Below are 115,343 nucleotides of genomic sequence, written 5' to 3'. Positions count from 1 at the left end.
TGACGAGGTGGTCCGCCGGGGCATGGCCAAGGACCCGAACCAGCGGTACGCCACCTGCCAGGAGATGGTCAACGCGGCGCGCACCGCGCTGGCCCCGGTGGCGAGGCCGGGCAGCCCGCCGCCGGCCCGCCGGGAGACCTCCGTCGACGCCGCCCCGGCCACCGGCGGGTATCCCCGGCCGCCCGCGCCGGCGCCCTACCGGCCCGCCGCCGGGTACCCGTCGCCCGCGGCGCCCCAGCCGCCGGCCGAGCCGGTGCGGCTGCGCCCGCCGGTTCCGGTGGGGTCGTCGGCCACCTTCACCCGGGACCGGGAGGGAACGTCCCGCTGGCTGGTGCCGGTGCTGGTGGCCGCGGCCGCGGTGGTGGTGATCGTGGTCCTGGTGATCGTGTTCGCCAGCGGGGGAAGCGGGAGCGGCGCGGGCGGCGGCACGCCCACCGGCGCTCCGGGGAGCAGCGTGGCGGTCGGTCCGGGCGGCGGAAACCAGTTGCCCACCAACCCGCACGTGGTCACTTCGCGCTAGCCGGGTCGTCTTGCACTCTCCGGGGTCGAGTGCTAAACACGACATTGGCACTCGGACCCTCCGAGTGCCAGGTGTGACCCGCCCGGGCCGCACCTGTCAAGGTCGGGACGGTGAGGCCGGTCCCTGGGGACTCCTGGAGCCGGTCGTCCGTCGCGGGCACCGCGCCTGGCCGAGCACGTGTCCTTAAACCGCAGGCGCCGACAGGGGTCTGCGGTGTCCACTTCCGGAGGACCACACCGCAATGGCCAAGATGATCGCGTTCGACGAGGACGCCCGCCGCGGTCTCGAGCGCGGCATGAACACCCTCGCCGACGCCGTCAAGGTGACGCTCGGCCCGAAGGGCCGCAACGTCGTGCTCGAGAAGAAGTGGGGCGCGCCGACCATCACCAACGACGGCGTCTCCATCGCCAAGGAGATCGAGCTCGAGGACCCGTGGGAGAAGATCGGGGCCGAGCTGGTCAAGGAGGTCGCCAAGAAGACGGACGACGTCGCTGGCGACGGCACCACGACGGCCACCGTGCTGGCTCAGGCCCTGGTTCGCGAGGGCCTGCGCAACGTGGCGGCGGGCGCCAACCCGATGGCCCTGAAGCGGGGCATCGAGAAGGCCACCGAGGCGGTCGCCGAGCAGCTGCTCAAGAACGCCAAGGAGGTCGAGACCAAGGAGCAGGTCGCCGCCACCGCGTCCATCTCCGCGGCCGACTCCACCATCGGTGAGCTGATCGCCGAGGCGATGGACAAGGTCGGCAAGGAAGGCGTCATCACCGTCGAGGAGAGCAATACTCTCGGCCTGGAGCTGGAGCTCACCGAGGGTATGCGCTTCGACAAGGGCTACATCTCGGGCTACTTCGTCACCGACGCCGAGCGGATGGAGGCCGTCCTCGACGACCCGTACATCCTGCTGTTCGGCTCCAAGATCTCCTCGGTGAAGGACCTGCTCCCGCTGCTGGAGAAGGTCATGCAGACCGGCAAGCCGCTGGCCATCATCGCCGAGGATGTCGAGGGCGAGGCGCTGGCCACCCTGGTGGTCAACAAGATCCGCGGCACCTTCAAGTCGGTCGCCGTCAAGGCTCCGGGCTTCGGTGACCGCCGCAAGGCGATGCTGCAGGACATGGCCATCCTCACCGGTGGTCAGGTGATCAGCGAGGACGTCGGCCTCAAGCTGGAGAACGCCGACCTGTCCCTGCTGGGCAAGGCCCGCAAGGTCGTCGTCACGCGGGACGAGACCACCATCGTCGAGGGCGCCGGCGACGCCGAGCAGATCCAGGGCCGGGTCAACCAGATCCGCGCCGAGATCGACAAGAGCGACTCCGACTACGACCGGGAGAAGCTGCAGGAGCGGCTGGCCAAGCTGGCCGGCGGCGTGGCCGTGATCAAGGCCGGTGCGGCGACCGAGGTCGAGCTGAAGGAGCGCAAGCACCGCATCGAGGACGCGGTGCGCAACGCCAAGGCCGCCGTGGAGGAGGGCATCGTCGCCGGTGGTGGCGTGGCCCTGCTGCAGGCCGCCGAGGCCGCCTTCGCCAGCCTGAAGCTCGACGGCGACGAGGCCACCGGGGCCAACATCGTCAAGATCGCCGTCGAGGCTCCGCTCAAGCAGATCGCGGTGAACGCCGGCTTCGAGGGCGGCGTCGTGGTCGAGCGGGTCAAGGGCCTCAAGGCGGGCGAGGGCCTGGACGCGGGCACCGGGGAGTACAAGGACCTCATCGCGGCCGGCATCATCGACCCGGCCAAGGTGACCCGGTCCGCGCTGCAGAACGCGGCGTCGATCGCGGCCCTGTTCCTCACCACCGAGGCCGTGGTGGCCGACAAGCCGGAGAAGGAGAAGGCCCCGGCCGCCCCTGGCGCCGGCGGCGACATGGACTTCTGATCCGCGCTGACGCCAGCCGAGGGCCGGTCCGCTCCCGCGGGCCGGCCCTCGGGCTGTTCCGGACCTACCCGCTGGCGCCGAGGCAGACGAACGGCCGGCGCAGCGGGTTGGCCGCGGTGGCCTCGGCGAGCGCCGCGGCCGGCGCCCGTCCGGTGGCCAGCAGCCGGTGGTAGTCGGCCATGGCGGCGGCCGCGGCCTCGTCGCCGACCCTGGTGGTCGCCGCGGTCACCGTCCGCCCGCCCGCGGCGAGCAGCGCCCCGGCGAAGCCGAGTGCCTCGTCGCCAGGGCGGATGCGGCTGAGCGCCAGCTCGCAGGCGGCCAGCACGACGTGCTCGGGTGGCCGGCGCAGCCGCGCGGTCTCGTGCGCGAACAGCGCCCCGTCGGTCAGTTCCAGCCGGGAGAACAGCGCGTTCTCCGGCTCGTGCGCGCCGTGCGCGGCGAGGTGCGCCAGTCCCGCGCCGTCCAGCGCCTTCAGCACCGTGCCCACCGTGGCCCGGCCCACGTCGATCAGTTCCGCGTCCGGCCGGTGCGCGCGCAGCCGGCCGACCTCGCCCAGCGCCGCGGGCAGCCCCGGCCCGCCGACCAGCACCGCGCGGCCACCCGCCGGCCGTGCGGTTGCCGCTGCCAGCCACGCCGTGGCGGACGGGGCCACCACCACCGGCCGACCGCGCAGCGACGGCAGCGCGCCCCAGGCCACCGCGTACAGCGCCCCGGTGGGCACCACGACCAGCTCCCGGTCGCCGACGATCGGTGCCAGCGGCCGGACGAGCTGCGCGTCCAGCCGCTCGGCCCGGCGCCGCGCCGACGCGGACACCGTCTCGACCAGCGGCGCGGGCAGGTGGTCCGGGGCCAGCGCGTCCAGGTCGGCGTGCAGTTCCCTGGCCGCCGCCACCGCGCCGGTCATCCCGCCGAGCCGGACCAGCCGGGCCCGACCGTCGACGACCACGACGGCCACCATCTCCTGGCCCGAGGTGGCGAAGCTGACTAGTGCACGGCCATCCAGCCGCTCGGCGACGTCGGTCAGCCGGGCCACCGGCCGCGGTCGGCCCCACGGCCCGTCCCGCCAGCCCAGCCGCATCACCTCACGCTGCAGCGCGGCGTGCCGGGCCGCGAGTTCGCCGACCGGGGCGCCGTCCCGGCGGGCCTCCTGCAGCGCCCGGCTCAGGTGCCGGTACTCGCCGACCCGTTCGGCGAGCACCGGGTCGTCGATCGGCGGCAGCGGCTCGTACCGGTAGACCTGCGCCCTGGTCCGCTCCAGCCAGGTGAACAGCCGCCGCGCCGTGCCCGAGGTGACCGGGCCGTCCAGCACCAGCCGCACCGCGAGCTCGCCAAGTTCCCGCCCGTGCACGGCGGTGCCGCACACCAGTTCCAGCCCGCCCATCCGGTCCCGCACCCGGCCCAGCTCGGCCAGGCCCGCTCTGGCCTGGGCGAACGCCGCGCGGCGGTCGCCACGGGCCACGGCCAGTTCGGCGCGGCACAGCCGCAGCAGCATCCGGTGGTCGGTCGGGGTCACCCGGCGCGGCGCGGGCACCGCGTCGAGCAGCCGGCTCGCCGTGTCCACCGCGTCGCGGCGCAGCTCCATCCGCAGCGCCAGCATGGTGGCCACTGCGGACTCGTCGATCAGGCGCAGCGCGGCCAGTTCCTCGGCCAGCGACTGGGCCCGTTGCGGCAGGGTGGCCGGCACCCTGCCGCGCTCCAGCGGCGCCTTCGCCTCGGCGCGCAGCCTGGTCAGCGCGGCGATCGCGGCCCAGGCCCGGTTGCCGCGGCGGAGGAACCGGCGCCGCGCCGAGGTCGCCAGCTTCCTGGCCAGCGCGGGCTCGTCGTCGATCAGCGCGGCGGCCGCCCGGAACGCCTCCGCCTCCGCCAGATTCTGGTGGTCCCGGTGCCGGCGCATCTCCGGCAGCGCCTCGTCCAGGTGCCTGGCCGCCTCCTCGGCGAGGCCGGCCGCGAGCAGCGCCTCGGCCTGGTCCATCCGCAGCTTGGGCAGGAAGCTGGGGGATAGCTCGCGGAACAGCTCGCCGGCCTCCTCGTAGTACCGCAGCGCCTTGGGTACGTCCCCGACGCGCAGTGCCAGCGCGCCCAGGTTGTGGTGTGCCTTGGCGGCGATGATCGGAAGCTGGTCGGTGCTCGGCGCCGCGGCGGGCGGCTGCGCCGAGCCGGCGATGTCGACGCAGCGGTGCAGGTCACGAGCGGCGAGCCCGGGATGTCCGGCGGCCGTGTGCATCAACCCGCGGTTGATCAGCACGGTGCCCAGTGCGCCAGGGTCGGCGGCGTCCCGCGCCACCGCGAGTTCCATGACGGCGACCGCGTCGTCAAGCGCCCGGATGCCGTCGTCGAACCGCCCCGCCCGGCCCAGCATGATGCCGTGCTGGCTGTGCACCATGCCCTGCAGCGCGAGATGCTGCCGCTCGCCGCCGAGACCGGACAGCAACTCCTGCGCCGTGCGCAGGCGGGCCAGCCCGGCATCGAGATTGCGCGTCTCCGCCTCGACGTAGGCCAGGCCGACCAGGATCCGGACGCGGAGCGCGGTCTGCTCCTCGGGAGGTGGCTGGCCGCCGGCGGCCCGGTCGAGGGTGCGTAATGCCCGGTTCAGCAGCCGGACCGCCTCGCTGGGCCGGAACGCCGCCGCGGCGGCCCGCGCGGCGCGCTGCAGTTCTGCGGCGCGGGCGACCAGCCTGGCCGGTTCGACCTGCGCACCGGGTACTCGCTTCGGTCGAACAGTGGGCGCGCCAGGCATGGGATCTATGTCACCACAGCCGCCGAACGCCGTGCCGCCGGGTTGTGCACCCGGGTGTCTGCGCGCCGGGAAGGATCAGAGCACGATCGTCGGCGTGGCCACCGTGCGGACCAGTTGGCCGACGGGCGCGGCGAGGTGCACCAGGATCTGGGTGAGCCCGCGGGGGACGTCGGTCAGCGCGAAGCGGCCACCCTCGTCGGCGGCGGTGCTGGTGGAGCCGTGGCCGTCCACGCGGACCTCGATGGTGTGCGGCCCGCCGGGTACCAGCCAGCCGTCGAACCGGTAGCCGCCGACGCCCGGGCTGAGACTGACCATCACGGTCAGGTCCTCCACGGTGAAGGTGATCGTGCTCGGCCGGCCTTTGCTCCGCACCCCGGCGAGTTCGTCACTTCGTTCCCACCGGGCCACCTCGACGTCCAGGTTCTCCAAGTCGATGGCGAACCTGACCCGGTCGACGAGGTCGGCCGGCACCGGGTCGGCGATGTCGAGTAGCTCGTCCAGCTCGGCGAGCAGTTGGGCGTCCGCCCCCGACATGTTCGTCGGGGACACGTCCCCGTTGTCCCACCCGGTAGGGCGGTCGGTCGGGGTCACGGCGAGCCTCCTTCGGTCGCGAACAGGCTGCGGAGCAGGTTCAGGCAGCGGCCCCGGGTGGGGCCGATGCTGCCGCGAGGCATCCGCAGCGCCTCGGCGACCGCGCGGTACTCCGCGCGGCCGGCGAGCACGGTGAGCCGCAGCAACTCCTGGCAGCGTTGCGGGAGCTGGCGGAAGGCGCTCCACAGCCGGCGGTCCCGGTCGTTGCGCACCGCCTCCGGCTCGGGCAGCCCCTGCTCGGTGGGCACCATCGCGGCCGCGTCGTCGGTCAGCGGCTCCTCCCGGTCCGCGGTGGGGCCGTTGCCCCGGCGGGCCGCTCGGCGGGTCGTGGTGATCAGCCAGCCGGCCAGGGCCTTCGGCTCGGAGACCTTGTGCAGGTTCCGCAGCAGGTTCAGCCACACGGTCTGCACGACGTCCTCGGCTTCCGTGCGGCCCAGGCCCTGGCCGCGCGCCACATGCCAGACCAGCGGGGTGAGCTCGACGACCAGCGCGTCCAGGGCCTCCCGATCACCCGCCCGCGCGGCGAGCAGGCACGCCGCGTGCCGGTCATGTCCGGTCAGCTCGGCCCAGTGCGGGCTGGCGCTGGCGGTCGGCCGTCCAGTCATCGGCTCCACCCCCGAATCCCGTCGCAAGTCGGCAACGCGCGCCGGGATCGTCGCCGCGCGCGTGGAAAGACTCCACGGAATCCTGCCCCCAGTCGCTGCGGTGGTCAGCAACGGTTTCCTCACCTTTTCCCGAAACCGTGCCGTTCGTTCCTGGTCAGATGAGGACCAGCGAGCGGCGCGGATACCGGGGACCACCGGAATTCACTCGAATGGAGCAGGAGGCCGGGGTGTTCCCCGGCCTCCTGCTCCATTCGGCCTGCTCCGCTTGCCCCCGGACGTCGCGGTGCGTGCGCCCCCGGCTACTTCGACGGCGGCGGGCTGAACGGATCGGGCATGCCGCCCATCGGGCGGAACGGCTCCGGGTCCGGCTTGGCCGGTGCCGGTTGCTCCGCCGGTGGTTCCGGGCTGGGCTGGGTGGTCTCGAAGGGGTGCTCCCCGGCCACGGTCTCGGCCGGGTCCGGTGCGGTCACGGTGGCGGCCGCCGCACCGATGAACTCCTCCTCGAACTCGCCGATCTCCTCGCTGGTGGGCCTGCTCACGTCCGTCCCCCTCCTCAGGTTGACTGCAAGGACGAGCACCCGTGTGACGCACCCAACACCGCGTCGGTGCCACAAACGGGTGATGCCCAAGAGGAGTACGCCTGAAGGGACGAGATACAGATCGCCTTAATGTCTGTGTGAATGGCGCCAGATGGCCTAACACAGCCCCGAAACGGGCGCAGAAGGCGGCGGAGAAGGCGGAAGGAACGTGGCGGAACTGGCCGAACCGGCCCGATTCGGCATCGTGGGCGGGTGGGCTCCCCCTCGGCCCACGCCGCCCACGATCCGCGCGGTTACGCGAGCGTCGTGGCGCGCTCGCGCCGAGGCCCCTTCACACCCCCAACCGTGGCGAAGGTGTCCTCGATCCGCGCCCTCGACAGCGACGGCGAGGGCCCGGCCCCCTCGTACCGGGCCCCGCCGTCGTCCCCTCTCGCCGTCAACCGCAGGCCCCCCAGCCGTGCGATTGGCCCGACGCTGAGACAGGGGCGCCCCGCCGCCCCGTGGATACGTCCCGCCGAAAAAATCTTGGCCGGCGCTAGCTGGTCTCCGGCACCACGATCCAGCACACGAGATAGACCAGTGCCGGAGCACCGAAACCGAACAGCGTCGCCCCGACCATGAGCACGCGCAGGATCGCGGCATCCACGCCGAGCAGTTCGGCCGCGCCGCCGCAGACGCCGGCGATCATCCGGTCGTCCCGGCTGCGCCGAAACTTCCGGACCGTGTTGCTTGCCTGGTTGAAGATGTCGTCAGCCATGCCTCCAGGCTGCGCGCCGGGACGTCCCGCCAACATCGGGAACGTCCCTGGTCCGCCCCTGAGGACCGGGCCGGCCCCGGCTCCGGGTTTGGCCGGAGGCTCCCCGGTCGGCCACGATGTCAGGTCATGGCGGTAATGGGCTGGGCGCCGATGTCGTCCCCGAACGAATTGGCCACGGAGCTGGAGCGGGTCGGCTACCTGGCCGACGAGGGCGTGGCCACGGCGGCGTTCCTGGCGCTGCGCATGCACCGGCCGCTGTTCTGCGAGGGCGAGCCGGGCACCGGCAAGACCTCGCTCGCCGTGGCGCTGGCCCAGGCGCTGGACGTGCCGCTGGTCCGGTTGCAGTGCCACGAGGGCATCGACGCCGCCCAGGCGCTCTACGACTGGAACTTTCCCCGCCAGCTGCTGCACCTGCGCGCGCTGGAGGCGGCATCCGGCGGCACGCTGGACGTGGACGAGGCCGAGTCCTCCCTGTACACCTCGCGCTTCCTGCTCGCCCGGCCGCTACTGCGGGCGCTGGAGCAGTCCCCGTGCGTGCTGCTGGTCGACGAGATCGACCGGGCGGACGACGAGTTCGAGGCGTTCCTGCTCGAGGTGCTCAGCGAGAACGCGGTGACCGTGCCGGAGCTGGGCGAGGTGCGCGCCGAGGTGCCGCCGCTGACCGTGCTGACCTCCAACCGCACCCGCGAGGTGCACGACGCGCTCAAGCGCCGCTGCCTCTACCACTGGCTGGAGCACCCGAGCCTGGCCCGCGAGGTGGCCATCCTGCGCCGCCGGCTGCCCGGCGTGACCGAGCGGTTGGCCACCCAGGTGGCCAGCGCGGTGCGCCGGCTGCGTGAGCTGGAGCTGCTCAAGCCGCCCGGCGTGGCCGAGTCGATCGACTGGGCGGAGGCGCTGACCGCGCTCGGCCGCACCGAGCTGGACACCGAGGCCGCCGCGGTCACCCTCGGCACCGTGCTGAAGTACCGGGAGGACGCCGAGCGGGTGCTCGCCTCCGGGCTGGACGCCGTGCTCGCCCGCTGACGGGTTCGCCGACCGGCCGCCGCCGGGAGCACAATCGCCGATGTGGGTGCAGCGGATCACGGCGGAGATCCCGTGCCCGGGCTGGTCGGGTTCGCCCGCGCGCTGCGGGACGCCGGCGTCGGGTGCGGGCCGGAACGGGTTCAGGCGTACCTGCGTGCGGTGGCCGAGTTCGACGCGGCCGAGCCCAGCCAGCTCTACTGGGCCGGCCGGCTGACGCTGTGCGCCGAGCCGGACGACCTGCCCCGCTACGACGCCGGGTTCGCCGCCTGGTTCGGGCTGGCCACGTCCCGGCCGTCGCCGTCGGCGCCGCAGCAGCGCCAGCCGCCGCCGCGCATCGCCGCGCTGACCCCGCTGGAGTCCGGGGACGGAGAGGGGGCGGAGCAGCCGCCGCTGCGCGCCGCAGCCAGCGACGTGGAGGTGCTGCGACACCGGGACATCGGCGAGCTGAGCCCCGCGGAACGGGCCCACCTGCGCGAGCTGATCGCGCTGCTCCGCCCGGACCCGCCCCGGCGCAGCGCGCTGCGCCTCCGCCCGGCCCGCCGCGGTGAGCTGGACCCGCGCCGCACGCTGCGCGCGCTGCTCGCCGCCGGCGGCGAGCCGGCCCGGCTGCGTCGCCGACACAAGGCCCGGCGGCCGCGGCGGGTGGTGCTGCTGGTCGACGTGTCCGGGTCGATGAGTCCGTACGCGGACGCGCTGCTGCGGTTCGCGCACGTGGTCACCCGCGCGGCCCCGGCGAGCACCGAGACGTTCACCCTGGGCACCCGGATGACCAGGCTGACCCGCCAGCTTCGGCAGCGGGACCCGGAGCACGCGCTGACCGCGGCCGCGCGGGCGGTGCCGGACTTCGCCGGCGGTACCCGGCTCGGCGAGGGGATCAAGGCGTTCCTGGACCGCTGGGGCCAGCGCGGCGCGGCCCGGCAGGCGGTGGTCGTGGTCTTCTCCGACGGGTGGGAACGCGGCGATCCGAGCCTGCTCGGCGAGCAGATGGCCCGGCTGCGCCGGCTGGCGCACGCCGTACTGTGGGTGAATCCGCACGCCGGGCGGGACGGGTACGTTCCGGTTCAGTCGGGGATCCGGGTGGCGCTACCGCACGTCGACGGGCTGCTGGCCGGGCACAGCGTGCAGACCCTGCAGGAGTTGCTTTCGGAGGTGCGCCGTGCGTGACGTGCTGGACGAGTTGCACCGCCGGTGGTCGGCCGGCGAGTCGGTGGGCCTGGGCACGGTGGTGTCCACGTTCCGCTCCGCGCCGCGGCCGGCCGGCGCCGCCATGCTGGTCGCGGCGGACGGGTCGGCGCACGGCAGCGTCTCCGGCGGCTGCGTCGAGGGCGCCGTGTACGACCTGGCCGAGCAGGTGGTCGCGGGCGGCCAGCCCGTGCTGCAGCGCTACGGGGTGAGCGACGACGACGCCTTCGCCGTCGGCCTGACGTGCGGCGGCATCCTGGACGTGTTCGTGGAGAAGATCGACCGGCCCAGCTTCCCGGAACTGGACGACCTGGTCCGCTCGGTGCGGGACGAGGAGCCGGTCGCGGTGGCCACCGTGGTGGAGCACCCGGACGCCGCCCGGATCGGCCGGCGGATCGTGGTCTGGCCGGACCGCTCGGCCGGCACGGTCGGCTCGGACCGGGCGGACGCGGCGATCGTGGACGACGCGCGCGGCATGCTGTTCAGCGGCCGGACCGGGACGCTGCACTATGGCCCGGACGGGCAGCGCCGCGGTGAGGGCATGGCGGTGTTCGTCAACTCCTTCGAGCCGCCGCCGCGGATGCTGGTGTTCGGTGCCATCGACTTCGCCGCGGCCATGGCGCGGATGGGCACCTTCCTCGGCTACCGGGTCACCGTGTGCGACGCGCGGCCGGTGTTCGCCACCCGCAGCCGGTTCCCGGACGCGCACGAGGTGGTGGTGGACTGGCCGCACCGCTACCTGGCCGCCGAGGCCGAGGCCGGCCGGGTGGACCACCGCACCGTGGTCGCCGTACTCACCCACGACCCCAAGTTCGACGTGCCGGTGCTGGAGGTGGCGCTGCGGCTGGACCTCGGCTACGTCGGCGCGATGGGCTCCCGCCGCACCCACGACGACCGGCTCAAGCGGCTGCGGGAGGCCGGGCTCACCGAGTCCGAACTGGCCCGGCTGTCCTCGCCGATCGGTCTGGACCTCGGCGCGCGCACCCCGGAGGAGACCGCGGTCTCCATCGCCGCGGAGATCATCGCGCTGCGCTGGGGCGGCCGTGGCGATCGGCTGTCCACGCTGGAAGGCCCGATCCACCGCACGCCCGATCGGGTGATGTGATCACCCGCGCCGGCGGCCGCTGACCGAGCTACCGTGTGCTGTTCCGCCATCTGGAACAGCACGGAGGGCCCTCCGGGACTTGTCCCACGCCGCCATGAGGGGGAGGCTCCGGTGTGAGTCCGGTCACCGACGCGTGGGGAGCCTTGCCGTGGGAGCCGAGCCGGGCGCCCGGGTTCATACGGCGGGCGCACCGCGCGGGCACGTCATGGAGGGCCCATGCGCATCACCGTCACCGTCGACGGAGTCACGTACAGCGATGAGGTCGAGCCACGCATGCTGCTGGTGCAGTACCTGCGGGAACGGCTCGGCAAGGTGGGCACCGTGGTCGGCTGCGACACGAGCAACTGCGGCGCCTGCACCGTCCACCTCGACGGCCACAGTGTGAAGTCCTGCTCGGTGCTCGCCGTGCAGGCCGACGGCTGCGAGGTCACCACCATCGAGGGGCTGGCGAGGGACGGCCAACTGCACCCGGTGCAGCAGGCGTTCCACGACAACCACGCGCTGCAGTGCGGGTTCTGCACGCCCGGAATGATCATGCAGGCGATCGACCTGCTGGCCGACAACCCCGAGCCGACCGAGGACGCGGTGCGGCAGGGGCTGGAGGGCAACCTGTGCCGGTGTACCGGCTACCAGAACATCGTGCGGGCCGTGCGGGACGCCGCCGAGCGGATGCGGCCCGGCGCCGGCCCCGAGGTGGAGCGGGTCAGCGAGGGCGCCACCGCGCACGCCGTGGGAGGCGGGGAATGAGCCGGATCGAGCGCGTGAGGGAGGCGGTAGCAGCATGACCGCGACGATCGAACCGGAACTCGGCCGGCCCCGGCGCCGCAAGGAGGACGCGCGCCTGATCACCGGCCGGACCCGGTGGACGGACAACATCGCGCTACCCGGGCTGCTGCACATGGCGGTGCTGCGCAGCCCGCTGGCGCACGCGAAGATCTCCCGCCTGGACGCGGAGGCGGCCCGCTCGATGCCCGGCGTGATCGCCGTGCTCACCGGCACGGACCTGGCCGAGCAGCAGGGCAGCCTGCCGTGCGCGTGGCCGATCACCCCGGACATGGCCTCGCCCCAGCACCCCGCCCTCGCCGTGGACGAGGTGCGCTTCGCCGGCGAGCCGGTGGCCCTGGTGGTCGCCCGCAGCGCGGCCGAGGCGCGGGACGCCGTCGAGGCGATCGACGTGGACTACGAGGACCTGCCGGTGGTGCTGGACATGGAGGCCGCGCTGGCCGACGGCTCTCCGCTGGTCCACCAGGACCTCGGCACCAACAGGTGCGCGACGTGGGTGTTCGACTCCGGCGAGGCGGGCACCGGCGAGGACGTGGACCGGGTGATCGCCGAGGCCCGCGAGCGCGGCGACGTGGTGCTGGAACGGCGCTTCCGGCAGCAGCGGTTGATCCCGGCGTTCATGGAACCCCGCTCGGTGGTGGTCGACCCGACCGGCGAGCAGATCACCATGTGGTCGGCCACCCAGGTGCCGCACATTCTGCGGCTGATGCTGGCCATGACGCTCGGCGTACCGGAGCAGAAGATCCGGGTGATCGCGCCGGACGTCGGCGGTGGGTTTGGCGGCAAGCTGCAGGTCACCCCCGAGGAGGTGCTGACCTTCCTGGCCGCCAGGCGGATCGGTCGTCCGGTGAAGTGGACGGAGAGCCGCTCGGAGAGCATGGTCTCCGCGCACCACGGCCGGGACCAGATCCAGCGGCTCACCCTGGCCGCCCGGCGGGACGGTACCCTGCTCGGCCTCAAGGTCGACCTGCTCGCCGACATGGGCGCCTACCTCGGCCTGGTCACCCCGGGCATCCCGATTCTCGGCGCGTTCATGTTCAACGCCATCTACAAGCTGCCCGCGTACCGGTTCAGCTGCACCAACGTCTTCACCAACAAGACGTGGACCGACGCCTACCGGGGCGCCGGCCGGCCGGAGGCCACCTACGCCATCGAGCGGATGATGGACGAGCTGGCCGCCGAGCTGGGCAAGGACCCGCTGGAGGTGCGCGAGCAGAACTGGATCAAGCACGAGGAGTTCCCGTACACCACGGTGGCCGGGCTGACCTACGACTCCGGCAACTACGAGGCGGCCACCGAGGAGGCCAAGCGGCTGTTCGACTACCAGGCGCTGCGCCGGGAGCAGGCCGAACGCCGGGAGCGCGGGGACGCCGTGCAGCTCGGCATCGGCGTGTCCACCTACACCGAGATGTGCGGGCTGGCCCCGTCCCGGGTGCTCGGCTCGCTGTCCTACGGGGCGGGCGGCTGGGAGCATGCGGCGATCCGCATGCTGGCCACCGGCAAGGTCGAGGTGATCACCGGTAGCTCGCCGCACGGCCAGGGCCACGAGACGGCGTGGAGCCAGATCATCGCGGACAAGCTCGGCGTGCCGTTCGAGGACGTCGAGGTGATCCACGGGGACACCCAGTCCGCGCACAAGGGCATGGACACCTACGGTTCCCGCTCGCTGTCGGTGGGCGGGGTCGCGGCGGCCATGGCCGCGGACAGGGTGATCGAGAAGGCCAGCAAGATCGCCGCGCACCTTCTCGAATGCTCCGAGGACGACCTGGAGTTCACCGCCGGCCGGTTCGCCGTGCGCGGCACCGACCGGGGCACCGCGATCCAGGAGGTGGCGCTCGCCGCGTTCGCCGCGCACGACCTGCCCGAGGGCGTGGAACCCAGCCTGGACGCCGAGGTCACCTTCGACCCGGAGAACTTCTCCTTCCCGCACGGCACCCACCTGTGCGCGGCCGAGGTGGACACCGAGACGGGTCGGGTGCGGATCCGCTCCTACGTCTGCGTGGACGACGTGGGCAAGGTGGTCAACCCGCTGATCGTGGAGGGCCAGGTGCACGGCGGCCTGGCGCAGGGCATCGCCCAGGCGCTCTACGAGGAGGCGGTGTTCGACGAGATGGGCACGCTGACCACGGCGACGCTGGCGGACTACCTGGTGCCGTCCGCGGCGGACCTGCCCACCTTCACCACCGCGCGCACCGAGACCCCGGCGACCACGAACCCGCTGGGTGTCAAGGGCGTCGGCGAGGCGGGCACGATCGCCTCCACGCCGGCGGTGGTCAACGCCGTCGTGGACGCGGTGCGCCACCTGGGCGTCAACGACGTGGACATGCCGTGCACGCCGATGCGCGTGTGGCACGCCATCCATCGTGGCGCCGGGGCGGCGCCCACCGAGATGGCCACCGGTGCGGAAGCCGGCGGTGGCCTCGGCTCCATCGACGGAGGTGACCAGTGATCCCCTCGGCGTTCGACTACGTTGCACCGTCCACCGTGGAGGAAGCGGTGCGGGCGCTGGCCGAGGCCGGTGAGGACGCCAAGGTGCTCGCCGGCGGGCAGAGCCTGCTGCCCGTGCTGCGCATGCGGCTGGCCGCGCCGTCCACCGTGGTCGACCTGGGCCGGATCGCCGAGCTGCGCGGCGTCCACGAGGACGGCGACCGGCTCGTGATCGGGGCCATGACCACGCACTACGACGTGCAGCGTGACCCCCTGGTGCGGCAGCACGCGCTGCTGCTCGCGCTGGCCACCGACACGGTCGCGGACCCGCAGGTGCGGCACCGCGGCACGTTCGGCGGGTCGCTCGCGCACGCCGACCCGGCCGGCGACCTGCTCGCCCCTGCGCTGGCGCTGGACGCGGAGATGGTGGTGGCCGGGCCGAACGGCCGGCGCACGGTACCGGCGGAGGACTTCTTCGTCGACTACTTCACCACCGCGCTGGCCCCGGACGAGTTGCTGGTCCAGGTGCGGGTGCCCAAGTTCAGTGGCTGGGGCGCGCACTACGAGAAGTTCAACAGGGTGGCTCAGGCGTGGTCGATCGTGGCGGTCGCGGCCGCGGTCCGGGTCGACGGCGGCAGCATCGCCGAGGCGCGGGTCGGGCTGACCAACATGGCGTCCACCCCGGTGCGTGCGCGTGGCGTGGAGGAGGCGCTGATCGGCCGGCCGGCCACCGCTGAGACGATCAGGGCGGCCGCGCAGCACGCCGCGGAGGGCACCCAACCGGTCACCGACGCCAACGCCGACGCAGACTATCGGCGTCACCTGGTGGAGGTGCTCACCAGCCGGGCGGTGACCGCTGCGGCGGCCGGCTGAGCGTTTCCACCAACCGGCTCGGTACCACCCGCGGACCGTGCCCGGCGCCCCGGTGACGGGGTGCCGGGCACGGCCGGCGCGTGCGGAGGAGGTCGTTAGACGATGCAGTTGGAGCACCAGTTCAGCGTGCCCGCCCCGATCGACGTGGTGTGGAAGGCGCTGCTCGATCCGGAGCTCGTCGCCCCGTGCATGCCGGGCGCAACGCTGTCACGGGTGGAGGGCGGCGAGTTCGACGGCTCGGTCAAGGTCAAGCTCGGCCCGGTGAACCTGACCTACAAGGGTTCCGGCCAGTTCGTGGAGACCGACGAGCAGAACCGGAAGGCCGTGATGAAGGCGTCCGGCAAGGACGTGCGGGGCAACAGCACCGCCTCGGCCACGGTCTCCGTGGAGCTGCGCCCGGACGGCTCGGGCACCACGGCCAACGTCACCACCGACCTGAGCATCACCGGCCGGCCGGCCCAACTCGGCCGCGGCATGATCACCGACGTGGGTGGGAAGATCCTCAACACGTTCGCGACCAACCTCGCCGCCCGGCTGGCCCCGGAGCCGGTCGCCGGACAGACCGCCGCCGAGTCGGCCACCGCGGAGCCGGCCGGCGAGTCCGCCGAGACCACCGGAGCCGGGAAGGCCGGCGCGGAAACCGCGGGGTCCGGCGGCGCGCCGCAGGCGCAGCAGCCCGCCGCCGAGCCGGAGGCGCTCAACCTGCTCGGCACCGCCGCCGGTCCGGTCCTCAAGCGCGTGCTTCCCGTCGTCGGGGTGATCGCCCTCGCACTGATCGTCTACTTCGTCCTCCGCAACCGCGGCTGAACCCGCATTCCGCGGGCTGGACGCGGTTTCGAGCGCCTCGGAATCCCCCGTTCAGCCCGCGGAATACGAACCGCGAATGAGGGCGTCCACCCGGGCGAGCCGGTCCCGCCAGCGGGCGGCGGTCGGCTCGTCCGCGGTGACGGCGTCCAGCAACGCGCCGTCCGGGGCGGGCGCGCCGCGCGGCACCGGCAGCCAGCCGTCCACCGGGCAAAGCGGCTCGGCCACCACGTCGGCGCGCAGCAGGGACAGCGTGCCCAGCCCGCAGGCGAAGTCCAGTTCAGGCAGCGCGCCGGCCAGCGCCAGCCCGGCGGCCAGTCCGACGCTGGTCTCCACCGCGGAGGACACCACGCAGGGCAGCCCGCACGCCTCGGCCACCGCCAGCGCCCGGCGCACCCCACCGAGCGGCGCGACCTTGAGCACCGCCACGTCCGCCGCGCCGGCCACCGCTACCTTCAGCGGGTCCTCGGCGCGGCGGATCGACTCGTCCGCGGCGATCCGCACGTCCACCCGGCGGCGCACCTCGGCCAGTTCCTCGACCGTCCGGCGGGGCTGCTCCACGTACTCCAGCCCGCCGGCCGCCCTGTCCAGATCCCGGATGGCCCGGAACGCAGTGTCCACGTCCCAGGCCGCGTTGGCGTCCACCCGCACCCGGCCGCCCGGCCCCAGGGCGTCCCGCACCGCGGCGAGCCGGTCGCAGTCCTCGGCGATCGACGACCCGGGGTCGGCCACCTTCACCTTGGCCGTGCGGCAGCCGGACGCTGCGACGATCTCCCGCGCCCGCTCCGGCGGGACGACGGGCACCGTGCAGTTGATCGGGACCCGGTCCCGTACCGGCGCCGGCCAGTCCCCGCGCGCCGACTCCAGCGCACAGGCCAGCCACGGCACGCACTCGGCGTCGTCGTAGTCACCGAAGGCGCAGAACTCTCCCCAACCGGCCGGGCCACGCAGCAGCGCCCCCTCCCGCACGGTGATCCCCCGGAACCGGTCCCGCATCGGCACCGCGTACACCGCCACGGTGCCGACCGTGTCCAGCCGTGAGTCCGCCACGAGGCGATCGTCCCACTGGCCTGTCGGCGCACCGCATCTGGTGCCTCAGGGTGGTGGCGCTGACACTCGGCGCCCCATCCATCGCGCTGGCGTAACGACTCCTTCACCCGAGCCGATGATCCCTGGCACCCTTACTGCTGATCTACGGAAGGGGCGATAGACGGTGCCGGAGCTGCCGCGGCCCGAAGCCATGACAATCCGCAACCACGTCGTGCCCCGGCTTCGCGACGCCGGGTGGAGCGAACACACGTGGCGGCAGGAGTACCCGATCACCGGGGAGCCGCGCACGGTGGTGCAGGGCAGGGTGCGGCGGGATAGGCCGATGCGGGCCGACTTCGCCCTGCTGCACGCCGGTCACCCGATCTGCGTGGTGGAATGCAAAAGTTCGATCAAGGACGTCCGGGACGGCGTCCAGCAGGCTCGCCGCTACGCGCAGAAGCTGGACGTGCCGCTCGCATACGCGACCAACGGCGACGAGATCATCGAGATCGACATGCGCCGGCAGACCGAACGTCACGTCGCTCGTTTCCGGTCGCCTGACGAGGTGTGGGACTACTACCGCGAAGCGTCTGAACTCGCCTCTGACCTGGCGATCCGCTTCTTCACCACCCCGTACAGCCGCGACGCCCAGGACATGCGGGGTAACCCCAAGCTGCCGCGCTACTACCAGCATGTCGCGCTACAGCGGACGCTCCGGCGGATTGCCGCTGGCGACCGCAAGCTGCTGCTGGTAATGGCCACGGGCACCGGCAAGACGGCCCTGGCCGCGCAGTTGGTGTACGTGCTGTGGAAGAACCACTGGCCTCGAGGTGCACGTCACCAAGAACCTCGGCCGCGAGTCCTTTACCTGACCGACCGCGACGTCCTGGTGACCCAGCCGCTGCGGGACTATTTCCGCCCAATGTTCGGTGACGGCGAGGACGGGCCAGTCACGAGGATCAGGGGCAACGTCAGCAAGGCGAAGAACCTCTACTTCGCCCTCTATCAGGCTCTCGACGCGGGTGGTGAGGAACGCTCGGCGCTGTTCGAGGAGTTCGAGCGCGACTTTTTCGACCTCGTGATCGTTGACGAGTGCCACCGGGGCAGCGCCTCGGCGTCCTCCTCTTGGCGCGAGGTCCTGGACCACTTCAAAACGGCGGTCAAGCTGGGGATGACGGCAACGCCGGTCCAGGAGGGCGACCGAGACACCATCGGCTACTTCGGCGCACCGATCTACACCTACAGCCTGCGTGATGGCATCGCTGACGGTTTCCTCGCACCGTTCGAGGTAATCCGGGCACGCCTCGACCGGGACATCGACGGTGTGGACATCCCGGAAGGCACCGTGGACCGGGCCGGTCAGCTCGTCCCGGCGGGCACCTACGGCCTCGCCCAGTTCGAGCGAACACTCGTCCTCCCAGAACGCACCAGGGAAGTCGCCCGGTACCTGACGGAGTACCTGCGCCGCACCGGTGAGGCGCAGAAGATGATCATATTCTGCGTCGACCAGGAACACGCCGCCCGGATGCGCGAGGAACTCGTCAACCTGAACTCCGACCTCATGCGGCGTTACAACGGTCGGTGGGTCGTGCGCATCACGTCCAACGAGCGTGACCGAGTGGAACTCCTGGACGACTTCCAGCGCGAGGACTCCCCGACGCCGGTGGTCGCGGTCACCTCGCAGTTGCTGTCCACCGGCGTGGACGTACCGACCGTGCGCACGATCGTGCTGTTCCGACGGATCGAGTCGATGGTCGAGTTCAAACAGATCATCGGTCGAGGCACCAGGCTCGCCCCGGACTCGGGCAAGGAGTACTTCACCATCATCGACTTCACCGGCGCCACCCGGAAGTTCGAGGACCCGAACTTCGATGGGCCACCGGTTCGGGTGCGTGACGTCGACGGCACCGAGCCACAGGAGAACGTCCCGGAGCCGCTGGAGGTCGATGACGAACCGGAACTGGCCGAGCCCGAACCGGAGTACGAGCAGCAGGACGCCGGAGAGCTTCCTCCGGACGGCGGCGAACCTGGCCACGACGAGGTGGTGCGCGATCCCGATGCCATCGATGACATCACCCGGCGTTCTCGGAAGCACGTGGTCGACGGCTATGACGTGCACCTGGTCGGCGAACAGCTCTACATCATGGACGCCGTCGACGGCGGTCTACGTCCCGTCCGGCTGGAGCGCTGGGTGCGCCAGCGCGCGCAGGCCCTCGGCCAGGGACCGGCCGAACTGCTGGAACAGTGGGCAACCGTCAGGGGCCGCAGGGAACTGCGCGAACTTCTCGGTGATGCGCTGTTGTTCGATGTGGACGAATTGAGCGTCCGCCTGCACCAGCCCGACTGCGATCCGATCGACCTCCTGCTCTACCTCGCGTGGGACTGGCCGCTGATGTCGCGCCGGGAACGCGTCGCGCGCTTCACCGCGCGCGAGCGCGAGTACCTCGATGGGTTGTCTCCCGAGGCCCGTCAGGTCCTGACGACCATCCTGGACAAGTACGCTGCCCATGGCATCGACGACCTGTCGACCAGTGCTCTCAGGACGGCGCCGCTGTCCGAGCGCGGCAGCGTCCTGGAGATCGCACGGGTGTTCGGCGGGGCGGAACAGCTCCATGAAGCCATCGATGACCTAGGTCGGCGCCTGTTCCGGGCTGGCTGACTTGTAGTTTTTGACGATCTTGATGCTCAAAACTACTATAACAATGTAGTTTTCCGCCGTGTATGATCGTCCGGTGCGAACGTCGCGACAGGACCGCCGCCGTGCGGTCGCCGAGGTTGCCGCGCGTCAGCACGGCTACTTCACCGCGGCGCAGGCACTGCGCCTCGGCTGCACCTACCAGAACCAGAAGTTCCACGTCGATCACGGCAACTGGATCCGGGTGGAGCGCGGTCTCTTCCGGCTCCGCGAGTGGCCGGTGTCCGACGACGACCACCTGGTGCGGGCGTGGCTGTGGGCGAAGGGACAGGCGGTGGTCAGCCACCAGAGCGCACTGGCGGCGCACAACCTGGGCGACGTCGATCCTGCGAAGGTTCACCTCTCCGTGCCGCCCGGCTTCCGGCGCAAGTCGGACTTCGTGGTGCTGCACCACGTGGTGACGCCACCGGAGTACCGGGAGGACCGTGGTGCATACACCGTCACCACGGTGCCCCGCGCGATCGCCGAGTGTGCCGCCGAGGCGATGCCGGACGAACTGCTCGCCAGTGCTGTGATCGACGCCCTTCAACAGGGGAGGACGACGCGGCGCAGGCTCCGCGATGCTGCGGCGGCTCTTGGTGACCGTGCCGAACTGGGCGTAGAGCGCGCTTTGCGGACGGTGGATGAATGAGCATGCGCTACCGGTCGCCCACGGCGCTACGCGCGGCTATCGAGTCACGGCTGAATCAGCAGTCCGTCGAAACCGGGCGCGACCTACAGTGGTTGCGTCGGCGCCTGGTTTTCACCCGGATCCTCGCTCGGCTCTCGGCCAACGCTCCCGACGCCTGTGTGCTCAAGGGCGGTATGGCAGTCGAACTCCGCCGCCCAGGTCAGGCGCGGGCGACCCGCGATGTCGATCTTGTGCTGCAGGATGGCGCCGTGGCCGACCCAGAAAACCCCGAAGAGGTGCGGGAGTTCCTGTTGGAAGCGCTGCTCGACGACGTGGACGGCGAGTGGTTCGTCTTCGGTGTCCGGCCCGGCACGCGACTGCGGGATGACGCCTACGGTCGGCCTGCCTGGCGGTTCACCATCGAGTCGCAGTTAGCAGGCAAGCGGTTCACCGAGCAGCGTTTGGACATCGTCGCGCGGCCGGAAGAGATCGACGGGGTGGAGCGGCGCCTGCTCCCTGACCTGCTGGGTTTCGCCGGCATCCCGCCACGTGAGGTACTGGTGACGGATCTGCGTCAGCAGTTCGCCGAGAAGCTGCACGCGCTGACCCGCACCTACATCAGTGGCACCTCGACCAGGGTCAAGGACCTGGCCGACCTGGTGATCCTCATTGAGGACGGCGTTCCGGCCGATCGTGAGCTGTGTCAGGCCGTGCGGCACGTCTTCAAGATCAGGGGCACGCACACCGTCCCGAGGGAGTTGGCCAGTCCGCCGACAGCGTGGGAGAAGCCCTTCGCGCACAACGCTGCCGAGATCGGACGGACCGGGCTCTCCGTCGCCGACGCCCACGCCTTGGTCGCCACACACTGGCGACACGCGCTCGCCAATGAACTTGAGGAGGACGGCATTGGCTCGTCGTAAGGCTACAGAGCAGGAACCCGCGGCCCCTAGGCAACGGCTGGGGTCGGTGATCAAACGTATCCGCGACCTGATGCGCACCGACCCGGGCCTGAATGGGGACCTGGACCGCCTGCCGCAGCTCTCGTGGATGCTCTTCCTCAAGGCGTTCGACGACAAGGAACAGGAGTGGCCCGTCGAGCGTCCCGACTACCAGCCGCTGCTTCAGGAAAACTACCGCTGGCGGACGTGGGCCGGGAACGATCGCTTCACCGGCGAACCGTTGGTCGAGTTCATCAACGACGACCTGTTGCCGCGCCTGCGCGCGCTTGGTGACACCAGCACCAGCGCCGACCTCGCCAGCAAGATCGGCCACGTCTTCCAGGGCGTCGAGAACAGGATGCGCTCCGGGTACCAGATCCGCGAAGTGCTCAACGAGATCAACAAGGTCGACTTCACCTCCAGTAAAGACGTGCACGCGATGGCGGAGCTGTACGAGTCGATGCTGCAGGAGGTCCGCGATGCGGCCGGCGACTCCGGAGAGTTCTACACGCCCCGGCCTTTGACCAAATTCATTGTGCAGCAGGTGGACCCCCGGCCTGGTGAGACGGTGCTCGACCCTGCCGCCGGAACGGGCGGATTCCTGGTGGAAACACTTGAGCACCTTGGTATGGAACGGGCCGAGTCGGTCCGCGAGCGACGCGACATCGAGCGGTCCATCCGCGGCATCGAGAAGAAACCGTTGCCCTACCTGCTCGCGATGATGAACCTCATCCTGCATGGGGTGGATGTGCCCCAGGTAGAGTCCGGCAACGCGCTTGCGTTGCTTCGCCAGAGCGCCTCACCAGCTACCCAGGTCGACGTCGTGGTCACCAATCCACCCTTCGGCGGTGCGGAAAGCCCAGACGTAGTCAAGGCGTTTCCCAAGAAGTACCAGACGGCCGAAACTGCGTGGCTTTTCCTCACCGCGATCCTGGACAAGCTTAAGCCGGGCGGTCGCTGTGGAATCGTGCTCCCCAATGGTGTGCTGTTCGGTGAGGGCGTGGGCACCAGGATCAAGGAGCGGCTGCTCAAGGAATGCAACCTGCACACCGTGGTGCGGTTGCCGGACGGAGTATTCGCGCCCTACACCTCGATCCCGTCCAATCTGTTGTTCTTCGAGAAGCGCGCCGACGGTCGCAAGGCAGAGCAGATCCACGACATCGGGGGCTGGGCAACCCGAGACGTGTGGTTCTACGAGATCGTTCCGCCGGCTGGGAGCAAGCGCTACACCAAGACGAAGCCGATGCGCTTCGAAGAGTTCGCCGAGTGCACCGCGTGGTGGGGCGGGCGTGGACGCGACGGGCGCGTCGAGAACGATCGGGCCTGGATGGTGTCGGCCACGCAGCTTCATGAGGCGGGCTTCAACCTCGACGTTCCCAACCCCAGCAGTGGCGACGACCTCGCCCACCGGCCACCGCACGAGCTGGTTAAGGAACTCATCGAGACCGAACATGAGATCCTCGCCATTCTCGCCGAACTCCAGTCATCCCTGGAGGCCACCCGGTGATTAGGCTGGTGCGGTTTGGGGAGGTTTTTGAACTAGAGCGCGTTCCTCTCGTGGTTGACCCAACAGAGCGGTATGTTCAGATCGGTATCAAATCATTTGGCCGAGGGATCTTTCATCGAGGGCCCGTCGTCGGGGAAGATCTTAGTAAGCTCAAGTACTACCATGTTTACCCCGATAGAATAATATTCAGTAACATTATGGCATGGGAAGGCGCGGTAGCCCGTTCCGGGCCCAACGAGCAGGGGACGGTTGGCTCCCAGCGCTTCCTCAGTTACAGGCCCATTTCGACTGAAGTCGACCTCGACTTCGTTTCCTATTTCTTTATGAGCGATCCCGGCATGGCGCTGCTTCGTAAGGGTAGTACTGGCAGCGTCAAGCGTAATCAGACTTTGTCGCCGCGAACGATCGATAACTTCCTGATCCCGCTTCCTTCGCTGGAGGAGCAGCGACGCATAGCTGCCATATTGGACCGGTTTTTGGATGTAATGCTCGCGATTGGCAAGAAGCGGGACAGTTTGGAGCGAAGCATTGCTCCTGCCATGTCCAGGGTGCTGTTCGGAAACGAGTACTCCAAGAGGGCTATCGGTGAGTTGGTCGAGCTGGAGCGCTATCCGATAGAGGTGGATCCTGAGCATGAGTACCGATACATGGGTATGCGCTCCTTTGGAAAGGGGATCATTCGCTATCCGAAAAAGCGTGGTGCTGATTTGAGTAAGCTGCGCTACTTTAAGTTTCCGAGTCGCGCGCTTGCGCTGAGTAACATCAAGGCGTGGGAAGGGGCGATCTCGGTGACCACCAAGGATGATACGGACCTCGTTGCGTCGAATCGATTCCTGTTCTATGTTCCTCGCCGTTCGGTAGAAATCGACGTCCGCTTCCTCTGTCACTACTTGCTGAGTGAAGAGGGTTTGGCGCAAGTAGGGGCGGCCTCACCCGGCTCGGCCGATCGTAATCGGACTCTCTCGCAGGCGAGTTTTGAAAGAATCATGGTTCCAGTTCCACCGATCGATGTTCAGTATCAGATAGCTGACCGTCTCGACCAGGTGCGGAACCGGCTTGGCAGCCTAATCGAGCAGCGGCGTCAGTTGGAAGCGGCGCTGCGGCCGTCGTTGTTGAACGCGGCGTTCGGCGGGGAGTTGTAGGCGTGACGAGGGCTGTGGCCCACGATCGGTCTCAGCCCTCGGAGGGTCCGGGTTCAGAGGTCGAGCTGGCCGTTCCTGGCGCTGGTGAGCAGGGCCGTCAGCGTCGTTGAGGGGAAGACCAACGTGCCGGCCTGGGGGCACTTGCTGTCCCGGACAGCCATCCGGCCGCCGGGAAGGAGGGCTAGCTCGACGCAGTTGCCGCCAGAGCTGCTACGGCTGGACTTGCGCCACCTCGTCGCGGACGTCTCCGCCATCATCGCCGCCTTTCTTCTGGTACTCCTCAAGTATGGCAGCGATCATGTCCGTCGACTCATGCGGAGCAAGCGCCACCCGGCGCACGTCGTCCAGCATGCTGATCATTGACGCCACGTCACCCGGGTCGCTGATCAGGTAGCCGCCCAACGGACCGTCGAAGTAGCCGAGCGGCGGGTCGGCGCGTGCGTCGGCGAAGTGCAGCACGGTCATGTTGCTGTGCACGGCCGGATGCGCCCCGCGCTCAGCGGGCACGACCTGCACCGTCACGTTCCTGCGGCGGGCGACCTCGAGCACCTTCCGCAACTGGGCGACCATCAGCGTTGGACCACTGACTTGCAGTCGAAGGGCGGATTCAGCGATCAAGGCATGCACTTTGATGGCGTTCTTTCCGGCGAGTCGCTGCTGGCGCTGCATCCGCGCGGCGACCCAGCGCTCCACGAACGGCGGAGCTGTGATGTGCGGCCCGGCAATGTGGATGGTCCTTGCGTAGTCCTCGGTCTGCAGCAGGCCGGGGATCAGGGTCGGCTCGAAGGTGGTCACCGCGGTGGCGTCCTGTTCGAAGCTGAACAGCGGGCGCAGCCAGTCCGGGAGACCGTAGGTGGCCCACTGGCCGCTGGTCTGGTTGATCTCATCACGTAGGCGTTCGAGGTCCTTGCGGACGTCGGTCGGCGCACGCAGTTCGGCCAGCAGGCAGACGAGGTCCGACTTGCTGATCTTCGTCTTGCCGAGTTCCCAGTTCACCATGGTGGCGTGGGTGCGGCCGATGGCACCGCCCACGTCCGCCTGCGTGCGTCCGGTCGCTTCCCGAAGCCTGCGCAACTCCGCACCGAGCCTGCGTAGCGGTGCCGACGAACCAGCCATGTGGACCTCCTCGATCTGGGTGATCGCTGCCGTGAGCTTCTTACATCAAAGAAGATCACCTGATCGTGTAGTCGCCGATCTTTGATGTCAGCGAATAGTGTCAGCGGCCATCGGAATCGGTTCGGCCCGTCGTCGGACGTGGCCGGCGGGGTCGGGAGGGATCATGACGGCAGACGCTTCGGGGGCACCGACGGAGGTTCCCGCGCCGCGCTTCAGCGAGGAGAGGTACGGGGAACTCGTCCGCGCAATGGTCGCCAACCACGCGCCGCGCCTGTTCGCCGTGGTGGAGGACTTCGGCGAGCGGGTGGACGGTCGGGTCGCGGGATGGCCTTCGAGGATTACGTCGAGGTGATCGGCGTGGAAGGCAACTTTCGGATGAGCCTGCAGTCGTCCGAGATGGTCCCTGTGGTGTTCAGCGAAGCGCCGTTGATCCGGGCTCGGGTGCTGTGGGTGGACGAAGTGGTCTCAGGACCGTGCGCCGACTGAGTGGAGGTCAGAACGTCACGCGTTGCCAGTGAGCACCGGCGATGACCACGTGGTCGAGTAGTCGGAGACCGGATGCCTTCGCGGCGTCGGCGGTGCGCCGGGTTCCGGCGACGTCCTCGGCACTCGGTGTCGGATCACCACCCGGATGGTTGTGCGCCAGGGCGAAGGAGCGCCCGTCCCTGCGGAGCACGGCGACGAGCACCTCCCGCACCGGTAGCGAGACCCGTTCCGCCGAGCCAGTGCCGACGGGCTCCACCCCCAGTACTCGGTTGCCGCTGTCACACACCACGACGACGAGGAGTTCTCTGTTTTGGTTCGCCAGCAGCGGTGCGACCAACCTGGCGATGTCTTCGGTACTTCGGATGCTGGCCGGCGGAGTGGACGTCGCCGACCGCAGTGCCAACTCGAAGGCGGCGAGCAGCGCGGCTGCCTTGGCGGGTCCGACACCGGGTACCGCCAGCAGATCGGCCGGGTGTGCCCGAACAAGTTGGTGGAGCGTTCCGAATCTCGTCAGTAGGCGTTCGGCGAGTTCGTGGGCACCTATTCCGCCTTTGTTGCCGGTACCCAATAGCAAGGCCAGCAGCTCGCGGTCGGCAAGAGCCGCGCGGCCTGCGGCGAACAACCGCTCGCGCGGCCGTTCACCGGGTGGCAGATCGGCGATCAGTCCCACGCGCGGACCGTAGCGCCGGGGTACGACAAATTGCCGCGCCGGGATAAGGGTTCAGCCGAGGCCGGGCAGGCGGGGGCCGAGGAGGTCGTCGGCGTCCACGATGCGGTAGGCGTAGCCCTGCTCGGCGAGAAACCGCTGCCGGTGCGCGGCGTAGTCGGTGTCCAGGGTGTCCCGGGAGACCACCGAGTAGAAGTGCGCCTGACGGCCGTCGCCCTTGGGGCGGAGCAGCCGGCCGAGCCGCTGGGCCTCCTCCTGGCGGGAGCCGAAGGTGCCGGAGACCTGGACGGCGACCGACGCCTCGGGCAGGTCGATGGAGAAGTTGGCCACCTTGGATACGACGAGCGTGGGGATCTCGCCGCGGCGGAACGCGTCGAACAGCGCCTCGCGCTCCCTGTTGCGGGTGGAGCCCTGGACGATCGGCGCGTTCAGCGCCGTGCCCAGCTCCTCCAACTGTTCCAGGTAGGCGCCGATGACCAGGGTCGGCTCGCCGGGATGGCGGTCCAGGATGGCCCGGACCACGGGCAGCTTGGTGCGCGCGGTGGAGCAGATCCGGTACCGCTCGTCCGGTTCGGCGGTGGCGTAGCCGAGCCGCTCGCTCTCCGTCAGGGTGACCCGGACCTCGACGCACTCGGCCGGCGCGATCCAGCCCTGCGCCTCGATGTCCCGCCACGGCACGTCGAACCGCTTCGGGCCGATCAGCGAGAACACGTCGCCCTCCCGGCCGTCCTCGCGGATCAGCGTGGCGGTCAGCCCGAGCCGGCGGCGGGACTGCAGGTCGGCGGTCATCCGGAACACCGGCGCGGGCAGCAGGTGCACCTCGTCGTAGATGACCAGGCCCCAGTCCCGGGAGTCGAACAGCTCCAGGTGCCGGTACTCGCCCCTGGTCTTCCGGGTGATCACCTGGTAGGTGGCGATGGTGATCGGCCGGATCTCCTTCTTCTCCCCGGAGTACTCGCCGATCTCCTCCTCGGTGAGCGAGGTGCGGGCGACCAGCTCGCGCTTCCACTGCCGGCCGGCGACGGTGTTGGTGACCAGGATCAGCGTGGTGGCCTGGGCCTCCGCCATGGCGGCCGCGCCGACCAGCGTCTTGCCCGCGCCGCAGGGCAGCACCACCACGCCGGACCCGCCGGCCCAGAACGCGGACGCGGCCTGCCGCTGGTACTCGCGCAGCCGCCAACCGTCCTCGACCAGGGAGACGGGGTGCGCCTCGCCGTCCACGTAGCCGGCCAGGTCCTCGGCCGGCCACCCGATCTTGACCAGCGCCTGCTTGAGCCGGCCGCGCTCGCTGGGATGGACCATCACCGTGTCGTCGTCCAGCCGGGCGCCGAGCATCGGGGCGATCTTCTTGTTGCGCAGCACCTCCTCCAGCACCGCGCGGTCCAGCGACACCATGACCAGCCCGTGCGCCGGGTCGTTGGCGAGCTGCAGCCGGCCGAACCGGCCCATCGTGTCGACGATGTCGACCAGCAGCGGCTGCGGCACCGGGTACCGGGAGTACCGGACCAGCGCGTCCACCACCTGCTCGCCGTCGTGGCCGGCGGCGCGCGCGTTCCACAGGGCCAGCGGGGTGACCCGGTAGGTGTGCACGTGCTCGGGCGCCCGCTCCAGCTCGGCGAACGGCGCGATCGCCACCCGCGCCTCGTCGGCGAGCGGATGGTCGACCTCGAGCAGCAGCGTCTTGTCGGACTGCACGATCAGCGGGCCGTCGGTCGTCACCGGGTACGAACTCCTCCCGTGGATGTCCGGACACCCCAGTCTGCCAATGCGCCGGCCGGTGCGGCGAACGGGCCGGTCAGCGATGTCGGCGGCCGGTCATCCCCGGGACGTCGGCAAAATTCACTCGTTCGGAGTAGTACCCGGTGCTCTGCGGTCGTCCGCGTTCCGCTAGGTAGTCGTGCCCGGCGGCATGAGCTGCTGCACGTCCAGTCGGGTGGTCAGCATGCCCGCGGTCTCCATCATGTCGGCCACCCGTTGCAGCCGGACCGGGTTGAGCGAGGTCGGGTAGACGCCCACCGAGACCAACGCGGCGGTGGGAATGTCCACGTCGACGTACTGGTGCAGGACGTCCTGGACGAGCAGGTGGTTCGCGGCCATCTGCTGGGCCTGGCCGAGCACCGAGCGGAACAGTTGCAGCGTCCTGGGGTTGGCGTCGGCGAACTTCCTGCTGGTCGCGTAGGACGACATGGGGAAGTTCAGGGTCGCGCCGCGCGCGGTGTCGGTGAGGATCTTCGCGCCGAGCTGCTTCTGCGCCTTGGTGATGTAGGGCTCGACCATCCACGCCGCGTCCACCGAACCGTTCTTCAGTGCGTCGGTCATGTCGCCGAACGGCATCTGGGTGAACCGGATCTTGGTGGTGTCGATGCCGACCGTGCTGAGCACGGACCGGGTGGTCAGCGTGCCGACGCCGGGATCGCTGTCCACCGCGATCCTCGGCGCGGGCCGCGCCGACGGGTCGGTGTAGTCGGAGTTGGGCAGCGTGACCAGGGCCATCGTGTTGGTGCCGGCCTGGTACGCCTCGGCCTGCAGCTGCAGTGCCTGCCCCGCGGCCGCGTTCTTGAACAGCGTGACGTTGCTGGCGAACGCCACGTCCAGGGTGCCCGCGTCGAGCTGGCGCAGCCCGTCGGCCTCGCTGGACTCGGAGACCAGGTCGATCTGCAGCCCGGCGTTCTCGAACAGCTTGTTGTTCAGCGCCAGCCGCAGCGGGGCCACGTCGACCGCGGGCAGCACGCCGATCCGCAGGGTGTTGCGTTCCACCTGCTGCGCCTGCGACCCGCCGCCGCCCGGTAAGAAGCTGCATCCCGCCGTCGCCACCAGCGTCAGCGCGCTGATCAGGAACGCCGCTGCGCGACGTGCCGCTCCGGGACCCCTGCGCACCACTCGCCGCCTCCGTGCCTCGTTGACCTCGCCGGACTCGTTCCCGCGTGGCGCCCCCTCGGTCGGAGCACGCGCCGCTCGTCGCCGGCTGGCGGCATGGTAGCCACCCGGAGGTATGAATTGACAGACCGTGTGAATACGGTGAGTGCATCTGGAGGCTTCCCCGTTCGTGGCTCCGCCCACTAGGCTCCCCGGGCTAGCGGCGGTGGCTCCGGAAGCGTGCCTCCGACGCCCGCACCCCGGGTCCCTCTCTGGCGAGCGGTGCCCTTGGTGTGCTGGAATGCGGCCCGTTTCACGAGTCCGACCTCGGTCCGGGGAAGGGCCGGGAAACTGCTGCTGGAAGAGGAAGCCCAGGGTGGCCCGAGGAGAGAGAGGTCCCAGCGGGTTCGGCGGGGCGCAGAGCGCCCGCCCGGAAAGACCCGGATCGGGTGAAGGACTGGCTGCACAGCGTGAAGGAATTGTGACCGATTCACCTGGGCTGAACGGCGGCGCCGGGGACCAGACACAGGCCGGCGTCGCGGTGGATGATGCCTCGATGTTCCCCGCGACCGCGCAGAAAAGCGGCCGCTGGCGGCTGCGTAACTGGCGGCTGCGTACCAAGGTGCTCGCCGTCCTGATGATTCCGACCGTGGCCGCGCTGTTTCTCGGTGGCCTGCGGGTCCGCACGGACCTGGGCGACGCCGCCGCGCTGGCCAAGCTGAACAAGCAGGTCGAGCTGCAGGCCACCGTCGCGGACGTGGTCCAGCAGTTGCAGCGGGAGCGGGACCTGACGGTGCGCTTCGTCGCCGCCAACCACACCGGCGACCAGACCGTGCTGGACCGCCAGCGCAAGCGGGTCAACGACTCGGTGGACGCACTGCAGAGCAAGGTCAACGATCTGGGCGGGCAGATCTCGCCGGACGCGGCGGACGCGTTCCGCCGCACCACCGACCAGCTCACCCGGCTGTCCAGCCTGCGGCAGGCGGTGCAGAGCACCCAGTACCCGGCGGACGCCGCGCTGCGCGCCTACACCGACTCCATCCAGAGCCTGCTCGACCTGGCCGACCAGACGGTCACCTCGATCAGCCAGCCGGACCTTTCCCGGCTGCAACTGGCCACCAACGCCATCGCGCGGGCCAAGGAGCAGGACTCCCGGCGCCGTGCGCTGCTGCTGGAGGTCTTCCAGTCCGGTCAGATCACCCCGACCCAGCAGCGCGACGTGCTCGCCGCCGACGCGGAACTGGCCGCCGCGGTGAACGACTTCCGCAAGGAAGCCACCCCGGCCCAGCAGCGGATCTACGACGACACGGTGACCGGCCTGATCGTCGACCAGGCCAACAACATGGAGGAGGCCGCGCTCGCCAGGGCCACCCAGCGGCAGCCGGTCACCGGGCCGGGCCTGGACGCGGACCGCTGGGACATCGCCAGCACGCTCACCGTCAACCTCACCGACCAGGTCGAGCGGTCGCTGCTGGACCAGTTGCAGAGCCGGACCAACGACCTGGCCGCGCAGTCCCGGAACAACTCGATCATCGAGTCGGCCGGCGTGCTCGGCGCGCTGCTGCTGGCCGTGCTGATGGCGCTGTTCGTGGCCCGCTCGCTGCTGCGGCCGCTGCGGGTGCTGCGGCGCACCGCGCTGGACGTCGCGGACCGGCGGCTGCCCGAGGCGGTGCAGCGCATCATGGCCGACCCCAACCCGCAGGAGGCGGCCGTCCAGGGCGTCGACCCCGTGCCGGTCGAGACCAAGGAAGAGGTCGGCCAGGTGGCCAGGGCGTTCGACGCGGTGCACGGCCAGGCCGTCCGGCTCGCCGCCGAGCAGGCGCTGCTGCGGGACAACGTCAACTCGATCTTCGTGAACCTGTCCCGGCGCAGCCAGACCCTGGTCGAGCGGCAGCTCGCGCTGATCGACCGGCTGGAGCAGGACGAGCAGGACCCGGACCAGCTCGCCAGCCTGTTCGAGCTGGACCACCTGGCCACCCGGATGCGGCGGAACAGCGAGAACCTGCTGGTCCTCTCCGGCACCGACCTGAGCCGGCGGCTGACCAAGCCGGTGCCGGTGTCCGACGTGATCGGCGCCGCGGTCTCCGAGGTCGAGCAGTACGCCCGGGTGCAGGTGCTGCCCTCGCCGGAGCTGTCCGTGCAGGGCCGCGCGGTCAACGACCTGGTGCACCTGATCGCCGAGCTGCTGGACAACGCCACCGCGTACTCCGACCCGGCCACCAAGGTGACTGTGCGCTCGGCCCGCACCCGGCGCGGCGAGCTGGCCATCGAGATCCAGGACCGCGGCGTCGGCATGCTGGAGCAGGAGATCGCCGACGCCAACGAGCGACTGGCCAACCCGCCCGAGGTGGACGTCGCGGTGTCCCGCCGGATGGGTCTGTACGTGGTCGCCCGCCTGGCCAAGCGGCACGACGTCCGGGTGCGGTTGCGCGCCAACGAGGACATCGAGGGCGGCACCACGGCGCTGGTGCTGGTGCCCGAAGGGCTGGTGCACGTTCCCGGTGAGGGACCGGCACCGGGCTCGCTGCCCTCCCAGCCCTCGCCGTCGGCCTCGTTCCCGTCAGCCACCTTCCCGCCCGTGCCGGCGGAGACCACCGGCGAGAACGCCACGACCAGGGCGGCCACCCATGCCAGTGGCATCGCCAACGCGTTCACCGGCTCCATGCCGCGCATCCGGCCGGACGACACCGGCTCGTCCGCGCCGCTGGTGACCAGCCCGAACGGCGAACCCACGGCGACCAACCTGCCGGCGCTTGGCGCGGGCGGCGACGCGAACGCACTGGGTGAGGGCACCGGCGCGCGGACCGAGGACACCGCGAACGACGTGACGACCTCGCTGTTCACCTCGTTCGATGAGGCCGTGCCCGGCGACGCTCCGGAAAACGAACCGGCGACCGGCGTGTTCGCGCCCGCTGGTACGCCGGAGACCGCGCAGCTGGGCGGCGCGTGGGGGGCGTCGTCGAAGGAGGTCGAGCACGACGTGGACGCGCCGACCGAGCGCCTGCCCATCTACGAGGCCGTGCTCTCGCAGTGGTTCCAGGCCGTGGAGGCGGAGACACCCCCCGACGAGGTGCAGCCGGTCCCGTCCGGCGGCGGCTACGACTTCGCCGAGTCCTCCGACGGCGCGGCGGCGGCCGATGCGGGTGTGGACGGTACCGAGGACGAGGCCGCCCCGGCCGAGCGGGACGGCACCGACGAGACGGCGCACGAGCACCGGCCGCGGCACGAGGCGACCGGGGAGGTCGCCGCCGATGCCAACGGCGAGCACACGGCCGGCGAGCAGCGGGGCGCGCACAGGCGCTCGGAACAGCAGCCCGCCGACTCGTCCGCGGACGCCAGAGCCGCGGCATGGCAGTCGCCGGCGGACGAGGGATGGCAGCGGGCCCAGGCGCTGCTCAACCCGATCAACCAGGGCATCACCTCGGCGGGCTTGCCCAAGCGCGTGCCCAAGGCGCAACTTGTTCCCGGCTCCGCGGCGCCTCGACCGCAGTCGCAGCAGCCGGCACCGCAACCCGCGGCCCCGCGGGCGCCGATCCCCAAGCGCTCGCCGGACGCCGTGCGCGGCCGAATGGCAAGTTTCCAGCAAGGCGTTCAGCGGGGTCGACACGCGCTGATCGAGGCATACGCTGATTCCAGTCCATCCCAGGGCCATCGTGACGAGGAGCAGGAGTGAGCGCGTCCGTTCAGCAATCCGGCAGCTTTGGTTGGCTCATCACGGACTTCGTGCGCCGTGTGCCCGGGGTCGCGCACGCCGTCGTGGTGTCGGCGGACGGCCTGCTGCTCGCCGGCTCACAGGGCTTGCCGAGGGACCGCGCCGAGCAGCTTTCCGCCGTCGCCTCGGGGCTGGTCAGCCTGACCCAGGGTGCCGCACGGTGTTTCGAGGCCGGCGCCGTCAACCAGACCGTGGTCGAGATGGAGCGCGGCTACCTGTTCCTGATGTCCATCAGCGACGGGTCCTGCCTCGCCGTCCTCGCCGCGCCGAACTGTGACATCGGCCTGGTCGCCTACGAGATGACACTGCTCGTGGAGCGCGTGGGTCAGCAGCTGACGCCGGAGTTGCGAGCGCAGCTGCAGGGCGCGGTTCGGAGATAGTGCTCGAGGGGCGGCGGTGAGCGATGATGGCCATCAACCCCGGGGCCTCGAGGCGCCCGTTCAGAAACAACGGCTTCGACTACCAGGAGTGGGCGTCGGGCGGATTCCGCTTCGAGGAGCCGGACGCCGGTTACTTCGGGGACGACGAGGCTGGGGGCGGCGTGTACGAGGCGAATGACCGGCTGGACCACGTCTCGCAGCGTGAGCTGCACGAGCTGCCGGAGCAGGGACCAGACGAGATGCCTCAGCATGGGTTGAACAACGTTTCGCACTACGGTTCCGACGAGGAGTCGCACTACCGGTTCGATGACGTGCCGAGCCGTCTGGACATCGAGGGCTACGGCATGGGGCTCTTCGGCGGGCCGAGTGCCGACCTGTTCGGGGGGCACGGGATCGCGGACGACCCCGCACCCGTGGAGGAGGTCAGACCGGCTCCGGAACCAGAGCCGGACCCGGTGGTCGAGTCGGGCTCGCTGGTGCGTCCCTACACGCGGACGGGCGGGCGGACCCGTCCCGACTACGACTTGGCGATCGAGGCACTGGTGTCCACCAGTGACCGGGGGATGGAGCGGGACGCCGCGGTGCTGCCCGAGCACCGCTCCATCTGCGGGTTGTGCGTGGAGACCCGTTCGGTCGCCGAGATCGCCGCGCACCTGCGGTTGCCGCTGGGGGTGGTGCGCGTGCTCATTGGCGACATGGCCAGCATGGGACTCGTTTTGATCCACCAGGGCGGTCTGGTTGTGGGGGACCGGCCTTCCATTGAATTCCTTGAAAGGGTGCTCAGTGGTCTCCGCAGGCTCTAGTTCCCGCAACTCGCAAAACATCGCGCGCCAGGCGACCACGTCAGCGAAAATCGTGGTGGCCGGCGGGTTCGGCGTCGGCAAGACCACGTTCGTCGGCTCCGTCTCCGAGATCGTCCCGCTCACCACGGAAGCGGTGATGACGGAGGCGAGCGTGGGCGTCGACGACCTCAGCGCGACGCCGGGCAAGGTCACCACCACGGTGGCCATGGACTTCGGTCGCGTGTCGCTGGACAGCGACCTCATCCTCTACCTGTTCGGCACCCCCGGGCAGCACCGGTTCTGGTTCATGTGGGACGACCTGGTGCGCGGTGCGATCGGGGCGGTCGTGCTCGTCGACACCCGGCGGCTCGCGGACGCCTTCGCGTCCATCGACTTCTTCGACGACCGGCAGTTGCCCTACGTCGTGGCGATCAACTGCTTCGACGGGATGCTGCACCACCGGATCGAGGACGTGCGCGAGGCGCTCACCATCGACGACACCGTACCGATCGTCACCTGCGACGCGCGCAACCGGCAGTCGACCAAGCAGACGCTCATCACCTTGGTCGAGCACGCCATGCGGCAGTGGATGTCGGTACGGGCCGGCTAGAACCCGTTTCGCGCTCGCGCGGGTGACGGTTACCCCCAGGCCGTCTCCCGCGCGAGCGTCGTTTCGGCGGCCGGCTGCCGCGCCGCCGCGAGGTGCGGCATCATCGGCGCCATGCGCTCCTCCAGCGTGCCGGGCGGCCGGTGATGGCCGCCCCCCGCAGCCTGGTCGTGCTCCGGCACGCGAAGTCCGCGTGGCCGGAGGACACGCCGGACGCCCATCGGCCACTGGCCGACCGGGGCCGGCGGGACGCTCCCGCGGCCGGCAGGTGGCTGCGCACGCACCTGGACCGGATCGACCTGGTGGTGTGCTCGCCGGCGGTGCGGGCGCGGCAGACCTGGGAGCTGGTCTCCGGCCAGTTGAAGACGCCGCCCGCGGTGCGCGAGGACGAGCGGGTCTACGAGGCGTCCGCGGAGACGCTGCTGGCCGTCACCCGGGACCTGCCCGGCGACGCGCACACCGTCGTCCTGGTCGGCCACAATCCCGGCCTGGAGGACCTGGTCGCCCTGCTGACCGGGGATCGGCAGCAGGTGAAGACGTCGACCATCGCCGTGCTGGCCGGTAGCGGAGCGTGGGCGGACGCCGGGCCGGGCTGGGCCCGGCTGCGCCGGCTGGCCACCCCGCGCGGCTAGGGGGCGCTCAGGGCGCCTCGGCGGCCGGCCACGGCAGCGGGACCACCAGGCACGGACCGCCGTCGAACAGGCCCGCGTCCACCGCGAGCACCTTGCCGTCGGCGTACAGGTGCGGCTCGGTGATCTCCTTGGGCAGCAGCCCGACCTGGTCGGCGAACACGCTGTGGCCGTGCACGATCCGTTCGCCGCCGAAGGTCTCCAGCAGCGCGTCGGCCACCTCGGGCCCGCGGGCGCCGCGGAAGGCGTACCGGGTGGTCAGCCGGCGCCAGCACTCCCACCACTCGGCCAGGTCGTCGCCGTGCAGCACGTCCCGCACCGCGGCGTTGATCTGCCCGATGCTGGTGCCCCACTCCAGGTAGGCGGTGGTGTCGGAGTGCATCAGCAGGTGGTCGTCGGCCAGCGCCAGCGCCGGGCGGTCCAGCAGCCAGTCGACGTGCCGGTCGGTCAGCCGCTCCTGGTCGGCCGGCAGCCCGCCGTTGATCCGCCAGCTGCGCTCGAAGCTGCGCGGACCGTACCCATCCGGCACCGCGGTGTCGCCGAAGAAGTACCTGCCGAGCAGCAGGATCTCGTGGTTGCCCAGCAGCGCCCTGACCTCACCGCCGGACTCGGGCGCCGTCTCGGCGAGCCGCATGACCAGCTCGATCACGCCGACGCCGTCCGGGCCGCGGTCGACGAAGTCGCCGAGGAAGACCAGCCTCGCCGCGCCGCCGGCCCAGCCGCCGTCGGCGTCCAGCAGGCCGGCATGTCGCAGCGCCGCGGTGAGCTCCTCCGGATGCCCGTGTACGTCACCCACCACAAACAGCGGCCCGCCGGGTGCGGGCTCCTCCGTCGCCACGGCACTGACGATAGGCCAGGCGGACTCAGGACTCGGCGAACGGGTTCGTGGATTGGCCGATCAGGTCGGCCACCGAGTTGACGATCTTCGTCGGCCGGTACGGGTAGCGCTCGGCGGTCTCCTTCGTGGAGATGCCGGAGAGCACCAGGATCGTCTGCAGGCCCGCCTCCAGCCCGGACCGCACGTCGGTGTCCATCCGGTCGCCGATCATCAGCGTGCTCTCCGAGTGGGCGCCGAGCGCGCGCAGCGCGGACCGCATCATCAGCGGGTTGGGCTTGCCCACGTAGTACGGCTTGTGCCCGGTGGCCCGCTCGATCAGCGCGGCCACCGCACCGGTGGCCGGCAGCAGCCCCTCCCGGCTGGGCCCGGTCGAGTCCGGGTTGGTCGCGATGAACCGCGCGCCCGACTCGACCAGGCGGATCGCCCGGGTAATCGCCTCGAAGCTGTAGGTCCGGGTTTCGCCGAGCACCACGTAGTCCGGCTCGCGGTCGGTGAGCACGTAACCGATGGAGTGCAGCGCGGTGGTCAGCCCGGCCTCACCGATGACGTAGGCGGAGCCGTTCGGCCGCTGCGAGTCGAGGAACTTCGCGGTGGCCAGGGCGGAGGTCCAGATGGCGCTCTCCGGCACGTCGAAGCCGCTGCGGGCGAGCCGGGCGCGCAGGTCCCTGGGGGTGTAGATGGAGTTGTTGGTGAGCACCAGGAACGGGATCTCCCGTTCCCGCAGTTCGGCGAGGAAGTCCTCGGCACCGGGGATGGGGTGCTCCTCGTGCACCAGCACCCCGTCCATGTCCATCAGGTAGTTCCACCGGGTCTGCTCCTGCTCCGCCATGGGGTCATCGTCTCCCGACCACGGGGTGCGGGGCTACCGGTCGAACCTGGCAATATGCCGGCGCTGGTTCTCGATGGTGCGGGCGAGATAGTCCTCGATGGCGGCCAGTTGCTCGTCCGAGTAGTCCGCGGCCAGCCGCTGCTGGTCGGCGACGAAGTCACCGAGCAGCCTGGTGAACCGCTTCTCGTCCACCTCGTTGACCTGGACGAGCACCTTGCGCCGGTCGTGGGGGTCCCGGAGCCGGCTGACGTAGCCGGCGCGCTCCAGCCGGTCGATGACGCCGGTGACGGCGCCGGTGGACAGCCCGGACAGCTCGGCGATCCGGCCGGCGGTCAGCGGTCCGTCCGCGCGCATCGCCAGGTCGAGGCACTTGTGGTCGGTGGTGGAGAGGCCAAGCTGCTCGGCGACGCGGCTGTGCAGCATCACGGTCACGCTGCTCAGTTCGCGGCCGAGGGCCAGGAGACGTCGCACGCGGTCCGCGGAGGCCGCCGCCTGCCCGGACGAGCCCGCCATCGGCACTCACTCCTCTTGGTCCGCAACAGACTCCCATGCTAAGAGGCTTAGCCTCTGATTGACTTTCTCTGCCGGAAGGGTAGCCGCGTCCGACCGCGGGTCCACCGGCAACGTGTGGTCGGTGTGCTCCGGGTCCATTGCCGTGTCGGTCCGGCGGACTAGGCTGATGGAGATGACGGTGGATCTCGGGTTTCCGAACGTGCGCGGCACGGTTCACGACCCGTCACGTCCCGACACGCCGGCGCTGCTGGACCGGTGGGGTCGCGTCGCCACCGACCTTCGCGTCTCCCTCACCGACCGCTGCAACCTGCGCTGTACTTATTGCATGCCGGCCGAGGGTCTGGACTGGCTAGCCAAGGACCGGCTGCTCACCGACGAGGAACTGATCCGGCTGATCGGGCTCGCGGTGCACCGGCTGGGCGTCACCGAGGTGCGTTTCACCGGCGGCGAACCGCTGCTCCGGCGCGGCCTGGAAGGGATCGTCGAGGCGACCGCCGCGCTGCGGCCCCGGCCGAACATCTCCATGACCACCAACGGCATCGGCCTGGCCCGGCGGGCCGGCGCGCTGGCGGCGGCCGGGCTGGACCGGGTGAACGTGTCGCTGGACACGCTCCGCCCGGAGCGGTTCGAGACGCTGTCCCGCCGGGACCGGCTGGCCGACGTGCTGGCGGGCCTGGCAGCCGCGCGGGAGACCAGCCTCTCCCCGGTGAAGGTGAACACGGTCCTGATGCGCGGGATCAACGACGACGAGGCCGTCCCGCTGCTGGGCTACTGCCTCGAGCGCGGCTACCAGCTTCGGTTCATCGAGCAGATGCCGCTGGACCCGCAGCACGGCTGGGATCGCAGGAACATGGTCACCGCTGAGGAGATCCTCGACCGGCTGAGCACGGAATTCACCCTCAGCCCGGCGGAGGAGCCGCGCGACGCCGCTCCGGCCGAGCGCTGGCTGGTCAACGGCGGCCCGGCGGTGGTCGGCATCATCGCGTCGGTCACCCGGCCGTTCTGCGCGGCCTGCGACCGCACCCGGCTCACCGCGGACGGGCAGCTCCGGTCCTGCCTGTTCAGCCAGACCGAGACGGACCTGCGCGGTCCCCTGCGTGCCGGCGCGGGCGACGACGAGCTGGCCACCATCTGGCGGGACGTGATGTGGGCCAAGCCCGCCGGCCACGGCATCAACCGGGCCGACTTCGCCCAGCCGGACCGGCCGATGAGCGCGATCGGAGGGTAGGAGTGCCTCGGCTGACCGTGCGCTACTTCGCCGGTGCGCGGGCCGCTGCGGGCGTGCCCGAGGAGAAGGTGGAGCTGCCCGACCCTGCCACCGTGCGCGATGTGGTCGCTTTCGTCGAGCACCAGCACGGCGACCGGCTCGCGAAGGTGCTCACCGCGTGCAGCTTCCTGCTGGACGGGATGGCCGTCCGCGATCTCCACGCCCAGGTGCCCGAGGACGCCGAACTCGACGTGCTGCCGCCGTTCGCCGGCGGCTGACGCCCGGCGTTCCCCCGAAGCCGGACTCGCGGCGCGATCACCTCCCCCGTGAAGTGGTCATCACTCGGCAAGCCGCTTGTCACCCGCTCGGCCGGATGCTAGGGCACGGTGCCGAGGGCGTAAAGCGGAGGCCGCCTAGGGAACACCCCAGATTCACCAGAGCCGCCCGAGCGCCGTGGACTCGGTCACAGTTCGCAGTCAAAACGGACATACCAGGGCAATCGGGACCGGGTTCCTGCACCGATTCCGCAGGCGGCTCGCCCCCGTCCGGGCACCCCTCGGAAGGCGCAGTGCCGCCCAACAAACGTGAGCCAAGCCTCACCGTGGGTGATCGATCTCAAGATGGAAACGGCCTGGTAACGACGCGTTGAGCTGCGAAAACAGGCGCGATCGTTGGTCGTGCCGAGACGTTACTGTGATTACGGTCACATACTGAGACATTTGGACTCTGGCTCGCGGTTACGTACGGTCGCTTCTCGGTTGGCCCCGACCGACCACCGCAAGAACCGGGAGTCCGAGCGCCGATCCCTGTCCATCGGCTCCCGGTACCCAAACCCCGAGCGAAAGACACAGCCGGACAGGGACGACGAACCACGCGCGGGCGCGGCCAGCGCCCCACAACCGGGATCAGGCCGGCAGTGCCGGCCGGGCTGCGCTGCGGCCCGAACCCGGCGGTTCGCCTCGTAGGCGCGGTTGTCCAGAGAGGCAAATGGGTTACCGAGGCAAGCACCGAAAGCAGTCCACTGCCGGTCGTACCGTCGCCAAGGCCGCCCTGGCCGGTGCCGTCGTCGCTACCCCGATCGCGATGGCAGCGCCTGCCCAGGCCGCAACCAGCCTGGACTGGGATGCGCTCGCTCAGTGCGAGTCCTCTGGCAACTGGCACATCAACACCGGCAACGGCTTCTACGGCGGCCTTCAGTTCACCCAGTCGACCTGGCAGGCGTATGGCGGCGGGAAGTACGCCTCCCGTGCCGACCTGGCCACTCGTGAGCAGCAGATCGAGATCGCCGAGAACGTCCTGGCCAGCCAGGGCCCGGGGGCGTGGCCGGTCTGCTCGAAGAAGGCCGGCTCCGGTTCGTCCACGACGAAGAAGACCGTCACGGTCCCGAAGGCCGTCGCGGCTCCGAAGCCCGCGCCGCAGACCGCCGTCCAGCCCGAGGCGGCCGCCGCCCCGGCGAGCAACCCCGGCAGCTACACCGTCGTCACCGGCGACACGCTGTCCGACATCGCTCAGAAGCTGAACATTCAGGGCGGTTGGCAGGCGCTGTATGACAAGAACAAGGGGCAGATCAGCAACCCGAACCTGATCTTCCCCGGTCAGCAGCTCGCCACCGCGTGAGCCTGCTCGGCCTTCGCGCCGAGTAGACGAGGGCCCCATCGTTACCCCCCGGCGGTGGGGCCCTCCCCCTAAACCCGCTCGATTTCCAACCGAACACCGGTCACCGGTCACGGGCAGTTCACCCACTCCTCGGTGCCGTCGTCGAACACCTGGCGCTTCCACACCGGCAGCCGGTGCTTCACCTCGTCCACGAGGTCGGCGCACGCGGCGAACGCCTCCGCGCGATGGTCCGCGGACACCGCGCACGCCAGTGCCACATCGCCGACGGCGAGTACGCCGAGCCGGTGGCTCACGGCGAACGCCCGGGTGCCCGGGTGCTTGGCGGCCACGTCCGCGGCGACCTCGGCGATGACGTCCCCGGCGCTGGGATGGCCGACGTACTCCAACTCGCGGACACCGCGCCCGCCGTCGTGGTCGCGCACCACGCCGGCGAAGGTGACCACGGCTCCCGCGGCGCGGTCGCCGACCAGTGCCGCGTGCTCGTCCACGGACAGCGGCTCGGCGCTCACCGCGGCCCGCAGCACGGCCGGCTGACCGTGGCCGGCGGGCTCGTGGTGATGCCGGAGCCGCTCGGGTGCGTGGCCCGGGCCGGGTGCCTGGTCCGCCCTCGGGTGATCCCCGCCGTGTAGCTGGTCCACCGCGTGGTCGAGCACGTCGGCCAGCACGCTCAGGCCGTCCCGCACCCCGCCGGTCGAGCCCGGCAGGTTCACCAGCAGGGTCCGGCCGGCAACGCCGGCGACGCCGCGGGAGAGCACCGCGGTGGGCACGTTCGGCAGTCCGGCCGCGCGGATCGCGTCGGCCAGCCCGGGAACCTCATAGTCCAGCACGGACCGGGTCGCCTCGGGCGTCCGGTCGGTCGGCGCGATCCCGGTTCCGCCCGTGGTGATCACCACGTCCACGCCGTCGACCACGGCCCGGCGCAGTGCCTCGGCCACCGGGTCACCGTCCGGCACCACCACCGGGCCGTCCACCCGGTACCCGCGCTCCCGGAGCCAGTCGACGATCAGCGGTCCGCCGCGGTCCTCGTACACCCCGGTGGCCGCGCGGTTCGAGGCGGTCACCACCCGGGCCGTTCGCTCGTTCATCGTGCTCCTCACCGGTTCTCCGGGCGGGTCCAGGCGCCGGTCTTGCCGCCTTCCTTGCGGTCCACCCGCACCGCGTCCAGCACCGCGGCCGGGTCGACGGCCTTCACCATGTCGTGCAGCGCCAGTCCGGCCACCGCCACCGCGGTGAGCGCCTCCATTTCCACGCCGGTCCGGTCGGTGGTGCGCACCGTCGCGGTGATGTGCACGGCGTCCCCGTCCGGGGTCAGGTCCACCTGAACGCCGGAAATCGCGATCGGATGGCACAGCGGCACCAGGTCCGGGGTGCGCTTGGCGCCCATGATGCCGGCGATCCGGGCGGTGGCCAGCGCGTCGCCCTTGGGCAGCCGGCCCTCCCGGAGCAGGTCCACCACCTCGGGCGTGGTGCGCAGCACTCCGGACGCGACAGCGGTGCGCGCGGTGGCGTCCTTGCCGGAGACGTCCACCATCCGGGCCGCGCCGGTGGCGTCCACGTGGGTCAGACCCTCGCTCATGCTGCGATGCTAGGCCGGGTCGGCGGGCGGCCGGCGGCGTGTGCCGGGCCGGCGGCCGGCACTACGCGCCCGGGTCGCGCTCGGCGGCCCGGCGCACCGCCTCGGCGACGGCCGGCGCCACCGCCGAGTCGAACACGCTGGGCACCACGAAGCTCGCGTTCAGCCGCTCGCCGTCCACCACGTCGGCGATCGCGTTCGCCGCCGCCAGCAGCATCGCGTCGGTGATGCTGTGCGCGTGCGCGTCCAGCAGGCCGCGGAAGAACCCCGGGAAGGCCAGCACGTTGTTGATCTGGTTGGGGAAGTCGCTTCGCCCGGTGGCCACCACGGCGGCGTGCTGCTGTGCCTCGATCGGGTCGATCTCCGGGTCCGGGTTGGCCAGGGCGAACACGATCGGATCGGGCGCCATGGTGGCGACCTGCTCGGCGCCGAACAAGTTCGGCGCGGAAACACCGATGAACACGTCCGCACCGACCAGCGCCTCGCGCAGGGTGCCGCTGCGGTTGTCCCGGTTGGTGTGCGCGGCGATCCAGCCCAGGTTCTCGTCCAGGCCGGGGCGGTCGTTGTGCACGATGCCGTCGACGTCCACGGCCAGCACGTCGGCCGGGTTCTTGTGCAGCAGCAGGCGGATGATCGCCGAGCCGGCGGCGCCGACGCCGCAGACCACCACCCGGCAGTCCTCGATCGACTTGCCGACCACCCGGAGCGCGTTGCGCAGCGCGCCCACCACGACGATGGCGGTGCCGTGCTGGTCGTCGTGGAAGACCGGGATGTTCAGCTTCTGCCGCAGCCGGCGCTCGATCTCGAAGCAGCGCGGCGCGGCAATGTCCTCGAGGTTGATCCCGCCGTACACCGGCGCGATCAACTCCACCGCGCGGATGATCTCCTCGGTGTCCTGGGTGTCCAGGCACACCGGCCAGGCATCCACCCCGGCGAACTTCTTGAACAGCGCCGCCTTGCCCTCCATCACGGGCAGGGCCGCGGCCGGGCCGAGGTTGCCCAGGCCCAGCACCGCGGAACCGTCGGTGACCACCGCCACGGTGTTCCGCTTGATGGTCAGCCGGCGGGCGTCCTCGGGGTTGGCCGCGATCGCCTGGCAGACCCGGGCGACGCCGGGCGTGTAGGCACGGGAGAGGTCGTCCCGGTTACGCAGCGCCACCTTGGCGGAGACCTCGAGTTTGCCGCCGAGGTGCACCAGGAAGGTGCGGTCGGAGACCTTGCGCACGGCCACGCCGGGCAACGCCTCCAGGGCGTCGGTGATGTCCTTGGCGTGGTTGGCGGAGAGCGCGTTGCAGGTGACGTCGACGACGATGCGGTCGGCGTGCGACTCGACAACGTCGAACGCGGTGATCACGCCGCCGACCCTGCCCACCGCCGAGGCGATGTCCCCGGCCGCGGTGGCCGAGGGCGGCGCCTCGAGGCGGATGGTGATCGAGTAACCGGGCCCGGGGACCGGCATGGCTTCCTCCTGCCGTCAGGTACGCGCTGACCAGCAAGGAAGCCTAACGGGCGAAGATATGCGAAACGTCAACGACTCGGCGGGCCGCCCCGCGGTCACTTGTTGATTTTGGTCACCGGGTGGCGGTAGGGGAGCTTGTCCGCCTCGAGTGGGAACGTGACGTCGCCGAAGGGGGACAGCGCCCCCTGAAGGTCGCTGGCGAGTTCGCTCACCGGGTGCGACCCGTCCGGGTTCTCCGGCCACTGCGGGTCGACGCGGTCGGCACGGCGGGCGGCCTTGGCCACGGCTCCTCCTCGGGACTTGCCCAGGTCGGGGGTGTTACGTCAGGCACAAGTCTGCCTGATGCGGCTCGGCCGCCGCAGCCGACCTCGACCGGGAAAAACGTGAGCCTCGTCCCGTGCCGCCTTCGCCGGTCGGGTGGGCGGCGGCGGAAACCCCGGCGGCGCACCGGATAACGTTGGGCATGATGGGCGGCATCTCACTCGCCGACTGGCTGCGAGCGCAGCATGACGACGCGCTCGTGGCACTGCTTCGCGCCCGCCCGGACGTCGCCACCCCACCGCCCGCGGACACCACTGTGCTGGCCACCCGGGTCGGCACCCGCACCTCGGTGGCGCGGGCCTGCGAGGACCTGGACACGCTCACCCTGGCGGTGCTCGAGGCGCTGCTCGTGCTGAACGCGGACGCCGAGCCGGTCACGCTCGGCGCCGTGGCGGCGGCGTTCGGCGACACCGTGCCGCCGGAGCGGGTCCGGCCGGCCGTGGACCGGCTGCGCGGCATCGCCATCGCCTGGGGGCCGGACGAGGAGCTCGCCGTGGTGCCCGCCGCGCGCGAGGCCGCCCCCGCCTTCCCGGGCGGGCTCGGCCGGTCCGTGCCCGAGCTGGCCGAGGCGGACCTGGCGACCACGCTCACCGAACTGGACCCCGCCGAGCGCCGGCTGCTGGACACCCTCGCCGCCGGTCCGCCGGTCGGGCGCACCAGGGACGCGGCCAGGACGGTGCCGCTGGAGCACGCCGAGACCCCGGTGCAGCGGCTGCTCGCCAGGAGGTTGCTGGTGCGCCGGGACGCGGAAACCGTGGAGCTGCCCAGGGAGGTGGCGCTCGCGCTGCGCGGCGGTCGTCTCATGCGGACGGTCGAAGTGGACGAGCCGCCGATGGACGTTTCCGCGCGCGAAGAGTCCACCGTGGACGGTACGGCGGCGGGTGAGGCGCTGGAACTGCTGCGGCACATCGAGGGCCTGATCGAGCTGTGGTCCTCCGAACCGCCGCCGGTACTCCGCTCCGGCGGGCTCGGCGTGCGCGAACTGCGCCGGCTGGCCAGGGCGTTGGACGTGGACGAGGGGCGCGCCGCGCTGCTGGTCGAGCTGGTGGTGGGCGCCGGGCTGGCCGCGGCCAGCGACGGTGCCGAGCCGGAGTGGGTGCCCACCACGGTGGTCGACACCTGGCTGCGCACCCGCCCCGAGCAGCGGTGGGTGTCCCTTGCCCAGGCATGGCTGGAGCTGCCTCGGCTACCCGGGCTGGTCGGCCTGCGGGACGAGCGTGACCGCCTGCTGAACCCGCTCGGGGAGGAGCTGCGCCGACCGCTGGCGCCACGCGAGCGGCGGCGGGTGCTGGACGCGCTGGCCGAGCTGCCGCCGGGCAGCGGTGCGCCGGACGTGGACCAGTTGGCCGCGGTGCTGGCCTGGCGGGCGCCCCGGCGCGGCGGCCGGCTACGTGACGAGGTCGTGCGGTGGACGGTGCGGGAGGCCACCGCGCTGGGCATCGTCGCGCTCGGTGCGCTGAGCGGCGCCGGCCGGGCGCTGCTCGCCGAGAGCCCGGCGAGCGCGGCGGCGCGGATGGCGGGCGCGCTGCCGACGCCGCTGGACCACGTGCTCGTGCAGGCCGATCTCACCGTGGTCGCCCCCGGCCCGCTGGAACCCGAACTGGCCGAGGAGATCGCGCTGGTCGCGGACGTGGAGTCGGCCGGAAGCGCCACGGTGTACCGGGTCAGCGAGTCCTCGGTGCGGCGCGCACTGGACGCCGGGCGGACGGCCACCGAACTGCACGAGCTGTTCCAGAGCCGGTCGCGGACGCCGGTGCCGCAGTCGCTGACCTACCTGATCGATGACGTGGCGCGCCGGCACGGGCAGTTGCGCGGCGGTGCGGCGAGCTCGTTCCTGCGCTGCGACGACCCGGTGCTGATCAGCGAGGTACTGGCCAAGCCGGACCTGGGCCCGCTGGAGCTGCGCCGGATCGCGCCGACCGTGCTGGTCAGCCCGCTGCCGTTGGTCGAGGTGCTGGACGGCCTGCGGGCCGCCGGCTTCACCCCCGCGGCCGAGGGACCGGACGGGCAGGTCCTCGATCTGCGGCCCCGGGGTCGGCGGGTGCCCGCCCGTTCCGGTGCTCCCCGCCGTGGGTCGGTGTCCGGATCCGGCGCACCGAGCGAGGAACAGCTGGCCGAACTGGTCCGGAAGGTGCGAGCCGGCGACCACGCCGCGGCAGCGCGCGGTGCTGCGGGGTCCGGGAAATCTCTCGGTCCTTCGGCCGCGCTGGCGGTGTTGCACCAGGCCATCCGGGACCGGCGGAGTGTCTGGGTCGGATTCGTGGACTCCCACGGAATCGCGAGCCAACGCGTCGTCCAGCCGGTCAGCGCGGGCGGCGGAATGCTGGAAGGCTTTGACGAGTCGCACGGCGAGCTACGGCGGTACCCGCTGCACCGAATCACGTCCGTGGCGTTGGTCGACTAGCGCACGTGTGTGTTGGGGTTCCGTTCGGCCGTGTGGCGAGCCGGGCTGGGGCCGGCTCGGGCGTTCGGCGCGGTTGGGTGCGTGGTTGCTGCGAGCATCTGGATCGGGAGAGGCCGGCAGGCATCTTTCGCCAGATGGTCTTGGCGGCGAGGATGGTGCCCTGGCTCACCGCGCACGAGGAGGTGCACCGTGTCGAACCCCGGTTCTCCCGCGTTGCCCAGCTACGCGTCGGGTACGTCGGACGCGCCGTTGCTCGGCGACACCATCGGCGACAACTTCGACCGGACGGTCGCCGCGTACGAGGATCGCCTTGCCCTCGTCGACCGAGCCGGTGGTCGCCGCTGGACCTATCGCGAACTCGCCGCCGAGGTTGACGCGCTCGCGCTCGGCCTGCTGGACCTGGGGATCGCCAAGGGAGACCGGGTCGGCATCTGGGCGCCCAACTGCGCCGAGTGGGTCTTCACGCAGTACGCCACCGCGAAGATCGGCGCCATCCTGGTCAACATCAACCCCGCCTACCGGGTTCACGAACTCGAGTACGTCCTGGGCCAGGCCGGCATCCGCACGCTCGTGGCCACGCCCAGCTTCAAGACCTCCGACTACGCCGCGATGATCGCCGAGGTGCGCCCGAACTGTCCCGCCCTGCGCGACGTGCTCCTGATCGGCAGTTCGGAGTGGACGTCCGTTGTGGACACGGGGCGGAACGCCGACCGGGCGCCCCTGGCGGACACCCAGTCCCGGCTCAGCGCCGATGACCCGATCAACATTCAGTACACCTCCGGGACGACCGGCTTCCCCAAGGGCGCCACGCTGTCCCACCACAACATCCTCAACAACGGCTACTTCGTCGGCGAACTGTGCGGCTACACCGAGGCCGACAAGATCTGCATTCCGGTGCCCTTCTACCACTGCTTCGGCATGGTCATGGGCAACCTCGCGGCCACAAGCCACGGTGCGTGCATGGTCATCCCGGCCCCGTCGTTCGAGCCGAAGGCCACCCTGCAGGCAGTGCAGGCGGAGCGGTGCACCTCGCTGTACGGGGTGCCGACGATGTTCATCGCCGAGCTTGCCGAGCCGGACTTCGACTCCTACGACCTCGCCAGCCTGCGTACCGGGATCATGGCCGGCTCACCGTGCCCGGTCGAGGTGATGAAGCAGGTCGTCGAGCGGATGGGTATGACCGAGGTGACCATCTGCTACGGCATGACGGAGACCTCTCCCGTCTCCACCCAGACCCGCGCCGACGACTCGCTGGACCGCAGGGTGTCCACGGTGGGTCGGGTGCATCCGCACGTCGAGATCAAGATCGTCGACCCGGTGACCGGGTTGACCGTGCCGCGGGGCACGCCGGGGGAACTGTGCACCCGCGGCTACTCGGTCATGCTGGGCTACTGGGAACAGCCGGACAAGACGGCCGAGGCCATCGACCGTGCCCGCTGGATGCACACCGGCGACCTCGCGGTCATGGACGACGACGGCTACGTCAACATCACCGGCCGGATCAAGGACATGGTGATCCGTGGCGGCGAGAACATCTACCCGCGCGAGATCGAGGAGTTCCTCTACACCCACCCGGACATCCTTGACGCGCAGGTGATCGGCGTGCCGGACGAGAAGTACGGCGAGGAACTGATGGCCTGGGTGCGGCTCCGGCAGGGTGCCGAGCCGCTGACGGCCGAGCGGCTGCGCGAGTTCTGCACCGGCAAGCTGGCGCACTACAAGATCCCGCGCTACGTGCACATCGTCGACGAGTTCCCGATGACCGTGACCGGCAAGGTGCGCAAGGTGGAGATGCGCGAGCGGGCCGTGGAGATCCTCGGACTCGGCGACGCGGCGCGGGCGCGGCACGCGTAGCCAGCAGGCCGTTCCCTCTTCCGGGTTCGTCGCCGCCAGCGTGGTCCGTTACCTTGCCCTACGGCCAGGACCCGGAGGAGGGACGGACTGCGGTGAGCGAAGCCAGCAAGGAGAAACCCAGAGACGCCTGGCTCGTGTCCTGGGCCGCCTTCGTCGGCGGCACGGTGGCGTCGGTCGCGGCGAACGTCGCGCACGCCCGGGTACCTCCGCCGGGCGCCGGTCCGGGCTGGACTCCGGAGATCGGGCCGCAGATCGCCGCGGCGTTCTGGCCGCTGGCGCTGCTGGGCGCGATCGAGGTGCTCACCCGGGTGCCGTGGCCGCGCGGTTGGATGTGGGACCTGGCCCGGTACGCCGGTGCCGGGACGGTTGCCGCCGGCGCCGCGTTGCTGAGCTACCGGCACATGGCCGCGCTGCTCCTCGCGTGGGGCGAGGACCAGTGGAACGCGCACGTGGGTCCGCTCGTGGTGGACGGGCTCATGGTCGTCGCGGGTACCGCGCTGCTGGCGCTGAGCAGGCGCAGGGCGGTCCGGACGGCGGCCGCCGCGGAGATCCCCGTGAGCGGTGCAAACTCACCCGATCAGCCGCCGGCACCCGCCGGCGAGGACGTCGCGGCGGTGCGGCGACTCGCCCCGACCGCGGGCGCGCCGAGCCAGCCGGTCACGCCTGCCGCGAACGCCGCGACCGGGAACGGCGCCGCCAAGACCGGCTACCCCGGTAACAGCGCCACCAACAACGGCGCCGGCAACAACGGCGTTACGAACAACGGCGCGACCAGGAACCGTGGCACGGGGAACGGTGCTGGCAGGAGCGCCACTGCCGGGAACGGTGCTGCCAGGAACGGTTCGGCGACGAGCGTGCCGGCGCGGTCCGCGGTCCCACCGATCCTGGCCCGTGCGGTGCCGGGCGACGCGGGGCAACCCGGGACCGGCGGCGCCGCACGGCCGAACGACGCGGCGGACCCGCACACCGCGCTGCCCCTGGAGGAGCAGCGCAGGCGGGCCCGAGCCGACTACCGCACGGCGGCCGAACGCGGCGAGGAACTCTCCGCAGCCGAACTCGGCCGCCGCTACGGCCGGTCGGCGAGGTGGGCGGCCACCCAGATCCGCGAGGCGCACAAGGAGATGGACCAGCTCGCCACCGTCTCGGAGTAGGCGTCGGGACGCCCGGTCAGCGGGTGATGCCGGTGTGCCCCAGCGAGTAGCGGCCCGGCTGCGGCCAGACGCACAGGCCGTGCGGGCCGTCGCCGACCGGGATCTTGGTGATCATCGATCCGTCCCGGGTCGACATCACGTAGACGACCCGGTCGTAGCGGCCGGACAGCCACAGTTGGCTGCCGTCGGCGGTCAACCCGCCCATGTCCGGGCTGCCACCGCCGGGCATCCGCCACTTGGTGATCTCCGTCCCGGTGTAGGCGTCCAGCACGCTGACGCTGCCCTCGTGCCGGTTCGTCACGAACAGCCGCCTGGCCTCCCGGTCCAGGTACAGGCCGTGCGCGCCCATGCCGGTCGGGATGAACCGCAGCACCCGGGTCGCGGCGCCGTCCAGTACCCACACGCCGCCTGCGTCCGAGTCCGCGATGAAGTAGGCGGAACCGTCCGGGGCGAGCTTGATGTCCTGGGGCCCCATGTGGGTGTGCCGCTGCGGCATGTCGATCATGCGGAGCAGCCGGTGCGACGGGATGTCGATGACCGCGACACGGCCGGCGAACTCGCAGGTGAACACCGCCGTCCTGCCGTCGGGACTGAAGTCGGCGTGGTCGACGCCGGCACAGTCCGGGGTGGGCGTCTCGCCCCTGATCTGCCAGCCGTGCGGGTCGTACCAGACCAGCTTCCGCATCCGTTCCGCGACCGAGATGGCGAACGCGCCGTCCGGGGTGAAGTACATGTTGTACGGGTCCACCACGGGGAACGGCTTGCCCGGCTGGCCGGTTTTCGGGTCGAACGGCAACACGTGGTCGCCCAGGTCGTCGGTGGCGTACAGGGTGCGCATGTCGTAGGACGGCACGACATGCTGCAACTCCCTTCCGGCCGGGTACCTGCCGACCACCCGGAAGTTCGTCGGGTCGATCACCCACACGTCGCCGGATCTGGTGTGCGGCACGTACACCAGCGGCCGGTCGCCCTTGACGGCGTCGGCAACCATCCCGGCGGCTGCCGACGCGTACACGTTGTGCGCGTCCGTCACCGGAGGCATGCCGGGCAGCCCGCCCTCCGCCGCCAGTTGTCCCGGTGCCGTGGTGGCCGTGGGGGACTCGGACGGCTCGGTCGACGTCGCGGCCGACGTCTCGGACGCCGGTGCCGAGGTACCGGCGCTCGGGGCCGGTTGCTGCTGGGCCGGAGAGCACGCGGCGGCCAGCGCGACCAGGCACAGCGAGGGAATCAGGATTCGACGCAAGTGGTCACCTCAGGAGGTCATTCGCGGTGACCGGGACCAACCCCCGGTCGGCGAGGTCGGCGAGAATGCCCGGAAGCGCCTGGACCGTGCCCTCGTGGCCGAGATGCATGCTGACCACGCTGCCGGCCCGGGCGGCGGCCGTGGCGCGGCGGATCGTCGCCGGCCCGGGGTCCTGCCAGTCCAGCGAGTCGACGTCGTAGGACAGCACCCTGGAGTACCCGGCCCGGCCCGCCTCGGCCAGCTCATCCGGGGTGGCGTGCTGACCCTGGGACTGCCGGAACCAGCCGCCGGGCGAGCCGGTGAGCTGCACCAGCCGGTCCCGGCAGCGTTCGATCTCCGCGCGCACCGCGGACGGCGCGAGATGCGACAGCGCGGGATGGCTCCAGGTGTGGTTGCCCAGTTCATGCCCGCCGTCCACGATCATTTTGGCGGCGTCCGGGCTGGCGGCCAGCCAGGTGCCGACGGCGAGCACGGTGACCTTCGCCCGGTGCTGCGCGAGGATGTCCAGCACCCGGCGGGTGATGCCGAGGTCGCCGGCGCCGTGGAAGGTCAGCGCGACCTGCGGCCGGGTGCCGTCGCCGCGGACCAGTTCGACCGCCGGCCCGACGAGCGCGGCCGGGGTTGACGACGACGTCGCCGTTGGGGTGGGCTCCACGGGCCGGGGCTGGGTGGTCGCGGGCGGCGCGGCGCGCGGGGGCGTCGAGCACCCGGCGAGTGTGGCCGCCGAGGCGACGCCCAGGCCCAGTACTCGCCGGCGGGATAGCGGCTGCCGGTCCACCGCCACGGTGTCCTTTCCCTCGGTGCGCCAGTGTTGGTCCAGCGCAAAACCTAGAACCCCGCTTCGCGCCCGCCATCACCGGGGTGACCTGCGAAGTTCGCATGTCGACCGGGGACGCGGCACCGCACTGCGCCGTGGGGTGGGACCGGGTTCGCCCGACAGGGGACGTTCGACCGTAGCCGCGGGTTGGGTGCGGAGGGACGGTGACGGTGTCCGCCGGCCGGCGCGGGGCCGGCCGCAGGAGCGACGAGGAGGTCCCCGTGCTCACCACCAGCCACACCACCACCATCCTGCCGGTGGCCGACGTGGAGCGGGCCACGCACTTCTACGCCGAGGCGCTCGGCCTGGCCGACGCGGGCACCTCACCGGATGGCATGCACCTGTTCCGGATCGCCGACGGCGAGCGCGAGTGCGACATGATCGCGCTGCGGCCGGCCGAGCCGGGCGCGCAGAGCGAGCACACCGTGCTCAGCTTCGAGGTGCCCGACATCCGCCGGGAGATCAGCGATCTGGAGCGGCGCGGCGTGCGCTTCCAGGACTACGACATGCCCGGCCTCAGGACGCGCGACCACATCGCGGACATGCAGGGCGAGAAGGCGGCCTGGTTCGTCGACACCGAGGGCAACATTCTCTGCCTGCACCAGCACGTCGGCGGCTGAGCGGCGGCTGGCGCGGCACGGCGGCTATCGCGGCACGGTGACGGCGAGCGTGGCGGCGTCCTCGGCGAAGAACCGCTCCTCCAACTGCTCGGGGGCGCGGTCGACGTCGATCTGGTCCACCGGAAGCCCGCGCGCCGCTTCGATCGCGCCCAGCCGGCGCTGGGCGCGATCGGCGGCGTAGCCGACCAGCCGGTGCACGTTCAGCTCGAACGGGACCTCGTCGAACTGCTCGTGCACCCACTGGATGGCGCTCAGCGCGTACGGCAGCAGCTCGGCGGTGCGGCGCAGCACGACGTGCCAGTTGGCGTCGTCCGCGGCCACGTGCCTGCGGCAGGTGAACGTGCCCCAGGCCATGTGCCTGCGCTGGTCGTCGCCGACGTGGCGGAGCAGTTGCTGTATCCCGGGCAGGATGCCGCGCAGCCGGCACAGCCTGCTCCAGGCGAGATGGCCGGTGAGCGCGAGGGTGCCCTCGATGATGTGGTGGTAGGTGACGCTGGCCCGGACCTGGTTGGCGGGCGTGGGATCGTCGTCGAGCGCGCGCATCGCCTCGGGCAGCGCCTCGCAGAACAGCGTCCGGTAGCCGGGGTTGTCCAGCACGTGGCGCTGCAGGTCGCCGGCCAGCTCCACGGCGTCCAGCCAGCGGCGGAACGCCTCGGCATGCCTGGCCTCCTCGAAGCCGGACTGGGTCAGGTACATGACGTCGCCGAACCGGTCCTCGCCGGACATGGCCGCGATGAACGACCGGGCGTGCCCGGCGAGCGCCTCCTCGCCCGCGACGAACATCGCGGCCAGGTACGCCAGCGCGGTGCGCTCCGCCCCGGCCAACCCGCGCCAGTCCTCGGCGTCCCGGTCGAAGTCGATGTCCGCGGGATTCCAGCATTTCGCGTTGCCGCTGACGAACAGCCGAAGAGGCAGGGAATCCCAGTTCAGGCCGCCGGCACGCAGGGAATGAAAGCCCTGGCGGTGCAACGGGTCCACGGCTTTTCTCCTGTTCCGATGCGCGGGTCCGGGAGGGTGATTCGTACCACGGTCGCGCGGCCCCGGACGGCCGGGCGACCGTGCGCGTCCTGGACTGTCGGGTCAGCGCCGGCGGCCGTCCAGCACCGCGCCGACCACGCCGAGCGCGAGGCCGACCGGGGTGAGCATGGCGCACGCCGACAGCCAGACCGGCAGGTCGTGCCGGCCGGACGCGAACAGCGCCAGCACCGCCAGCACGGCGACCAGGCCGGCGGCGAACACCGCGACGGCGACCGGCAGGAACGCGCTCCGCGAGGTGGGCATGGCCATGGCGGGAAGCCTAGTCCGGTAACCAGATCCCCCGGCGCCGGCATTCCTCGCTACGCTTGATGGAGCGCGTCCTGGGCACGCCCTGGGGCGCGTTCGTCGTGCGGGGGACGTCTCCGGACGTCGCCGCGCCACGACGCGGACCAGACGATGAGGGAACGGTGAGCACAGTGCCGACCGGAAGGGTCAAGTGGTACGACTCGGAGAAGGGCTTCGGCTTCGTCACCCAGGACGGCGGCGAGGACGTGTACGTGCGTGCCTCCGCCTTGCCGCCGGGCGTCCAGACGCTCAAGGCCGGCCAGCGCATCGAGTTCGGCATGGCCGAGGGGCGACGCGGGCCGCAGGCGCTGTCCGTCCGGTTGATCGATCCGCTGCCCTCCGTCACCGAGGCACGTCGCCGTCCCGCCGATGAGCTGCACGGCCTCATCGAGGACATGATCAAGCTGCTGGAGGCGAAGGTCCAGCCGGAGCTGCGCCGAGGTCGTTACCCGGACCGGAAGAACGCCAAGCGCATCGCCGAGGTGGTGCGCGCGGTGGCCAGGGAGTTGGACCCTAGCTAGCCGCGCTCGTCCACGGAGAGCACCCAGGTGGCACCGATCAGGTACTCCAGGCCGTCCGGGCCGGCCGCGAGACCGCCGAACCGCTGCACCTCGGCGGTCTCCAGCCGGTCCCCGGCGTGCGGCAGCACCAGCGTGTAGGCCAGCCGGTCGCCCGGGGCGAACACCGAGCTACGGGCCTCCTGCTCCGCGCCGCCCGGCTCGCGGTACCGGAACACCACCTGCCACGCCGCGTCGCCGACCTCGCCGGGCACCGAGATCTGCACCGGCTTCCCGGCCGGCACGCGCAGCACCGCGCCGGCCCGGGGGTCGGCGCCGCACTGGTCGCCCTGGTGATCGCAGTACTGGGTTGGACCGGTGCGGACGGCTTGCCCGGCGGAGTAGAAGGTGACCTCCGGGTGCGGCGGGGCGGCGCATCCGGCCACGCCCAGCGCGGCGAGGCCGACCACGGCGGGAAGAACGACTCGGCGCACGTCCGTCGAGCCTACGTGGTGCCGGTCGCGCCCTCGGACCGCCCACCCGCTGGTTCGGTGGGTAATGGACTGGTGTGCTCCGGTTCCCGCCGGCCCCGGCCGAAGCGGTCGGCGAGCCGCGTCCAGCGGCCGAGGTAGCCAAGCAGCGACGCGCCCTGCCGGTACAGCACCGTCTGCGCCAGGCCGAGCGCCAGCACGGCGGACATGACGGTGAAACCGATCCAGTACGTCGGCGGGAGCAGCACGCCGAGCGCGCCGCCGAACACCCAGGTGAGCTGGAGCACGGTCTCGGAGCGGCCGAATGCCGACGCCCTGGCCGCCTCCGGCAGGTCGTCCTGGATGGTCGCGTCCAGGCTCACCTTGGCCAGCGCGCTGCCGGTCGCGCCGATCAGCCCGAGTACTGCGGCGGTCACGATGCCCGGCAGCACCGCCGCCAGCACGGTGGCCGCCAGCACACCGGACAGGCAGCCGATCACAGCCTGGTCCGGCCGGCCGAAGTGCACCCGCGCGCCCACCGCGTTGCCCAGGAAGTTGCCGATCCCGGCCGCCGCGCCGATCATGCCGAGCAGCAGCACCTGGCGCAGCGGCGAGTGCTCGGTCTGCGCCTTGACCACGAACGCGGCGAACAGCGTGAGGAACCCGGTGAGCAGCCGGATCGTGCCGTTGCCGCACAGCGCGACCAGCACCCGGCCGCCCATCGGGGTCCGCCTCGGCCGGCGCGGCCTGGCCCGCAGCGACGTGGCCACCTCGCCCTCGGTGACCTCCACCCAGGACGGGATGCGCAGGCACAGTGCGGCGTCCACGACCGCCAGCACGGCGGTGAACCACAGCGCCCCGGGTGAACCGGACAGCTTGGCCAGCCCCGCGGCGAGCGCGCCGAAAACGGCGCTGGCGGCCAGCCCGAACACGGTCAGCCGGGCGTTCGTCTTGACCAGGGTGATCCCCTCGGGCAGCACCCTCGGCGTGACCGCGGCCTTGAGGACCGTGAACGACTTGGACAGCACCATGGTGGCCAGCGCCGCCGGGTAGAGCAGCCAGTCGCCGTAGTGCAGCGCCATCACCACCGCGGCCAGCGCCTGCCCCAGGCAGGACACCGCCAGCGCCACCCGCCTGCCCTGCTGCACCCGGTCCAGCGCGGGGCCGATGACCGGCGCGACCAGCGCGAACGGCGCCACCGTGACCAGCAGGTACAGCGCCACCTTGGTCTTGCTCTCCGCCGTGGCGGCGGAGAAGAACAGGGTGTTGGCCAGCGCCACCGCCAGCGTCGCGTCGGTGGCGTAATTGAGCATCACCGCCCTGGTCAGCGCGGCCAGCCCGGACCGGTCGGCGCCGTCGGCGTGCAGCGCGCCGCGGTAGGCGCGCACCGCCCGCCGGGTGAACACCCGGCCGCGCCAGAACACCACCCTGGTCACGGTCAGCTTGCGCGGCGGCGCCGGCCCGTCGTCCCCGGCGGTCCGGGGCCGGGGTGGTTCGGTGAAGCCGTGCCGCGCACTGGACGGCGGGGCATCCTCGTCATCCGGGTACCACTCGGAGCGCCATCGGGTGGGCGCCTCCGGCCGTGCCGACGGCCCGGTCGACGGCCGCGACGGGGGCCGTGGCACGTCCCGGCGCCGGCGCCCGCCGCTCCAGCCGGGACGGCCACGCGCGGCGCCGCCGGGCGGGTCGGCGGAACCGGGCGGAACCATGCCCTCATCCTGCCCCACGGTGGCTCCGCATGCGCCGTTTCCCGCCACCCGCGACGATCACATGACCGGACGGTTGACTTTGCCGCGCGCGGCCGATCGCGTGATGGGCACGCACCCGCGGTCGCGCGCGAACCCGCGGAAAAGGAGGCGGCGTGATCAGCATCGACCACGGTTCCGGCGTGCCGCCGTACGAGCAGGTCCGCCGCCAGCTGGCGCAACGGATCACGGACCACACCCTGGCCGTGGGGGCGCGGCTACCCACGGTTCGCCGGCTCGCCGCCGACCTCGGGCTCGCCGTGAACACCGTGGCCAGGGCGTACCGCGAACTGGAGGAGGCCGGCCTGGTCGTCACCAGGGGCCGCGCCGGGACGTTCGTCGCCCCGGCCGGCGACCTCGCCAGGGAGCGCGCCGAGGCGGCCGCCCGGGAGTACGCTGCCACCGTCCGTGGCCTGGGCATCGACCACGCCGAGGCGCTGCGGATCGTGCGTGCCGCGCTGGCCTCGCCCGGGCCCTAGCCGGGCGGCTGGCCTCGGGAGACGTGCGGCACAATCGGGGTGTGACCCCCACGCCGACGCAAGGAAGCCGTCCCGCAGGACACGCCGACGGCCCCGACGGCGGCCTGCGCCCGGACCCGGTGCTCGCCGCCGCCGTCGACCTGGCCCGCGCCGCCGCCGAGACGGAGGCCGGCGAGGACGGGGTCGGCCGGCACGTCGGGGTGGACGCCGAGGACCCGGCCGCCGCCACGCACCTGTTCGAGACGCTGCACCCGGGCTACCGCGGCTGGCGATGGGCGGTGACGGTGGCCACGGCCGAGCCGGGCACCCCGGTGACGGTCAGCGAGGTCGTGCTGCTGCCCGGGCCGGACGCGCTGGTGGCCCCCGAGTGGGTGCCGTGGCAGGAGCGGGTCCGCGCCGGCGACCTCGGCGTCGGTGACCTGCTGCCGGCGCAGCCGGAGGACCCCCGGCTGGTCCCCGGCTACGTCGACTCGGACGACCAGGCCATGCTGGAGGTGGCCGGCGAGATCGGGCTCGGCCGGGCCCGGCTGCTGTCCCGGGAGGGTCGGGTGGCGGCCGCGGAGCGCTGGCAGCACGGAGAGTTCGGGCCGGACAGCGACATGGCGCGCAGCGCTCCGGAGCCGTGCGGCACGTGCGGGTTCTACCTGCCGCTGCCGGGTTCGCTGCGGGCGGCGTTCGGGGTGTGCGCCAACGAGATGTCGCCGGCGGACGGGCACGTGGTGCACGTCGAGTACGGCTGCGGGGCACACTCCGAGATCCAGGTGGACACCGCGTCCCCGGTCCCGGTGGCCGAGCTCGTCTACGACGACGCCGAGCTGGACGTGGAGTCGACCGCCGGGTCGTCCACAGTAGACACAGCGGGTGCGGAGGGCACGGCCGCCGAGAAGCGGTGACCATGGGCACCCCCTTCGGTGATCCGTTCGGTACGGAGGCGCTCCGCACCGCGGTCCTGGACGCCTGGCGCGGCTCCCGCACCCGGTTCCGGGAGGACGCGAACGCCGAGGAGGACCTCCGCTACGGCGCCTACCGGGACCGGCTGCTGGTTGAACTCGCGCAGAACGCCGCGGACGCCGCCATGCAGGCCGGCACCGCCGGCGTGCTTCGGCTGTCCGTGGTCGGCGGCGAGCTGCGGGTGGCCAATACCGGCGCGCCGCTCGACGCCGAGGGCGTGGCCGCGCTGGCCTCGCTGCGCGCCTCGGCCAAGCGGGACGGCAGCAGCGTCGGGCGGTTCGGCATCGGCTTCGCCGCGGTGCTCGCGGTGACCGACGCGCCCCGCGTGATGTCCACCTCCGGTGGCGTCTCGTTCTCCGCCGAGCGGACCAGCAGCACCATCGCCGCGCACCCGGAACTGGCCGAGATGGCCGCGGCGCGGGAGGGCGCGGTGCCCGTGCTGCGGCTGCCGTGGCCGGTCGAGGAGGGCGAGCCGCCGCCACCCGAGGGTTTCACCACCGAGGTGCGGCTGCCGCTGCGGCCCGGGGTGGACGCCGACGCGCTGCTCGCCTCGGCCGAGCAGGACGCGCCCGACCTGCTGCTTGCCCTGCCCGGGCTGGCCAGGATCGAGATGGGCGACCGCGCCTGGTGGCGGGAGGACACCGGCCAGGGCGTGGTGGTGTTGCACGGCGGCGGCCGGGCGGTGCGCTGGCTGGTCCGCCGCACCAGCGGCGAGCTGTCCGAGGAACAGCTCGCCGGGCTCGGCGTGGAGGCCCGCGAGCGTCCGCAGTGGACCGTCTGCTGGGCGGTGCCGCTGACCGAGAACGGCGCCGCCGCGCCGCTGCGCGAGGACGTGCTGCACGTGCCGACGCCGACCGACGAGCGGACCAGCGTGCCCGCCCGGCTGCTCGCCACCGTGCCGGTGGAGCCGTCCCGGCGCCGGCTGCTGCCCGGGCGCGCGGCGGATGCGGTGCTCACCGAGGCGGTCAGGGCCTACCCCACCCTGGTCACCGCGCTACCGCCGGAGCAGCGCACCGCACTCGTGCCGCTTCCCGGCTTCCCGCTGTCCGAAGTGGACGGCAAGCTGCGCGAGCTGGTACTCGCCGAGCTGCGCACTTCCGCCTGGCTGCCGCTGGCCGCCGGCGGCGAGGTCGCCCCGCGCGACGCGAAGGTGCTCGACCTGCCCTCCGCCGAGCTGGCCGGACTGCTCGGCGGCGTGCTGACCGGGCTGCTGCCGGCCGAGTTCGCCGAGTCCCGGCACGCCCGCGCGCTCGCCGCGCTGGACGTGCCCCGGCTGCGGGTGGCCGACGTGGTGGCGGCGGTCACCGGAGTCGACCGGCCGCCGGCGTGGTGGCACCGGCTGTACGCGGCCCTGGACCCGCTGGCCGAGCAGGACGTCACGGCCCGGGAGGAACTGGGCGGGCTGCCGGTGCCGCTGATCGACGGCCGCACCGTGCTGGGCCCGCGCGGCGTGCTGCTGCCCGAGGCCGACTCGCCGACCCCGACCATGCTGTCCTCGCTGGACGTCGCCGGGCTGCGGGTGGTCCACCCGGAGGCCACGCACCCGCTGCTGGCCCGGCTCGGCGCCCGCCGCGCCGACGCCGACCAGTTGCTCGACGCGCCCGCGCTGCAGGCCGCGGTGGAGAGCAGCGTGGCCGACGCGGTGTCCGGCACCGACCCGCAGCCGCTGGCCGACGTGGTGCTGCGGCTGGTCGGCCAGGCCGGCGCCGAGCGGGGCAGCCGGCCGTGGCTGGCCGCGCTCGCCCTGCCGGACGCCGACGGCGAGCCTCGGAGGGCCGACGAGCTGGTGCTGCCGGACGCACCGCTGCGGGAGATCCTCGACCCGGCCGCCCTCGGCGCGGGCGGCCCGCTCGGTGTGCTGGACGGCACGGTGGCCGAGCGCTGGCCCCGCGACGTGCTCACCGGAATCGGCGTGCTCGACTCTTTCACCCTGCTCACCGACGACGCGCCGAGCGGCCCGGACCACGGCCTGCCGGACGAGGAGAGCTGGTGGGCCACGGTCGCCGACGACGTGGTCACCGAACTCGTCGCGGTACCCCACCTCGACCTGGTCGCGGAGGGACGCTGGCCGGAGGCACTGCGGCTGCTCACCGCCGACCCGGACACCCGGCGGGTGCTCTACCAGCGCACCGGGTACACGCCGTGGTGGCTGGCCCGCAACGCGGTGCTGGCCGGCCGGCCGCCCCGGGACTGGCGGCTGCCCTCGGCGCGGTCCCTGGCCGGCCTCTACGACCCGCTGCCGGATATCGGGCTGGATGAGTCCCTGCTCACCGCCGTCGGGGTGCGCGCCGACCTCGCGGTGTCCGATGTGGACGACGCGGTGGACCTCGTGCGGCGGCTGGGCGAGAAGAGCCGCCCGGTGCCGGCCGGCGCCGCGATTTGGGCGCATGCCGCGCTGGCCGAGGCGGTGCGCGCCGGTCGGGTCGATGTGTCCGATCTGGATCCCCCGGAGCGGGTACGCGTGCTGTCCGGCGACGCCGTCGCCGCGGACGACGCGGTGGTGCTGGACCGGCCGTGGTCGCTGGGCGTCCTGCCGGCCGAGCGCGTGGTGTCCGCCGGCCCGGAGCCGTTCGGCACCGAACCGGCCGGCGAGGGTGAGCCGAGCGCCGCGCGGTCCCTGGCCGACCTGTTCGACCTGCCACTCGCCTCCGACGAGGTGGTCGCCGAGGTAATCAGCGAGGGCGAGCCCGTCGGCTGGGCCGAACTGGGCGCCGTGGTGGTCGCGTGCGACCTGCTCGGCTGCCCGGTGCCCGCCGGCGACGTCGTGGTGCACGACGAACTGCTGGTCCGGGTGGAGACGGCGGACCGCGCGGTCCCGTGGTGGGTGACCGAGGACGGCCGCGTCCATGCCGAGGACACCCCGGAGGGTCTGGCCCGCGCGCTCGCCTGGGTCCTCGCTCGCTGGCCCGACCGCCACCTCCTCGCCGCCCTCATCACCGACCCGGTCAACTACCTGGCTTGACTTGGCCGGTCAACTCGCCCTACTCGCCGCCGAAACACCGTGCTCCAGGTACACCGCGCTCCCAGCACTGATCGCTTCCGCCGTTGCGCGGAGCCGACGAGACAGCCGAGGGATCGTGTAATCGCCAATCTCGGCAAGTGGAATAAATCTGGCTTCGGCGATTTCCCCATCATCGAAGTGTGCAGCCGCGAGTTCTGCCGGGCCGATGTCAGGAGCGGCGAAAAGGAAGAGCATTTTGTCACCCTCGCCCTTGTTCGGTGCCCAATCGACGCTCGCGAAGACCAGGCGTCCGGCGTCGATCCCAAGTTCCTCGCGGACTTCACGGCGGCACGCTGACTCCGGCGACTCGCCAGGCTCGACGTACCCGCCTGGGACGTCCCAGTAGTCCTTGTACGTGGTGCGCACCATGGCGACGGCGTCGCCGTGCAGGGCGACGACGCCGGCCGACACGCGGGGTGTAGCCATCGAAGGCTGGGATTTCATGGGGTCAACGATAGCCCGTTGATGAAGTATACGCATACGAGCAGTGCTCAGATGGCTGTTGGCTTTCGTTGACCTACTGGGCTGATTCCAGGCTTGATCCGCGAAAGGTTTCAGCTTGTGCTCAGGATTTACGGTCATTTGCGGTGACTGCAAGGGCAGGTGGTGGCCGCTGCGATAGCAGCGGGAGCATCACCGTTATGGAGTACGGAGGCGTCTCCTTCGTCCGGCGGCGGAGTGCGTGTCGGTCACCGTCTCGCGCGGGTGGGACGACTGCGCGAGCGCCGTGTCGCCGTTGGTGCGATCGAGGGATGCAACGCGAACCACGTCTCGCAACCAACTCTGCGGGCTCCTTTCGTTCGGGGTGAGGTCGCCCCGGAGTGACAGGACGCGCGGCGAGGGTCGTCGTCCTCCCCGTGGCCACCCCGGGGCCCTCGCCGCGCAACCCACGATCAGGATGCGACGTTCGGGGGAGTACGCCATGAGGCTTCGACAAACACCGGTCGCTCGGCCGGCGGGCGGCGCCGGCCCGTTCTACGAGACCGCCGCGGGGCACCGCTGCGACACCTGGCACTCGCACGGCTCGGCCGGTCTCGAGTGCGCCCACGGCTACGTGATCCTGCCGCACGAGGCGCCGCTTGCTCGATTACGAGCCGACCGAGTCCGGGACGCCGAGCCTGCGCCTGATGCGACTCAATGAGCCGAGCGGCCGCTACCGGGCCGACGAGACGACACCGGCCGCGACCAACTTCCAACCGATAGGCTGGTCTCACCAACACAGTCGCTGTGGATCAACAGGGGGCGTCATGCGGGCCAAGGTTGCGAATGTGGAGCTACTCAACGACATCCATAGGGTGCTCCGTGACCTCCAGACCACGACCCGGTGACGCTTACTCCAGAGCAGGCGTACGAACGTCTGGGGTCCTTGGTGGCGACCGTGGCGGCCTTGACGGAGATCACTGCGGAGATGGAACGCCAATGTAGGCGTATTACCGACACATCCCCGGACATCTCACATATGGAGTCGGGCGAGTCTTACCTTCGGCAGGCGATGGGACAGTTCATGGTTTACCGCTCGCGCCTGGGTGAGCAGGTAGGAATCGATGTAAGTTTCCGGACTCCGGGCGAAACACCGTGACCGCAGATATTCCTGGCTCCCTTCATCATGTTGAACGATTCACCTGCACATGGTGAACTGGCTGCATCCACCTGCTTGTCGCTGACAAGTTGCGCTCGAGGTTCACGTCACTTCCTGCCACCCGCGTGGCGGTATCGCCACAGACTGTCCAGTATTCGTGACTGGGGAGCATCAGGAATACAGATTGCCGCACCTGTGGGCTCCCCGGACATGCCAGTCGGGGAGCCCACAGGCGTTGTCCGGGACGCCGAGCCTGGACCAGCAGCGGCGCGGTGAACCAGGTTCAGCGCGGTGAAGCGGCGCCGTCACGTGGACGGCACGGATACGGCGTCGGCAGCCGCGTTGCCACGGTGCGTCGCATGGAGGGACTGGGGACAGGTGATGGCGTATCGGTCCCGCCTGGGCGGGCATGTCGGGATCGATGTGAGCTTCCGGACACCGCCCTCAGAGGCCTAAGCCGCGCTGGGAGTTGCGCGGGTCGCGGCGGGCGGCAGCGCGTTGCCAGCGAAAGATGCCGTATCCGATCACGCCGAGCACCGCGCCGCACAGCGTGGTCCACAGCCAGACCGGGCGGTCGAACCCGAAACCGACTCGCGCCACCAGGAGGGTGACGAACGCGAGCAGCCACAGCGTGGTGCCCACCGCGAGCACCGGAACCGGATCGGCGAGCCGCGGCGGCAGCGACGGCGGGCGGGGCAGTGCACCGCCGGGCCGGCCGGGTCCGGACGGCCGGACGGTTTGAGGTTCCTCGCCCACGTCAGGCAGGCTACCGGCACACGACCGGGTGAGCATGGGTGAGCGTTGTTCGGTACCTGCCGCAGCGACCGCGGGCCGTGGCGGGCGGGAGCGGGCGGTGTGGCGACGAGCACCGGGAGCCGGCGCCGGGCGCTGGACAACGCGAACTTCCGAATGAGACACAGTGGACAGGGGCCCCATGACGACCGTGACCACGACCGGGAAGAAGCCGGCGCTGGACCGCTGGTTCAGGATCTCTGAGCGCGGGTCGACCGTGGGCCGCGAGGTGCGCGGCGGGCTGGTCACCTTCGTCACGATGGCCTACATCGTGCTGCTCAACCCGCTGATCCTGGGCAGTTACTCGGCCACGGACGCCTCGGCGCACCGGGACGTGCTCGGGCACGTGCTGCCGGTGCCGCAGGTGGCCGCGGTCACCGCGCTGGTGGCCGGGGTGATGACGATCCTCTTCGGACTCGTCGCCAACTACCCGTTCGCCATCGCCACCGGGTTGGGCATCAACACGCTGCTCGCGGTGACCATCGCGCCCCAGGTGAGCTGGCCGGAGGCGATGGGCCTGGTCGTGGTGGACGGCCTGGTGATCCTGGCGCTGGTCGCCACCGGCTTCCGCACCGCGGTGTTCAACGCCGTACCCGCCCCGCTGAAGTCGGCCATCGCCGTCGGTATCGGCCTGTTCATCTCACTGATCGGGCTGGTCGACGCCGGCTTCGTGCGCCGGCTGCCGGACGCGGCGAACACCACTGTCCCGGTCGGCCTGGGCATCAACGGGTCTATCGGGTCCTGGCCGACCGCCGTGTTCGTCGCCGGCCTCATCATCACCGGCGTGCTGGTCGCCCGGCGGGTCCGCGGCGGGATCCTGCTCGGTGTGCTGATCACCACGGTGCTGGCCATCGTGGTCGAGGCGCTGGTGCACGCCGGACTGTCGCACGGCAGCAACCCGAAGGGCTGGGACCTCGGCTATCCGGCGGTGCCGCAGCACGTGCTCGGCCTGCCGGACCTGTCGCTGGTCGGCGCGTTCTCCTTCGGTGCGTGGACGCGGCTGCCGGCGATCACCGCGACGCTGCTGGTGTTCACCCTGGTGCTGGCGAATTTCTTCGACGCCATGGGCACCATGACCGGCCTGGGCAAGGAGGCCGGTTTCGTCGGCAGGGACGGTCAACTGCCCGGCGTCGGCCGGGCGCTGTTCGTGGAGGGCCTGGGCGCGGTGGCCGGCGGCGCCTGCTCGTCCAGTTCCAACACGGTGTTCGTGGAGTCGGCCTCCGGGATCGCCGAGGGTGCCCGGACCGGGCTGTCCAACGTGGTCACCGGGGTGCTTTTCCTCGCCGCGATGTTCCTCACCCCGCTGTACCAGGTGGTGCCGGTGGAGGCGGCGGCGCCCGCGCTGGTCGTGGTCGGCGCGCTGATGATCGCGCAGATCCGGGACATCGACTTCGCCGACTTCACGGTCGGCCTACCGGCCTTCCTCACCATCGTGGTGATGCCGTTCACCTACTCCATCGCCAACGGCATCGGCGCCGGCTTCGTCAGCTACGTGTTGCTGCGCACGCTGACCGGCAAGGCTCGCGCGATCCACCCGCTGATGTGGGTGGTGGCGGTGGCCTTCGTGGCCTACTTCGCGGTCGGCCCGATCCAGTCCGCGCTCGCACCCTAGGACACCGGGGACAGTTCGTGAGGTACACTAACGAGGTGGTGCAGTCCGCCCAGGAGAACCCCGGCCTGGCCAGCCGCCTCCGGCTGGCCGTGGTGCGGTTGAACCGGCGGCTGCGGGCGCAGCGCACCAGCTCGGTGGTCTCGCTCACCCAGCTCTCCGCGCTGTCCTGCCTGCACAAATGCGGCTCGCTCACCCCGGGTGAGCTGGCCGCCAAGGAGGGAGTCCAGCCGCCGTCGATGACCAGGGTCATCGCCGCGCTGGAGGAGCTGGGTTACGTATCGCGGCGGCCGCACCCCACCGATGGCCGGCAGGCGATCGTGGAGCTGACCGAGGCGGGCGTGGACTACATCGAGGCCGAGGTGTCCGCCCGCGAGGCCTGGCTCGACAAGCGTCTTGCCGAGCTGACCAGCGAGGAACGGGACCTGCTCGGCCGGGCGGCGGAGATCATCGATCGAATGGCGGGGCAGTAGACAGCGGAGGTGCCGGCGTACGTGGGCGGAAGCGGATCTGCCAGGAAAGAGCACATCTCGTACCCCACCGCATTCCCACCCACCGAGCCTGAGACCCGCCGCAGGACCCCCACACGGGGCATGTTCGCCTCGCTGCGCACCCGCAACTACCGCTACTACGCGTCCGGCCAGGTCGTCTCGCTGATCGGGGTGTGGATGCAGCGGGTGGCCCAGGACTGGCTGGTGCTCAATCTCTCGCACGGCAGCCCGGTCGCCCTCGGTATCGCCGCCGCGCTGCAGTTCCTGCCCACCCTGCTGCTGTCGCTGTGGGCGGGCGTGCTCGCCGACCGGATGGACAAGCGCAGGCTGCTGCTGGTGCTGGAATCCGGGCTCGGGCTGTGCGCGCTGGCGCTGGGCCTGCTCGACGTCACCGGCCTGGTCCAGCTCTGGCAGGTCTACCTGCTGTGCCTGGCGCTGGGCGCGGTGTCCGCGGTGGAGACCCCGGTGCGCCAGTCCTTCGTCGTGGAGATGGTCGGCCGGGAGCAGCTCACCAACGCCGTCGCGCTCAACTCGATGACGTTCAACCTGGCGCGGATGGTCGGCCCGGCGATCGCCGGAGTAATGATCACCGCGATCGGCACCGGCTGGGTGTTCCTGGCCAACGCGGCCAGCTTCGTCGGGGTGCTGGCCGGGCTCGCCGCCATGCGGCCGGACGAGCTGCACCGGGGCGATCCGGTGCCGGCCCGCAAGGGCCAGCTCGTCGAGGGGCTGCGCTACGTGCGCGGCCGGATCGACCTGGTCATCGTGCTGGCCATGGTGTTCTTCGTGAGCACCTTTGGGCTGAACTTCTACGTCAGCCTCGCCGTGGTGGCCCGCAACGTCTTCCACGGCCAGGCCGACGCCTACGGCTTCCTGTCCACCCTGCTCGCGCTGGGCACGCTGAGCGGCGCGACGCTGGCCGCCCGGCGCAGCGCCCGCAGCAAGCCCGGGCCGAAGCTGCTGGTCGTCGCCGCGCTGGCGTTCGGCGCGCTGGAGACCGTCTCCGGGGTGATGCCGACGCTGTGGACCGTGGGACTCGTGCTCATCCCCACCGGGATCGCCGCGATGACCTTCATGACCACCGCGAACAGCACCGTGCAGCTCGCCGTCAGCCCGGCCATGCGGGGCCGGGTGATGGGCCTGTACATGCTGGTCATGCTGGGGACCAACCCGATCGGCGGGCCGCTGATGGGCTGGCTGGCCGCGCACTTCACCGGACGGTCGCCGCTGGTCGTCGGCGGGGTGGTGACCGTGCTGGCCGGCGTCTTCGGTGGCCTGGTGCTGGCCGCCCGGGGCGGGGTCCGGAAGGGCACCCGCACCGCCTCGCCGCCGCGCGTGCTCACCGGGCCGCGGCGCGGCCCTTCACACCATCTCGCGCGGGCGGCGCACCAGCCCGTGCGCGACCAGTTCCACCACGGCCACGATCGCGATCGACTCGACCAGAAGTAGCCCGAGCAGCACGACCAGTTGCAGCGCGCCCGCCTGCCAGGCCGGTGCGCCGCCGAGCACCATGCCGACGAACGCCCCGGGCAGCGTGACCAGACCGACGGTGCGGGTCTGGTCCAGCGCGGGCAGCAGCGCGTCCGCCGCGGCCCTGCGCACCAGTTCGCGCACCGCCTCCGGCTCGGTGAAGCCCAGCGCGAGCGCCGCCTCGAACTCGCCGCGCCGCTGCTCCAGCGCGTCCAGCACGCGGCGCACGGCCAGCGTGCTCGCGGTCATCGCGCCGCCGAGCAGGATGCCACCCACCGGCACCAGCGTGGTCCCGCGCATCGGCAGCAGGCTGCTGCCCAGCAGCACCGCCATGGCCGGCGCGGTGCCGCCGAGCACTGCCACCGCCACCCAGGCGCCGCGCCACCCGGTGCCGGTGCGGGTGGCCGCGGTCGCGGTGGCCACGGTGGCCATCACCGCGAGGAACAGCCAGGACAGCGGCACCGACAGCAGCACGACGGCGACCACCGAGGACACCGCGGCGAGCTGCACGGTGGCCCGCAGCGCGGCCCGCAGCACCGGGCGGGCGCCGAACAGCGCGCCCTTCCAGCCCAGCACCGCGGCGGCGCCGGCGAACACCGCGCACACCAGTGCCAGCCGCCACCAGCTCTGCGCGATCGCCACCGCTCACCCCACACGATCAGTGGGCCAACCATCACCCACAGTGCGTCATTCAGTACCGGCCCAGCGGCCACGGGCCGCCAGGCTCGTGCGAGCGGCCGGTGTGGTGGGAGGCCCGGTGGACCGCACGGGGCCCGCCGAATGACGCGAACTTCGGAACAAGGCACAGTGTCGAGACGGGTGGGGGAACGGAGCTAGCGCCATCCGGGCTACCGCCCGCCGCCGTCCGGGTGGTCACCCGCCGATGGGCCAGGTGTGCACCGGTTCGCCCGCGTCCATCAACTCGATGTAGCGGCGCAGCATGTTGACCAGTGCGGTGGGCCGATCCTGGCCACCCTCCTCGAGCAGCGCCACGGTACGCCGCTGCCAGGTGGCCCCGGTGCGGCGGGTGAGGCAGCGCTGCTCGATCACCCCGAGGTAGCGCTCCCGTGCCGCGTCGGAGACACCGCAGTCCCGCAGCCCGTCGTGCGCCAGCGGCAGCAGCCGGCGCAGCACCAACTCGTCCGGCGGGATCCAGCCGATGCCCGGCCAGTACAGCTGCGCGTCCATGCCGCTTCGCGCGCCGGCGTAGAGGTTCTCCTCGGCCGCCTGAAACGACATCTGCGTCCACAGTGGACGCTCGTGGCGGGCCAGCGCGCGTTGCGCGCCGTAGAAGAACGCGGCGTTGGCAAGCAGGTCCACCACGGTGGGGCCGGCCGGCAGCACCCGGTTCTCCACCCGCAGGTGTGGGACCCCGTCTGCGGTGTCGTACACCGGCCGGTTCCACCGCCACACCGTGCCGTTGTGCAGCCGCAGCTCGGACAGTTGCGGGCAGCGGCCAGCCTCCAACGCGGCGACCGGGTCCTCCTCGGAGGTCTCCGGCAGCAACGCCTGGAAGTAGCGCACGTTCTCCTCGAACAGGTCGAAGATCGAGGTGATCCAGCGTTCCCCGAACCACACCCTCGGCCGGACACCCTGGTTCTGTAGTTCCTTCGGGCGGGTGTCGGTGGCCTGGAGGAACAGCGGAATGCGGGTCTCGTGCCAGAGCGCCTTGCCGAGCAGGAACGGCGAGTTCGCACCGATCGCGACCTGCACACCGGCAAGGCACTGCGCGGCGTTCCAGTGCGCGGCGAAGTCCTCCGGCGCCACCTGCAGATGCAACTGCGCCGAGGTACACGCCGCCTCCGGCAGGATCGACTCGGCGTAGCTGCGCAACCGTTCCGGTTGCCGGCCCGGCATGGCGGTGCCCTCCACGGAGAGCACCATCTCCTCGCCCCGCGCGGCGAAGATCTGGTCGTTGAGGATCGCGTACCGCGGGTTACTGGACAGCCACCGCCGGTCGAAATGCTCCCGGCCCAGGGTGGGCAGCATGCCGATCATCACCAGCCGGGCGCCCACGTCGTGCGCCTTGGCGTCGGCGCGCCGGATCGACCCGCGCAGTTCCTGCTCCAACTGCAGCGTCTCGTCCCCCGCGATGGGCCGCGGCCGAACGTTGATCTCCAGGTTGTGCTGGCTCAGTTCGGTGGTGAAGGAGGAGTCGCCGATCTTTTCCAGCACCTCGGCGTTGGTCATCGCCGGCCGCATCCCGTCGTCGACCAGGTTGAGCTCGATCTCCATGCCCATCTGTTGGCGGGGGAAGGAGAAGCTGTTCTCCGCCAGCATCCGGGCCAGCGCGTCCAGGCACCGCTGGATCTTGGCCCGATAGCGTTGACGATCATCCCGGCTGAACGCCCAGTTGGCTACTTCCCTTCCCATGCCGCCTCCCCTTCGGTCGGCCTGGTCGCCAGCAGCGTCGCGGACGCCAACCGTGACACAGGGATGGGTATCTCGCTAGCGGCCGAAATGGTGCACTCTGTCAATCGCTTCTACGTTGAGTGATTGACGGGGCACCGGCCCGGTTCGTCCGGTCACGGACTACCCGCCCGACCGTCGTCCCAGTCGAGGGCTGGGACACTGGGCACGTGGCGCACGTGATCGAGATCGACGACCCCGATGACGGGCGGCTGGCCGACTTCCGTGACCTCTCGACCGCGGACCGCCGCCCGGATCGTCCGGGCGGCCGGGGACTCGTTATCGCTGAGGGCGTCGTCGTGGTGCGACGACTCCTGGCCTCACCGTACCCGGTGCGGGGGCTGCTGGGCGTGCGTCGCCGGATCGACGCCCTGCTGCCCGATCTGGCCGGGCTGGACGTGCCGGCCTACGTCACCTCCGCCGCGGTGATGGCCGAGGTGGTCGGATTTCACCTGAACCGGGGAGTGCTGGCGGCCGCGGACCGGGCACCGCAGCCGGAGGTGGAAGCGCTGGCCGCCGGCGCGCGGCGGCTGGCCGTGCTCGAGGGCGTCGGCGACCACGAGAACCTGGGTGCGCTGTTCCGCAACGCGGCCGCGTTCGGCATCGACGGGGTGCTGCTCGGCGCGGGCTGCGCGGACCCGCTCTACCGGCGCAGCGTGCGGGTGTCCATGGGGCACGTGCTCCGGGTGCCGTTCGGCCGGTTCACCGCGTGGCCGCAGGAGTTGGACGTGCTGCGCCGGCACGGCTTCCGGGTCGTCGCGCTGACCCCGGGGCGGTCGGCCATCCCGCTGGCCGAGCTGACCGGGGGTGACGAGCGGCTGGCGCTGCTGTTCGGCTCGGAGGGGCCGGGCCTGTCCGAGGCGGCCATCGCCGCGGCCGACGTGGCGGCGCGCATCCCGATGACCGGCGACGTCGACTCGCTCAACGTGGCCACCGCCGCGGCGGTGGCCTTCTACGCGCTGACCGCGCCCCGCCTGGAGACGGCTCCGGGTAACCCGGTGCGGGCCCGTTCAGCCCGCTGAACGCCGGTTCGCGCTACCTTCACGGGGGGATGATGTCCGCGAGTCAGGGGAGGATTCGTCCGGTGGAGCTGCGTGCCCGGGCCGGCCGAGCGGTGCTGGCCGGCCGGCGGGTGGATGCGGGCGGTGAAACCGTCGAGGTCGCCCCGGACAGCCTCCCGCTCGGCGCCGACCTGTGCGACGCCCTGCACGAGTGGGCCCAGGTGGCGCAGGTGGTGGAGCGAGCCACCGCGAACGGCTCGGCGGGCACCGCCACCGCGCTGGTGTCCCGGCGCGGCCGGCAGCTCGCCAAGCGGCTGGCCGAGGTGATGGGCACGCCGGTCCGCTACACCGACCCGCTCACCGGCGAGGTGTTCGTGGTGCGCCAGCCCCCGGGGCAGCCGGCCGCTCCTGCCACACCGCGCCACCGCGCGCGGCGGTCCGCGCCGCGTACCCCGTGGGCGACCGGGCTCACGGTGAGTGCGTTCGCCGCCGCCGTGGTGGTGTTCGCCATGCTGACGCTGTCCGTCGGGCTGGCGAGGACCAACCCCTGGCTGGCGGTGGCGGCGAACGTGATGGTGGCCGGCGGGCTCGCCCCCTCGCTGTGGCTGGGCCGCAACGTGCTGGTGTGGCGCTGGGTCGCCTACGGCGTGGCCGGCGGCATCGTGCTGGCCTGGCTGGGCCTGCTGATCACCCTCGCGTTCTGACAGCCGCGAGTATGGGAACGCGCCGGGGCGAAGCCCCGCGATCGCGGGGGCGGGGCGCCTCATCAGGCACGACCGGAGTGCCGTGTCCCGGCGACGCGATCGCGGCGCGCGTTCAGGAACAAGCACTGACAGCCGGTCGCCCGGCACCACGGCACTAGTCACCCTGGCGCTGCAGCGCCAGCGACTCCCGCCACGCGTGGTGCAGGTCGGCGAACCGGCCGCCGGCACGCGCGATGAGCGCCCGGGGCGGGCCGTCCTCGACGATTCGCCCGCCGTCCACCACGAGCACCCGGTCGGCGATGAGCACGGTGGACAGCCGGTGCGCGATGATCAGCGCGGTCCGCTCGGCGAGCACCGTCTCCAGCGCCGCCTGCACCGCCCGCTCGGTGGGGATGTCCATGCTGGAGGTGGCCTCGTCCAGCACCAGTACCGCGGGGTCGGCGAGGAACGCCCTGGCGAACGCCACCAGCTGGCGCTGCCCCGCGGACAGCCGGCCGCCGCGCTTGCGCACGTCGGTGTCGTAGCCCTTGGGCAGCGCCGCGATGAACTCGTGCGCGCCGACCGCGGCTGCGGCCGCCTCGATCTCGGCGTGGCTGGCGTCCGGTCGGCCGAGCGCGATGTTGTCCGCGACCGACCCGGAGAACAGGAAGTTCTCCTGGGTGACCATGACCACGGCGCGGCGCAGCTCGGCGTCGGCCACGTCCCGGACATTCACCCCGTCCAGTGACACGGTGCCGGTGGTCGGGTCGTAGAAGCGCGCGACCAGCTTGGCGATGGTGGACTTGCCCGCGCCGGTCGGGCCGACCAGCGCCACCGTCTGACCGGCCGGCACGTGCAGGTCGAAGGCGGGTAGCACGACCGGCGTGCGCGGGCCGTAGCGGAACTCCACTCCGGCGAACCGGATCTCGCCGCGTGGCCGGGCCAGCGGCACCGGGGTGGCGGGCTCGGGCAGCTCCGGCACCTCCTCCAGCAGCCCGGAGATCTTCTCCAGCGCCGCCGCGGCCGAGGAGTACGCGTTGGCGAACATCGCCATGTCGTCCAGCGGGTCGTAGAACCGGCGCAGGTAGAGGGTGAACGCGGCGAGCACGCCGACCTCAAGGCCACCGTGCGCCACCCGCCACGCGCCGATGGCCAGCACCACGGCCAGCGACACGTTGCCCACCAGCCGCACCGCGAACACGAACCGGGCGGTGACCCGCATCGCCTCGGCGTTGGCCACCCGGAACCGGTCGTTCAGCTCACCCATGATCGACTCGTTGCGGCGTTCCCGGCCGAACGCCTGCACCGCGCGGATGCCGTTCATGGTCTCCACGAACTGGATGATCACCTTGGCGATCGCACCCCGGGTGTTCCGGTACGCCCGCCGGGACGCGCTGGTGAACCACCGGGTGACCAGGGTCAGCGGGACGAACCCGGCCAGCACCACCAGACCCAGCGGCAGGTCCAGCCACAGCAGCAGCCCGGCGATTCCGACCACGGAGAACACCGAGGACAGGAACCCGTCCAGGCCCATCTCCAGCAGGTCGTCCAGCGAGTCCAGGTCGCTGGTCAGCCGGGAGATCACCTTGCCGGACGTGTAGGACTCGTGGAACGACACGGACAGCCGCTGCACCTGGCGGAACACCCGTTGCCGCAGATCGAGCAGCAGGTCCTGGCCGACCCGGCCGGAGACCCGGAGGAACGCGTGCCGCAGCGCGGCCGAGGCCAGGCCGACTCCCGCGTACCCGGCGACGCACCAGGCCAGCGCCCCGGGCCGGCCGGCGACCGCGGCGGGCACGCCCCGGTCGATGGCCGCCGCGATCAGCAGCGGACCGGCCAGCTGGGCGGCGTTCTCCGCGATCACGATGGCCAGCGCGAGCAGCGAGGCGCCCAGCCGGGGCCGCAGCAGCGAACCGAGCAGCCGCCGCGACCGGGCCTGCAACTTCAGGCTGACCGCGTGGTCAAGCTCGGCCACGTCCTCGGCGGCCACCCCGCGCCAGGACTCGTCCTCGTCCGCCGGCTGCACTCGGACCGTGCTCTCCTGCGTGGTGCTCACCACGCGGCCACCTCCTCGTTGGGCCGGCCACCGGCTTCGGCGGCGGCGCCCGTCGTCAGCAGCGACCGGTACCCGGGGTGGTGGGTGAGCAACTCGGCGTGGCTGCCCACGGCGGCGATCCGGCCGCCGGCGAGCAGCGCGACCCGGTCGGCGAGCCGCACCGTGCTCGGCCGGTGCGCGACGATCAGCGCGGTGGTGTCCCGCAGCACCCGGCGCAGCGCGGCCTCCACCTCGGCCTCGGTGTGCACGTCCAGCGCGGACAGCGGGTCGTCCAGCACCAGCACCGCCGGCCGGCCGACCACCGCCCTGGCCAGCGCCAGCCGCTGCCGCTGCCCGCCGGACAGGGACAGGCCCTGCTCGCCGATCCGGGTGGCCAGGCCCCAGGGCAGCGCGTCGACGAACTCCTCGGCGTGCGCCACCCGCAGCGCCGCGCGGATCTCGGCTTCGGTGGCCTCCGGCCGGCCGAGCGCGACGTTCTCCCGCACGCTCATGGAGAACAGCACCGGGTCCTCGAACGCGGTGGCCACGACGCGGCGCAGGTCGGCCAGGGCGAGGTCGCGGACGTCGATCCCGTCCACGGTGATCCGGCCGCCGGTGACGTCGGCCAGCCGGGGCACCAGCGCGGCCAGCGTGGTCTTGCCGGACCCGGTGGCGCCGACCAGGGCGACCGTCTCGCCCGGCCGGATCTCCAGGTCCACCCCGCGCAGCACCTCGGCCGACGCGCCCGGGTAGCCGAACCGGACCCCCTCCAGGCGCAGCGCGCCGCGCGGCGCCGCGGGCAGCGGCCTCGGGCGCGGCGGGCCGCCGACCGTCCGCGGCGCGTCCCGCACCTCCCAGTACCGCTCGCACGCCGACGCCGCCTGGTTGGCCTCGGCGAGCAGCCAGCCGATCGAGTCGGTGGGCCAGCGCAGGTAGGTGCTCACCGTGACCACCGCGACCAGGGTGCCCACCGTCATCGCACCGTGCGCGATCGCCGCCGTGCCGGCCGCGATCTGCCCGGCGAGCGCCAACTCGGGCAGCGCGATGATCACCGCCCAGAGCAGGGCCAGGATGCTGATCTTGTACAGCTCGGTGCCGCGCAGCTCGCGGGCCTGCCCGGCGAACCGGGCGGCGAGGTCGGGGCCCCGCCCGAACGCCTTGAGCACCCGGATGCCGAGCACCGCCTCCTCCACCGTGGTGGCCAGTTCGCCCTGCTGGTCCTGGGCGCGCCGGGCGGCCACCTTGAACCGCGACTCGTACAGCACCGAGACGATCACCAGCGGCACCGCCCCGGCGACCATGATCACGCCGGCCAGCGTGGACAGCGCGAAGAGCACCCCGATGCCGACCAGCAGTGTCAGCCCGTTGACGATGAGGAAGGTCAGCACGAACGCGACGAACCGGCGGACCGTGGACAGGTCGCCGACCGCTCGGGAGAGCAACTGCCCGGACTGCCACTGGTCGTGGAAGGCCACCGGGAGCCGCTGCAGGTGGTGGTACAGGTCGGCGCGCATGCGCGCCTCGATCGTCGTGGTCGGCCGGGCGACCAGCCGCCTCCGGACGAAGAACAACCCGGCCTCCGCCGCGCCGAGCGCCAGCACCACGGCCACCAACCAGGGCAGGTGGCCCGCGTCGTGGTGGGCGATCGGCCCGTCCACGATCCGCTGGGTGACCAGCGGGATGGTCAGACCGCAGAGCATCGAGGCGAGCGCGGCGAGCGCGGAGCCGATCAGCGGCCAGCGTTCCGGCCACACGTAGGGGCCGAGCCGGCGCAGGGCGGCCAGCGTGGATCGTCGTCGGATTCGTGGATGGTCTGCCCGGGCAGCCATGAAGTCCCCCTCACACCAGGAGTGACGGTACAAACGAGCCCGCGGGTCGGCATCCGGTTTTCGCCCGGGGGCAAGCTGCCGGCTCCAGTGCGGTAGAGGTCAAGCGGTTGCGACCGGTCGGGTGGCCGGCATCATCGGCGGTATGGGCCAGCCGGAACCGGTGCGCTACCTGCGATCGGAACCCACCATGGCGTTTCCCCGCGGCCGGCTGCTCGCCCAGCGCGGCGAGCGGATCTTCCTGCTCGCCACCGACGGGTGGATCCGCACCGGGCGCGGTCGGCCGCCCGGCGCCAGCCGGTTGAGTCGGAAGCAGGCCGAGACGTGGTGCGCGGAGGAGGACCTGGACGCCGCCCTGCTGGACGACGTCCCCGCCTACTAGGAACCCCGGCGGCTAGCCGCGCTGGGAACGCACCCCGAGCAGCACGTCCTCCCAGGACGGCACGATGGGGTGCCCCTTCTTGCCGCGGCGCGGGGCCGGCTCGCTCTTCCGCCCGTTGTTCTGCGGCTTGGCCGCGGCCGGCTCCGGCTCGGGGGCCGGCGGCGGCTGCTCGGCGGCCGGCTTGGTGCGCTCCGCGGCGGGCCGCGGCTCCGGCTCCGTCCTGGCCTCGGCCGTCGCCTTGGACTTGGCCCTGCTCCGCGACTTGGGTGGTGCCGCCGGCTCCGGCTCGGGACGCCGGGCGGCCGGCTCGGCCGGCACCGCCGGGTGCTCGGCGGCCTCCAGCGCCAGCGCCTGCTTGGCGAGTTCGGTCACCGGCCGCACGGTGCGCAGCGTGCGGTTCGGGTTCGGGTCCATCAGGTCGGCGGCCAGGTCGTCCATCGTGGTGACCGTGCCGCCCTGCGCGCCGGGGTGGAACACCCAGTGCGCCCGGTTCTCCGACCGGCCGGCCTGCCAGCGGAGCTGGATCACCCAGCGGCCGTCCTCGCCGCGCCAGGAGTCCCAGTTCGTCCCGGCGTAGTCCTGGCCGCGCAGGCCGAAGGCGTGCGCCACCACCTCACCGAGGGTCTGCACGTCCGGCCCGTCCTCGCGGACCGGGTGGGCGCGCTGCGCCAGCTCCGCCATCCGCGAGCGCTCCAGCAGCACCGGGTAGGCGAACCGCTCCACGCGGCTGGTGGGCAGGCCGGCGGCCGAGGCCACCTGCTCGACGGACTCTCCTGCGCGGATACGCGCCTGGATCTCACGGGGACGCATCTGGCTCTCCAGCTCGACCTCGATCTGGCCAAGTCGGGTGATGTCACCCCGGGCGGCCGCGCGCAGCCGCTCGTCCGCGGGAACCGTGAAGCGCTCACCGCGTGCCGGGTCCTCGAGGATGACGGTCTTCCCGTCGTCGTCGAGCCCGACCACCCGCAGCGCTCGCATCACGGCCTCCCCGATGACTTCACCTCGCCAGGTGCGGACGGTAGTTCGGCGTGCCTACTTGACGAGCGAGGCGCGCCGAGCCTGGTGAGATCCACCCCGCGATCATGCCTCATCCGGGGGTCTTCCGCATCCCATTCGGCGCTTCTTCCGAAACGCGGGGGGTGCCGGGGCCGGTCAGCCCAGGCGCTCGACGACCCAGTCCACGCAGCGGGTGAGCGCGGTCACGTCGTCCGGCTCGATCGCCGGGAACATACCGACGCGAAGCTGGTTGCGGCCCAGCTTGCGGTACGGCTCCACGTCCACGATGCCGTTGGCGCGCAGCACCTTGGCCACCGTGGCCGCGTCCACCGTGTCCACGAAGTCGATCGTGCCGACCACCTGGGACCGCTTGGCCTCCTCCGCCACGAACGGGGTGGTGTACTCGGTGCCCTCGGCCCACGAGTACAGCCGCGCGGAGGACTCGGCGGTGCGCTTGGTGCACCACTCCAGCCCGCCGCTCGCCAGCATCCACTCGATCTGGTCGGCCAGCAGGAACAGGGTGGCCACCGCCGGGGTGTTGTACGTCTGGTCCTTGCGGGAGTTGTCCAGTGCGGTGGTCAGCGACAGGAACTCCGGCACCCAGCGGTCCGACTCGGCGATCTCCGCGACCCGCTCCAGCGCCGCCGGGCTGAGCAGCGCCAGCCACAGCCCGCCGTCCGAGGCGAACGACTTCTGCGGCGCGAAGTAGTACACGTCGAAGTCGGCGGCGGCCACCGGCAGCCCGCCCGCGCCGCTGGTCGCGTCGATGGCGATGAGCTTGCCCTCGCTACCGGCCGGGCGGGTGGGCGGCACCATCACCCCGGTCGACGTCTCGTTGTGCGCCCAGCCGATCAGGTCGACGCTCGGGTCGGACACCGGCTCCGGCGCGTCCCCCGGCTCCGCCTTCACCACCACCGGGTCGGCCAGGAAGGGCGCTCCTTGCGTGACCTTGGCGAACTTGCTGGAGAACTCGCCGTAGGACAGGTGCAGGGCGCGCTCGCGCACCAGGCCGAACGCGGCCGCGTCCCAGAACGCCGTGGTCCCGCCGTTGCCGAGCACCACCTCGTAGCCCTCGGGCAGGGAGAACAGTTCGCGCAGGCCCGCGCGGACCCGGCCGACCAGCGACTTCACCGGCTTCTGGCGGTGCGAGGTGCCCATCACTGCGGCACCCTCGGCGGCCAGCGCCGCCAACTGCTCGGGGCGCACCTTGGAGGGACCGCAGCCGAAACGGCCGTCGGAGGGCTTCAGGTCATCGGGAAGCCGCAGGGTGGTGCGGTCGGCGGTCTGCGTCATGTCGGCGCCTTTCGTTGAGCCAGAACCGAGGGACAACCGCGGGCCGGCGCCGTTGCCGGACAGGGTGCCAGTGCGGGTCGCCGGTACCGACCGGCGACCACGGGCCACCAGGCCCGTGCGGCCGGTCCGTGTGGTGGCAACACCGTGAGCATCGGCTCCCTCGAGCACCGAACGACCCGAACATCTGGGCAGGCACAGTGTTGCAGGCCGATGACGAACCGGTGACCCCAGGGGTGTCGCAGGCCACATTCCGGGTGGTCGGCGGTGCGTCGCGTGGTCACCCGTGGGTGATCTCGTCCCAGCCGGGTACCTCGTCGGGGCGACGTGGCCCCGGCCCGACGTAGCGGGCGGACGGGCGCACCAGCCGGCCGGTGGCCTGCTGCTCCAGGATGTGCGCGCACCAGCCGGCGGTGCGGGCGCAGGTGAACATCGCCGGCATCATGTGCGGCGGCACGTCGGCGAAGTCCAGGATCACCGCCGCCCAGAACTCGACGTTGGTCTCGATGGCCCGGTCCGGCCGGCGTTCCCGCAGCTCGGCGAGGGCGGCCTGCTCCAGGGCCTCGGCCGCCTCGTAGCGGCGGGCGCCCAGCTCCCGGCAGGTCCGGCGGAGCACCCGGGCGCGCGGGTCCTCCGCCCGGTAGACGCGGTGCCCGAAGCCCATCAGCCGCTGGCCGCGGTCCAGGATGCCCCGCACCACGGCCCGCGCGTCGCCGACCTTCTCCACCTCCTCGATCACCGGCAGCACCCGGGCGGGCGCCCCGCCGTGCAGCGGGCCGGACATCGCGCCGATCGCGCCGGACAGGCAGGCGGCCACGTCCGCGCCGGTGGAGGCGATCACCCGGGCGGTGAAGGTGGACGCGTTCATGCCGTGCTCCGCGGCGGACACCCAGTACGCGTCCACCGCCTTGACGTGCGCCGGGTCCGGTTCGCCGCGCCAGCGGGTCATGAACCGCTCGGTGATCGTGGTGCACTGGTCGATCCGGGACTGCGGCACCGCGGGCCGGCCGATGCCGCGCGCCGACTGGGCCACGTAGGAAAGCGCCATCACCGCCGCCCTGGCGAGCTGCTCGCGGGCCTGGTCCCGGGAGATGTCCAGCAACGGCTGGTAACCCCAGATCGGCGCGAGCATGGCCAGCGCCGCCTGCACGTCCACCCGGACGTCGCCGGAGTGCACCGGGATGGGGAACGGCTCGGCCGGCGGCAGGCCGGGCCCGAACCGGCCGTCCACCAGCAGCGCCCACACGTTGCCGAAGGTGACCCGGCCGGCCAGGTCCTCGATGTCCACGCCCCGGTAGCGCAGCGCGCCGCCGTCCCGGTCCGGCTCGGCGATCTCCGTCTCGAAGGCGACCACGCCCTCCAGGCCCGGGCGGAAGCCGGTGTCGCCGCCCTCGGGCTGCTGCTGTGCGCCCACCTACGCCCCTTTTCCGGTGCTCCGACTCCATTGTTCCGGCCGGCGGCGGGTGGCGGTGCGGCAACCCGGAACGGCCGCCGCAACGATCCCCCGGAAGCGGGCGCCTCGGCAATCGTCCGGGCGCGGTGGCGTGCGTCACGACTGGTCACGATTCAGCGTCGGCCGCCGCCCGGTGGTTCGGCACGCGGAAGGCGGCGGGCGCTGCCCGAGGCCGCCGCGCACCCGGGCTGGGCCGCGTGCGGCGAAGGCATCGATCCGCGCACCACCGGTGGCGCAGGACGATGCCGTGACGGCCGCCGCGATGCGGAACGCCCGAAGCGGGATTCTGAATTGTTCTCGGAATGGATTCCGTTGACGTTTTCGTACGCACCGTCATTTCCTGGGTGTCGGGCATCACTGGGGAGGTGGTTTCGCCGGTCGCTGCCAGGCCGTACGGTCCACCGACACGGCGTTTACCACTGCTCGTCCGGGGAAGGTGATCGGTATGGCGAGGTCGGACATCGCGCTCGAACTGCCGAAGATGCGGGCCTCCTACGAGGGCGGCTCGCTGGACGAATCCGAACTGGCGGACACCTGGTACGAGCAGTTGCAGCGCTGGCTGGACGAGGCGGCGAACTTCGGTCTGGCCGAGCCGAACGCGATGGTGCTGGCCACCTCCGACCCGCAGGGTCACCCGTCCTCCCGGACCGTGCTGGCCAAGGGCCTGGACGAGCGCGGGCTGGTGTTCTTCACCAACTACACCTCGGCGAAGAGCCACGACCTGATGGCCACCCGGTACGCCGCGGCCACCTTCCCGTGGTTCGCCATGCAGCGGCAGGCCAACATTCGCGGCACGGTGGAGAAGGTCGACCCCGCCGAGACGGCGGCCTACTGGTTCAGCCGGCCGCGCGGCTCCCAACTCGGCGCGTGGGCGTCGCCGCAGTCCCGGGTGGTGGCGGACCGGGGCGTGCTGGAGTCCGCGCTGGCCAACATCGAGCGGCAGTTCGCCGACGCGGAGCGAGTACCCGTGCCGCCGCACTGGGGCGGCTGGCGGATCCGCCCGGAGATCGTGGAGTTCTGGCAGGGCCGGGAGGACCGGATGCACGACCGGCTGCGCTACCGGCTCAACCGGGACGGCTGGAAGATCGAGCGGCTCGGCCCGTAGCTCAAAGCTCGAGCGGTGGGCCGGTCAGCCGCGCCCCGCGTCCCGGGTGTCCGCCCACGGTTCGATCCTCGCGCGACCCGTGAATTGTCGGCATGTGACGCCGGCCATCCGGTAAACCGATTGCCAGCGGCGGTCGTTGCCCTACGCTAAGGAAACGTGAGTGCGGGGAGTGGGGCGGCGCGGGACGAGACCATCGACCACACCGCACCACCCACCCGCACCGGGCTGCGCCGGCTGCTCGGCGCGGTGGTGCTGGACACGCGCCCGCTGCGGGTCGCGCCGTTCCGCCGGCTGTGGGCCTCCACCGCGGTCACCGCGATCGGCAGCCAACTCACCGCGGTGGCCGTGCCCAAGCAGGTGTTCGACCTCACCGGCTCGTCCGGGTACGTCGGGCTGTCCGGAGCGGTCGCGCTGGTGCCGCTGCTGGTGTTCGGCGTGTGGGGCGGTGCGGTCGCGGACGCGGTGGACCGGCGCAGGCTGTTGCTGGTCACCAACACCGGCCTGGCGGTGACCTCGGCGCTGCTGTGGCTGCAGGCCGCGGTCGGGCTGGGCTCGGTGTGGGTGGTGCTCGCCCTGCTCGGCCTGCAGCAGGCGTTCTTCGCGGTGAACCAGCCCACCCGCAGCGCGTCGATCGCCCGGCTGGTACCGGTCGAGCAGTTACCGGCCGCCGCCGCGCTCGGCTCCACCGTGTTCACCTTCGGCGCGGTGTTCGGGCCGTTACTGGCCGGCGCGCTGCTGCCCGCCGTCGGGCTGTCCACTTTGTACCTCGCGGACGCGCTGGCGCTGTGCCTGGCGCTGTGGTCGGTGTGGCGGCTGCCGCCGCTGCCGCCGCTGGACTCCGCGCCCCGCCGGGCCGGGCTGCGCGACGTGGCGGACGGGTTCCGCTACCTCGCCACCCGCGGCGTGCTGCTCGCCTCGTTCCTCGCGGACGTCATCGCCATGGTCGCCGGCATGCCACGGGCGCTGTTCCCGGAGATGGCCGAGCGCAGCTTCGGCGACCCGCCCGGGGGCGGCTCGGCGCTCGGCTGGCTGTACGCGGCGATCCCGCTGGGCGCGCTGCTCTGCGGGCTGTGCTCCGGCTGGCTGTCCCGGGTCTCCCGGCACGGAGTCGGGGTGACCGCGGCGGTGGTGGCGTGGGGCCTGGCCATGGTCGGCTTCGGGATCGCGCCCTCGCTGCCGGTCGCCGCCGGCTGCCTGGCGGTCGGCGGCGCGGCGGACATGGTCAGCATGGTCTTCCGCAACGCCATCCTGCAGGCCGCCGCCACGGACGAGATGCGCGGCCGCATGCAGGGTGTCTTCACCGTGGTGGTCGCCGGCGGCCCACGGCTGGCGGACCTGATGCACGGTACGGTGGCGGCCGCGGTCGGCACCCGGTGGGCCGCCTCCGGCGGCGGGGTGCTGGTCGTGCTGCTGATGGTGCTCTCGGTCGTGCTGCTGCCCGCCTTCTGGCGGTATCGCGCGCCCACCGGCGCGGATCACTGACCCGCGTTCCGCGGAACTCACCCGAGGGCGGACGCGCGATCGTTACGGTGTGCGGCGTGCTGAGCGTGCGCGGGCTGACCAAGGTCTACGGCGGCCGACCGGTGGTCAACCAGGTGAGCTTCGACCTGCAGCCGGGGACGGTGACCGCGTTCCTCGGCCCGAACGGCGCGGGGAAGTCCACCACCCTGCGGATGATCTGCGGGCTGACCGTGCCGACCGCCGGTGAGGCCCGAATCGGCGGCCGGCCGTTCACCGCGTGGCGCAACCCGTGCTACGCGGTGGGTGCGCTGCTGGACGCCTCGGCGACCCATCCGGGCCGGACCGGGCGCGGCCAGCTGCGGATGGCCGCCCGGCTCGCCGGGCTGCCGCCGCGGCGGGTGGACGAGGTGCTGGACATGGTCGGCCTGACCGGGTTCGCCAACCGCCGGATCGCCACCTACAGCCTCGGGTTGCGGCAACGCGTCGCGCTGGCGCACGCGTTGCTCGCCGACCCGCCGCTGCTGCTGCTCGACGAGCCGATCAACGGGTTGGACCCGGACGGCATCCGGGCCATTCGGGGCCTGCTGCGCATGCACGCCGCGCGGGGCGGAACCGTGCTGCTGTCCAGCCACCTGCTGTCCGAAGTGGACCAGACCGCGGACCGCGTGCTGGTGATCAACGGTGGGCGGATCGTGGCGGACGGCCCGATGGACATGCTCACCTCGACCACCGACCGCTGCCTGGTCCGCGCGAAGGACATGAACCAACTCGCCGAGGTGCTGCGCTGGGCCGGCATCGAGGTGCAGCCGCGACCGGACGGGTTCCTGCTCGCCTGCGCCGGCGTGGAGCAGGTCTCCGACGTGACCTTCGAGGCGGGCATCCGGCTGCTTGGCCTGCGCGAGGAGCAACGCAACCTGGAGGACGTGTTCTTCCAGCTCACCGAGGGGACACCAGGGTGACCGGCCCGCATCACGACATCTCGTCCGGGGCGTACCCCGGCCAGGTCTCCGGACCGCAGCCCGTCCCGAGCGCGCCGTGGCCCGCCGGGACCGGACCGCATGCCGTGCCGTCCGGACCCCATGCCGTGCCGGCCGCGCCGCAGCAGTCGACGGCCGGGCCGCCGGGTGGCTGGAGCTACGGGTTACCGCCGGGCGCGCGGCCCGAGCTGGTCAACACTCCGATCGGACAGGCCGGGGCGCTGGCCAACTCGGCGTGGCAGCAGCGCGCCGACCGCCGCGTGCCGTTCCCCGCGCTGGTCGCCGTGGAGCTGCGCAAGCTGTTCGGCACCGTGTCCGACCGGATCATGCTCGCCCTGGCTCCGCTGTACCTGGCCGGCGTCACCCTGTTCGGGCTGCTCACCGTCGCCAGTGCGCCGGCGACCGCGGCGCAGCAGGTGCTCGGCGCGGTGGTGGGCGCCGAGTTCGGCGGGATGCTGGTACACGCCACGGTCATCAAGGTGATCGGCGGGGAGTGGCACTACCGCAGCGTTCAGCTCACCCTGCTGCTCCAGCCGTCCCGGCTGCGCTACGCGGCCGCGCAGGCCGGGGCGCTCGGCGTGGTCTGGTTGACGCTCACCGCCGCCGAGTTCGGCGTGTTCTACCCGGTGGCGGTGTCGCACATCGGCCAGTCCGGCTTCCAGCTCTACCTCAACCAGCGGATCGGCTGGGTGCTCGCGGTGATCGCGGTGGGGAACCTGCTGAGCCTGCTGGTGTGCCTGGCGGTGGCGTTGCTGCTGCCCAACCCGACCGCGGGGATCACCGTGTACTACGTGGTGACCGTGCTGCTCGCGTTCCGCTTCGAGCCGTGGCCGGTGGTGTGGTTCCTGGACCCGTTCGGGCTGCTGAACCTGCTGGCGGGCACGCGGTCTGACGCGTTGCCGGTGCTGACCGGCACGCTGCTGCTGGCCGGCGTGCTGACCCTCGGCGTGCTGTCCCTGCGCGGACGCGACGCCCGGTGATCAGCCGACCCGGCTGCCGCCGCCCGGATCCCGCGCTGCGAGCACCTGCAGCGCGAGCTGCTCGGCGCGGGCACACCGGGTGCGGCGCACCGCGTCGAGGTCGTTGGTGCCGCGGTACGGCCCGATCTGCACGACCAGCGGGTTGACCGAGCCGACGTCCACCACCAGCGCGCACTGGTCCGCGTACGGCTCCGGGTAGTCGCCGCCCACGTACTCCACGGCGTAGTAGCGACCGTCGAGGATCTTCCGCTGGAAGCTGGCCAGCCCGGTGTACATCGAGCCGGGCACGCCCTGGTCCTTGACGTTGGCCCGCCAGAACTCGCCGAACGGCTGCGTCGCGCCCGCGACGACCGTCTGGTCTTCGTCCGGGAACGAGCAGCCACCGTTGACCTGCTGGCTCGGCCTGCGGTACGCGTCGTCGCCGGACAGCCCGAGCCGGGCGGCGAGCTGGGCGTCGATGTCCAGGCACTCCTGACCGGGCCGAATGACCGGCCGCCGGTTGGTGCGGAACTCCACCTGGTCGTAGGGGATCACGTCGGGGGACAGCGTGGCGGCGCGGCCGGGCGGGGGGTCGGGCTGGGCCGGCACCCCGCACGCGCCGAGCGCGGTGAGCAGGAACAGGCCGGCGGGCACCAGGTTGCGGATCGACACGGGCACCAAGTCCAGCACAGCGCCGCCGCAACCGGGCGCGGTTCGCCGAAGATGAGCCGGACGGCGGGCGGTACCGCATCCCGCTGATCATCAGCGGAGCGCCGATCAGATCAGCGCCGCGTAGAGGCTGCCGCCGACGGCGGCGCCCACGATCGCACCCACGACGACCTGGGCCGTGGTGTGGTCCCGGACGCGCACGCGTGACCAGGAGATCGCGGCGACCAGCGGCGCGAGCGCCCACATGATCGGCGTGTACGTCACGGCGAGGACCACGACCGCCCCGGCGGCGACCGCCGCGTGCATGCTGATCTTCCACCTGGCGGTGATCGCGCCGGTGACGAACAGCGAGGTCAGCATGCTGATGTCGAGGGCGGTGAGTAACCACGGGGCGCCCAGCACGAACAGCAGCGCCAGCCCCACCGTGCTGGAGACGATCAGTGCCAGGAAGGGCACCAGGCGGCCGTCGCGGTTACGCACGTGGTGCCCGTCCCACCGGCCCGTTCGGGCTCCCCACACGATGACCCCCATCGGGAGGATGCTGCTGGTGACCGACACCAGCAGTCCCCAGGCGATCATGCCGCCTGGGGAGTGGGTCGCCCGCCAGGCGACGGCCAGCGGCAGCACCAGCACGATCACCCACGGGGCGAGCACCTCCGTGATCACCCGGGCGAGCACGTCCGGCGCGGTGCGCCGCGCCGGAGGCTCGGCCGCGCCAGGGCCGTCCGGTTCGCGGTCGTGCCCGACGACGGGTTCAGCGCTGCTCACGGGACTCCTTCCCCCTTGCGGGACACGGTCATGGTCGGAGAGCAGGTGACGACGGTACGCACGCGCGACTCGCCGCAGCCACGCGGTCTCCGCCGCCAGGTCCTCGGCCTGGTGTTCGGGTGGCCGCGGCACCGCGACCGCCGGGGCGGCACCGGCCCGCCGGGCTCGCAGCGCCGCGGCGATCTCGGCTGCCTCGGCAGCGGCGGCGGGGTCGGGCCGGCGACCGTGGTTCTCCGGCCGGGCCGCCGCACCGGTCGACGGGTCGCGGTACGGGGCGAGCAGCAGCAGGCCGTCGCGGATCTCGATGACGCGGCGCGCGAGGCGCCATCCGATGTCGCGCGGCTGGTCGGTGTCTGACTCGCCGGCGGCCTGCGTGATCTCCGGAATGGCATCACGCAGGGCCGCCCACAGCGGGTGCAGCACCCGGTAGGCGCGGTGGTGCCGGAGCCAGCGGAGGGGAGCCGCGGCGACCGGCCCCCAGGTCGGCATGGTGCTTCCGATCGCGACCAGGCCGATACAGGCGGCGGAGAGGTTCGCCGAGACCGGGTTCTCCACCGCCAGCGGGCGCCCGGTGAGGTACACGACGACGGCGGCCGTGCACTTGGCGATGGCCCAGCACACGCAGAACCCGGCGCCGATTTGCACGACAGTGAGGCCGCGCCGCAGCCACGGGCGGTCGGACAGCCGGATGTAGTCGTGGATCAGGCGAATGAACTGGCCCGCGGCGAAGCCGACGTACCCGCAGAACAGCAGGACATAGCCGAGCACGTGCGGATCGCCGGCGTACGCGGCGACGAAGTCGGGGCTGGACGCGGGCAGCGGTGCGCTGGCCAGCAGCACGGTCATCGCCGCCAGCGCGGCCAGCAGGATCCCGGCCTGCCGGCGGATCGCCCGCGACACCCTTCCCGGCGCCAACACGGTATGGCTGAGCAGGCAGTGCACGAAGAACGCGGCAACCATGGCGAGCCCGTTGCCGGCCAGCCGGGTGGCGTTCGGAAACGGTTCGACGGGTGCGGTGAGGCGCAGCGTCCCCGGCGCGATCATCGCGGCGGAAACCCCGACGGCCGCGATGGCGAGGCACAGGTACACCCACCCTCGCCCAGCTCAACCAGAACCGTCGGAAGTACCAACCGCCGGCACCGTGGGCCTGTTCCCGGAACCCACCCGATCGCGGCGAGCACGGTCTCACGTCCCGCTGGCGGGCTTGCGGCGGCGCCGCCGGTCACGCGGCTGGGCCTGGTAGGCGGCGAGGTGGTCGACCATGGCGCTGACCGCGTTGCGGTGTTCCGGGCTGAGGGCACTGATTCGCTGCGCGATCTCGCCCTCCTCGGTGTTTCGCCAGTCGATCACCCTGCTGATCTGGGCGTCGACCTCGCGGGCCACCTCGTCGTCGAAGAAGTAGGCCGGAGGTACGCCGAAGAAGTCGGCCAGCGCCTCGATGTGGTGCATCCGCGGGTGGGGCTGCCGTCCGGCGGCGAGCTGCTGGACGAATCCGGCGGTCATCGCCCCCTCGTGGTCCTTGATGCCCGCCTCGATCTCCCGGTAGCTGTACGGGCCCCGGTTCGGCGGATGGACCGTGGCGATCAGGTGACCCAGCTTCTCGGCGAAGCTCCGCCTGCGCCGTTCGGATCCGCTCATGCCACCCCCACCCCTCCCGGCTGTCAACAGTTGTCCTTGTCTGGATATCACACCGCATACAGCCATTGACAGTGCCCGCCGGGCTTTGCTTACATCGTCGTGCGTCCTGTCAACAAATGAATACAGTCCAGGGGAGGGGGCGAGGCCGTGCCGACCGGGGGAGCGGGCGCCCTCCGGCAGGTGGGGGTCTGCCGGATAAGGCGTCCCGCGGTCGGCACGGCCCACGCCCGCCGGCCGTGTCCGGCCGGCTGTGCCGCCAGGTCCTAGAGTCACGGGCGTGACTGGGCCGACCGGGCGGCAACGGGAGATCGTGGACGGTTCGGCGCGCGCGGTGGTGACCGAGGTCGGCGCCGGGCTGCGGGTGTTCGAGGTGGACGGCGTGCCGTTCGCGGAGAGCTACCCGGAGGACGCGTCGCCGCCGATGGGCGCGGGCTGCGTACTGGTGCCGTGGCCGAACCGGGTGGCCGGCGCCCGCTGGACGCTGGACGGCGAGCCACAGCACCTGGAGGTCACCGAACCCGCCCGCGGCAACGCGATCCACGGCCTGGTCCGGAGGCGGCCGTGGCGGGTGGTCGAGCACACCGGCTCGTCGGTCACCCTGGAGATCGACGTCGAGCCGGCGCCGGGTTGGCCGGTGCCGCTGCGCACCACGATCACGTACTCCGTCGACGGTGCCGGGCTGACCGTCACGCACGCGGTGGAGAACGTCGGCGACCGCGCGGTCCCGTTCGGCGTCGGCACCCACCCGTATCCGAGGGCCGGCCGGTCCGCCACGGACGACTGCGAGCTACGGCTGGCCGCGTCCACCGTGTTGCCCCTGGACCCGGACCGGATGGTGCCCTCCGGCCCGGCGCGGCCGGTGGACGGCACCGACCTGGACTTCCGGTCCGGGCGGCCGCTGGCCGGGGTGAACCTGGACACGCCGTTCGGCGGCTGCCTGCCCGAGGACGACGGGGTGGTGCACCACCGGCTCACCGGGCCGGACGGCGGTGTGGAGTTGTGGGCCGACCCGGACTTCCGCTGGGTGCAGGTGTACACGCCGGACGCCTTCCCCGGCCGCGGCCGCGCCGTCGCCGTGGAGCCGATGACCTGCCCGCCGGACGCGCTGAACTCCGGGATCGACCTGCTCACGCTGACCCCCGGCGAGCGGTGGAGTGGCCGGTGGGGGCTCCGGCCGCTGGGCTGAGCGGGGAGTCGATCCTTTCCCCGGCCCGCACTGGCCGTTAGCGTGGCTAACCATGGATATCGCGATCACCGGTGGCTACGTGGTGCCCGTCGACGGCGAACCCGTCGGCGGCGGCATCGTGCTGATCAGGGACGGCAGGATCGCCGCGGTCGGCGCGGACGCGGACGTCGACGTACCCGACGACGCCCAGGTCGTGGACGCGGCGGGCGCGTGGGTGCTGCCCGGCTTCGTCGAGGCGCACGGCCATCTGGGCGTCTACGAGGAGGCCGAGGGCTGGGAGGGCAAGGACGGCAACGAGATGACCGACCCGAACGGCGCCCGGCTGCGCGCGCTGGACGGGATCAACCCGGCGGAGACCGGGTTCGCCGACGCGCTCTCCGGCGGGGTGACCACCGCCGTGATCAAACCCGGCTCGGGCAACCCGATCGGCGGGCAGACCGTCGCGGTGAAGTGCTGGGGCCGCACCGCCGACGAGATGGTGGTCAAACATCCGGCCAGCGTGAAGAGCGCGCTGGGGGAGAACCCGAAGCGGGTGTACGGCGAGAAGGACAGGCTGCCGTCCACCCGTCTCGGCGTGGCCGCGGTGATCCGGGACGCGTTCATCCGCGCCCAGGACTACCGGGCAAAGCGGGACCACGCCGCCGCCGAGGGGACCCCGTTCGACCGGGACCCCACGCTGGAGGTGCTGGTTCGGGTGCTGGACGGGGAACTGCCCTGGTCGCAGCACTCGCACCGGGCGGACGACATCGCCACCGCGGTGCGGCTCGCCGAGGAGTTCGGCTACCGGCTGATCGTCAACCATGGCACCGAGGGCCACCTGCTCGCCGACCTGCTGGCGGAGAAGGGCATTCCGGTGATCATCGGGCCGCTGTTCACCAACCGGTCCAAAGTGGAGCTTCGCCACCGGTCGCTGCGCAACCCGGGCATCCTGGCGCGCGCCGGCGTGCGCATCGCGATCACCACCGACCACCCGGTGGTGCCCATCAACTTCCTGGTCCACCAGGCCACCCTGGCGGTCAAGGAGGGCCTGGACGCGGACACCGCGCTGCGGTCGATCACCGTCAACCCGGCGCAGATCATGGGCATCGACGACCGGGTCGGCGCGCTGAAGCCGGGCCTGGACGCGGACGTGGTGATCTGGTCCGGCGACCCGCTGGACGTGATGAGCCGCGCCCTGCGGGTGTTCGTCCGCGGCCGCGAGGTCTACCACTACGACGAGGCCGCCGGCGAGGGCGTCGTCGAGGACCCGTTCTACCGGGAGCACTGAATCCCCGTTCAGCGGGCTGAACGCGCGTTTCCGAGCCCCTCAAACCCGCATCCAGCCCGCTGAACGGTGGGTGGGGATCAGCCGTTCCGCAGGTCGCGGGCGATGACCATGCGCTGGATCTGGTTGGTGCCCTCGAAGATCTGCAGCACCTTGGCCTCGCGCATATAGCGCTCGACCGGGAAGTCACGGGTGTAGCCGGCACCGCCGAGCACCTGCACCGCGTCCGTGGTCACCCGCATCGCGGTGTCCGTGGCGACCAGCTTGGCGATGGACGCCTGGCGGCGGAACGGCAACCCACGGTCCCGCCGCCGGGCGGCCTCCAGGTAGGTGGCCCGCGCCGACTCCACCGCGGCGGCCATGTCGGCCAGCAGGAACTCCAGCCCCTGGAACTCGATGATCGGCCGGCCGAACTGGGTGCGCTGCCTCGCGTACGCCACCGCCTCGTCCAGCGCGGCCTGGGCCAGCCCCACCGCGCACGCGGCGATGCCCAGCCGGCCGGAGTCCAGCGCGGACAGCGCGATCTTCAACCCCTCGCCCTCCTCGCCGATCCGCCGGGCCACCGGCACCCGCACGCCGTCGAAATGCACCTGCGCGGTGACCGAGCCGGTGAGCCCCATCTTGCGTTCCGGGGGTGCCGCACTGATCCCCGGCGTGCCGCCGTCGACCAGCAGGCAGGTGATGCCGCGCGCGCCGTCGTCGGAGGTGCGCACCATGACGGTGTAGAAGTCGGCCACCCCGCCGTGCGTCGTCCACGCCTTAGTACCGGTGACCAGGTAGTCGTCGGAGTCCCGGACGGCCCGGGTGGCCAGCGCCGCCGCGTCCGAGCCGGCGTGCGACTCGGACAGCGCGTACGCGCCGAGCAGGTCCCCGGCGAGCAGGTCGGCCAGCCACCGCTCGCGCTGCTCGTCGGTGCCGAAGGTGGCCAGCGGGTAGCAGGACATCACATGCACCGAGACGCCGACCGCCACCGACATCCACGCGCTGGCGATCTCCTCCAGCGCCTGCAGGTACACCTCGTAGGGCTGCGCCCCGCCGCCGAAGCGTTCCGGGTACGGCAGCGCGAGCAGGCCGCTCTTGCCGAGCAGCCGGAACACCTCGCGGGGGAACCGCTCGTGCGCCTCGGCCTCGGCCGTCTTCGGCGCGAGTTCGTCCCGGGCGATCTCCCGGACCAGGGCGATCAGGTCCTCGGCCTCGGTGCTGGGCAACAGGCGCTGGGCGGGCACGGCGTCCTCCGGTGGGCCGCGATCCGATACTGATATCGGTACTCTCGGACGTACCAGAGTACTCTCTCAACGTGGTGCGTGTCACAACGCCGGTACTCGGGGGGTATGGCAGTCTCTCCGGGATGACCAGCACCGACGTCTCCCAGAGCCGGGTGCGCCCGGTACGCCGGGTCTCGCTGCGCCGGGCTGCGCCGACCGCGCGGCAGGCGGAACTGCTCGACCGCCTGGAGGCGCTGTTCCTCGCCGAGGGCTTCGCCCACCTCACCCTGGACGAGTTGGCCAGCCGGCTGCGCTGCTCCAAGTCGACGCTGTACACGCTCGCGCCGAGCAAGGAGCAACTCGCCGTCCGGGTGGTCGGCCACTACTTCAAGGGCGCCACCGCGCGGATCGAGCAGCGCATCGCTGGCATCGCGGACGTGCGCGAGCGGGTGGGCGCCTACCTGGACAGCGCCGCCGAGGCGCTGCGGCCGGCCTCACCCGAGTTCATCGCGGACGTCGCCGCGTTCCCGCCGGCACGCGCGACCTACGAGGCCAACGCGCGTGCCGCCGCCGAGCGGATCAGGTCCTTCATCCGGGAGGGCGTGCGCCAGGGCGTGTTCCGCGAGGTGCACGCGGCGCTGGTGGCGGAGATGGTCGGGCTGGCCATCGAAGGCATCCAGGACGGCCGGATCGCCGAGCGCACCGGGGTGTCAGACTCGGACGCCTTCGCCGCGCTGGCCGAACTGCTGCTGCGCGGCCTGGCTCCGGAGGGATCCTGAGCGGTCCGGTGGGAGGCGTGGTGGTCGAAGTGAGCAAAGCGAGCCGTGGCTCGTCACGGCGCGCGAACCGACGGACAAAGGGGATCGGATGATCGTCGTTGGCGGTGAGGCCCTCGTCGACCTGGTGCCCGATCCGTCCACCATGGACGGTGAGTTGGGCCCGCTGCTGCCCCGCCTGGGTGGTGGGCCGTACAACGTGGCGGTGGCCGCGGGCCGGCTGGGCGCCCCGGTGGCGTTCCTGTCCCGGATCTCCACCGACCACTTCGGCGACGCCCTGCTCGACCGGCTGCATGCGTCCGGTGTGGACGTCCGGCTGCTGCAGCGCGGGGACGAGCCGACCACGCTGGCCGTGGTCGGGCTGGGCGCGGACGGCTCGGCGCGCTACTCGTTCCACGTCGAGGGCACCGCCGACCGGCTGGTCACCGATCCCGGCCCGCTGCCGGACGGCACCGAGGCGGTGTCGCTGGGCACGCTGTCCCTGGTGCTGGAGCCGGGGGCGAGCGTCTACGAGGCGGTGCTGCGGCGCGAGGCGGCTCGGGGCCTGCTCACCGTGCTGGACCCGAACGTCCGGCCGGTGCTGATCGGCGACCCGGCCGGCTACCGGGCGCGGTTCGCCTCCTGGCTGCCGGATGTCGGGTTGCTCAAGGTATCCGAGGAGGACGCGCGCTGGCTTGCCGGTGCCGCACCGGGCGCGGACGTGCTGGCCGTGCTGCGCGACTGGCAGCAGGCCGGGCCGGTGGCGATCGTGCTGACCAGGGGCGGGGACGGGCTGGTGGCGCTCACCGGCGCCGGGGAGGTCGTCGAGGTGCCCGGGGTGCCGGTCGACGTGGTGGACACCATCGGCGCCGGGGACACCGTGCAGGGCGCCCTGCTGGCCTGGCTGCACCGGCACGGTGCGCTCGCCCGGGACGCCGTGCGCGCGCTCGACGCGGCCGCCTGGCGGGACGCGCTGGGCTTCGCCTGCGCCGCCGCGGCGGTCACCTGCTCGCGGGCCGGAGCCGAGCCGCCGTTCGCCGCCGAACTGGCCGCGGCGCCCGCGGCGACGGAACGGTAAACGCGATCCGGGCCTACCCAATTCGTGGGTAATGGCCGTTCTCGAATCGCGTGCCTTTGTGGCCTGGCGTATGGTGCCCCGCCCTGGATGGGCGGGGCACCATCGAGTCTTCTTCGGTCACCACCACGGGTGGTAGAAGAGCCACCACGCCGGGCCGACGACCAGTCCGAGACCAAGAAGGTTTACCAGCATCATTGCCTCCGCGTCGTATACGAGGAAGGAAAGTGGCGGCCGCCGGGGAACAATTATTGGCCAACACTTTTCATTTGTCTTTCCCCGGCGGGAGTGGATCTGTGTTACGCAGAGTGCCGGTTCGTCGCAACTGGTGATGGGCGGGACCGGGTGGAGGTAGCGGTGCGGACCGATCAGGTGGTCATCCGTGTTCGCCGTGCTGTCGGTTCGCCCGGTATCGCCGGATACCACCCGGCTGGCCCGCGCCCGGCCGTGAGCTGGCCCACCCCCTCGGGCGACCGGCCGGCCTCGCGCCGCGTGCGCCGCCCCGACCAGGCCCGAAGCCGGGGAACGCCGGCCGGGACGGGGCCGGGCGATACCGGGCCGGCGGCATTGCCGGGACGCGGTGACCATGTGATACCGGTCCCAACTCACGGAATCGGTTAACACGACTGATGCGCGGCGGGTGCGCAGGCTACTAGCGTGACAGTGACAGGACCCCAACGGGGCGGTGCTGCGGTGCGGTCACCCCGGAACCGCGTCTGAAACGGGCTGCGACCTGCACGTCGGAGTCGAGCCATCAGCACTGGCCCCGTCCGAGCGTGAGAGGGACTTGCATGCCCGACGCGACGACTGCGCCAGATTCGACGGAAAGCCCGTCACGGACCCGTACCGTCGCGCTGCGCCATCCTGGCGGCGAGCACGAGATGTCGGTAGTACCCGCGACCGAGGGTGCTTCCGGTATCGAACTCGGCAAACTTCTGGGCAAAACCGGGTTGGTCACCCTCGACCCCGGTTTCGTCAACACCGCCGCGTGCTCCTCGCAGATCACCTACATCGACGGTGACGCCGGAATCCTCCGGTACCGCGGTTACCCGATCGAGCAGCTTGCCGAGCAGTCGAACTTCATCGAAGTGAGCTACCTGCTGATCTACGGCGAGTTGCCCACGAGGACGCAGCTCGACGACTTCGCCCAGAAGATCAGCCGGCACACCCTGCTGCACGAGGACCTCAAGCGGTTCTTCGACGGCTTCCCGCGTGACGCGCACCCGATGCCGGTACTGTCCTCGGCGGTGTCCGCGCTGTCCACCTTCTACCAGGACAGCCTGACCCCGTTCGACGACTCCCAGGTCGACCTGTCCACCATCCGGCTGCTGGCCAAGCTGCCGACCATCGCGGCCTACGCGTACAAGAAGTCGGTCGGCCAGCCGTTCCTCTACCCGGACAATTCGCTGGGCCTGGTGGAGAACTTCCTCCGGATGACCTTCGGCTTCCCGGCCGAGCCCTACCACGTCGACCCGGTCATGGCCAAGGCGCTGGACCAGCTGTTCATCCTGCACGCCGACCACGAGCAGAACTGCTCCACGTCGACCGTGCGGCTGGTCGGTTCCTCCCAGGCGAACCTCTTCGCCAGCATCTCGGCCGGCATCAACGCGCTGTTCGGTCCGCTGCACGGCGGCGCGAACCAGGCGGTGCTGGAGATGCTGGAGGGCATCGAGCGGGACGGCGGGGACGTCGACACCTTCGTGCGCAAGGTGAAGAACCGCGAGGCCGGCGTCAAGCTGATGGGCTTCGGCCACCGGGTCTACAAGAACTACGACCCGCGTGCGGCGATCATCAAGAAGACCGCCGACGAGGTGCTCGGCAAGCTCGGCGACGACCAGCTGCTCGAGATCGCCAAGCGGCTGGAGGAGCGGGCGCTCGGGGACGACTACTTCATCGAGCGCAAGCTGTACCCGAACGTCGACTTCTACACCGGCCTGATCTACCGGGCGATGGGCTTCCCCACCCGGATGTTCACCGTGCTGTTCGCCATCGGCCGGCTGCCCGGCTGGATCGCCCACTGGCGCGAGATGATGAAGGACCCGGCCACCAAGATCGGCCGGCCGCGCCAGGTGTACGTCGGGCCGGGCGAGCGCACCTACGTGCCCGTCACCGAGCGCTGACGCGCCAGTCACGACCGCCCCGGGACTGCTCTCGCGATGGTGCGGGCGCAGCCACCGGGGCGGAGATGGGGGCCGCCGCCGGCAACGGAAGCGTCCCGGAAACGTTCAGTCGGGTCGGTGCGGAACGGCGAGCGCGACCACCACGAGCGTGCTGCCCAGCCAGTGCAGCAGGTACAGCGGCTGGCCCGGACCGCCGAGCACGGTTGCCGCGATCCCGCCACCGGTCACCAGCAGGAAGAACGCCAGCCAGATCAGCCGGGCCCGGCTGGTCAGCCTCGGGCCCACGGCCCGCGCGGCGGGCAGGCTGAGCAGCGGCACCACCACGAGCTGGATCAGCGGCAGGAACGGCGCCAGCACGACCAGCGGCCCCTCCCAGGAGGGGAACGCCGCCGGCTGGCCCAGATTGCGCAGCAGCACCAGCGTCCGGCCGGGATCGAAGGTCACCATCGCCCCGCCCGCGGCGTCCGGCGTCACGCTGAGCAGGTAGGTGAAGGCCGCGCCCACGGCCACCCCGACCAGGCCGAGCACCAGCCCGATCGGTGACCGGGTGAACTGCGTGAAACGTCTCGGAGCGGGCCGGTCGTCCTGAGGCACCAGGGGCGACCAGGGCGCCGGGTTCGATGGCGTGATGGTGTGCTCCTCCGGGTTCGGGTGGTAGAGCTGCACCGGATACCCCGGCGGCGCGGGTGGGCCGATCGCCGCGGCGTCGGCGCGGTCAGCCTCGGTGCGCTCGGCCTCGGCCGCCGCCGTCGTCGTCGTACCGCCCGGGGGCGGCGCGGTCGTGTCTGCCGGTCGTCTCTCCGGCTCCTGCGGTTGCTGCGGAGTCGCCGAGCCCGGTGCGGTCATTGTCGCCCCCTTCTCACCCTGTCGTGCCACCGTCCCCGTGCGGTTCCGGCGCGCCCACCGTAGCGTCGTCGCTCGTGCCGCTGGCAGCCCTCCTGTGGTTCCGCCGCGATCTGCGGCTCGGCGACCACCCGGCGCTGCTCGCTGCCGCCGAGCGAGCCTCGCGGGTCCTCGCACTGTTCGTGCTGGACCCCGCGCTGCTCCGACCGGCGGGTGCGCCCCGCATCGCGTTCCTGTTCCGTTGCCTGCGGGCGCTGCGCGAGCAACTGGGTGGCCGCCTGCTCGTCGTGCGCGGAAACCCGGAGCGGGTGGTGCCCGCCGTCGCGGCCGAGCTGGGCGCGGCGAGCGTACACGTTACCGCCGATCATGGACCGTACGGGCGGGCCAGGGACGACCGGGTGGCCAGGGAACTCGACCGGCGTGGCGTCGCACTGGTGCGCAGCGGCTCGCCCTACGCGGTGCCCCCCGGAAGTGTGGTTGCCCAGGACGGCCGGCCGCACCGGTTGTTCACCCCGTTCTACCGGTCCTGGCTGCGCCACGGATGGCCGGAACCGTACGAGTCCGGACCATCCACAGTGGATTGGCTGGATCACGGTGACGCGCGGGACTGGCCGGGCGGCACGCGGCTGCCGGACGACCCGGACCTTGCCGGGGTCGAGCTGCCCGAGGCGGGAGAGACCGCCGCGCTCGCCGCCTGGGCCGCCTTCCGGGACCACCGGCTGGCCCAGTACCACGACCGCCGGGAACGTCCCGACCTGCCTGGCACCAGCCGGCTGTCTGCCTACCTGCGCTTCGGTTGCCTGCACCCGCGCACCGTGCTGGCCGACCTGGGCGGCTGGTGGGAGCGCAGCCCGAGCGCCCGCGCGTTCCGTGCCGAGCTGGCCTGGCGCGAGTTCTACGCGGACGTGCTGTGGCACCGGCCGGACACCGCCCGGCACAACGCGGACGCCCGCTTCGACCGGATGACCTACGCCTCCGGCGACGAGGCGACCGAGCGGTTCGCCGCCTGGTGCGATGGCCGCACCGGCTACCCGTTCGTCGACGCCGGCATGCGTCAGTTGCTCGCCGAGGGCTGGATGCACAACCGGGCCAGGATGGTGGTGGCCAGCTTCCTCACCAAGGACCTTCACCTGCCGTGGTGGTGGGGCGCGCGGCACTTCATGCGACACCTGGTCGACGCCGACCTCGCGGCGAACCAGCACGCATGGCAGTGGGTGGCCGGCAGCGGGGTGGACGCCGCGCCGTACTTCCGGGTGTTCAACCCGATCCGGCAGGGCGAGCGGTTCGACCCGAACGGGGACTACGTGCGGCGCTACGTCCCCGAGTTGCGCGCGATCCCCGGCGCCCGGGTGCACCGCCCGTGGCTGTTCCCCGGGGGCCCGCCGGGCGGCTACCCGATGCCCATCGTCGACCACCCGCACGAGCGCCGCGAGGCCCTGCGCCGCTACTCCGCCGTGAAGCGCTGATCCCAATCCCGCCATTGAGCGGGCTGAACGGGGGTTCGTGGGCACGCGAAGGCGCCGTTCAGCCCGCTCAATGGGGATCGGGTCAGCGGAGGGCGTCGCGGAGGCGGACGCGGGCGCCGGTGCGCAGCACGGCGCCCGCGTAGATCCGGCCGCCCAGCCAGGTGAGCGCGGCGATCGCGGCCAGGGCGAGCAACACCGCGAGCAGCACCTGCCAGGCGGGTGCCACGCCGGCGGCTATCCGGCCGGGCATCAGCACCGGGGCGAACGGCGGCAGCAGGGACAGCACGGTGCTCGCCGGGTCCGCCGGGTCTCGCAGCAGCAGGTTGACGCCGACCACGAAGGCCACCGCGATCACCAGGATGATCGGGGTGAGCACGCCCTGCACGTCCTCCTGCCGGGACACCAGCGAACCGGCCGCGGCGAACACCGTGGCGTAGAGGAAGTAACCGAGCAGGTACCAGAGCACCCCGGCGCCGAGAGCGCCGAGCGCGGCACCGGGCACGGGCAGCGCGTGGGTCGCAGTGGCCAGCCCCACCCCGGCGGCGCCGATGACAAGAAGTTGCAGCAGCCCGACCGCGCCGAGCCCGAGCACCTTGCCGGCCAGCAGTTGCCACGGCCGCACCGTGGCGAGCAGGACTTCCACCACGCGGCTGGACTTCTCCTCGACCACGCCCTGCGCCACGGCGGAGCCGAAGAAGACCAGCGAGAAGTACAGCACGAACGCGGTGACGAAGCCGAGCGCCAGCCGCTGGCCGCGTTGCGGGTCGGCCGGTTCCAGGGCGGTCACCCGGATTCCTGCCGCGGCGACGTTCTGGCTCACCTGCTTGGGATCCAGGCCGACCTCGGCGAACTGGGCGTCCAGCACCTGCTGCTGGACGATACTCACCAGCGCGGCCCGCACGGTGCCGTCCAGTTGGTCCTTCACCGTGACCCGCAGCGCGTCCGGGGCGCCGGTGACCAGCGCGTCCAGCCGGCCGGACCGCACCGCCTCGACGCCGGCGGCCGGGCCGGTCACCTCCTGCACGTCGACGTCCCTGCCCAGCGTGTGCGCGGTGCTCCGGAGCGGCGCGGCCAGCGCGGTGGCCTGGCCGGCGAGGCCCACCGTGGTGTGCTCGGACCGGCCGAACAGCAGCGACTGCATGAGCACCAGCCCGGCCAGCAGCACGACGATCAGTCCGGTGCCGATCGCGAAGGAGCGGCTGCGTACCCGGGTACGGAACTCCCGCCGGGCGACCAGCAGCACGGTGCGCCCCGATCCCGGCTCCGGCTCGCTCATGCCGCTCTCGTCTCGGCGGTGACGGCGTCGCGGAACAGCTCGGTCAGCGACGGGCGGTGCCGGCTGAACTCCTGCACCGGGCCGGTGGCCAGCGCGGCACGCAGCACGCTCTGGTCGTCGGCGCCGTCCGCCAGTTCCAGCAGCGTGCGCGGGCCTTCGGTGCCCAGCACCCGCACCCCGGGCAGGCCGTCCGCCCAGCCCGGCGGGGCCTGCGGCGCCGTCACGGTCAGCCGGGCCGACCCGCCGGCGCGCAGCTCGTCCACCGTGCCGCAGGCCACCATCCGTCCACTGCGGACGATGCCGACCCGGTCGCACAGCCGCTCCACCAGGTCGAGCTGGTGGCTGGAGAAGATCACCGGAACGCCGGCCTCGGCGCGCTCGCGCAGCACCGCGGCCAGCACGTCCACCGCCACCGGGTCGAGCCCGGAGAACGGCTCGTCCAGCACCAGTGCCTCGGGGGCGTGCACCAGCGCGGCGGCTAGCTGCACCCGCTGCTGGTTGCCCAGGCTGAGCTGCTGCACCCGGTCGTCGCGGTGCGCGCGCAGCCCGATCCGGCTGATCCACCGCTCGGCCGCGCCGATCGCCGCGTTGGTGCCCATGCCATGCAGCTCACCGAGGTAGACGAGGTGGTCCAGGACCCGCATCCTCGGGTACAGGCCGCGCTCCTCGGGCAGGTAGCCGATCCGGCGGCGGTCGGCGAGGGTGATCGGCCGGCCCCGCCAGCGGACCTCGCCGGCGTCCGCGGCGAGCACGCCGAGCACGATGCGCATGGTCGTGGTCTTGCCGGCGCCGTTGCTGCCGACGAACCCGAACAGCTCCCCGGCACGCACGTCGAAGGTCATCCCGTCCAGCGCCACCACGTCGCCGTAGCGCTTCGCGATCCGGTCCACGGCCAGCACCGTGTCGTGCATGCGCCGTCCACCCCCGTTCCGCGACCGGCGGGCGACCACACCGCGAGCGCACTCGTCCCCGCGGTGGCCGCGTCCGGCGTCGCCTGCCGGCCAGCGTTCCGAGGGTACCGACCGCGGCGGTCCGGTGGTCGGCCGCGGGCGGGGTGCGGCCCCGGGTTCCGCGGGACCGCACCCCGCCCGTCCGGGGTGACGATCACTGCTTGTTCCTGAACGCGCGCCGCGATCGCGTCGCCGGGGCGCGATCGGGACCCGGCACTCCGGTCGTGCCTGACCAGGCGCCCCGCCCCCGCGATCGCGGGGCTTCGCCCTGGCGCGTTCCCATACTCGTCACCGCGGAGTCGGTCCGGTTCTGGAACAGGCTGTCAGAACTTGATCGACCGGATCTGGTAGTCGCCCTGCAGGTTGCCGCCGTGGCCGGGCTTGGTGCTGCCCACCCGGTGGTGGTAGTTGGTGTTCGTGTAGTACGTGGCCGTCTTGCCGGTGCCGTTCCACACCGAGCGCACCGGTTCACCCGCCCGGATGAACGAGCACGCGTCGGCGGTGTTCGGCGTGTTGTCCCGGTACTGGCAGCGGTGCCCGCCGCCCTTCCAGCCGCTGTACATGCAGAAGTAGCCGGGGGTGCAGTTGTAGGCGGCTGCCGGAGCGCTCTGGGCGCTCGCCGGAGCGGTGGCGCCGAGCGCCCCGGCCAGCCCGAGTGCGGCGACGACGACGGGCTTGGTCACGCGAGAAATGTGTCGCATCCGAATGTGTCCTTTCCGTGCGAAAGGGTGTGGTGATCCCTTCCCTGACCGGCGCGGAATGCGCCGTCGCCGGAAGCGTGGCGGGCACGACGTGGGCGGCGCCAGATCGGCACGGCAAGGCGGTGCGAAGGGGGACGTCCCACGCCGGGAGCTGCGGAAACGGCATCCGAAATGGCGCACCGCTGGGACGGCGCGCGGCCAGGTGGCCATTCGGTTTTCGGTGCGCGGGCGCTCGATTCGGGCCGGCGGGCGGCCGGTTCGGGTGAACGAAATCGGCGTGCGCGGTGACGCGCTAACTGCTGACGCCGTCCAGTGCCCTGGCGACCAGTTCGGTGACCACCGGTTCGGCGGCCTCCCGTTCGGCGGGGACCAGGCCGATCCGGGTCCTGCGGTCCAGCACGTCGTCGGCGTGCAGCGCGCCCTCGTGCCGCACCGCCCACACCACCTCGGCGGCGGTGACCCCGGTCCGCTCGGCCACCGGTTCGGCCATCGCCGCGTCCAGCTCGGCCAGTGCGGCCAGCCGCCCGGCCTCCGCGCCGTAGCGGATCACCAGCCGGGCCGGGGCGTCCAGGGTGGCCAGCCGGTCCGGCGGGGCGGCGCCGACCAGCGGCACGTCCACCGTCCGGGACGGGCCGCCAGCGAGGCCACGCTCGGCCATCGCGCGGTCCACCGCCTCCGCGGCCATCCTGCGGTAGGTGGTCAGCTTCCCGCCGACCACGGTGATCACGCCGTTGGCGGCGGTGACCACGGCGTGCCGCCGGGACAGATCGGCGCTGCGTGACTTCGCCCCGGGAACGTCGACCAGCGGGCGCAGCCCGGCGAACCCGCCAAGCACGTCGGCGCGGCGCAGCGGGCGGTCCAGTACCGAGGACGCCACGTCCAGCAGGAAGTCCACATCGGACTCGGGAACCGTGGGCAGGTCCGGCGGGGGGCCGTCCACCGGCTCGTCGGTCAGCCCCAGGTACACCCGGCCGTCCGGCTGGGGCAGCAGGAACACGAACCGGTTCACCGCTCCCGGTACTCCGACGGTGAGCGCGGTTCCGGTCACCCCGGCCGCCTCGCCGTCCAGCACCAGGTGCGAGCCGCGGGACGGGCGCAGCCGCACCGAGGGCACCAGTTGGCCGGCCCACACCCCGGTCGCGTTGACCACCGCGCGGGCGGCCACCCGGAACTCCTCGCCGGTCAGCTCGTCGCGCACCTCGGCGCCGCCGCCGTCCAGGCCCAGCACCCTGGCCCGGGTGAGGATCTTCGCGCCGAACCCGGCCGCCGTCCTGGCCAGCGCGACCACCAGCCGCGCGTCGTCCACCAGCTGGCCGTCGAAGGACAGCAACCCGCCGCGCAGCCCGGCGCGGCGCAGCCCGGGCACCAGGGCCAGCGCCTCCACCGCCGGCACCCGGCGCGGCGGCGGCAGCACCCGCGTCGGCGTCCTCGCGAGGCGGCGCAGCAGGTCGCCGGCCCGCAGCCCGGCCATCACCAGCGGCTCGGCCCGGGGGTTACGGCCGTGCAGCGGGACGAGCTGGGGGAGCGCACGGACCAGGTGCGGCGCGGTGCGCGTCATCAGCACGCCGCGCTCCACCGCGCTCTCGTGCGCCAGGCCCACCTCGCCGTGGGCCAGGTAGCGCAGGCCGCCGTGCACCAGCTTGCTGGACCAGCGCGAGGTGCCGAACGCCAGGTCGTGCGCTTCCAGCAGGCAGACGGACAGGCCGCGGGACGCGGCGTCCAGTGCGATGCCCGCGCCGGTCACCCCGCCGCCGACCACCAGCACGTCGACCGTCTCGCCGCCGGCCACCGACTCCAGGTCGGTCGCGCGGCGCGCGGCGTTCAGCGAGGTGGCCCGCAGCGATCCGGCGGGGAACGGGGTCATGGTCACCGGGCGCCTCCAGCGTCGGCCGTATTGTCCGCTGCCTCCGGTGAGCGGAGTGCGTCGGCGGGGTTGTCCGCCGCCTCCGCGGGAGGGAGTGCATCGGCGGGGTTGTCTGCCGCCTCCGCGGGAGGGAGTGCGTCGGCGGGTGGGCGCAGCGCCGCGTCGAGATGGTGGGCCAACTCGTCCAGCAAGGTACTCATGGCCACGCCGGAGATCGCCGGCCGCGGCGCGAGGACCACCGCCTGGGCGGTGAGGAAAAGCATCCTCGCCTGGGCGTCGGCGTCGCCGCGGCGCACCGAACCGTCCCGGTGCCCGGCGACCACCCGCTCGCGGAGGAACTGCTCGGCCAGCCGCTGCGTGCTGCCGATCCGCTCGACCAGGTAGGGCAGCAGCAGTTCCGGGTCCAACTCCAGCACGGTGCGCAGCAACGGATTCTCCACCAGCCGGTGCACGCATGCCACGGTCGCGGCGACCAGCCGCTGCCGCACGCCCCCGGCAGCGGCCCGTTCGGCCTCCACCGCCGCCTGGTCGAGCAGGCCGCGGAACTCCCGGGTCATCAGCGCGGCGACCAGGCTGCGGGCGTCCGGGAAGCGGCGGTAGACGGTCATCCTGCTGACCCCGGCGCGGCGGGCCACCTCGGTGAGCGTGGTGCGGCGGAAGCCGACGGCGAGCACGCACGCGCGCGCCGCGTCGAGCAGCACGTCGTCCCCGACGCGGTTCGCCGGTGGCCGGTGCCCGTGGACGGCCGCGGAGCCCAGGGGACGGACCGCAACGCTGTGACGTTGAGGCGCCATGTGTCACACTGTACCGCGTGAGCCAGATCGACCACACCCTGCGTGGCACCTGGACGGCCGCCGGTGGTGCGAACGCGCACCTGCCACCGCACGCGCTGCGCTGGCTGCGGGCGCGAATCGGGTTGGACACCGGTACGTCGCGGGTCCCGGTCGGGCCGGACTCGGCGTTCCGGGTCCCCGAGTCGGCGCTGCCGGCGGCCGCGCGGGATGCGCTCGCCGCGGCGGTCGGCGCCGGGCACGTGCTGACCGACCGCGCCGCCCGGCTCGGCCGCGCCGGCGGACTGTCCTATCTGGACCTGTTGCGGCACAGGGGATGTGGTGAGCTGGCGGTGCCCGACGCGGTGGTCCTGCCGGCCGACCCCGGTGAGGTGCAGCGGGTGCTGGAGGTGTGCGCCGAGCACGACGTCGGCGTGGTCCCGTTCGGCGGCGGCACCTCGGTGGTCGGCGGGGTGACGGCGCTGCGCGGCGGCAAGCCCGCCGTGGTCGCGCTCGACCTGGTGCGGCTGGACCGGCTGGTGTCCGTCGATCCGGTGTCCCGGGTCGCCGTGCTGCAGGCCGGGGTGCGCGGCCCGGACGCGGAGCGGCTGCTCGCCGAGCACGGGTTCACCCTCGGCCACCTGCCGCAGTCCTTCGAGCGGGCCACCATCGGCGGGTTCGCCGCCACCCGGTCGGCCGGGCAGGCGTCCAGCGGCTACGGCCGGTTCGAGGACATGGTGGAGGGCGTGTGGCTGGCCACGCCGGCCGGGGAGTGGCGGCTGGGGGTGGCGCCCGCCTCGGCGGCCGGCCCGGACCTGCGCCGGCTGGTGCTCGGCAGCGAGGGCACCCTCGGCGTGATCACCGAGGTGGCGCTGCGGGTGCGGCCGCGGCCGGTGGTGGTCCGGTACGAGGGCATCGTGCTGGACGGCTGGGAGGCGGGCAGCGCGGCCGTGCGGGAACTGGCCCAGCGGCACGCGCTGGCCGACGTCACCCGGCTGTCCGACGACGCGGAGACCGAGGTGTCGCTGGCGCTGGCCGGTGGATGGCAGGGCGCCGCGGTGCGCGGGTACCTGGCCGCCCGCCGGGTCGCCGAGCCGTGCCTGCTGGTGCTGGGCTGGGACACCGCGTCGCCGTGGGAGTTGGCCATGCGCCGCGCCGCCGCCATGCGCGTGCTGCGCCGGTACGGCGCGGTCCGGCTGGGCCGCCCGGCCGGCGAGGCGTGGCGGCGTGGCCGGTTCGCCGGCCCCCGGCAGCGGGACGCGCTGCTGGACGCCGGGGTGTGCGTCGAGACCCTGGAGACGGCCACCCACTGGTCCCGGCTGTCCGAGTTGCGGGACGCGGTGCGGCGCGCACTGATCGGTGCGCTCGCCGGGCCGGCCGGCGCCCCGGTGGTCATGTGCCACGTCTCGCACGCCTACGAGACCGGCGCCTCGCTGTACTTCACCGTGCTGGTGCCGCGCGCCGAGGACGACCCGATCGGCCAGTGGCAGCACGCCAAGGCGGCCGCCTGCCGGGCCATCGCCGAGCACCGGGACGGCCCGCTCGGCCCGGCCCCGCTGGGTACCATCACCCACCACCACGCGGTCGGCGTGGACCACGCCCCCTACCTGGCCGGCGAGATCGGGCCGCGCGGCGTGGAGGTGCTGCGTGCGGCGAAGCGTGCGCTCGATCCGACCGGCATCCTCAACCCGGGCAAGCTGCTGCCCACCCGTTGAGCGCCTGACAGGCTGTTCCACGCCTGGACCCCGTGGGCGACTCGCTGGCACTCGCGGTCAACCACCGATCACGGCTGGTACGCGCGGTCCCGGAGGCGACCCGATCCGGGCAAGGTCCTGTCGGAGCGAACAGCCGGCGGCTAGCCTCGCCGCATGTCGGGTGATCTGCTGATCCGTTCGGTCCGCCCGTGGCCGGGCGTGCCGGGCGCGCCGCTGGTCGACGTGCTGTGCCGGGCCGGCCGCATCGCCAGGATCGGCGCGGACCTGCCGCCCGCTCCCGGCGTGCCCGAGGTCGGCGGCGGGGGCGGGGCGCTGCTGCCCGCGTTCGTCGACGCCCACTCGCACGCCGGGTCCGCGGACGGCCTCGCCCGGCTGGCCGCGGCCGGCACCATGCTGGCGCGGGTGCACGTGCCGGTCGACGCCGAGGCACGGCTCGGCCCGCTGGACGCCGCGCTCGCCGCCCGCCGCGCGCACGCCGACCGGCTCACCGTGCAGCTCGTCGCTTACCCGGCGCGCGGCGTGCTCGGCGAGCGCAGCGCCGAGGACCTGCTCGATGCCGCGCTCGACACCGGGGCCGACCTGGTTGGCGGGCTCGACCCGGCCGGGACCGACCGCGACCCGGTGCGCCACCTGGACGTGGTCTTCGGGCTGGCCGACAAGCACGGCGCGGGCGTCGACCTGCACCTGCGCGACCCCGGCGAGCTGGGCGCGTTCGAGATCGAACTGGTCTGCGAGCGGGTCGCCGCGCTCGGCATGCGGGGCAGGGTGACGCTCAGCCACTGCGACGCCCTGGGCACCGTCGACACCGACCGCCAGGACCGGCTGGTCGACCTGCTCGCCGAGCACGACGTCGCGGTGACCACCGTGGTGCCCGGCCGGCCGGCGGACTTACCGCTACGCAAGCTGCGCCGCGCCGGCGTGCGGGTGGGCCTCGGCCACGGCGGTGACCCGCTGGGCGGCGCCGCGGAGCTGACCGAGCGCAACGGCATGCGGGAGCGGACGCTGGTCGAGATGTGCGTGGACGTGGCCGGCCGGGGCGGCGCGGCCGCGCTCGGCGAGCACGGTCACGGGCTGATCGAGGGCAACGCCGCCGACCTGGTGGTGCTGCCGGCCGAGACGGTGGCCGCGGCGGTCACCGAGCGGCCCGCGGCCACCCTGGTCGTCCGCGCCGGCCGGGTCCTCCCGCCGCCGCCCGCCTAGGGCTCAGTCGGCCAGCTTGACCAGCATCTTGCCGGTGTTCTGGCCGCGCAGCATGCCAAGGAATGCCTCCGGCGCCCGGCGCACGCCGCCGTCCACCACGGTCTCCGTGTAGCGGAGCTTGCCGTCCCGGACCCAGCTGCCGACCTCGCGGACGAAGTCCTGCTGCAGGTGCTGGTGGTCCATCACGATGAACCCGCGCAGGGTGAGCCGCTTGGTGATGGCCAGCGCGAGGTTGCGCGGCCCCGGGGGCGGCGCGGTGTCGTTGTACTGCGCGATCGCCCCGCACAGCGCCGCCCGGCCGTGCGTGTTCAGCACGGTGAGCGCCGCCTCCAGGTGGTCGCCGCCGACGTTGTCGAAGTAGACGTCGATGCCGTCCGGGGCGGCCGCCCGAAGCTGCTCCACCACCGGGCCGTCCTTGTAGTTGAACGCGGCGTCGAAGCCCAGCTCGTCGGTGAGGTAGCGGACCTTCGCCGCGGAGCCAGCGCTGCCGATCACCCGGGACGCGCCGCGCAGCCTGGCGATCTGCCCGGCGACCTGGCCGACCGCGCCAGCCGCTCCGGAGACGAACACCGCGTCGCCCTCACGGAACGCGGCCACCTCGAGCAGCCCGGCGTAGGCGGTCAGCCCTGGCATGCCGAGCACGCCGAGGTACGCGCCGAGCGGCGCCACGTTCGGGTCGACCTTGGTGGCGTGCTTGGCGTCGGGCAGCGCGTACTCCCGCCAGCCCAGGCCGTGCAGCACGAAGTCACCCGGCTTGAGATCGTCCACCGTGGACTCGACGACCTCGCCGACCGCGCCGCCCTCCAGCGGCTTGCCGATCGCAAACGGCGGGACGTAGGACTTCACGTCGTTCATCCGGCCGCGCATGTACGGGTCCACGCTCATCAGCGTGTTGCGGACCAGCACCTGGCCCGCCTCGGGCTTCGGTACGGCAACCTCGGCGATCTCGAAGTTGTCCTCGGTCGGCCAGCCCTGCGGGCGGGACGCCAGGCGGACCTCCAGTGCTGTCGATGGCACGGTCATCGCCGTGACCTCCAAGCGTGTTCGGTGGGGACGGGGTGCGACGCCGTTGTCGTGTGCGACGCCGTCTCGTTCTACAACTATCGAACAATACGCCGGCGCGCGACGTGACCGCACTCACCGCCGTCGTATGAGCGAGCGCTTACTCAACGACTCCTCCAGGGCATGGTAGGTCCGTCCCACCTCGGCGTCGAAGTGCAGGTGGCTGCCCTCCGGGACGCGCTCGTCCGGCTTGGGCAGCGGGCCGATGGTCAGCCACCGCTCGTTCCACAGTGCCTCGACGGCCGCCTCCCAGTGCAGCTGAACGCCCATCCTGACCACCCGCTCCTGCACCGCGAGTTGCGCCATCCGCTGCTCGATCGCGGCCAGTTCGCGCTCCAGCTCGGTGGCCCGCTCCCGGTCGGCCTCGCGCATCCGCTCGATCGCGTCGGTCGCCCAGCCGGCGATCTCCCGGTACCGCTCGCTCGCCGGCAGCTCACTCATCTGGCTTCCTCCGTGATGTCGAACGGGATTACGACCTGGGGTCGGGCGTGTGTGGACCGGTCGAAGAACAGGCCGCGCCGTGGCCGCGGCGACCAGGAGATCACCAGGCCCGGGGCGAGCGCGGAAAGCTCCTGGCCCTGCACGTCGAAGGCCACCCAGGAGCCGATGTCGTCCACCGAGCCGACCGGCAGCGTCGCCTTCAGCCGCTGCACGCTCCGCCACCAGCCGAGGACGTGGGTGCGGGTCTCCGGTCCGTGCCTGAGCACCTGTCGCAGCCGGTCCAGCCCGCTCGGCGTGCCCGGCTTCTCCTTGCGTTCCAGCAGGGTGAGCGCGGCGTCCACGGCGAACAGCACCAGGTAGTGCGGCTCCGGCGAGTCCGCGCTGGACGCGGTGAGCCGCTCGGTCAGCCGTTCCGCGGTGCGCGCCAGGTGCTCCGGCACGTCGTCCAGTTCCACCACGTCCACCCGTGACCCGGCCGCGCGCAGCCGGGCGGCCAGCACGTCCACCGGGTCCTTGGCGTCGTCCACCAGGCGGGCCAGGGTGAACGTGGCCTCGCCCGGCCGGTGCTGCCGGGCCAGCGACAGCGCGGCCGCGCCCAGCACACCTGCCGCGTCGGCCACCATCGAGCCGACCACCGCGACGTTGCGGCCGGGGGTGCGGACGAGTTCCACCCGGGCCGCGCTGCCCGCCACGTCGATCACCTGGCCGAGCAGCGCGGTGGGCGCCCACCCGCTGGGCCGCAGCGCCCAGAAGTCGGTGAGCCGGACCAGCGAGGGCACGTGGCCGCCGTCGAACAGCCGGGGTTCGGTCAGATGCTCCGGCCGGCGCTGCCACAGCTCGTGCTGGAGCACGTCGAAGGTGCCCCGGCCGGTGGCGTCCGGGATGCGGGCGACCTCGTTGCCGTGCCGCACCCCGGACTCGTGGTTGACCACCGCATGCCAGCGGGGCAACGTGATCGCCGCATCGTTGTGGTCCACCAGCACCCGCCGCGCCTTGGGCAGCGCGATCCGCACGATGAACTGCTCGAAGATCGCCGGCTTGCCCCAGAACGCCTCGATCCCGGACACGTCCTGGCTGGACAGCACCAAGTGGATGCCCTGCGACCGGCCGCGCCGGGCCACGTCCTCCAGCAGCAGCACCGCCTCGTTCGTGACCGGGTCGCGCTCGGCGAACAGGTACTGGAACTCGTCGATCACCGCGACGATCCGGGGCCACCGGCCGCCCGGGTCCTCCGCGCGCAACTCCTCCAGCTTGGTCACCTCGTGCTGCTTGGCGGCGTCGGCGCGGCGGCGCATCTCCTCGGCGAGGAAGCGCAGCAGGGCCAGCCCGAACTCCCGGTCCTGGTTGACGTTCACGCCGACCAGCCGGGCGTGCGGCAGCCAGCTCGGGTCCTTGCGGCCCGGGGTGAACTGGGCGAAGGACACGCCCTCCTTGAAGTCCAGCAGGTACAGCTCCAGCTCGTCCGGCGAGTACCGGGCGGCCAGGCTGCCCAGCATCCCGTACAGGAAGTTCGTCTTCCCCGACCCGCTCGGTCCGCCGACCAGCGCGTGCGGCGAGGCGTCGCCGAGGTGCAGCCACACCGGCTCGCCGTCGCGGAACCCGACCGGCGCGGACAGCCCGGTCGCGGAACTCTCCGCCCACCGCGTCGCCGGCAGCAGGTCGGCGAACGTGCTCACCCTGGCCCGGCGCTCCTCCAACTCGTCGGCGATCTCGGCGCATGCCCGGGGCACCATGGCCCTCGGCAGCGGCGGATCGACGGTGACCACGGCGTGCGGCCCGCTGGTGGTGCACCGCGCGGTCTGGTCGTCGTGCAGCACCACCGTCTCCATCGGACAGTTCACGGTGAGCGGGATGTCCACCACGACGAGCTGCACGCCGGCGGCCAACCCGTTGCGGGCCACCCGTTGCAGCTTCTGCTGCGTGTCCTCGGGCAGCGCCTGGCGGTTGCCGAACAGCACGGCCACCCGCCATGGTTCGCCGCGCCGCCCGGCCGCGCGCACCGAGCTGTGCCCCTCGGTGAGCAGGCTGGTGTGCACCTGCCTGATGTGCTCGGCGAGGTCGTCCAGCATCTCGTCCAGCCGGGTCGGGTCGTGCACGGTGAGCAGCCCGGCCCTGGTGAGCGGGTACAGGCCGGGCAGCGGGCCGGTGAGCTGGCCGATGTCCCAGGTGTGCACGTGCACCATGCCCGGCAGGAAGTAGCTGAGCACGCGCAGCAGCAGCGTCTCCACCAGCGCGTCGGCCACCTGCCTGCTGTCCGGAGTGGACAGTACGTGCAGGTGTGCGTGGTCCAGCAGCGGCACGGCCACCGGGAAGCGCTGCTCGTACGGCGCGGCGGTCACCACGGCGGTGCCGATCCGCCACAGCTCGGGAACCCCGCCGCTGCCGTCCGCCTCGCCCGGCTGGCCCAGCCACTCCTGCCAGGGCCGGGACGCGGCGCCCGGCGCCGCCGCGTCCACCAGTTCGGTCAGCCGGTCCGGGCCGTGCGCGGTCCAGTCGGCGAACACAAGTTCCCGGTCCGCCAGCACGGCGTCCAGCCGCTCCGCCAGCACCGGGTTGCGCAGGGTGTCGCCGAACGACGGGTCCGCCAGCGCCTGGTCCACGCCGGTGCGGCGCAGCCACAGTTCGAACATGGTCCGCGCGTGCTCGGTGGCGGCACGCCGCTGCTCCCGGGACGCCGCACCCAGCGCGGCCGCGACCGCGCGGCGGAACGCCTCGAACCTCTCCTCGATCCGCCTGCGGCGCTCAGCTCGCCTGCTCAACCTCGCCCCTCACGGTGGCCACGCACGGCGGGAAGGCACCCCATGATCCGTACAGGCTATCGGTCGGTTCCGGTGCCCGGCCGGCGGATTCCGCGCGCTCACAGGAGTGCCGCGTACCGGTCCACCGCTTCCGCGGCCGCCGCGATCCGGGCCCGCGCCTCGGTGATCTGCTCGTGGGCGCGGCCCAGTTCCGGCGGCAGCAACGACTCCGGGTGCGCGCGGCCGAGTTCGGTGAACATGGCGATGCTTTCCTCGATCCGCTCGCGCGCCTCGGCGGCGAGCCGGTAGCCGTCGTCGAGTTGCTCCCGGACGGCCAGCAGCGCGTTCCTGATCTCGAAGACCAGCACGGGGCGGCTACAGGCGGGTCGCGTAGCCGTCGGCGGTGGAGATCGCCGCCGCCACGGTCTGCTGTGCCTCCTCGATCTGGCTGATCGCCTGGGCCAGCAGCGCGTACGACTGCTCGGCGTCGCTCTGCTGGCTGCCCTCGGTGGCCTGCTGCAGCACCGACTGGGCGTTCTCCAGCGACGACTTGGCCTGCTGGAGTGCGGGCACGCTCTCCTGGGCCACCTGGTTGGCCTGCGCGATGCTTTCCCGAACCGCCTGGATGTTCGACATGTCGCGGATGTCCTCCGACTCGACCCGCGGCCCATTCCCGGGCCGCTCGGGGCTGAACCTAGTACCGGTTTTCCCGGCGCAGTCAGCGGGATGATCCGCCGAAGGGCTGCACCCGGTGCCGGCCAACGGTGCTAGCGCCCGGGTGCGGATGCGCGGGAGGCCTGGTCACAAGCTGTGTCCGGGGCAACACGGCGCGTTGAGGGTGACGTGTCACACATCTTGCTTCGCGTGCGGCGTCAACCCTCCGCCGGGCGTTGTGCCGGTTCCGGGTCGGCCACGGCCTCCGGGTGCCCGCCGTGCCCGGCCGGGGATTCGGGGTCGTCGCCGCGCTCGGCGGCGGGTTCCGCGCACAGTTCCAGCGCGGCGATGCCGGAGGCCGGCCGGGGATCGGCGGCCCAGCGGACGACCGCGGTGCGGTCCCGGTACTCGAGCTCCGACCAGCCGGTGTTGCCGAGGGCGGCCGCCCCGGCGAGCACCGCGCCGTCCGGCGGCTCGGTGCTGAGGCCGAGATCGAGTTCCACCCGTTGCAGGCCCTGGTGCTCGGCCGAGCCGATGATCGTGGCGCGCCGGCTGATCCGGGCGGCCAGCACGCGTGCCCGCCACTCCGCCGCAGTGACGCGCTCGGCGGCCACGTCCACCCGCAGCCGCAGCGCGCTGGACGGTTTCCCGTTCCGGTCGGTGCGGCGGGGCGCGGCGTCGGCCGACTGCCCGGTGGGCGGGAGCTGCGCGGTGACCCCCGACCATGCCTCGACCAGCATCCGCTCGCCGCCCGGCACCAGTTCGCCGATCACTTCTGGATCGTCCAGCACGGTCCAGGCGACGGGCGGCTCGCAGGCGATGCGCGGCACCCCGGCCCTGGGGCAGAACGTGCGCACGAACACCCGCACCGCCCTGGCCAGCCCGGCCGGATCGCCGGGGACCGCGCTCACCCCGCTGTGCCGCCGGATCGTCACCGCCCAGCACCCGGGTTCCTCGTCCGAGCAGTCCCGCGAGCCGACCACCGTGCCACCGATCCGATCGAGCCACCGCTGGCACGCGCCGCGGGAATGCTCGCCGTCGTCCGCCGCGACCACCACGGTGATCAGCAGCTCGAACTCTTCCTCGCCCATTGTGCGGACGATTCTCCCGCAGCGACCTGAATGCCCGTCCAGCTCGCTGTCCGTTCGCCGAACTGGCGCCCGACTACGGCAGGTCGAACGGGTAGCCAGCAGCCACACCGGGTGAGTCAGCGCGTGTCCTCGAAAACCTGCCGGAGCGACTCACGCGCGCCGTCGAGGTGTTCACGCATCCGCTGGACGGCCTGGTTGGTGTCGCCCGCGCGAAGTGCCTCCAGCACCGCGCCATGTTCGGCCGCGATGCGACGGCGGCCGAGGGTGTGCCGGGTCTGCACCATGCACAGGTGGATCTCGCCCTGGATGGTCCGGTAGAGCCGGCTCAGCCGGGGACTGCCGACCGCGTCCACGAGAACCTGGTGGAACCGGAGATCCGCTTCGACGAACGTGCTGTGCGACGTGGACGGTTCCAGGTGGCCGAGGTCGGCCACCGCTCGTTCCGCCTCGTGGAACGGAACGTTCCCGAGGTCGCTGAGCAACCGGATCACCTCGAGTTCCAGCGGCATGCGGACCAGGAAGAGGTCCTCGATGTCGTGGCGGCCGAGGCGGGGCACGGTCGCTGGTTTGTTCGCGTCGCGGTGCAACAGGCCCTGGTACACGAGGGCGGAGATCGCGCTCTTGGCCGTGGGGCGGGCAACGCCGTACGCGCTGGCGATCTCGTTCTCGGCCAGCGTGGTCCCCGGGCGCAGCTCGCCGTTGAGCACCCGGTCGCGGAGTGAGGTGACGAGGGCGTCGACGACCGAGACCGTGGACAGGGGGGTTACCGCTTGCCGCGCCATCGCTCCTCCTCATCGATTCACCCGCATCCTCCCACAAGTGCCTGTCGGTGAGTTGTTGACAGTCATGCATACATGGCTCATTGTCTGACAATCGTACGAGAGTCACGACACATGGCCGGTCGATGCCGGTGAGGACAGGGAGGGCCAATGGCGGCCTACCAACAGACCTACGCGCCCGTATGGGGATCTCTCGGGTGGAGCGCGCTGTGCGCCGCGCTTCCGCTGCTGACGCTGTTCGTGCTGCTCGGGGGGCTGCGATGGAAGGCGTGGAAGGCCTCGCTCGTCGCGCTCGCCGCGGCGCTGACCGTGGCGGTGGTCGGCTACCGGATGCCGCCCCCGCAGGCGGCGCTCGCTGGGTCGCAGGGAGCCGTGTTCGCGCTCTTCCCGATCATCTGGATCGTCCTGAACGCGATCTGGATCTACCGGCTGACCGAGCTGACCGGGTGGGACGGTGTGCTGCGCCGCGCCTTCGGCTCGCTGTCCAACGACCAGCGCATCCAGGCGGTGATCATCGCGTTCTGCTTCGGTGCCCTGCTGGAGGCGCTGGCCGGTTTCGGAACGCCGGTGGCGGTCTCCGCGGCGATGCTGGTGACGGTCGGCCTGCGGCCGGCGAAGGCCGCCGCGGTGGCGCTGGTGGCCAACACCGCCCCGGTCGCCTTCGGTGCGATCGCCGTACCGATCACCACTCTCGGCCAGATCACCGGGCTGGACGCGGCGACGCTGGGTGCCGTGGTCGGCCGGCAGACGCCGGTGCTGGCCACGGTGGTGCCGCTGGTCCTGGTGTTCATGGTGGACGGTCGCCGTGGCCTTCGGCAGACGTGGCCCGTCGCCCTCGTGGCCGGCCTCGCCTTCGCCGGCGCGCAGTTCGTCAGCGCGAACTTCGTCGGGTACCAGATCGCCGACATCGTGGCCGCCCTCGCCGGCGCGCTCGCCGTCATCGCCATGCTGCGGGTGTGGCAGCCGCGGGAGGAGCTGAGCGGGGCGCCGCCGGTCCCGGTGATGGCCGGCGGTGCGGGGGAGAGCCGCGAGCTCGACGCGGTGATGGACCGGCGCAGCGGCCGCGGGTCGGCCGCCCTGGCCTTCGCCCCCTACCTGATCGTGGTGGCACTCTTCGCGGCGACAACCCTGGGGCCGGTGGCGGCCTGGCTCAAGGCGCACGCCGGATGGTCGATCGCCTGGCCGGGACTGCACGTGCTGAACGCGGCCGGCAAGCCCGTGTCGACCGCCCTCAAGGTCGATCTCGCCAATGCCGGCACGATCCTCCTGATCGTCGGGGTGTTGACCGCGCTGATCTACCGCGTCGGCCCGGCGCGGGCACTGCGCGCATACGGCGCGACGCTGGTGCGGTTCCGGTGGACGATCGTCACGGTGATGGCGGTCCTCGCGCTGGCCTACGTGATGAACCTCTCCGGCCAGACCGTCACCCTGGGAGTCGTCCTCGCCGCGGCCGGAGGCATGTTCGCCCTGCTCTCGCCCGTGGTCGGCTGGCTCGGCGTGGCCGTGACGGGATCGGACACGTCGTCGAACTCGCTGTTCGGCCTGCTGCAGTTGACGGCGGCGCGGCAGACCGGTCTCTCCGGCTACCTGCTCGCCGCGGCGAACTCCTCCGGCGGCGTGCTGGGAAAGATGGTCTCGCCGCAGAACCTGGCGATCGCCGCCACGGTGGTGGGCATGGACGGCCGGGAGGGTGTGCTGTTCCGCCGCGTGCTCGGCTGGAGCCTGGTCCTGCTCTGCGGCATGTGCGCGCTGGTCTACCTGCAGTCCACCCCGGTACTGGGCTGGATGGTGGGACGGTGACGGCGCTGCCACGGCGGATCCGCGACGAGCTGGTCGCCATCGTGGGAGCGGCCAACGTGCGGACCGAACGCGGCGACCTGACCCCCTACGCCCGCGACGCCACCCCGCTGTTCCACGCGTATCCGGATGCCGTGGTGTTTCCGGGTACGACCGCCGAGGTGGCCGAGATCCTCAAGCTGGCCACAGCGCACGGCATCCCGGTGACGCCGCGCGGGGCGGGAACGAACCTGTGCGCCGCCACGGTTCCCGAGGCGGGCGGGATCGTGCTGGTGCTCACCCGGTTGAACCGCATCCTGGAGGTCAGCGGTGACGAGCTGCTGGCCCGGGTCGAGCCCGGCGTGACCACCGCGCGGCTCGCCGACGCGGCCGAGGCGGCCGGGCTGTGCTACGCGCCGGACCCGGGTAGCCGCACCGCCTCCACGGTCGGCGGCAACGTGGCCACGTGCGCCGGTGGCCTGCGCGGCCTGAAGTACGGCGTCACCCGCAACTACGTGCTCGGGCTGACCGCGGTGCTGCCGACCGGCGAGATCATCCGCACCGGCGGTCGGCTGTGGAAGGACGTCGCGGGCTACGACCTGACCCGGCTGCTCACCGGCTCGGAAGGCACCCTCGCGGTGATCACCGAGATCACCGTGGCCCTGCTCCCCAAACCGTCCCACAGCGGCACCGGGGTCGGGTACTTCCGTTCGCTCGCCGACTCCGGCCGCGCCGTCACCGCCGTCATCGCGGCGGGGATCGTGCCGGCGACCCTGGAGTTCCTCGACGAGAAGTGCATCGACGCGGTCGAGCGCTTCGCCCACCTCGGGCTGCGGTCGGACGCGGGAGCGCTGCTGCTGTTCGGCGATGACGGCGACGGCGAGATGGTCACCGTCCACCTCGCCCGGATCGCCGAGATCTGCGGAGCGGCCGGTGCGCTCGACGTGACCCTGGCCGGCAGCGTGGCGCGTGCCGAGGCCCTGCTGGCGGCTCGTCGCTGCTCGTTGCCGGCGCTGTCGCGGCTCGGTTCGCTCACCATCCTGGAGGACGCGACCGTGCCCCGGCCGCGGCTGGCGGAGATGGTGGACCGGATCGACGACATCGCCGCCCGGCACGACCTGCTGATCGCCACCTTCGGGCACGCGGGCGATGGCAACCTGCATCCGACGTGCGTGCTGGACCCGGACGACACGGACGCGGTGCAACGGGCGCACAAGGCGTTCGCCGAGATCTTCGCCGGCGCCGTGGAACTGGACGGGACGATCACCGGTGAGCACGGGGTCGGCGCCGCCAAACGTCCCTACCTCGCCGACCGGATCGGCACCGACCAGCTCGCGTTACTGCGGCGTGTCAAGAACGCCTTCGACCCGGCCGGAATCCTCAACCCCGGAAAGTTGGGATCATGACCGAGCCCACCGCAGGTGGCATCTTCGGCAAGGACCTGCTGGACCGGTGCATCTCGTGCGGCTTCTGCCTTCCGGCGTGCCCGACCTACGAGCTGACCGGCGACGAGGCGTCGTCGCCCCGCGGGCGCATCACGCTCATGCGCGCACTGGAGACGGGCCACCTCGACGACGGCGATCCCACGCTTGTCGAGCAGGCGTCGTTCTGCCTGGGCTGCCGTAGCTGTGAGACGGTCTGCCCGGCCGGAGTCGAATACGGCGCGCTGCTGGAACAGTGGCGCGACCACCAGTGGCGGGGCATGCGGCGACCGTGGCTGGCGCGCGTGCTGATGGCGGTGGTGCGCCGCGCGTGGCTGCTCCGGCTCCAGGGCCTGGTGCGACGCCACGCGCGCGCCCGGGCCCGGGAAGGATCACCGGCACTGTTGCTGGGCTGTGTCGAGCGTGGGCTGTACCCGGAGGTCAGCCGTGCGGTGCGACGCCTTCGCCCGGAGGTCACCGCTCCCGCCGGCCAGGGCTGCTGCGGGGCGCTGCACGCGCACAACGGTGACTCCGCCAGCGGAGCCGAGCTGGCACGCGAGATCGGCGCACGCCTGCCCGGGCGGATCGTCACCACCGCCGGGGGCTGCGCGGCTCATCTGAGCGCTCATCTCGGCCGTGACCGGGTGAAGGAACTCAGCGAGTACCTCGTCGAGGTCGGGCACCTGCCCCTCGGCGAGGTCCGGGTCGGCGGTCGGCGTACGCGGGTGGCGTTGCAGGACTCCTGCCATCTGCGCAACGGGATGGGCGTGACGCGCCAGCCGCGCGAGTTGATCGGCGCTGTCGCGGACTACGTGGAACTGCCCAACGCCGGCACGTGCTGCGGCGCGGCGGGGACGTACTCGGTGCTTCGGCCGGAGGACAGCAGGACGGTGCTGGCCCCGAAGCTCGCGGCGATCGAGGAGGCGGGCGTCGACTATGTCGTCGCGGTCAACCCCGGGTGCCTGCGGCAGTTGCGGCAGGGACTGCGCGCACGCGGCTCCCGGGTTCGCGCGCTGCATCTCGTCGAACTCCTGTACATGGCGGAAGGGAGCACGGGCCCGCGGGAATGACCTTCGGCGGCAGTGGGCCCTGATCTTCCCGCCGTCGCGAGAAGGAAAGATCAACTGAGGGCTTCATCCATGTCGGGGTGGCCCGCACCCGACACTCCAAGGGCCAAGGTCAAGCTAGGGTAGGTCGAAGGGGCGGCCCGGGTGCTTGCCGATCGGCACGTTGATCCGGGGGTCGCGCGGGCAGGTCCACACCGGGTCGTCCAGCCCGTAGACGATCCGCATGGGGTGCAGGTGACCGGCGACGCAGGCCGGCCACGGCGTCCCGTCGTCCTGCCGCTGCCGCCTGCCCACAAGGAAGTCCTGGGTGAGATCGGCGAGCAGGAGCAACGCCGTGTTCATGCCGCGCGTGGGGTCGACGACAAGGCTGCCGAGCACCTCGCCGTCCAGGATGAGCTGCGCGCGCTGCCGCCCGTCGTGCGTCTCGCTGGGGTCCGGGTCCAGCCGCACGGA

Annotated in this window: 103 protein-coding genes (2 of these 103 cut by a window edge); 52 read left to right on the top strand and 51 right to left on the bottom strand. The window is 72.2% G+C overall.

The genetic code is table 11. The features are described from left to right. Both FFT21_RS09175 and groL read left to right on the top strand, forming a co-directional pair. Positions 1-520: the 3' portion of a serine/threonine-protein kinase gene (locus tag FFT21_RS09175; protein WP_137813350.1), read on the top strand. The gene continues 731 nt to the left of window position 1, outside the view; only the last 520 of its 1,251 coding nucleotides appear in the window; its start codon lies beyond the left edge, outside the window; its stop codon occupies positions 518-520. A 241-nt stretch (positions 521-761) separates the two neighbouring features. After that, on the top strand, positions 762-2,384 hold the full coding sequence (gene groL / locus FFT21_RS09170; RefSeq protein WP_137813349.1) for a chaperonin GroEL: 1,623 nt from the start codon (positions 762-764) through the stop codon (positions 2,382-2,384). A gap of 64 nt (positions 2,385-2,448) precedes the next feature. Here the strand turns inward: groL and FFT21_RS09165 are convergent, their stop codons facing one another. The 5 genes from FFT21_RS09165 to FFT21_RS09145 form a co-directional block, all read right to left on the bottom strand. Beyond that, a complete protein-coding gene (locus FFT21_RS09165) occupies positions 2,449-5,121 on the bottom strand; it encodes a CHAT domain-containing protein (RefSeq protein ID WP_137813348.1) in 2,673 nt (890 codons plus the stop codon). A 75-nt stretch (positions 5,122-5,196) separates the two neighbouring features. After that, the gene (locus FFT21_RS09160) at positions 5,197-5,655 is read right to left on the bottom strand and encodes a carboxypeptidase regulatory-like domain-containing protein (RefSeq protein ID WP_137813412.1); all 459 of its coding nucleotides are present in this window, start codon (positions 5,653-5,655) and stop codon (positions 5,197-5,199) included. Between the two features lie 53 nt (positions 5,656-5,708). After that, positions 5,709-6,317, bottom strand: a complete 609-nt coding sequence (locus FFT21_RS09155; protein WP_137813347.1) for an RNA polymerase sigma factor — start codon at positions 6,315-6,317, stop codon at positions 5,709-5,711. Between the two features lie 299 nt (positions 6,318-6,616). Further along, entirely contained in the window at positions 6,617-6,856 is a 240-nt protein-coding gene (locus tag FFT21_RS09150; RefSeq protein WP_137813346.1) for a hypothetical protein, read from the bottom strand. Positions 6,857-7,391: 535 nt separating this feature from the next. Then, on the bottom strand, positions 7,392-7,613 hold the full coding sequence (locus tag FFT21_RS09145) for a PspC domain-containing protein (protein ID WP_137813345.1): 222 nt from the start codon (positions 7,611-7,613) through the stop codon (positions 7,392-7,394). 126 nt (positions 7,614-7,739) lie between these two features. On the opposite strand from FFT21_RS09145, the gene FFT21_RS09140 reads away from it, so the two are divergent. From FFT21_RS09140 to FFT21_RS09110, 7 genes are all read left to right on the top strand, one after another. Further along, on the top strand, positions 7,740-8,636 hold the full coding sequence (locus FFT21_RS09140) for an AAA family ATPase (RefSeq protein ID WP_137813344.1): 897 nt from the start codon (positions 7,740-7,742) through the stop codon (positions 8,634-8,636). A gap of 42 nt (positions 8,637-8,678) precedes the next feature. Next, positions 8,679-9,800: a vWA domain-containing protein gene (locus tag FFT21_RS09135; protein ID WP_137813343.1), complete on the top strand. Its 1,122-nt coding sequence runs from the start codon at positions 8,679-8,681 to the stop codon at positions 9,798-9,800. Continuing rightward, entirely contained in the window at positions 9,793-10,923 is a 1,131-nt protein-coding gene (locus FFT21_RS09130; protein ID WP_137813342.1) for an XdhC family protein, read from the top strand. The genes FFT21_RS09135 and FFT21_RS09130 overlap by 8 nt, the downstream gene beginning before the upstream one ends. 216 nt (positions 10,924-11,139) lie before the next feature. Then, the gene (locus FFT21_RS09125; protein WP_137813341.1) at positions 11,140-11,670 is read left to right on the top strand and encodes a (2Fe-2S)-binding protein; all 531 of its coding nucleotides are present in this window, start codon (positions 11,140-11,142) and stop codon (positions 11,668-11,670) included. 34 nt (positions 11,671-11,704) lie between these two features. Then, entirely contained in the window at positions 11,705-14,155 is a 2,451-nt protein-coding gene (locus FFT21_RS09120; RefSeq protein WP_137813340.1) for a xanthine dehydrogenase family protein molybdopterin-binding subunit, read from the top strand. After that, positions 14,152-15,006 (top strand): FAD binding domain-containing protein, encoded by an 855-nt coding sequence (locus FFT21_RS09115; RefSeq protein WP_137813339.1) that lies wholly within the window; start codon positions 14,152-14,154, stop codon positions 15,004-15,006. Before FFT21_RS09120 ends, FFT21_RS09115 begins: the two co-directional genes overlap by 4 nt. Before the next feature lie 102 nt (positions 15,007-15,108). Further along, positions 15,109-15,813, top strand: coding sequence for an SRPBCC family protein (locus FFT21_RS09110; protein WP_137813338.1), 705 nt, complete (start codon positions 15,109-15,111; stop codon positions 15,811-15,813). Positions 15,814-15,864: 51 nt separating this feature from the next. On the opposite strand, the gene FFT21_RS09105 is transcribed toward FFT21_RS09110, so the two are convergent. Continuing rightward, positions 15,865-16,827: an o-succinylbenzoate synthase gene (locus FFT21_RS09105; protein ID WP_137813411.1), complete on the bottom strand. Its 963-nt coding sequence runs from the start codon at positions 16,825-16,827 to the stop codon at positions 15,865-15,867. Positions 16,828-17,023: 196 nt separating this feature from the next. On the opposite strand from FFT21_RS09105, the gene hsdR reads away from it, so the two are divergent. The 5 genes from hsdR to FFT21_RS09080 all read left to right on the top strand — a co-directional run bounded on the left by hsdR (position 17,024) and on the right by FFT21_RS09080 (position 23,731). After that, the gene (gene hsdR, locus FFT21_RS09100) at positions 17,024-19,498 is read left to right on the top strand and encodes an EcoAI/FtnUII family type I restriction enzme subunit R (RefSeq protein WP_137813337.1); all 2,475 of its coding nucleotides are present in this window, start codon (positions 17,024-17,026) and stop codon (positions 19,496-19,498) included. Positions 19,499-19,571: 73 nt separating this feature from the next. Beyond that, entirely contained in the window at positions 19,572-20,165 is a 594-nt protein-coding gene (locus FFT21_RS09095) for a type IV toxin-antitoxin system AbiEi family antitoxin domain-containing protein (protein WP_137813336.1), read from the top strand. Further along, the gene (locus tag FFT21_RS09090; RefSeq protein ID WP_225978241.1) at positions 20,162-21,064 is read left to right on the top strand and encodes a nucleotidyl transferase AbiEii/AbiGii toxin family protein; all 903 of its coding nucleotides are present in this window, start codon (positions 20,162-20,164) and stop codon (positions 21,062-21,064) included. Before FFT21_RS09095 ends, FFT21_RS09090 begins: the two co-directional genes overlap by 4 nt. 46 nt (positions 21,065-21,110) lie before the next feature. Next, a complete protein-coding gene (locus FFT21_RS09085; protein WP_225978240.1) occupies positions 21,111-22,589 on the top strand; it encodes a class I SAM-dependent DNA methyltransferase in 1,479 nt (492 codons plus the stop codon). Continuing rightward, complete coding sequence (locus FFT21_RS09080) at positions 22,586-23,731, top strand: restriction endonuclease subunit S (protein WP_192909444.1); 1,146 nt, start codon at positions 22,586-22,588, stop codon at positions 23,729-23,731. The genes FFT21_RS09085 and FFT21_RS09080 overlap by 4 nt, the downstream gene beginning before the upstream one ends. Positions 23,732-23,784: 53 nt before the next feature. Here the strand turns inward: FFT21_RS09080 and FFT21_RS09075 are convergent, their stop codons facing one another. Then, the gene (locus FFT21_RS09075; RefSeq protein ID WP_137813333.1) at positions 23,785-23,985 is read right to left on the bottom strand and encodes a DUF397 domain-containing protein; all 201 of its coding nucleotides are present in this window, start codon (positions 23,983-23,985) and stop codon (positions 23,785-23,787) included. Then, on the bottom strand, positions 23,942-24,847 hold the full coding sequence (locus FFT21_RS09070) for a helix-turn-helix domain-containing protein (protein ID WP_137813332.1): 906 nt from the start codon (positions 24,845-24,847) through the stop codon (positions 23,942-23,944). Before FFT21_RS09070 ends, FFT21_RS09075 begins: the two co-directional genes overlap by 44 nt. Positions 24,848-25,171: 324 nt before the next feature. Between FFT21_RS09070 and FFT21_RS09065 the strand changes: the two genes are divergently transcribed. Beyond that, complete coding sequence (locus tag FFT21_RS09065; protein ID WP_225978239.1) at positions 25,172-25,333, top strand: hypothetical protein; 162 nt, start codon at positions 25,172-25,174, stop codon at positions 25,331-25,333. A 7-nt stretch (positions 25,334-25,340) separates the two neighbouring features. On the opposite strand, the gene FFT21_RS09060 is transcribed toward FFT21_RS09065, so the two are convergent. The 3 genes from FFT21_RS09060 to FFT21_RS09050 all read right to left on the bottom strand — a co-directional run bounded on the left by FFT21_RS09060 (position 25,341) and on the right by FFT21_RS09050 (position 28,877). Then, positions 25,341-26,003 carry a JAB domain-containing protein gene (locus tag FFT21_RS09060; RefSeq protein WP_225978238.1) on the bottom strand — a complete coding sequence of 221 codons (663 nt, stop codon included), beginning with the start codon at positions 26,001-26,003 and terminating at the stop codon, positions 25,341-25,343. 51 nt (positions 26,004-26,054) lie between these two features. Beyond that, entirely contained in the window at positions 26,055-27,719 is a 1,665-nt protein-coding gene (locus FFT21_RS09055) for a DNA repair helicase XPB (RefSeq protein WP_137813331.1), read from the bottom strand. A 168-nt stretch (positions 27,720-27,887) separates the two neighbouring features. Further along, a complete protein-coding gene (locus FFT21_RS09050) occupies positions 27,888-28,877 on the bottom strand; it encodes an ABC transporter substrate-binding protein (protein WP_225978237.1) in 990 nt (329 codons plus the stop codon). Between the two features lie 460 nt (positions 28,878-29,337). Here FFT21_RS09050 and FFT21_RS09045 point away from each other — a divergent pair, with 460 nt between their 5' ends. The 5 genes from FFT21_RS09045 to FFT21_RS09025 all read left to right on the top strand — a co-directional run bounded on the left by FFT21_RS09045 (position 29,338) and on the right by FFT21_RS09025 (position 34,969). Continuing rightward, entirely contained in the window at positions 29,338-32,529 is a 3,192-nt protein-coding gene (locus FFT21_RS09045) for a sensor histidine kinase (protein ID WP_225978236.1), read from the top strand. Then, positions 32,526-32,948 carry a roadblock/LC7 domain-containing protein gene (locus FFT21_RS09040; RefSeq protein WP_137813329.1) on the top strand — a complete coding sequence of 141 codons (423 nt, stop codon included), beginning with the start codon at positions 32,526-32,528 and terminating at the stop codon, positions 32,946-32,948. Before FFT21_RS09045 ends, FFT21_RS09040 begins: the two co-directional genes overlap by 4 nt. 26 nt (positions 32,949-32,974) lie before the next feature. Beyond that, positions 32,975-33,751 (top strand): DUF742 domain-containing protein, encoded by a 777-nt coding sequence (locus FFT21_RS09035; RefSeq protein ID WP_192909442.1) that lies wholly within the window; start codon positions 32,975-32,977, stop codon positions 33,749-33,751. Beyond that, the gene (locus FFT21_RS09030) at positions 33,732-34,340 is read left to right on the top strand and encodes a GTP-binding protein (protein ID WP_137813328.1); all 609 of its coding nucleotides are present in this window, start codon (positions 33,732-33,734) and stop codon (positions 34,338-34,340) included. The genes FFT21_RS09035 and FFT21_RS09030 overlap by 20 nt, the downstream gene beginning before the upstream one ends. Before the next feature lie 143 nt (positions 34,341-34,483). Beyond that, positions 34,484-34,969, top strand: a complete 486-nt coding sequence (locus FFT21_RS09025) for a SixA phosphatase family protein (RefSeq protein ID WP_137813327.1) — start codon at positions 34,484-34,486, stop codon at positions 34,967-34,969. A 7-nt stretch (positions 34,970-34,976) separates the two neighbouring features. On the opposite strand, the gene FFT21_RS09020 is transcribed toward FFT21_RS09025, so the two are convergent. From FFT21_RS09020 to FFT21_RS09010, 3 genes are read right to left on the bottom strand one after another with little or no spacing between them, the layout of a single operon-like run. Then, the gene (locus FFT21_RS09020; RefSeq protein WP_225978235.1) at positions 34,977-35,804 is read right to left on the bottom strand and encodes a metallophosphoesterase; all 828 of its coding nucleotides are present in this window, start codon (positions 35,802-35,804) and stop codon (positions 34,977-34,979) included. A 25-nt stretch (positions 35,805-35,829) separates the two neighbouring features. Then, positions 35,830-36,633 carry an HAD-IIA family hydrolase gene (locus FFT21_RS09015; protein WP_137813326.1) on the bottom strand — a complete coding sequence of 268 codons (804 nt, stop codon included), beginning with the start codon at positions 36,631-36,633 and terminating at the stop codon, positions 35,830-35,832. Between the two features lie 33 nt (positions 36,634-36,666). Further along, a complete protein-coding gene (locus FFT21_RS09010) occupies positions 36,667-37,146 on the bottom strand; it encodes a MarR family winged helix-turn-helix transcriptional regulator (RefSeq protein WP_137813325.1) in 480 nt (159 codons plus the stop codon). A 172-nt stretch (positions 37,147-37,318) separates the two neighbouring features. On the opposite strand from FFT21_RS09010, the gene moaA reads away from it, so the two are divergent. From moaA to FFT21_RS08995, 3 genes are all read left to right on the top strand, one after another. After that, positions 37,319-38,374 carry a GTP 3',8-cyclase MoaA gene (moaA, locus tag FFT21_RS09005; RefSeq protein ID WP_137813324.1) on the top strand — a complete coding sequence of 352 codons (1,056 nt, stop codon included), beginning with the start codon at positions 37,319-37,321 and terminating at the stop codon, positions 38,372-38,374. A gap of 2 nt (positions 38,375-38,376) precedes the next feature. After that, positions 38,377-38,631 carry a MoaD/ThiS family protein gene (locus FFT21_RS09000; protein WP_137813323.1) on the top strand — a complete coding sequence of 85 codons (255 nt, stop codon included), beginning with the start codon at positions 38,377-38,379 and terminating at the stop codon, positions 38,629-38,631. A gap of 709 nt (positions 38,632-39,340) precedes the next feature. After that, on the top strand, positions 39,341-39,970 hold the full coding sequence (locus tag FFT21_RS08995; RefSeq protein WP_137813322.1) for a LysM peptidoglycan-binding domain-containing protein: 630 nt from the start codon (positions 39,341-39,343) through the stop codon (positions 39,968-39,970). 107 nt (positions 39,971-40,077) lie between these two features. Here the strand turns inward: FFT21_RS08995 and FFT21_RS08990 are convergent, their stop codons facing one another. From FFT21_RS08990 to FFT21_RS08975, 4 genes are all read right to left on the bottom strand, one after another. Then, positions 40,078-41,055, bottom strand: coding sequence for a molybdenum cofactor biosynthesis protein MoaE (locus tag FFT21_RS08990; protein ID WP_137813321.1), 978 nt, complete (start codon positions 41,053-41,055; stop codon positions 40,078-40,080). An 8-nt stretch (positions 41,056-41,063) separates the two neighbouring features. Beyond that, complete coding sequence (gene moaC, locus FFT21_RS08985) at positions 41,064-41,546, bottom strand: cyclic pyranopterin monophosphate synthase MoaC (RefSeq protein ID WP_137813320.1); 483 nt, start codon at positions 41,544-41,546, stop codon at positions 41,064-41,066. A gap of 61 nt (positions 41,547-41,607) precedes the next feature. Continuing rightward, the gene (locus tag FFT21_RS08980; protein ID WP_137813319.1) at positions 41,608-43,002 is read right to left on the bottom strand and encodes an NAD-dependent malic enzyme; all 1,395 of its coding nucleotides are present in this window, start codon (positions 43,000-43,002) and stop codon (positions 41,608-41,610) included. A 95-nt stretch (positions 43,003-43,097) separates the two neighbouring features. Beyond that, positions 43,098-43,286: a hypothetical protein gene (locus tag FFT21_RS08975; protein ID WP_137813318.1), complete on the bottom strand. Its 189-nt coding sequence runs from the start codon at positions 43,284-43,286 to the stop codon at positions 43,098-43,100. 182 nt (positions 43,287-43,468) lie between these two features. Between FFT21_RS08975 and FFT21_RS08970 the strand changes: the two genes are divergently transcribed. The 3 genes from FFT21_RS08970 (at position 43,469) to FFT21_RS08960 (ending at position 48,732) form a co-directional block, all read left to right on the top strand. Further along, on the top strand, positions 43,469-45,727 hold the full coding sequence (locus tag FFT21_RS08970; RefSeq protein ID WP_137813317.1) for a helicase-associated domain-containing protein: 2,259 nt from the start codon (positions 43,469-43,471) through the stop codon (positions 45,725-45,727). A 189-nt stretch (positions 45,728-45,916) separates the two neighbouring features. After that, positions 45,917-47,581 carry an AMP-binding protein gene (locus FFT21_RS08965; RefSeq protein WP_137813316.1) on the top strand — a complete coding sequence of 555 codons (1,665 nt, stop codon included), beginning with the start codon at positions 45,917-45,919 and terminating at the stop codon, positions 47,579-47,581. A gap of 92 nt (positions 47,582-47,673) precedes the next feature. Next, positions 47,674-48,732 carry a DUF2637 domain-containing protein gene (locus tag FFT21_RS08960; RefSeq protein WP_137813315.1) on the top strand — a complete coding sequence of 353 codons (1,059 nt, stop codon included), beginning with the start codon at positions 47,674-47,676 and terminating at the stop codon, positions 48,730-48,732. Positions 48,733-48,748: 16 nt separating this feature from the next. Here FFT21_RS08960 and FFT21_RS08955 read toward each other — a convergent pair whose 3' ends face one another. Next, on the bottom strand, positions 48,749-49,975 hold the full coding sequence (locus tag FFT21_RS08955) for a YncE family protein (protein WP_137813314.1): 1,227 nt from the start codon (positions 49,973-49,975) through the stop codon (positions 48,749-48,751). Between the two features lie 4 nt (positions 49,976-49,979). Further along, positions 49,980-50,759, bottom strand: coding sequence for a polysaccharide deacetylase family protein (locus tag FFT21_RS08950; protein WP_137813313.1), 780 nt, complete (start codon positions 50,757-50,759; stop codon positions 49,980-49,982). Positions 50,760-50,956: 197 nt separating this feature from the next. Here FFT21_RS08950 and FFT21_RS08945 point away from each other — a divergent pair, with 197 nt between their 5' ends. Further along, positions 50,957-51,412, top strand: a complete 456-nt coding sequence (locus FFT21_RS08945; RefSeq protein ID WP_225978234.1) for a VOC family protein — start codon at positions 50,957-50,959, stop codon at positions 51,410-51,412. 24 nt (positions 51,413-51,436) lie between these two features. On the opposite strand, the gene FFT21_RS08940 is transcribed toward FFT21_RS08945, so the two are convergent. Further along, a complete protein-coding gene (locus FFT21_RS08940) occupies positions 51,437-52,390 on the bottom strand; it encodes a R2-like ligand-binding oxidase (RefSeq protein WP_137813311.1) in 954 nt (317 codons plus the stop codon). Positions 52,391-52,492: 102 nt separating this feature from the next. Then, positions 52,493-52,699: a hypothetical protein gene (locus FFT21_RS08935; protein WP_137813310.1), complete on the bottom strand. Its 207-nt coding sequence runs from the start codon at positions 52,697-52,699 to the stop codon at positions 52,493-52,495. Positions 52,700-52,866: 167 nt separating this feature from the next. Here FFT21_RS08935 and FFT21_RS08930 point away from each other — a divergent pair, with 167 nt between their 5' ends. After that, positions 52,867-53,256 (top strand): cold-shock protein, encoded by a 390-nt coding sequence (locus FFT21_RS08930; RefSeq protein WP_137813405.1) that lies wholly within the window; start codon positions 52,867-52,869, stop codon positions 53,254-53,256. On the opposite strand, the gene FFT21_RS08925 is transcribed toward FFT21_RS08930, so the two are convergent. Next, positions 53,253-53,726: a DUF2771 family protein gene (locus FFT21_RS08925; RefSeq protein WP_137813404.1), complete on the bottom strand. Its 474-nt coding sequence runs from the start codon at positions 53,724-53,726 to the stop codon at positions 53,253-53,255. The two genes, FFT21_RS08930 and FFT21_RS08925, sit on opposite strands and share 4 nt — an antisense overlap. An 11-nt stretch (positions 53,727-53,737) precedes the next feature. Beyond that, the gene (locus FFT21_RS08920) at positions 53,738-55,429 is read right to left on the bottom strand and encodes an MFS transporter (RefSeq protein WP_371856749.1); all 1,692 of its coding nucleotides are present in this window, start codon (positions 55,427-55,429) and stop codon (positions 53,738-53,740) included. A 134-nt stretch (positions 55,430-55,563) separates the two neighbouring features. On the opposite strand from FFT21_RS08920, the gene FFT21_RS08915 reads away from it, so the two are divergent. The 3 genes from FFT21_RS08915 to FFT21_RS08905 are packed head-to-tail and all read left to right on the top strand — an operon-like array spanning position 55,564 to position 59,839. After that, positions 55,564-55,926 carry a GntR family transcriptional regulator gene (locus FFT21_RS08915; RefSeq protein ID WP_137813309.1) on the top strand — a complete coding sequence of 121 codons (363 nt, stop codon included), beginning with the start codon at positions 55,564-55,566 and terminating at the stop codon, positions 55,924-55,926. A gap of 41 nt (positions 55,927-55,967) precedes the next feature. Continuing rightward, on the top strand, positions 55,968-56,819 hold the full coding sequence (locus FFT21_RS08910) for a DUF3027 domain-containing protein (protein WP_371856748.1): 852 nt from the start codon (positions 55,968-55,970) through the stop codon (positions 56,817-56,819). 2 nt (positions 56,820-56,821) lie between these two features. Continuing rightward, on the top strand, positions 56,822-59,839 hold the full coding sequence (locus FFT21_RS08905) for a sacsin N-terminal ATP-binding-like domain-containing protein (protein WP_137813308.1): 3,018 nt from the start codon (positions 56,822-56,824) through the stop codon (positions 59,837-59,839). 9 nt (positions 59,840-59,848) lie between these two features. On the opposite strand, the gene FFT21_RS08900 is transcribed toward FFT21_RS08905, so the two are convergent. Then, positions 59,849-60,322, bottom strand: a complete 474-nt coding sequence (locus FFT21_RS08900; RefSeq protein ID WP_192909441.1) for an NUDIX domain-containing protein — start codon at positions 60,320-60,322, stop codon at positions 59,849-59,851. A gap of 1,579 nt (positions 60,323-61,901) precedes the next feature. After that, complete coding sequence (locus tag FFT21_RS08895; RefSeq protein WP_225978233.1) at positions 61,902-62,213, bottom strand: DUF2530 domain-containing protein; 312 nt, start codon at positions 62,211-62,213, stop codon at positions 61,902-61,904. A gap of 178 nt (positions 62,214-62,391) precedes the next feature. On the opposite strand from FFT21_RS08895, the gene FFT21_RS08890 reads away from it, so the two are divergent. The 3 genes from FFT21_RS08890 (at position 62,392) to FFT21_RS08880 (ending at position 65,798) form a co-directional block, all read left to right on the top strand. Further along, positions 62,392-63,861: an NCS2 family permease gene (locus FFT21_RS08890; RefSeq protein WP_137813305.1), complete on the top strand. Its 1,470-nt coding sequence runs from the start codon at positions 62,392-62,394 to the stop codon at positions 63,859-63,861. Between the two features lie 38 nt (positions 63,862-63,899). Then, positions 63,900-64,331, top strand: coding sequence for a MarR family winged helix-turn-helix transcriptional regulator (locus FFT21_RS08885; protein WP_137813402.1), 432 nt, complete (start codon positions 63,900-63,902; stop codon positions 64,329-64,331). A gap of 120 nt (positions 64,332-64,451) precedes the next feature. After that, a complete protein-coding gene (locus tag FFT21_RS08880; protein WP_137813304.1) occupies positions 64,452-65,798 on the top strand; it encodes an MFS transporter in 1,347 nt (448 codons plus the stop codon). Here the strand turns inward: FFT21_RS08880 and FFT21_RS08875 are convergent. Then, complete coding sequence (locus tag FFT21_RS08875) at positions 65,712-66,461, bottom strand: ABC transporter permease (RefSeq protein WP_137813303.1); 750 nt, start codon at positions 66,459-66,461, stop codon at positions 65,712-65,714. The genes FFT21_RS08880 and FFT21_RS08875 overlap by 87 nt on opposite strands. A 231-nt stretch (positions 66,462-66,692) precedes the next feature. Continuing rightward, the gene (locus tag FFT21_RS08870) at positions 66,693-68,192 is read right to left on the bottom strand and encodes a glutamate-cysteine ligase family protein (protein WP_137813302.1); all 1,500 of its coding nucleotides are present in this window, start codon (positions 68,190-68,192) and stop codon (positions 66,693-66,695) included. 206 nt (positions 68,193-68,398) lie between these two features. Between FFT21_RS08870 and FFT21_RS08865 the strand changes: the two genes are divergently transcribed. Further along, a complete protein-coding gene (locus tag FFT21_RS08865) occupies positions 68,399-69,250 on the top strand; it encodes a TrmH family RNA methyltransferase (RefSeq protein WP_137813301.1) in 852 nt (283 codons plus the stop codon). Between the two features lie 62 nt (positions 69,251-69,312). Continuing rightward, positions 69,313-69,933, top strand: a complete 621-nt coding sequence (locus FFT21_RS08860) for a DUF2537 domain-containing protein (RefSeq protein WP_137813300.1) — start codon at positions 69,313-69,315, stop codon at positions 69,931-69,933. 154 nt (positions 69,934-70,087) lie between these two features. Here the strand turns inward: FFT21_RS08860 and FFT21_RS08855 are convergent, their stop codons facing one another. After that, a complete protein-coding gene (locus tag FFT21_RS08855; RefSeq protein WP_225978231.1) occupies positions 70,088-71,968 on the bottom strand; it encodes an ABC transporter ATP-binding protein in 1,881 nt (626 codons plus the stop codon). Beyond that, entirely contained in the window at positions 71,965-73,776 is a 1,812-nt protein-coding gene (locus tag FFT21_RS08850; RefSeq protein ID WP_137813299.1) for an ABC transporter ATP-binding protein, read from the bottom strand. The genes FFT21_RS08855 and FFT21_RS08850 overlap by 4 nt, the downstream gene beginning before the upstream one ends. Positions 73,777-73,918: 142 nt before the next feature. On the opposite strand from FFT21_RS08850, the gene FFT21_RS08845 reads away from it, so the two are divergent. Beyond that, on the top strand, positions 73,919-74,155 hold the full coding sequence (locus FFT21_RS08845; RefSeq protein WP_225978230.1) for a hypothetical protein: 237 nt from the start codon (positions 73,919-73,921) through the stop codon (positions 74,153-74,155). 12 nt (positions 74,156-74,167) lie between these two features. On the opposite strand, the gene sepH is transcribed toward FFT21_RS08845, so the two are convergent. The 3 genes from sepH to FFT21_RS08830 form a co-directional block, all read right to left on the bottom strand. Then, positions 74,168-75,133, bottom strand: a complete 966-nt coding sequence (gene sepH / locus FFT21_RS08840; RefSeq protein ID WP_137813298.1) for a septation protein SepH — start codon at positions 75,131-75,133, stop codon at positions 74,168-74,170. Positions 75,134-75,307: 174 nt separating this feature from the next. Then, positions 75,308-76,444, bottom strand: a complete 1,137-nt coding sequence (serC, locus tag FFT21_RS08835; protein WP_137813297.1) for a phosphoserine transaminase — start codon at positions 76,442-76,444, stop codon at positions 75,308-75,310. A 277-nt stretch (positions 76,445-76,721) separates the two neighbouring features. Then, positions 76,722-77,855 carry a citrate synthase 2 gene (locus tag FFT21_RS08830; protein WP_137813296.1) on the bottom strand — a complete coding sequence of 378 codons (1,134 nt, stop codon included), beginning with the start codon at positions 77,853-77,855 and terminating at the stop codon, positions 76,722-76,724. Positions 77,856-78,339: 484 nt separating this feature from the next. Here FFT21_RS08830 and pdxH point away from each other — a divergent pair, with 484 nt between their 5' ends. The 4 genes from pdxH to FFT21_RS08810 all read left to right on the top strand — a co-directional run bounded on the left by pdxH (position 78,340) and on the right by FFT21_RS08810 (position 82,417). Continuing rightward, positions 78,340-78,999, top strand: coding sequence for a pyridoxamine 5'-phosphate oxidase (gene pdxH / locus FFT21_RS08825; protein ID WP_137813295.1), 660 nt, complete (start codon positions 78,340-78,342; stop codon positions 78,997-78,999). 192 nt (positions 79,000-79,191) lie between these two features. Continuing rightward, positions 79,192-80,481: an MFS transporter gene (locus FFT21_RS08820; RefSeq protein ID WP_225978249.1), complete on the top strand. Its 1,290-nt coding sequence runs from the start codon at positions 79,192-79,194 to the stop codon at positions 80,479-80,481. 56 nt (positions 80,482-80,537) lie between these two features. Further along, positions 80,538-81,419, top strand: a complete 882-nt coding sequence (locus FFT21_RS08815) for an ABC transporter ATP-binding protein (protein ID WP_137813294.1) — start codon at positions 80,538-80,540, stop codon at positions 81,417-81,419. Next, positions 81,416-82,417 (top strand): hypothetical protein, encoded by a 1,002-nt coding sequence (locus FFT21_RS08810; RefSeq protein WP_137813293.1) that lies wholly within the window; start codon positions 81,416-81,418, stop codon positions 82,415-82,417. The genes FFT21_RS08815 and FFT21_RS08810 overlap by 4 nt, the downstream gene beginning before the upstream one ends. Here the strand turns inward: FFT21_RS08810 and FFT21_RS08805 are convergent, their stop codons facing one another. The 3 genes from FFT21_RS08805 to FFT21_RS08795 all read right to left on the bottom strand — a co-directional run bounded on the left by FFT21_RS08805 (position 82,418) and on the right by FFT21_RS08795 (position 85,471). Continuing rightward, on the bottom strand, positions 82,418-83,074 hold the full coding sequence (locus FFT21_RS08805; RefSeq protein WP_137813292.1) for a hypothetical protein: 657 nt from the start codon (positions 83,072-83,074) through the stop codon (positions 82,418-82,420). It abuts the gene before it with no gap. Positions 83,075-83,173: 99 nt separating this feature from the next. Further along, on the bottom strand, positions 83,174-84,922 hold the full coding sequence (locus FFT21_RS30520; protein ID WP_307722909.1) for an MAB_1171c family putative transporter: 1,749 nt from the start codon (positions 84,920-84,922) through the stop codon (positions 83,174-83,176). 96 nt (positions 84,923-85,018) lie between these two features. Next, positions 85,019-85,471 carry an XRE family transcriptional regulator gene (locus tag FFT21_RS08795; protein ID WP_137813291.1) on the bottom strand — a complete coding sequence of 151 codons (453 nt, stop codon included), beginning with the start codon at positions 85,469-85,471 and terminating at the stop codon, positions 85,019-85,021. A gap of 277 nt (positions 85,472-85,748) precedes the next feature. On the opposite strand from FFT21_RS08795, the gene FFT21_RS08790 reads away from it, so the two are divergent. Both FFT21_RS08790 and FFT21_RS08785 read left to right on the top strand, forming a co-directional pair. Continuing rightward, positions 85,749-86,657 (top strand): aldose 1-epimerase family protein, encoded by a 909-nt coding sequence (locus FFT21_RS08790; RefSeq protein ID WP_137813290.1) that lies wholly within the window; start codon positions 85,749-85,751, stop codon positions 86,655-86,657. A gap of 52 nt (positions 86,658-86,709) precedes the next feature. Continuing rightward, positions 86,710-87,924, top strand: coding sequence for an amidohydrolase (locus tag FFT21_RS08785; protein ID WP_137813289.1), 1,215 nt, complete (start codon positions 86,710-86,712; stop codon positions 87,922-87,924). A gap of 77 nt (positions 87,925-88,001) precedes the next feature. On the opposite strand, the gene FFT21_RS08780 is transcribed toward FFT21_RS08785, so the two are convergent. Further along, positions 88,002-89,147: an acyl-CoA dehydrogenase family protein gene (locus tag FFT21_RS08780; RefSeq protein WP_137813288.1), complete on the bottom strand. Its 1,146-nt coding sequence runs from the start codon at positions 89,145-89,147 to the stop codon at positions 88,002-88,004. A 122-nt stretch (positions 89,148-89,269) separates the two neighbouring features. On the opposite strand from FFT21_RS08780, the gene FFT21_RS08775 reads away from it, so the two are divergent. From FFT21_RS08775 to FFT21_RS08765, 3 genes are all read left to right on the top strand, one after another. After that, on the top strand, positions 89,270-89,905 hold the full coding sequence (locus FFT21_RS08775) for a TetR/AcrR family transcriptional regulator (protein WP_137813287.1): 636 nt from the start codon (positions 89,270-89,272) through the stop codon (positions 89,903-89,905). A gap of 88 nt (positions 89,906-89,993) precedes the next feature. After that, complete coding sequence (locus FFT21_RS08770; protein ID WP_137813286.1) at positions 89,994-90,959, top strand: carbohydrate kinase family protein; 966 nt, start codon at positions 89,994-89,996, stop codon at positions 90,957-90,959. Between the two features lie 788 nt (positions 90,960-91,747). After that, positions 91,748-93,076 carry a citrate synthase gene (locus FFT21_RS08765; RefSeq protein WP_137813285.1) on the top strand — a complete coding sequence of 443 codons (1,329 nt, stop codon included), beginning with the start codon at positions 91,748-91,750 and terminating at the stop codon, positions 93,074-93,076. 105 nt (positions 93,077-93,181) lie between these two features. On the opposite strand, the gene FFT21_RS08760 is transcribed toward FFT21_RS08765, so the two are convergent. Beyond that, the gene (locus FFT21_RS08760) at positions 93,182-93,922 is read right to left on the bottom strand and encodes a hypothetical protein (RefSeq protein WP_137813284.1); all 741 of its coding nucleotides are present in this window, start codon (positions 93,920-93,922) and stop codon (positions 93,182-93,184) included. Positions 93,923-93,996: 74 nt separating this feature from the next. Between FFT21_RS08760 and FFT21_RS08755 the strand changes: the two genes are divergently transcribed. Then, a complete protein-coding gene (locus FFT21_RS08755; protein ID WP_225978229.1) occupies positions 93,997-95,385 on the top strand; it encodes a cryptochrome/photolyase family protein in 1,389 nt (462 codons plus the stop codon). Between the two features lie 82 nt (positions 95,386-95,467). Here FFT21_RS08755 and FFT21_RS08750 read toward each other — a convergent pair whose 3' ends face one another. From FFT21_RS08750 to FFT21_RS08730, 5 genes are all read right to left on the bottom strand, one after another. Next, positions 95,468-96,661 carry an ABC transporter permease gene (locus FFT21_RS08750; protein WP_137813283.1) on the bottom strand — a complete coding sequence of 398 codons (1,194 nt, stop codon included), beginning with the start codon at positions 96,659-96,661 and terminating at the stop codon, positions 95,468-95,470. Next, entirely contained in the window at positions 96,658-97,572 is a 915-nt protein-coding gene (locus FFT21_RS08745; protein WP_137813282.1) for an ABC transporter ATP-binding protein, read from the bottom strand. The genes FFT21_RS08750 and FFT21_RS08745 overlap by 4 nt, the downstream gene beginning before the upstream one ends. Positions 97,573-97,934: 362 nt before the next feature. Continuing rightward, positions 97,935-98,294, bottom strand: a complete 360-nt coding sequence (locus FFT21_RS08740; protein WP_225978228.1) for a peptidase inhibitor family I36 protein — start codon at positions 98,292-98,294, stop codon at positions 97,935-97,937. A 310-nt stretch (positions 98,295-98,604) separates the two neighbouring features. Further along, positions 98,605-100,152 carry a glycerol-3-phosphate dehydrogenase/oxidase gene (locus tag FFT21_RS08735; RefSeq protein ID WP_137813396.1) on the bottom strand — a complete coding sequence of 516 codons (1,548 nt, stop codon included), beginning with the start codon at positions 100,150-100,152 and terminating at the stop codon, positions 98,605-98,607. A 26-nt stretch (positions 100,153-100,178) separates the two neighbouring features. Then, positions 100,179-100,970 (bottom strand): TetR/AcrR family transcriptional regulator, encoded by a 792-nt coding sequence (locus tag FFT21_RS08730; protein WP_137813280.1) that lies wholly within the window; start codon positions 100,968-100,970, stop codon positions 100,179-100,181. A gap of 17 nt (positions 100,971-100,987) precedes the next feature. On the opposite strand from FFT21_RS08730, the gene FFT21_RS08725 reads away from it, so the two are divergent. After that, positions 100,988-102,661, top strand: a complete 1,674-nt coding sequence (locus FFT21_RS08725; protein WP_137813279.1) for an FAD-binding oxidoreductase — start codon at positions 100,988-100,990, stop codon at positions 102,659-102,661. Positions 102,662-102,814: 153 nt separating this feature from the next. Next, positions 102,815-103,861, top strand: coding sequence for an amidohydrolase family protein (locus FFT21_RS08720; protein ID WP_137813278.1), 1,047 nt, complete (start codon positions 102,815-102,817; stop codon positions 103,859-103,861). Between the two features lie 3 nt (positions 103,862-103,864). Here FFT21_RS08720 and FFT21_RS08715 read toward each other — a convergent pair whose 3' ends face one another. From FFT21_RS08715 to FFT21_RS08685, 7 genes are all read right to left on the bottom strand, one after another. Continuing rightward, entirely contained in the window at positions 103,865-104,884 is a 1,020-nt protein-coding gene (locus FFT21_RS08715) for an NADP-dependent oxidoreductase (protein WP_137813277.1), read from the bottom strand. A gap of 114 nt (positions 104,885-104,998) precedes the next feature. Then, positions 104,999-105,364 carry a hypothetical protein gene (locus FFT21_RS08710; RefSeq protein WP_137813276.1) on the bottom strand — a complete coding sequence of 122 codons (366 nt, stop codon included), beginning with the start codon at positions 105,362-105,364 and terminating at the stop codon, positions 104,999-105,001. Further along, complete coding sequence (locus FFT21_RS08705; protein WP_137813275.1) at positions 105,361-108,123, bottom strand: FtsK/SpoIIIE domain-containing protein; 2,763 nt, start codon at positions 108,121-108,123, stop codon at positions 105,361-105,363. Before FFT21_RS08705 ends, FFT21_RS08710 begins: the two co-directional genes overlap by 4 nt. A 98-nt stretch (positions 108,124-108,221) precedes the next feature. Then, a complete protein-coding gene (locus FFT21_RS08700) occupies positions 108,222-108,470 on the bottom strand; it encodes a hypothetical protein (protein ID WP_137813274.1) in 249 nt (82 codons plus the stop codon). Between the two features lie 7 nt (positions 108,471-108,477). Beyond that, positions 108,478-108,738 (bottom strand): hypothetical protein, encoded by a 261-nt coding sequence (locus FFT21_RS08695; RefSeq protein ID WP_137813273.1) that lies wholly within the window; start codon positions 108,736-108,738, stop codon positions 108,478-108,480. A 236-nt stretch (positions 108,739-108,974) separates the two neighbouring features. Then, complete coding sequence (locus tag FFT21_RS08690; protein WP_192909439.1) at positions 108,975-109,847, bottom strand: hypothetical protein; 873 nt, start codon at positions 109,845-109,847, stop codon at positions 108,975-108,977. A 116-nt stretch (positions 109,848-109,963) separates the two neighbouring features. Further along, the gene (locus tag FFT21_RS08685) at positions 109,964-110,629 is read right to left on the bottom strand and encodes a GntR family transcriptional regulator (RefSeq protein ID WP_137813272.1); all 666 of its coding nucleotides are present in this window, start codon (positions 110,627-110,629) and stop codon (positions 109,964-109,966) included. 147 nt (positions 110,630-110,776) lie between these two features. Between FFT21_RS08685 and FFT21_RS08680 the strand changes: the two genes are divergently transcribed. The 3 genes from FFT21_RS08680 to FFT21_RS08670 are packed head-to-tail and all read left to right on the top strand — an operon-like array spanning position 110,777 to position 114,893. Further along, positions 110,777-112,426, top strand: a complete 1,650-nt coding sequence (locus FFT21_RS08680; RefSeq protein WP_137813271.1) for an L-lactate permease — start codon at positions 110,777-110,779, stop codon at positions 112,424-112,426. Next, on the top strand, positions 112,423-113,808 hold the full coding sequence (locus FFT21_RS08675; RefSeq protein ID WP_137813270.1) for an FAD-binding oxidoreductase: 1,386 nt from the start codon (positions 112,423-112,425) through the stop codon (positions 113,806-113,808). Before FFT21_RS08680 ends, FFT21_RS08675 begins: the two co-directional genes overlap by 4 nt. Further along, on the top strand, positions 113,805-114,893 hold the full coding sequence (locus FFT21_RS08670) for a (Fe-S)-binding protein (protein ID WP_137813269.1): 1,089 nt from the start codon (positions 113,805-113,807) through the stop codon (positions 114,891-114,893). Before FFT21_RS08675 ends, FFT21_RS08670 begins: the two co-directional genes overlap by 4 nt. A 114-nt stretch (positions 114,894-115,007) precedes the next feature. On the opposite strand, the gene FFT21_RS08665 is transcribed toward FFT21_RS08670, so the two are convergent. Next, a protein-coding gene (locus tag FFT21_RS08665; protein ID WP_137813268.1) for a hypothetical protein crosses the window boundary here: on the bottom strand, positions 115,008-115,343 show its 3' portion. It continues 63 nt past the right edge of the window; only the last 336 of its 399 coding nucleotides appear in the window; its start codon lies off the right edge, out of view; its stop codon occupies positions 115,008-115,010.

Source organism: Gandjariella thermophila, from assembly GCF_005405885.1.
Lineage (GTDB): Bacteria > Actinomycetota > Actinomycetes > Mycobacteriales > Pseudonocardiaceae > Gandjariella > Gandjariella thermophila.
This window is presented reverse-complemented; position numbering and strand designations above follow the sequence as displayed.

What these genes read in the sequence shown, in the direction of transcription:
- FFT21_RS08785 (WP_137813289.1), top strand. Translation starts at nt 86,710, where the DNA reads ATGGATATCGCGATCACCGGTGGCTACGTGGTGCCCGTCGACGGCGAA.
- FFT21_RS09015 (WP_137813326.1), bottom strand. Translation starts at nt 36,633, where the DNA reads ATGGCGGAGCAGGAGCAGACCCGGTGGAACTACCTGATGGACATGGAC.
- FFT21_RS08720 (WP_137813278.1), top strand. Translation starts at nt 102,815, where the DNA reads ATGTCGGGTGATCTGCTGATCCGTTCGGTCCGCCCGTGGCCGGGCGTG.
- FFT21_RS08680 (WP_137813271.1), top strand. Translation starts at nt 110,777, where the DNA reads ATGGCGGCCTACCAACAGACCTACGCGCCCGTATGGGGATCTCTCGGG.
- FFT21_RS08685 (WP_137813272.1), bottom strand. Translation starts at nt 110,629, where the DNA reads ATGGCGCGGCAAGCGGTAACCCCCCTGTCCACGGTCTCGGTCGTCGAC.
- FFT21_RS08760 (WP_137813284.1), bottom strand. Translation starts at nt 93,922, where the DNA reads ATGACCGCACCGGGCTCGGCGACTCCGCAGCAACCGCAGGAGCCGGAG.
- FFT21_RS09165 (WP_137813348.1), bottom strand. Translation starts at nt 5,121, where the DNA reads ATGCCTGGCGCGCCCACTGTTCGACCGAAGCGAGTACCCGGTGCGCAG.
- FFT21_RS08995 (WP_137813322.1), top strand. Translation starts at nt 39,341, where the DNA reads ATGGGTTACCGAGGCAAGCACCGAAAGCAGTCCACTGCCGGTCGTACC.
- FFT21_RS09025 (WP_137813327.1), top strand. Translation starts at nt 34,484, where the DNA reads ATGGCCGCCCCCCGCAGCCTGGTCGTGCTCCGGCACGCGAAGTCCGCG.
- FFT21_RS08935 (WP_137813310.1), bottom strand. Translation starts at nt 52,699, where the DNA reads ATGGCCATGCCCACCTCGCGGAGCGCGTTCCTGCCGGTCGCCGTCGCG.
- groL (WP_137813349.1), top strand. Translation starts at nt 762, where the DNA reads ATGGCCAAGATGATCGCGTTCGACGAGGACGCCCGCCGCGGTCTCGAG.
- FFT21_RS08670 (WP_137813269.1), top strand. Translation starts at nt 113,805, where the DNA reads ATGACCGAGCCCACCGCAGGTGGCATCTTCGGCAAGGACCTGCTGGAC.
- FFT21_RS08715 (WP_137813277.1), bottom strand. Translation starts at nt 104,884, where the DNA reads ATGACCGTGCCATCGACAGCACTGGAGGTCCGCCTGGCGTCCCGCCCG.
- FFT21_RS08695 (WP_137813273.1), bottom strand. Translation starts at nt 108,738, where the DNA reads ATGTCGAACATCCAGGCGGTTCGGGAAAGCATCGCGCAGGCCAACCAG.
- moaA (WP_137813324.1), top strand. Translation starts at nt 37,319, where the DNA reads ATGACGGTGGATCTCGGGTTTCCGAACGTGCGCGGCACGGTTCACGAC.
- FFT21_RS08795 (WP_137813291.1), bottom strand. Translation starts at nt 85,471, where the DNA reads ATGAGCGGATCCGAACGGCGCAGGCGGAGCTTCGCCGAGAAGCTGGGT.
- serC (WP_137813297.1), bottom strand. Translation starts at nt 76,444, where the DNA reads ATGACGCAGACCGCCGACCGCACCACCCTGCGGCTTCCCGATGACCTG.
- FFT21_RS09160 (WP_137813412.1), bottom strand. Translation starts at nt 5,655, where the DNA reads ATGTCGGGGGCGGACGCCCAACTGCTCGCCGAGCTGGACGAGCTACTC.
- FFT21_RS08770 (WP_137813286.1), top strand. Translation starts at nt 89,994, where the DNA reads ATGATCGTCGTTGGCGGTGAGGCCCTCGTCGACCTGGTGCCCGATCCG.
- FFT21_RS08845 (WP_225978230.1), top strand. Translation starts at nt 73,919, where the DNA reads ATGGGCCAGCCGGAACCGGTGCGCTACCTGCGATCGGAACCCACCATG.
- FFT21_RS09090 (WP_225978241.1), top strand. Translation starts at nt 20,162, where the DNA reads ATGAGCATGCGCTACCGGTCGCCCACGGCGCTACGCGCGGCTATCGAG.
- FFT21_RS09010 (WP_137813325.1), bottom strand. Translation starts at nt 37,146, where the DNA reads ATGGCGGGCTCGTCCGGGCAGGCGGCGGCCTCCGCGGACCGCGTGCGA.
- FFT21_RS09075 (WP_137813333.1), bottom strand. Translation starts at nt 23,985, where the DNA reads ATGGCGGAGACGTCCGCGACGAGGTGGCGCAAGTCCAGCCGTAGCAGC.
- FFT21_RS08745 (WP_137813282.1), bottom strand. Translation starts at nt 97,572, where the DNA reads ATGCACGACACGGTGCTGGCCGTGGACCGGATCGCGAAGCGCTACGGC.
- FFT21_RS08890 (WP_137813305.1), top strand. Translation starts at nt 62,392, where the DNA reads ATGACGACCGTGACCACGACCGGGAAGAAGCCGGCGCTGGACCGCTGG.
- FFT21_RS08900 (WP_192909441.1), bottom strand. Translation starts at nt 60,322, where the DNA reads ATGAAATCCCAGCCTTCGATGGCTACACCCCGCGTGTCGGCCGGCGTC.
- FFT21_RS08750 (WP_137813283.1), bottom strand. Translation starts at nt 96,661, where the DNA reads ATGAGCGAGCCGGAGCCGGGATCGGGGCGCACCGTGCTGCTGGTCGCC.
- FFT21_RS09145 (WP_137813345.1), bottom strand. Translation starts at nt 7,613, where the DNA reads ATGGCTGACGACATCTTCAACCAGGCAAGCAACACGGTCCGGAAGTTT.
- sepH (WP_137813298.1), bottom strand. Translation starts at nt 75,133, where the DNA reads ATGCGAGCGCTGCGGGTGGTCGGGCTCGACGACGACGGGAAGACCGTC.
- FFT21_RS08710 (WP_137813276.1), bottom strand. Translation starts at nt 105,364, where the DNA reads ATGAGTGAGCTGCCGGCGAGCGAGCGGTACCGGGAGATCGCCGGCTGG.
- FFT21_RS08775 (WP_137813287.1), top strand. Translation starts at nt 89,270, where the DNA reads ATGACCAGCACCGACGTCTCCCAGAGCCGGGTGCGCCCGGTACGCCGG.
- FFT21_RS08905 (WP_137813308.1), top strand. Translation starts at nt 56,822, where the DNA reads ATGGGCACCCCCTTCGGTGATCCGTTCGGTACGGAGGCGCTCCGCACC.
- FFT21_RS09140 (WP_137813344.1), top strand. Translation starts at nt 7,740, where the DNA reads ATGGCGGTAATGGGCTGGGCGCCGATGTCGTCCCCGAACGAATTGGCC.
- FFT21_RS08880 (WP_137813304.1), top strand. Translation starts at nt 64,452, where the DNA reads ATGTTCGCCTCGCTGCGCACCCGCAACTACCGCTACTACGCGTCCGGC.
- FFT21_RS09120 (WP_137813340.1), top strand. Translation starts at nt 11,705, where the DNA reads ATGACCGCGACGATCGAACCGGAACTCGGCCGGCCCCGGCGCCGCAAG.
- FFT21_RS08690 (WP_192909439.1), bottom strand. Translation starts at nt 109,847, where the DNA reads ATGGGCGAGGAAGAGTTCGAGCTGCTGATCACCGTGGTGGTCGCGGCG.
- FFT21_RS09110 (WP_137813338.1), top strand. Translation starts at nt 15,109, where the DNA reads ATGCAGTTGGAGCACCAGTTCAGCGTGCCCGCCCCGATCGACGTGGTG.
- FFT21_RS09065 (WP_225978239.1), top strand. Translation starts at nt 25,172, where the DNA reads ATGGCCTTCGAGGATTACGTCGAGGTGATCGGCGTGGAAGGCAACTTT.
- FFT21_RS09070 (WP_137813332.1), bottom strand. Translation starts at nt 24,847, where the DNA reads ATGGCTGGTTCGTCGGCACCGCTACGCAGGCTCGGTGCGGAGTTGCGC.
- FFT21_RS09035 (WP_192909442.1), top strand. Translation starts at nt 32,975, where the DNA reads ATGGCCATCAACCCCGGGGCCTCGAGGCGCCCGTTCAGAAACAACGGC.
- FFT21_RS09155 (WP_137813347.1), bottom strand. Translation starts at nt 6,317, where the DNA reads ATGACTGGACGGCCGACCGCCAGCGCCAGCCCGCACTGGGCCGAGCTG.
- FFT21_RS08765 (WP_137813285.1), top strand. Translation starts at nt 91,748, where the DNA reads ATGCCCGACGCGACGACTGCGCCAGATTCGACGGAAAGCCCGTCACGG.
- FFT21_RS08850 (WP_137813299.1), bottom strand. Translation starts at nt 73,776, where the DNA reads ATGGCTGCCCGGGCAGACCATCCACGAATCCGACGACGATCCACGCTG.
- FFT21_RS08990 (WP_137813321.1), bottom strand. Translation starts at nt 41,055, where the DNA reads ATGAACGAGCGAACGGCCCGGGTGGTGACCGCCTCGAACCGCGCGGCC.
- moaC (WP_137813320.1), bottom strand. Translation starts at nt 41,546, where the DNA reads ATGAGCGAGGGTCTGACCCACGTGGACGCCACCGGCGCGGCCCGGATG.
- FFT21_RS08730 (WP_137813280.1), bottom strand. Translation starts at nt 100,970, where the DNA reads ATGGCGCCTCAACGTCACAGCGTTGCGGTCCGTCCCCTGGGCTCCGCG.
- FFT21_RS08870 (WP_137813302.1), bottom strand. Translation starts at nt 68,192, where the DNA reads ATGGGAAGGGAAGTAGCCAACTGGGCGTTCAGCCGGGATGATCGTCAA.
- FFT21_RS09125 (WP_137813341.1), top strand. Translation starts at nt 11,140, where the DNA reads ATGCGCATCACCGTCACCGTCGACGGAGTCACGTACAGCGATGAGGTC.
- FFT21_RS08970 (WP_137813317.1), top strand. Translation starts at nt 43,469, where the DNA reads ATGGGCGGCATCTCACTCGCCGACTGGCTGCGAGCGCAGCATGACGAC.
- pdxH (WP_137813295.1), top strand. Translation starts at nt 78,340, where the DNA reads ATGGCGAGGTCGGACATCGCGCTCGAACTGCCGAAGATGCGGGCCTCC.
- FFT21_RS08980 (WP_137813319.1), bottom strand. Translation starts at nt 43,002, where the DNA reads ATGCCGGTCCCCGGGCCCGGTTACTCGATCACCATCCGCCTCGAGGCG.